This is a genomic window from Myxosarcina sp. GI1 (genome assembly GCF_000756305.1).
Lineage (GTDB): Bacteria > Cyanobacteriota > Cyanobacteriia > Cyanobacteriales > Xenococcaceae > Myxosarcina.
The window spans coordinates 1-115343 of the sequence record NZ_JRFE01000017.1 but is presented as its reverse complement, the minus strand read 5'-3'; the positions used below and the strand labels follow the sequence as shown (position 1 = coordinate 115343).

The 115343-nt window shown below is 40.1% G+C and carries 99 protein-coding genes, 1 other RNA gene and 1 pseudogene (1 of these 101 running past the window's edge); 47 read left to right on the top strand and 54 right to left on the bottom strand.

All coding sequences use genetic code 11. From position 1 onward, the window contains the following. The 4 genes from KV40_RS13370 to KV40_RS13355 all read right to left on the bottom strand — a co-directional run. Positions 1-279: the 5' portion of a Dps family protein gene (locus tag KV40_RS13370; protein WP_036482204.1), read on the bottom strand. The gene continues 261 nt to the left of window position 1, outside the view; the window shows 279 of its 540 coding nt (coding positions 1-279); it begins with the start codon at positions 277-279; the stop codon falls past the left edge of the window. A 186-nt stretch (positions 280-465) separates the two neighbouring features. Next, entirely contained in the window at positions 466-2235 is a 1770-nt protein-coding gene (locus KV40_RS13365; RefSeq protein WP_036482201.1) for a ribonuclease J, read from the bottom strand. 295 nt (positions 2236-2530) lie between these two features. Further along, positions 2531-3418, bottom strand: a complete 888-nt coding sequence (dapA, locus tag KV40_RS13360; protein WP_036482199.1) for a 4-hydroxy-tetrahydrodipicolinate synthase — start codon at positions 3416-3418, stop codon at positions 2531-2533. A 43-nt stretch (positions 3419-3461) separates the two neighbouring features. Continuing rightward, positions 3462-4502, bottom strand: coding sequence for an aspartate-semialdehyde dehydrogenase (locus KV40_RS13355; RefSeq protein WP_036482196.1), 1041 nt, complete (start codon positions 4500-4502; stop codon positions 3462-3464). Positions 4503-4950: 448 nt separating this feature from the next. Between KV40_RS13355 and tig the strand changes: the two genes are divergently transcribed. From tig to ffs, 5 genes are all read left to right on the top strand, one after another. Beyond that, positions 4951-6387, top strand: a complete 1437-nt coding sequence (gene tig / locus KV40_RS13350) for a trigger factor (protein WP_036482193.1) — start codon at positions 4951-4953, stop codon at positions 6385-6387. Positions 6388-6621: 234 nt separating this feature from the next. Then, the gene (clpP, locus tag KV40_RS13345; RefSeq protein WP_036482190.1) at positions 6622-7296 is read left to right on the top strand and encodes an ATP-dependent Clp endopeptidase proteolytic subunit ClpP; all 675 of its coding nucleotides are present in this window, start codon (positions 6622-6624) and stop codon (positions 7294-7296) included. Between the two features lie 35 nt (positions 7297-7331). Further along, positions 7332-8669 (top strand): ATP-dependent protease ATP-binding subunit ClpX, encoded by a 1338-nt coding sequence (gene clpX, locus KV40_RS13340; protein ID WP_036482187.1) that lies wholly within the window; start codon positions 7332-7334, stop codon positions 8667-8669. Positions 8670-8694: 25 nt separating this feature from the next. Beyond that, positions 8695-9567 (top strand): M48 family metallopeptidase, encoded by an 873-nt coding sequence (locus KV40_RS13335; RefSeq protein ID WP_036482185.1) that lies wholly within the window; start codon positions 8695-8697, stop codon positions 9565-9567. A gap of 49 nt (positions 9568-9616) precedes the next feature. Next, an RNA gene (gene ffs, locus KV40_RS33370) (signal recognition particle sRNA small type) lies at positions 9617-9713 on the top strand. Positions 9714-9737: 24 nt separating this feature from the next. Here the strand turns inward: ffs and KV40_RS13330 are convergent. After that, positions 9738-11228, bottom strand: coding sequence for a TldD/PmbA family protein (locus tag KV40_RS13330; protein WP_036482182.1), 1491 nt, complete (start codon positions 11226-11228; stop codon positions 9738-9740). 183 nt (positions 11229-11411) lie between these two features. Beyond that, complete coding sequence (locus tag KV40_RS13325; RefSeq protein ID WP_052055618.1) at positions 11412-11945, bottom strand: hypothetical protein; 534 nt, start codon at positions 11943-11945, stop codon at positions 11412-11414. 159 nt (positions 11946-12104) lie between these two features. Here KV40_RS13325 and ribD point away from each other — a divergent pair, with 159 nt between their 5' ends. Beyond that, positions 12105-13205 (top strand): bifunctional diaminohydroxyphosphoribosylaminopyrimidine deaminase/5-amino-6-(5-phosphoribosylamino)uracil reductase RibD, encoded by a 1101-nt coding sequence (gene ribD, locus KV40_RS13320; RefSeq protein ID WP_036482179.1) that lies wholly within the window; start codon positions 12105-12107, stop codon positions 13203-13205. 124 nt (positions 13206-13329) lie between these two features. Here the strand turns inward: ribD and KV40_RS13315 are convergent, their stop codons facing one another. Continuing rightward, entirely contained in the window at positions 13330-13923 is a 594-nt protein-coding gene (locus KV40_RS13315; RefSeq protein ID WP_036482177.1) for a hypothetical protein, read from the bottom strand. A gap of 67 nt (positions 13924-13990) precedes the next feature. Between KV40_RS13315 and KV40_RS13310 the strand changes: the two genes are divergently transcribed. Both KV40_RS13310 and KV40_RS13305 read left to right on the top strand, forming a co-directional pair. Beyond that, positions 13991-14281 (top strand): hypothetical protein, encoded by a 291-nt coding sequence (locus tag KV40_RS13310; protein WP_036482176.1) that lies wholly within the window; start codon positions 13991-13993, stop codon positions 14279-14281. 21 nt (positions 14282-14302) lie between these two features. Then, positions 14303-14965, top strand: coding sequence for an HAD hydrolase-like protein (locus tag KV40_RS13305; protein WP_036482174.1), 663 nt, complete (start codon positions 14303-14305; stop codon positions 14963-14965). A 126-nt stretch (positions 14966-15091) separates the two neighbouring features. On the opposite strand, the gene clpP (KV40_RS13300) is transcribed toward KV40_RS13305, so the two are convergent. From clpP (KV40_RS13300) to remA, 3 genes are all read right to left on the bottom strand, one after another. Then, entirely contained in the window at positions 15092-15703 is a 612-nt protein-coding gene (gene clpP / locus KV40_RS13300) for an ATP-dependent Clp endopeptidase proteolytic subunit ClpP (protein ID WP_036482172.1), read from the bottom strand. Positions 15704-15776: 73 nt separating this feature from the next. Next, the gene (gmk, locus tag KV40_RS13295) at positions 15777-16331 is read right to left on the bottom strand and encodes a guanylate kinase (protein ID WP_036482169.1); all 555 of its coding nucleotides are present in this window, start codon (positions 16329-16331) and stop codon (positions 15777-15779) included. An 8-nt stretch (positions 16332-16339) separates the two neighbouring features. Beyond that, entirely contained in the window at positions 16340-16606 is a 267-nt protein-coding gene (gene remA, locus KV40_RS13290) for an extracellular matrix/biofilm regulator RemA (RefSeq protein ID WP_036482168.1), read from the bottom strand. A gap of 262 nt (positions 16607-16868) precedes the next feature. On the opposite strand from remA, the gene KV40_RS13285 reads away from it, so the two are divergent. Next, positions 16869-18623 carry an NFACT family protein gene (locus KV40_RS13285; protein WP_036482167.1) on the top strand — a complete coding sequence of 585 codons (1755 nt, stop codon included), beginning with the start codon at positions 16869-16871 and terminating at the stop codon, positions 18621-18623. A 13-nt stretch (positions 18624-18636) separates the two neighbouring features. Here the strand turns inward: KV40_RS13285 and KV40_RS13280 are convergent, their stop codons facing one another. Then, a complete protein-coding gene (locus KV40_RS13280; RefSeq protein WP_253274251.1) occupies positions 18637-18936 on the bottom strand; it encodes a DUF6679 family protein in 300 nt (99 codons plus the stop codon). Between the two features lie 166 nt (positions 18937-19102). Here KV40_RS13280 and pip point away from each other — a divergent pair, with 166 nt between their 5' ends. From pip to KV40_RS13235, 9 genes are all read left to right on the top strand, one after another. Further along, the gene (gene pip / locus KV40_RS13275; RefSeq protein WP_036482165.1) at positions 19103-20050 is read left to right on the top strand and encodes a prolyl aminopeptidase; all 948 of its coding nucleotides are present in this window, start codon (positions 19103-19105) and stop codon (positions 20048-20050) included. 89 nt (positions 20051-20139) lie between these two features. Next, positions 20140-21342, top strand: a complete 1203-nt coding sequence (locus KV40_RS13270; protein ID WP_036482163.1) for a response regulator — start codon at positions 20140-20142, stop codon at positions 21340-21342. A gap of 73 nt (positions 21343-21415) precedes the next feature. Next, positions 21416-21778, top strand: a complete 363-nt coding sequence (locus tag KV40_RS13265; RefSeq protein WP_036482161.1) for a response regulator — start codon at positions 21416-21418, stop codon at positions 21776-21778. A 6-nt stretch (positions 21779-21784) separates the two neighbouring features. Continuing rightward, the gene (locus KV40_RS13260; RefSeq protein ID WP_036482158.1) at positions 21785-22336 is read left to right on the top strand and encodes a chemotaxis protein CheW; all 552 of its coding nucleotides are present in this window, start codon (positions 21785-21787) and stop codon (positions 22334-22336) included. A gap of 154 nt (positions 22337-22490) precedes the next feature. After that, positions 22491-24821, top strand: a complete 2331-nt coding sequence (locus tag KV40_RS13255) for a methyl-accepting chemotaxis protein (RefSeq protein WP_052055617.1) — start codon at positions 22491-22493, stop codon at positions 24819-24821. Positions 24822-24897: 76 nt separating this feature from the next. Further along, positions 24898-26997: a methyl-accepting chemotaxis protein gene (locus KV40_RS13250; RefSeq protein WP_036482155.1), complete on the top strand. Its 2100-nt coding sequence runs from the start codon at positions 24898-24900 to the stop codon at positions 26995-26997. A gap of 63 nt (positions 26998-27060) precedes the next feature. Then, positions 27061-30075, top strand: a complete 3015-nt coding sequence (locus KV40_RS13245) for a hybrid sensor histidine kinase/response regulator (protein ID WP_036482153.1) — start codon at positions 27061-27063, stop codon at positions 30073-30075. A gap of 91 nt (positions 30076-30166) precedes the next feature. After that, on the top strand, positions 30167-30826 hold the full coding sequence (locus tag KV40_RS13240) for a HEAT repeat domain-containing protein (RefSeq protein ID WP_253274250.1): 660 nt from the start codon (positions 30167-30169) through the stop codon (positions 30824-30826). Positions 30827-30948: 122 nt separating this feature from the next. Beyond that, positions 30949-31929, top strand: coding sequence for an SDR family oxidoreductase (locus KV40_RS13235; RefSeq protein WP_036482149.1), 981 nt, complete (start codon positions 30949-30951; stop codon positions 31927-31929). Between the two features lie 23 nt (positions 31930-31952). On the opposite strand, the gene hmpF is transcribed toward KV40_RS13235, so the two are convergent. Beyond that, complete coding sequence (hmpF, locus tag KV40_RS13230) at positions 31953-33674, bottom strand: pilus motility taxis protein HmpF (protein ID WP_036482146.1); 1722 nt, start codon at positions 33672-33674, stop codon at positions 31953-31955. A gap of 1505 nt (positions 33675-35179) precedes the next feature. On the opposite strand from hmpF, the gene KV40_RS13225 reads away from it, so the two are divergent. The 8 genes from KV40_RS13225 (at position 35180) to KV40_RS13190 (ending at position 43184) form a co-directional block, all read left to right on the top strand. Then, complete coding sequence (locus KV40_RS13225; protein WP_036482143.1) at positions 35180-35545, top strand: response regulator transcription factor; 366 nt, start codon at positions 35180-35182, stop codon at positions 35543-35545. A gap of 36 nt (positions 35546-35581) precedes the next feature. Then, positions 35582-36103 (top strand): chemotaxis protein CheW, encoded by a 522-nt coding sequence (locus KV40_RS13220; RefSeq protein WP_036482140.1) that lies wholly within the window; start codon positions 35582-35584, stop codon positions 36101-36103. A 137-nt stretch (positions 36104-36240) separates the two neighbouring features. After that, positions 36241-38661, top strand: coding sequence for a HAMP domain-containing methyl-accepting chemotaxis protein (locus KV40_RS13215; protein WP_036482138.1), 2421 nt, complete (start codon positions 36241-36243; stop codon positions 38659-38661). Positions 38662-38883: 222 nt separating this feature from the next. Further along, positions 38884-39678 carry an MlaE family lipid ABC transporter permease subunit gene (locus KV40_RS13210; protein WP_036482136.1) on the top strand — a complete coding sequence of 265 codons (795 nt, stop codon included), beginning with the start codon at positions 38884-38886 and terminating at the stop codon, positions 39676-39678. Positions 39679-39745: 67 nt separating this feature from the next. Then, on the top strand, positions 39746-40135 hold the full coding sequence (locus KV40_RS13205) for a DUF3119 family protein (RefSeq protein WP_052055616.1): 390 nt from the start codon (positions 39746-39748) through the stop codon (positions 40133-40135). A 45-nt stretch (positions 40136-40180) separates the two neighbouring features. Continuing rightward, positions 40181-41581 (top strand): DUF3086 domain-containing protein, encoded by a 1401-nt coding sequence (locus tag KV40_RS13200; RefSeq protein ID WP_036482131.1) that lies wholly within the window; start codon positions 40181-40183, stop codon positions 41579-41581. 70 nt (positions 41582-41651) lie between these two features. Then, positions 41652-42299, top strand: a complete 648-nt coding sequence (gene plsY / locus KV40_RS13195; RefSeq protein WP_036482128.1) for a glycerol-3-phosphate 1-O-acyltransferase PlsY — start codon at positions 41652-41654, stop codon at positions 42297-42299. A gap of 51 nt (positions 42300-42350) precedes the next feature. After that, positions 42351-43184 carry an aldo/keto reductase gene (locus tag KV40_RS13190; RefSeq protein WP_036482125.1) on the top strand — a complete coding sequence of 278 codons (834 nt, stop codon included), beginning with the start codon at positions 42351-42353 and terminating at the stop codon, positions 43182-43184. A gap of 63 nt (positions 43185-43247) precedes the next feature. On the opposite strand, the gene KV40_RS13185 is transcribed toward KV40_RS13190, so the two are convergent. Next, positions 43248-44162, bottom strand: coding sequence for an alpha/beta fold hydrolase (locus tag KV40_RS13185; RefSeq protein ID WP_036482122.1), 915 nt, complete (start codon positions 44160-44162; stop codon positions 43248-43250). Here KV40_RS13185 and KV40_RS34900 point away from each other — a divergent pair. After that, a complete protein-coding gene (locus KV40_RS34900) occupies positions 44148-44372 on the top strand; it encodes a hypothetical protein (protein WP_156114031.1) in 225 nt (74 codons plus the stop codon). The two genes, KV40_RS13185 and KV40_RS34900, sit on opposite strands and share 15 nt — an antisense overlap. Before the next feature lie 7 nt (positions 44373-44379). Here the strand turns inward: KV40_RS34900 and KV40_RS13180 are convergent, their stop codons facing one another. Both KV40_RS13180 and KV40_RS13175 read right to left on the bottom strand, forming a co-directional pair. Further along, entirely contained in the window at positions 44380-45852 is a 1473-nt protein-coding gene (locus tag KV40_RS13180; RefSeq protein WP_036482120.1) for an aldehyde dehydrogenase family protein, read from the bottom strand. A 202-nt stretch (positions 45853-46054) separates the two neighbouring features. Next, positions 46055-46774, bottom strand: coding sequence for a superoxide dismutase (locus tag KV40_RS13175; RefSeq protein WP_036482117.1), 720 nt, complete (start codon positions 46772-46774; stop codon positions 46055-46057). A 138-nt stretch (positions 46775-46912) separates the two neighbouring features. Here KV40_RS13175 and tenA point away from each other — a divergent pair, with 138 nt between their 5' ends. Next, positions 46913-47596, top strand: coding sequence for a thiaminase II (gene tenA, locus KV40_RS13170; RefSeq protein ID WP_036482115.1), 684 nt, complete (start codon positions 46913-46915; stop codon positions 47594-47596). 27 nt (positions 47597-47623) lie between these two features. Here tenA and KV40_RS13165 read toward each other — a convergent pair whose 3' ends face one another. Together KV40_RS13165 and KV40_RS13160 are read right to left on the bottom strand one after the other, a co-directional pair. Continuing rightward, positions 47624-48106, bottom strand: a complete 483-nt coding sequence (locus KV40_RS13165) for a hypothetical protein (protein WP_036482113.1) — start codon at positions 48104-48106, stop codon at positions 47624-47626. Between the two features lie 22 nt (positions 48107-48128). Next, positions 48129-50327 carry a transglycosylase SLT domain-containing protein gene (locus KV40_RS13160; protein WP_036482111.1) on the bottom strand — a complete coding sequence of 733 codons (2199 nt, stop codon included), beginning with the start codon at positions 50325-50327 and terminating at the stop codon, positions 48129-48131. A gap of 164 nt (positions 50328-50491) precedes the next feature. On the opposite strand from KV40_RS13160, the gene KV40_RS13155 reads away from it, so the two are divergent. Continuing rightward, positions 50492-51169 carry an S-layer domain-containing protein gene (locus KV40_RS13155; protein ID WP_036482109.1) on the top strand — a complete coding sequence of 226 codons (678 nt, stop codon included), beginning with the start codon at positions 50492-50494 and terminating at the stop codon, positions 51167-51169. Between the two features lie 51 nt (positions 51170-51220). Here the strand turns inward: KV40_RS13155 and KV40_RS33365 are convergent, their stop codons facing one another. After that, positions 51221-52384 carry an FHA domain-containing protein gene (locus tag KV40_RS33365; protein ID WP_036482107.1) on the bottom strand — a complete coding sequence of 388 codons (1164 nt, stop codon included), beginning with the start codon at positions 52382-52384 and terminating at the stop codon, positions 51221-51223. A gap of 95 nt (positions 52385-52479) precedes the next feature. After that, on the bottom strand, positions 52480-53199 hold the full coding sequence (gene pgl, locus KV40_RS13145; protein WP_036482104.1) for a 6-phosphogluconolactonase: 720 nt from the start codon (positions 53197-53199) through the stop codon (positions 52480-52482). A 277-nt stretch (positions 53200-53476) separates the two neighbouring features. Between pgl and KV40_RS13140 the strand changes: the two genes are divergently transcribed. From KV40_RS13140 to KV40_RS13125, 4 genes are all read left to right on the top strand, one after another. Continuing rightward, the gene (locus KV40_RS13140) at positions 53477-54217 is read left to right on the top strand and encodes a DUF502 domain-containing protein (RefSeq protein WP_036482103.1); all 741 of its coding nucleotides are present in this window, start codon (positions 53477-53479) and stop codon (positions 54215-54217) included. 79 nt (positions 54218-54296) lie between these two features. After that, positions 54297-54944: a transcription antitermination factor NusB gene (nusB, locus tag KV40_RS13135; protein ID WP_036482100.1), complete on the top strand. Its 648-nt coding sequence runs from the start codon at positions 54297-54299 to the stop codon at positions 54942-54944. Beyond that, complete coding sequence (gene dusA, locus KV40_RS13130) at positions 54941-55930, top strand: tRNA dihydrouridine(20/20a) synthase DusA (RefSeq protein WP_036482098.1); 990 nt, start codon at positions 54941-54943, stop codon at positions 55928-55930. Before nusB ends, dusA begins: the two co-directional genes overlap by 4 nt. A 228-nt stretch (positions 55931-56158) precedes the next feature. Beyond that, a complete protein-coding gene (locus KV40_RS13125) occupies positions 56159-57112 on the top strand; it encodes a hypothetical protein (RefSeq protein ID WP_036482097.1) in 954 nt (317 codons plus the stop codon). A 60-nt stretch (positions 57113-57172) separates the two neighbouring features. Here KV40_RS13125 and KV40_RS13120 read toward each other — a convergent pair whose 3' ends face one another. Then, a complete protein-coding gene (locus tag KV40_RS13120; protein ID WP_052055615.1) occupies positions 57173-57979 on the bottom strand; it encodes a class I SAM-dependent methyltransferase in 807 nt (268 codons plus the stop codon). A 16-nt stretch (positions 57980-57995) separates the two neighbouring features. On the opposite strand from KV40_RS13120, the gene KV40_RS13115 reads away from it, so the two are divergent. Both KV40_RS13115 and KV40_RS13110 read left to right on the top strand, forming a co-directional pair. Continuing rightward, on the top strand, positions 57996-58298 hold the full coding sequence (locus KV40_RS13115) for a hypothetical protein (protein WP_036482095.1): 303 nt from the start codon (positions 57996-57998) through the stop codon (positions 58296-58298). A gap of 26 nt (positions 58299-58324) precedes the next feature. After that, positions 58325-58801, top strand: a complete 477-nt coding sequence (locus KV40_RS13110) for a GNAT family N-acetyltransferase (protein ID WP_036482092.1) — start codon at positions 58325-58327, stop codon at positions 58799-58801. Here KV40_RS13110 and KV40_RS13105 read toward each other — a convergent pair. Further along, positions 58770-59228 carry a GNAT family N-acetyltransferase gene (locus KV40_RS13105; RefSeq protein ID WP_036482088.1) on the bottom strand — a complete coding sequence of 153 codons (459 nt, stop codon included), beginning with the start codon at positions 59226-59228 and terminating at the stop codon, positions 58770-58772. The genes KV40_RS13110 and KV40_RS13105 overlap by 32 nt on opposite strands. A gap of 279 nt (positions 59229-59507) precedes the next feature. Between KV40_RS13105 and purE the strand changes: the two genes are divergently transcribed. The 3 genes from purE (at position 59508) to KV40_RS13085 (ending at position 62096) form a co-directional block, all read left to right on the top strand. Continuing rightward, positions 59508-60032 (top strand): 5-(carboxyamino)imidazole ribonucleotide mutase, encoded by a 525-nt coding sequence (gene purE / locus KV40_RS13095; RefSeq protein WP_036482082.1) that lies wholly within the window; start codon positions 59508-59510, stop codon positions 60030-60032. Positions 60033-60161: 129 nt separating this feature from the next. Then, the gene (gene crtR, locus KV40_RS13090; RefSeq protein WP_036482588.1) at positions 60162-61055 is read left to right on the top strand and encodes a beta-carotene hydroxylase; all 894 of its coding nucleotides are present in this window, start codon (positions 60162-60164) and stop codon (positions 61053-61055) included. 108 nt (positions 61056-61163) lie between these two features. Further along, the gene (locus KV40_RS13085) at positions 61164-62096 is read left to right on the top strand and encodes an o-succinylbenzoate synthase (protein ID WP_371260780.1); all 933 of its coding nucleotides are present in this window, start codon (positions 61164-61166) and stop codon (positions 62094-62096) included. 39 nt (positions 62097-62135) lie between these two features. Here KV40_RS13085 and KV40_RS13080 read toward each other — a convergent pair whose 3' ends face one another. The 24 genes from KV40_RS13080 to pstC form a co-directional block, all read right to left on the bottom strand. Continuing rightward, positions 62136-62960, bottom strand: coding sequence for a hypothetical protein (locus KV40_RS13080; RefSeq protein WP_036482076.1), 825 nt, complete (start codon positions 62958-62960; stop codon positions 62136-62138). Between the two features lie 69 nt (positions 62961-63029). Further along, the gene (locus tag KV40_RS13075) at positions 63030-64214 is read right to left on the bottom strand and encodes a pyridoxal phosphate-dependent aminotransferase (RefSeq protein WP_036482073.1); all 1185 of its coding nucleotides are present in this window, start codon (positions 64212-64214) and stop codon (positions 63030-63032) included. Positions 64215-64395: 181 nt separating this feature from the next. Next, the gene (locus KV40_RS34895; protein WP_156114030.1) at positions 64396-64545 is read right to left on the bottom strand and encodes a hypothetical protein; all 150 of its coding nucleotides are present in this window, start codon (positions 64543-64545) and stop codon (positions 64396-64398) included. Between the two features lie 6 nt (positions 64546-64551). Further along, positions 64552-64980 (bottom strand): nuclear transport factor 2 family protein, encoded by a 429-nt coding sequence (locus KV40_RS13070; RefSeq protein ID WP_036482070.1) that lies wholly within the window; start codon positions 64978-64980, stop codon positions 64552-64554. An 83-nt stretch (positions 64981-65063) separates the two neighbouring features. Then, positions 65064-66035, bottom strand: a complete 972-nt coding sequence (locus KV40_RS13065; protein ID WP_036482068.1) for a GTP-binding protein — start codon at positions 66033-66035, stop codon at positions 65064-65066. A gap of 53 nt (positions 66036-66088) precedes the next feature. Next, a complete protein-coding gene (locus KV40_RS13060) occupies positions 66089-66343 on the bottom strand; it encodes a hypothetical protein (protein ID WP_036482066.1) in 255 nt (84 codons plus the stop codon). A gap of 140 nt (positions 66344-66483) precedes the next feature. Beyond that, positions 66484-67437, bottom strand: coding sequence for a WD40 repeat domain-containing protein (locus KV40_RS13055; protein WP_253274248.1), 954 nt, complete (start codon positions 67435-67437; stop codon positions 66484-66486). Between the two features lie 129 nt (positions 67438-67566). Further along, on the bottom strand, positions 67567-68241 hold the full coding sequence (locus KV40_RS13050) for a HupE/UreJ family protein (RefSeq protein ID WP_036482062.1): 675 nt from the start codon (positions 68239-68241) through the stop codon (positions 67567-67569). A gap of 12 nt (positions 68242-68253) precedes the next feature. Continuing rightward, positions 68254-69270: a GTP-binding protein gene (locus KV40_RS13045; protein ID WP_052055613.1), complete on the bottom strand. Its 1017-nt coding sequence runs from the start codon at positions 69268-69270 to the stop codon at positions 68254-68256. Continuing rightward, positions 69257-69613: a nitrile hydratase accessory protein gene (locus tag KV40_RS13040; RefSeq protein WP_036482060.1), complete on the bottom strand. Its 357-nt coding sequence runs from the start codon at positions 69611-69613 to the stop codon at positions 69257-69259. Before KV40_RS13040 ends, KV40_RS13045 begins: the two co-directional genes overlap by 14 nt. A 58-nt stretch (positions 69614-69671) precedes the next feature. Then, on the bottom strand, positions 69672-70301 hold the full coding sequence (nthA, locus tag KV40_RS13035; RefSeq protein WP_036482057.1) for a nitrile hydratase subunit alpha: 630 nt from the start codon (positions 70299-70301) through the stop codon (positions 69672-69674). A 74-nt stretch (positions 70302-70375) separates the two neighbouring features. Continuing rightward, on the bottom strand, positions 70376-71122 hold the full coding sequence (gene nthB, locus KV40_RS13030) for a nitrile hydratase subunit beta (RefSeq protein WP_036482056.1): 747 nt from the start codon (positions 71120-71122) through the stop codon (positions 70376-70378). Positions 71123-71173: 51 nt separating this feature from the next. Next, positions 71174-72115, bottom strand: a complete 942-nt coding sequence (locus tag KV40_RS13025; RefSeq protein ID WP_036482053.1) for a formylglycine-generating enzyme family protein — start codon at positions 72113-72115, stop codon at positions 71174-71176. Positions 72116-72586: 471 nt separating this feature from the next. Beyond that, positions 72587-73033, bottom strand: coding sequence for a cyanase (gene cynS, locus KV40_RS13020; protein ID WP_036482048.1), 447 nt, complete (start codon positions 73031-73033; stop codon positions 72587-72589). Positions 73034-73186: 153 nt separating this feature from the next. Continuing rightward, a complete protein-coding gene (locus KV40_RS13015) occupies positions 73187-74080 on the bottom strand; it encodes an ABC transporter ATP-binding protein (protein WP_036482046.1) in 894 nt (297 codons plus the stop codon). Next, a complete protein-coding gene (ntrB, locus tag KV40_RS13010; RefSeq protein WP_052055635.1) occupies positions 74080-74910 on the bottom strand; it encodes a nitrate ABC transporter permease in 831 nt (276 codons plus the stop codon). Before ntrB ends, KV40_RS13015 begins: the two co-directional genes overlap by 1 nt. Positions 74911-74974: 64 nt before the next feature. Then, positions 74975-76627 carry an ABC transporter substrate-binding protein gene (locus KV40_RS13005; RefSeq protein WP_036482044.1) on the bottom strand — a complete coding sequence of 551 codons (1653 nt, stop codon included), beginning with the start codon at positions 76625-76627 and terminating at the stop codon, positions 74975-74977. A gap of 519 nt (positions 76628-77146) precedes the next feature. Continuing rightward, the gene (locus KV40_RS13000) at positions 77147-86656 is read right to left on the bottom strand and encodes a PAS domain S-box protein (protein WP_036482041.1); all 9510 of its coding nucleotides are present in this window, start codon (positions 86654-86656) and stop codon (positions 77147-77149) included. A gap of 308 nt (positions 86657-86964) precedes the next feature. After that, positions 86965-88893, bottom strand: coding sequence for a GGDEF domain-containing response regulator (locus KV40_RS12995; RefSeq protein ID WP_072013821.1), 1929 nt, complete (start codon positions 88891-88893; stop codon positions 86965-86967). 622 nt (positions 88894-89515) lie between these two features. Beyond that, the gene (locus KV40_RS12990) at positions 89516-91018 is read right to left on the bottom strand and encodes a TrkH family potassium uptake protein (RefSeq protein ID WP_036482038.1); all 1503 of its coding nucleotides are present in this window, start codon (positions 91016-91018) and stop codon (positions 89516-89518) included. Next, positions 91015-91434, bottom strand: coding sequence for a TrkA family potassium uptake protein (locus tag KV40_RS12985; RefSeq protein ID WP_036482036.1), 420 nt, complete (start codon positions 91432-91434; stop codon positions 91015-91017). Before KV40_RS12985 ends, KV40_RS12990 begins: the two co-directional genes overlap by 4 nt. Before the next feature lie 140 nt (positions 91435-91574). Next, positions 91575-92078, bottom strand: coding sequence for a DUF4385 domain-containing protein (locus KV40_RS12980; RefSeq protein WP_036482034.1), 504 nt, complete (start codon positions 92076-92078; stop codon positions 91575-91577). A 202-nt stretch (positions 92079-92280) separates the two neighbouring features. Beyond that, positions 92281-93180, bottom strand: coding sequence for a phosphate ABC transporter permease PstA (gene pstA, locus KV40_RS12975; RefSeq protein ID WP_036482032.1), 900 nt, complete (start codon positions 93178-93180; stop codon positions 92281-92283). A gap of 27 nt (positions 93181-93207) precedes the next feature. Beyond that, positions 93208-94098 carry a phosphate ABC transporter permease subunit PstC gene (gene pstC, locus KV40_RS12970; protein ID WP_036482030.1) on the bottom strand — a complete coding sequence of 297 codons (891 nt, stop codon included), beginning with the start codon at positions 94096-94098 and terminating at the stop codon, positions 93208-93210. A gap of 277 nt (positions 94099-94375) precedes the next feature. Here pstC and KV40_RS12965 point away from each other — a divergent pair, with 277 nt between their 5' ends. Continuing rightward, a complete protein-coding gene (locus KV40_RS12965; RefSeq protein WP_036482027.1) occupies positions 94376-95560 on the top strand; it encodes a hypothetical protein in 1185 nt (394 codons plus the stop codon). Between the two features lie 72 nt (positions 95561-95632). Here the strand turns inward: KV40_RS12965 and KV40_RS12960 are convergent, their stop codons facing one another. Further along, complete coding sequence (locus tag KV40_RS12960; protein WP_156114029.1) at positions 95633-96700, bottom strand: hypothetical protein; 1068 nt, start codon at positions 96698-96700, stop codon at positions 95633-95635. Between the two features lie 386 nt (positions 96701-97086). Further along, a complete protein-coding gene (locus KV40_RS12955; RefSeq protein WP_036482023.1) occupies positions 97087-98187 on the bottom strand; it encodes a calcium/sodium antiporter in 1101 nt (366 codons plus the stop codon). 232 nt (positions 98188-98419) lie between these two features. Between KV40_RS12955 and KV40_RS12950 the strand changes: the two genes are divergently transcribed. Beyond that, positions 98420-99640: an acetate/propionate family kinase gene (locus KV40_RS12950; protein ID WP_036482022.1), complete on the top strand. Its 1221-nt coding sequence runs from the start codon at positions 98420-98422 to the stop codon at positions 99638-99640. Positions 99641-99649: 9 nt separating this feature from the next. Here KV40_RS12950 and KV40_RS12945 read toward each other — a convergent pair whose 3' ends face one another. Further along, complete coding sequence (locus KV40_RS12945; protein WP_036482020.1) at positions 99650-100126, bottom strand: Tic20 family protein; 477 nt, start codon at positions 100124-100126, stop codon at positions 99650-99652. Positions 100127-100294: 168 nt separating this feature from the next. On the opposite strand from KV40_RS12945, the gene pyk reads away from it, so the two are divergent. Further along, positions 100295-101734 (top strand): pyruvate kinase, encoded by a 1440-nt coding sequence (gene pyk / locus KV40_RS12940; RefSeq protein ID WP_036482018.1) that lies wholly within the window; start codon positions 100295-100297, stop codon positions 101732-101734. A gap of 33 nt (positions 101735-101767) precedes the next feature. On the opposite strand, the gene KV40_RS32150 is transcribed toward pyk, so the two are convergent. After that, positions 101768-102208, bottom strand: a complete 441-nt coding sequence (locus KV40_RS32150; protein WP_052055611.1) for a pentapeptide repeat-containing protein — start codon at positions 102206-102208, stop codon at positions 101768-101770. 443 nt (positions 102209-102651) lie between these two features. On the opposite strand from KV40_RS32150, the gene KV40_RS12930 reads away from it, so the two are divergent. After that, entirely contained in the window at positions 102652-102843 is a 192-nt protein-coding gene (locus KV40_RS12930; protein ID WP_036482016.1) for a hypothetical protein, read from the top strand. A 27-nt stretch (positions 102844-102870) separates the two neighbouring features. On the opposite strand, the gene alaS is transcribed toward KV40_RS12930, so the two are convergent. Continuing rightward, a complete protein-coding gene (gene alaS / locus KV40_RS12925; RefSeq protein WP_036482014.1) occupies positions 102871-105513 on the bottom strand; it encodes an alanine--tRNA ligase in 2643 nt (880 codons plus the stop codon). A gap of 267 nt (positions 105514-105780) precedes the next feature. Here alaS and KV40_RS12915 point away from each other — a divergent pair. Further along, a pseudogene (locus KV40_RS12915) lies at positions 105781-106785 on the top strand (TraB/GumN family protein). Between the two features lie 169 nt (positions 106786-106954). Here the strand turns inward: KV40_RS12915 and KV40_RS36205 are convergent. The 3 genes from KV40_RS36205 to KV40_RS12905 form a co-directional block, all read right to left on the bottom strand. After that, a complete protein-coding gene (locus KV40_RS36205) occupies positions 106955-107158 on the bottom strand; it encodes a hypothetical protein (RefSeq protein ID WP_216595606.1) in 204 nt (67 codons plus the stop codon). A gap of 63 nt (positions 107159-107221) precedes the next feature. After that, entirely contained in the window at positions 107222-107755 is a 534-nt protein-coding gene (locus KV40_RS12910; RefSeq protein WP_036482005.1) for a pentapeptide repeat-containing protein, read from the bottom strand. A gap of 225 nt (positions 107756-107980) precedes the next feature. Next, on the bottom strand, positions 107981-108508 hold the full coding sequence (locus tag KV40_RS12905) for a universal stress protein (protein WP_036482002.1): 528 nt from the start codon (positions 108506-108508) through the stop codon (positions 107981-107983). Positions 108509-108827: 319 nt separating this feature from the next. Between KV40_RS12905 and ilvC the strand changes: the two genes are divergently transcribed. Further along, positions 108828-109823 carry a ketol-acid reductoisomerase gene (gene ilvC / locus KV40_RS12900; RefSeq protein WP_036482000.1) on the top strand — a complete coding sequence of 332 codons (996 nt, stop codon included), beginning with the start codon at positions 108828-108830 and terminating at the stop codon, positions 109821-109823. Between the two features lie 62 nt (positions 109824-109885). Here the strand turns inward: ilvC and KV40_RS12895 are convergent, their stop codons facing one another. Continuing rightward, positions 109886-111424, bottom strand: a complete 1539-nt coding sequence (locus KV40_RS12895; RefSeq protein WP_036481997.1) for a pitrilysin family protein — start codon at positions 111422-111424, stop codon at positions 109886-109888. Positions 111425-111631: 207 nt separating this feature from the next. Here KV40_RS12895 and KV40_RS12890 point away from each other — a divergent pair, with 207 nt between their 5' ends. The 3 genes from KV40_RS12890 to KV40_RS12880 all read left to right on the top strand — a co-directional run bounded on the left by KV40_RS12890 (position 111632) and on the right by KV40_RS12880 (position 115103). Beyond that, positions 111632-112285 (top strand): TetR/AcrR family transcriptional regulator, encoded by a 654-nt coding sequence (locus tag KV40_RS12890; protein ID WP_036481994.1) that lies wholly within the window; start codon positions 111632-111634, stop codon positions 112283-112285. 34 nt (positions 112286-112319) lie between these two features. Continuing rightward, on the top strand, positions 112320-113819 hold the full coding sequence (locus KV40_RS12885; protein WP_036481992.1) for a hypothetical protein: 1500 nt from the start codon (positions 112320-112322) through the stop codon (positions 113817-113819). Between the two features lie 72 nt (positions 113820-113891). Next, positions 113892-115103, top strand: coding sequence for a 4-hydroxy-3-methylbut-2-enyl diphosphate reductase (locus KV40_RS12880; protein ID WP_036481989.1), 1212 nt, complete (start codon positions 113892-113894; stop codon positions 115101-115103). Positions 115104-115343: the final 240 nt, after the last annotated feature.

The following is a 115343-nucleotide window of genomic DNA, read 5'->3' as shown; positions in this document are numbered from 1 at the left end:
TTCGCGAATCGTACCTAGCTTAAGAAATCCCTCGGCAGTACCTACAGGATAGCCACCTAGAGCGCGAATTCTTTCTGCTGTTTCGTCAATATTGATCGTAATGGCTTCATACTGTTCTTCCCAAAGCTCGTGAAGGGTACGAAACTGAGGTCCGATCACATCCCAATGATATTTTTTGGTTTTAATAATTAATAAATATTGGTCGGCAAGATCGCTGTTTAGCAAATCTATTACGCCATGTAATTGTTCTTCGGTCAGTCCAATGTTAACTTTAGGCATAGTGATGTGGATTATATTTGATTATTGCTTACACTAACTATTAGAACAATTTTGACTGTATAAATACATCTGTTAAATGTAATAACAAGCAATTTTTTTTCTCGTTTAGCTCTATCTAAAGTTAGATGTAAAAAAAACTAGAGCTAAATTTTAGCTCCAGTTTTGCTCTAATTGTATTTTGGCGTTTTAAGACCTGGAGCCTACCGTACTAATTGCAGCAGAACGCTTTCTTTTTCTAGATGACGATTTGCTCTGAGGTTTTTCTGGCGTTTGTAGTAAAAATACTACCGAAGGACGGCTGCGTAGTTCACGTCTCATCAATCTTTGCAAACCACCTTCAATTTCTAGTCTAATTCCAGTCCAGTCTACTTCCAACTCGTTATTACTATTTTGACTAAATTCATTCCAGCGATCGCGCAAGATTGTTTCTAAAGTCTTCACCGCTAGCTGTTGCAGCAGCGATTTTTCTACTGAGGTTACTACCCCCTGTAGATGAACTGTAGGAGTTGCTAATAATTTACCCGACCAGTCGATGGCTGCGGCTGTCGTCACTACTCCATCTTCGGCTAGCTGCTGCCTTTCTTTCATTACATTATCTTGGACGATACCGTTGCGATCGACTAATTCGATTCCCGAAGGAACTTCACCGTTAATACCAATACTATCTTTAGTTAGTTCGATAATATTGCCATTCTTAATAATGACAATGTTCTCCTCTGGTATACCCATTGCCTGAGCCATTCCCGAATGTTCGATTAACATGCGATGTTCGCCGTGAACGGGAATAAAGAACTTAGGCTTAGTAAGAGCTAGCATCAACTTGTGATCTTCTCGCGCACCATGACCCGAAACGTGAATGCCTTCACTCTTGCCGTAAACTACTTTCGCGCCCTGCATCATCAGGCGATCGATCGTGTTAACGACAGCAATGGTATTACCTGGGATGGGATTGGCAGAAAAGACAATGGTATCACCCTCCCTGACCTGAATATGTCGGTGTTGACCGTTAGAGATACGGGTCATAGCGGCAAGAGTTTCCCCTTGCGAACCAGTGGTTAAAATTAACACTTTCTCATCGGGCAGTCGATTTACCGATCTTAGTGACTCGAACAGATCGTCGCGACATTTTACATATCCTAACTTGCGGGCATGAGCGATTACATTGAGCATCGATCGCCCGACTACGGCTACTTTACGTCCGTGTTTCTCTGCCAGTTCGAGAATCATATTTACCCGATGCACGGAAGAAGAAAAAGTAGTCACCATCAAGCGTCCTTCTGCCTGTCCGAAAATTCGGTCTAAATTTGGATATACCGATCGCTCCGAAGGTGTATGCCCTGGAACTTCAGCATTAGTAGAGTCGCTCATCAGACACAATACGCCTTGTTCGCCATATTCGGCTAGTTTTTGCAGGTCGTAGTGTTCGCCATCTACGGGAGTATGATCGAATTTAAAATCTCCCGTATGAATTAATACTCCCAGTGGTGTAGTAATGGCGACGCTAAAGCTATCGGCGATCGAGTGAGTATTGCGAATATACTGCACCGAAAAAGAATTTCCGATGCGTACTGTATCTCTGGGAAGTACACTTTTTAAAGTAGTGCGATCGCTAACCCCAGCCTCTTCTAACTTGTCTCTTAGTAGAGACATTGCCAAACGAGGACCGTAGATTACTGGAATATCAAACTGTTTGAGGTGATAGGCAATACCACCGATATGATCTTCGTGTCCGTGAGTCACAATCATGCCCTTGATGCGGTCGGAGTTTTCTCTCAAGTAGGTCATATCGGGCAACACGATATTAATGCCGTGCATTTGGTCTGAAGGAAATCCCAACCCAGCATCTAACAAAATAATTTCGTTTTCATATTCAAATACACAGGTATTTTTGCCTATCTCATGTAGTCCTCCTAAAGGAATAATTTTTAAAGTCGATTTACTTGCTTTTTTGTTCATATTTTTTTTGGTATTGGTGATTGATTGACTCGATAAAACTATTAATAAAATTAAAAATATTTACTATTGTTTTGTAATCCTATACTGCTCTAATAATTTGCTAGCGTTTTTAAGTATGAATTGTAGCGAAATAAAATACTTTGAGTATTTTGTCAATTTTAGCTAAATTATAGTCAATTTAAAATTTTGTCGATCGCTTAAAAAATTATTTGTTTAACTCACAATTGTAACTATTTTGATTAAAACTAAATAGATTATTAAATAGTAACGAAATAAATAAGTAATAACAACAAATTCACAGTATATTTAGTTGAGCTAAAGTTGCTTTTAATTTTTCAGTCGAACTTAATTCTAACTCGCAAAGAGGAGAACGCAAACTACCGACATTCCATCCTTGTAAATTTAATGCTGTCTTTACAGGAATGGGATTAGTAGTCATAAATAAAGCTTCAAATAACGGCAAAAGCTCGATTTGTATTGCAGTTGCCCCTCGATTGTTGCCTTCTCTAAACGCCGAAATCATTTCCTGCATTTGCTTCCCTACCAAGTGAGAAGCTACGCTGACCACTCCCACTGCTCCCATCGTTAGTAGGGGTAAAGTTAAAACATCTTCACCAGAATAAATTGCCAACTCTGGTGACAGGCGATGAATATGACCAGCCTGTTCGACACTACCACTAGCTTCTTTAATCGCCAAAATATTATCTAGTTCGGCTAGCTTTGCTACTGTTGTAGCTTCTAGATTACGGCTAGTACGTCCTGGAACATTATAAAGCATCATCGGTAAATCGGGACAGGCTTTGGCGATCGCTTCAAAATGTCTGTACAGCCCTGCTTGTGGTGGTTTATTGTAATAAGGTACTACCTGCAAAGAACCATCTAAATTCAGTTTAGCAGCTTTCTGGGTTGCCGCGATCGCTTCTGAGGTAGAGTTTGAGCCAGTTCCTGCAATTACTTTAGCTTTGTTTCCTACTGCTTGCTTGACTACTTTAAATAGTTCGTATTCTTCCGACCAACTCAAAGTAGGAGATTCTCCAGTAGTACCACAAACTACCACCCCATCACTCCCGTTTTCTACTAAATAAACGGCTAATTTTTCGGCAACTGTGTAGTCAACACTGCCATCTTCGGCAAAGGGAGTTACCATTGCCGTAATTACTCTACCAAAAGGTTCGTTAGTCATTGGCGCGATCGCTTGTAAATCTTAAACACTAATTATTTTGTTGTCAAATTGCCATTGAAGTAGAGGTAGTCAACAAATTTTCCGCTAACATAAGTTCTGCTATCTGTACGGCATTCAAAGCTGCTCCTTTACGAATTTGGTCGCCACACAACCATAGCTCTAAACTATTAGGATGAGAAATATCTTGCCGAATCCTTCCTACTAATACTGGATCTTTGCCAGTAGCATCTATGGGCATAGGAAAATAATTACTCTGCCAATCTTCGACCAATTTAACTCCAGGTGCGTTAGCCAAAATTTCTCTGGCTCGTTCGACGCTAAAAGGACGCTCGAATTCCAGGTTAACTGTCTCTGAATGCGCTCTCAGTACGGGTACGCGAACGCAGGTTGCACTAACTTTTAGTTCTGGTGCGTCAAAAATTTTTCTGGTTTCATTGACCATTTTCATTTCTTCCTCACAATATCCCCGTTCGTCGAGGGGAGAATTATGGGGAAATAGATTGAAAGCGATGGGATGGGGTAAAACTTCAGCCTGGGGAGTTTCCCCAGCTAAAATTGCTTTAGCCTGGGTTTTTAACTCCGCCATTGCTCTAGCACCAGCACCCGAAGCAGATTGATAAGTAGCTACCACAACCCGCTTGAGAGACTGTTCTCGATGTAGGGGATAAATTGCCAGTCCCATCAAAATTGTCGTACAGTTGGGGTTGGCAATAATTCCCTGATGTTTACTTGCCGCTTGCGGATTAATTTCGGGTACTACTAAAGGTACATCTGGGTTCATCCGAAACGCGCTAGAGTTATCGATAACTACAGCACCTGCCTTTACTGCGGTTTTAGCCCAGGCTTTGGAAGTCGAACCGCCAGCAGATGCCAAAACGATATCGACATCGTCAAAAGAGTCTGAAGTAACTTCTTCTACAGTTAGCTCGGTACCTTGAAATTCAATTTTACTACCTACCGAGCGAGCAGAAGCCAGCAACTTTAAATTTTTCACGGGAAATTGACGCTCTGCTAACAGTTCGAGCAGTTCTTGTCCTACAGCCCCCGTTGCTCCCAAAATAGCGATATTTACTTCTTTAGACAATTACAATAACCTCCAATTTAATTTTCATTTTCCAGGCGATCGCCCTTCCCGATACTAAAATACTAAAATAAATAAAGTTAATTTAACTAATTTCGAGCTAGTCCCGATCGTACCATAAGCTATTTGAGACAATAAGTAATAAAATGTTGCGCTTGGCAATGTTGTACTATCATGGCTAGTGGTTAATTGACCAAGTCAGAAGAGGACACGATTTCGAGCGAAAGAGATGGCAAGGATACCGCGCCATACCCAATCGAAGCCTTGGAGGTTTACTCCGAAACAAAAGCCGTCCTTCAAGACTCGTCTTTACAACGCGAGGTCTTGTTGTCAATTGACCGTTGGTTAATTTCGTTACTTGAGAGCGAGTCTTAATTTTATTTTTAAGTTACTTTTTCTCTAACGAGATTCATAATAAAAAGAACTAAACAATATAGAGATAGAAGCATCGATGAAAGTAACCCAGGAACAACTTCCTGACAGCCAAATAGGTTTAGAAATAGAAATTTCCGCTGAAGCCTCGGATAACGCTTACGAAGAAATGGTAAGCAGCCTTGCAACCTCTAGCAATATTCCTGGGTTTCGCAAGGGTAAAGTGCCCCGTCAAATTCTACTACAAAGAATTGGCAAGCAGCGAATTAAAGCTGCTGCTTTAGAAGAGCTAATTCAAAAGTCTATTCCCCAAGCGATCGAGCAAGAAGCAATTGACGCTCTCGGTAACTACAATTTGCGTTCTAATTTTGAGGAACTCTTACAGCAGTACAATCCAGGAGACAGCCTGACTTTTGCGATCGCCGTTGATGTTCCGCCAACGGTAGAGCTGGGAGATTACAATAACCTTGAGGTAACAGCCGAAGAAATTGTCTACGATCCGCAACAGGTAGAAGACCGCCTCGAACAGCAACGCCAGCAACAGGCAGATTTGGTGCCAATCGAAGATCGGGAAGCAGAAATGGGCGATGTCGCTCTTGTGGATTTTAAAGGTACGCTGTCTACAGGAGAAGAAATAGAAGGTGGAAGTGCCACCGATTTTCAAGTCGAATTAGTAGAAGGCAAACTCATTCCCGGTATGGTAGAAGGAATAGTCGGCATGAAGCCCGAAGAAACCAAAGAAGTTTCTGTCACGTTTCCCGAAGATTATCCCCAGGAAGATTTAGCTGGCAAACCAGCCGTATTTAGCATTACTCTTAAAGAACTAAAAACTAAAGAATTGCCAGAATTAGACGACGATTTTGCCGAGGAAGCTAGTAATGGTGAATTTGAAACTCTAGACGCACTGCGGGAAACCCTGGTCAAGCAGTTTCAAGAACAGGCAGAAAATCGCACCAAAAATAATGTTAATGAAGCGATCGCTGCGGCTTTACTAGAACAAAGCAGTTTGGAAGTACCAGAAACTTGGATTCAAGAAGAGGTTACTAATGTTTTGACTAAAACCGTAATGCAGATGCAGCAGATGGGTTTGGATGTAAATCAACTGATAACTAAAGACCGCATACCTCAAATGCGAGAAAGTGCCAAACCAGAGGCGATTGAAAATCTTAAAAAAGCCAAAATTATTGAGGCAATAGCCGAAAAAGAAGGACTCAAGCCAGAGGAAACGGCGATCGCCGATAAAATCAAAGAGGTAGAAGCAAATCTCAACTCTCAAGACATCGATCGCGATAAGTTGAAAAAAATGGTGACAGAAGATTTAATAAATGAAAAAACTTTTGACTGGCTGAGAGAGAAAGTAACGGTTAAACTCGTTCCAGAAGGATCTCTAAAATCTGAAGCCGACACCGAAGCTTCTGAAACTGCGGCTCCCTTAGAAAGTAACGTAGCCGATGATGAGGCGATCGAAGTCGAAGCAGCTACTGTTACCGAAAGCGAGTCGGCAGAATCAGAATAAATCTATATGTTTATGTGATTTGCCATTGTCTCAGTCGAGCTGCAATATTTTATCTCAGTCTTTTAATAGTCATAAGGGTAGATATCCCAAGGAATAGTTTTATCCGCTAACTATAGAGTGTGAGGCATAATAGTTAATAGACATCGACTGAGTTTTCAGTTTTTTAAAATTAAGAAAAATCGAAAAAAGTAAATTTATTATAAATTACCGCGACAAATCTCCCCTCACAAACCTATGCTAGAATCGCATTCACACTACAGTTTCTCCAGTAAAAACCGACCAAAAATACAGTCGCTTTTTACAGAAAATAATGTCATTCCTATGGTCGTCGAGCAATCGGGTATTGGCGAACGAGCATTTGATATTTATTCTCGTCTTTTAAGAGAGAGAATTGTGTTTTTAGGTACGGCAATCGATGATAAAGTTGCCGACTCTATAGTGGCACAATTACTTTATCTAGAAGCCGAAGACCCAGAAAAAGACATTCAAATCTATATCAACTCTCCAGGCGGCTCTGTTTATGCGGGAATGGCAATCTATGACACAATGCAGCAAATTCAACCCGATGTAGTAACAATCTGTTATGGTATTGCTGCCAGCATGGGTGCTTTTTTGCTATCGGGAGGCACCAAAGGAAAACGCATGGCACTTCCTAGCTCTAGAATTATGATTCACCAACCATTAGGTGGAGCGCAGGGACAAGCAGTAGATATTGAAATTCAGGCAAGAGAAATTCTTTACATCAAACAAAGACTTAACGAACTAATTGCCGAACATACAGGTCAACCTTTTGACAAGATAGCTGCCGATACCGAAAGAGATTTTTATATGTCTTCTGAGGAAGCTAAAGAATATGGTCTAATCGATCGCATGATTTCTAAGTCGGTAACGGCAGAATTAACTACCTAAATAATTCAGTTCATATTAGATATCTAGAGGTATAAATGTCTAAATACGACTCCCATTTAAAATGTTCGTTTTGCGGCAAATCACAGGAACAAGTCAGAAAATTAATCGCAGGTCCAGGGGTGTATATTTGTGATGAATGCGTAGAGTTATGTAACGAGATTTTAGATGAGGAGTTGATGGAGGAAGGAGCAGTTATGTCGGCTCCTTCCGTACCTAATGGAGGAGAAACTAAGCCCAAACGAAAATCACGCTCTGGCGGCATGACCTTTGACGATATACCCAAACCTATAGAAATTAAAAACTGTCTGGACGAACACGTCATCGGACAGGAAGAAGCTAAAAAGGTTCTGTCAGTTGGAGTGTACAATCACTACAAGCGTCTCAGTCTTACTAATGGCGGTCGCGATAAAGACGATGCCGTAGAACTACAAAAATCAAATGTTCTGCTTATCGGTCCAACTGGCTGTGGTAAAACTCTATTGGCACAAACTCTAGCAAGAATATTACAGGTTCCCTTTGCCGTAGCCGATGCCACCACTCTCACCGAAGCAGGATATGTCGGAGAAGACGTAGAAAATATTTTGCTACGGTTGCTACAAGTTGCCGATTTAGATGTGGAAGAAGCCCAACGAGGAATTATTTATATCGACGAAATCGATAAAATTGCTCGCAAAAGTGAAAATCCCTCTATTACTCGCGATGTGTCGGGTGAAGGAGTACAGCAGGCTCTGTTAAAAATGTTGGAAGGTACGGTAGCCAACGTTCCGCCTCAAGGAGGTAGAAAGCATCCCTATCAAGACTGTATTCAAATCGATACCAAAAATATTCTCTTTATCTGCGGTGGGGCATTTGTCGGTTTAGATAAGGTGGTAGAACGCCGCATCGGTAAAAAATCTATGGGCTTTATCCAACAGGGAGAAACCCTACCTTCCAAAGAAAAACGCACTGCCGATATCTTGCAAAAATTAGAATTAGACGACTTGGTCAAATTTGGCATGATTCCCGAATTTGTCGGTCGTATCCCCGTAACCGCTGCCTTGGAATCTCTTGACGAAGATACTCTAGTACAGATTTTGACCAAACCCCGCAATGCCCTAGTCAAGCAGTATCAAAAACTGCTGGGGATGGACAATATCCAGTTAGAATTTACTGAAGATGCCATCAGAGCGATCGCCAAAGAAGCTTACCGCCGTAAAACTGGAGCGAGAGCCTTGCGAGGTATTGTTGAAGAATTGATGTTGGAAGTAATGTACGAACTGCCTTCGCGTAAGGATGTTGGTCGCTGTACTATTACTAAAGAAATGGTAGAAAAACGTTCTACTGCCGAATTGCTAGTTCATCCTACTTCTTACCCCAAACCCGAGTCTGCTTAAAAATTAAACATTAATCAATTGCTCAATGGACTTAAGTAAAAAAACTTTAATAGGCTTGAGAGCCGATCGCTTTCGCCATCCGCTAGATCTACAGGCGACTACAGCCTTAAAACAAGTGCCTGGATTAGATATTGCTATACGCAGCCTACTCGGTTCGGTTGCCGAACAGTTTTTCTATCTCAACAATATTGCTTCTAGCGTCCTAGTCAGCGAGAAACAGCTACCAGAATTACACAAACTATTATTAGAAGCCTGTAAAATTCTCGACCTCGAACCACCACAGCTATACGTACAGCAAAATCCCGTTCCCAACGCCTATACTTTTGCCATGCGCGGCAAGCAGCCCTTTATCATGCTGCACACCTCTTTGATAGAGATGCTGACCCCCGAAGAAATTCAGGCGGTAATTGCCCACGAATTGGGGCATCTCAAGTGCGAACACGGAGTTTATTTGACCATAGCTAATATTATGGTTTTGGCTGCCAATCTCTTGCCAACTTGGGGAACGGTTTTAGCTCAATCCCTACAGGAGCAAATGATGCAGTGGATTCGATGTGCTGAATTTAGCTGCGATCGCGCCGCTTTATTAGCCGTACAAGAGCCGAGAACTATTATGTCGGTATTGATGAAATTAGCAGGGGGTTCCCCTACTCTCGCTCCTCAGCTAAACTTAGATGCCTTTATCGAACAGGCTAAATCTTACGACGACATTGCCAAAAACAGCCTGGGCGAGCTACTACAAACCGCACAAACGGCTCAACTAACCCATCCAGTTCCCGTAATTCGCGCTAGAGAAATTCAGCGTTGGGCTAGTTCCGCTCAATATCAAACTATAATTCAAGGCGGCGGCGAGAGCAATAAGCTTCAAGAAACCAAAGGTGGCTGGCGTAACTGGTAATTTCTCGTTTTGAAAACTTTTCTAGCCACTAATGTGTTAGGATAAAAACGATTCGGACTCGTGCGGTTATAACGCCCAAACCTTGTCAGGACTGGAAAGTAGCAGCAATACGGGATGCTTATGACAGGCGCGAACTCCGAATCGCCAATAATAGCGAGCTTCAAGCTATTTTAAGAACTTCTACCAACTTTAATATTGCGGACGCGAGCTGGTACACATCCATGAGTCATCTGAGCGATTTGTATGGGTTCGCCTTTGCCACACATATTCGTACCACACTGCATCCACTCCGACTTATTGCCGATCGCATCAACGCTATTCCAGAAGTCCGTAGTCATACTGTGATAGGTAACATTTTTTAGCATTCCCACTACCTTGCCCTGTTTGACTTGCCAAAAAGCATCGCCACCAAACTGAAAGTTGCGTCGCTGTTGGTCGATGGAATAACTACCGATGCCGTCGATTAAAATTCCATCTTCCGTATCGGCAATCATCTCAGCGAGAGTTGCCGTATGACTACCGCCAGCTTTACCTGGTTCCAAACTAAGGTTGGGAATGCGAACCATAGGAATACTAGACCAGCTATCAGCAAAAGCACTACCATTACTGCTATCGCGTCCCAAACGAAATGCCGTTTCTCGGTCGGTAAGATAGTCGTTGAGAATACCATCTTTAACTACGTACCATTCTTGTGCGGGTACGCCTTCATCATCATAAGCCATCGTACTGCGTCCCTGGGGTTGAGTGCGATCGGCAACAAAATTAACCCAGGGGGCAGCATACTGTAATTTACCTAATTTATCGGTAGTAGCAAAGCTCGTTCCAGCAAAATTAGCCTCATAGCCATATACGCGATCGAGTTCGGTAGGATGTCCTACAGACTCATGAATAGTTAAAAACAAATTAGTTGGTTTGAGAATTAGTGTAGTTTCGGTATCGGCAGTTAATTCGGGAGCGTTTAATTTGGCGATCGCTTCAGTAGCAATGCGATCGATATTAGCTAACAGGTTTTGTTTGTCGATATGTTCGTAGCCTACATTTAATGGCGGCAGTTCGTAACTTCTACTTTGAGCATCCCCATTACCAATAGCAGTACAACTCATACCAGCATAGCTACGATAAATGGTTTGTTCGATAACAGAACCAATAGTAGAGGCAAAAAGTTTGTCTTCTCTAGTGAAGCGTAAAAACGAAGACGCTTTTTTAATCCCGCGATCGCCATAAGCCAACAATTTATCGGCGATTTCTAACAAAAGTTCGGCTTTTTCTCCTATGGAAATATCAAACGGATCGATTTTAATTGGCGTAACGTATTTATCTTGATATGCCGCTACGGGAACTAATCTGACTGGTTCTTGCTGAGTCAAATGGCTTCCTTTGGCAGTTTGTATAGCTAAATTGACAATTCTCGTAACTTCTTGAGGAGTTTTTTGATAGGAAGCAGCAAAACCCCATGCGCCATTTAGTAAAACCCTAACTCCAAAACCAGAACTAACGTTATCAGAAAGTTGTTTTAAAGAGCGATCTCTAGCTGATAGATTTTGATGGCGGTAATTACCAATACGAATATCGCCGTATTCACAACCAGCCTGTCGAATCAAATCTATAGCAAGTTTTGTTAGTTCTCGGTTGGTAGTTTTGGCGACAGGAGCTTGTAGCATATTAGGTTGTTCGATTACTGAGTAGAGAGAGATTGTTGTTTTATTTTAAACATAACCAGCGATTAACTGCTGTAGCTATTGTGTCAATGCTTGTTAGCTTTGTTTCCTTTTTCTTCAACCCTCACTACTCCGTACTGATATAACACCCCAATTGGCAGATAATAAACAAATTGGTATCGACTGCTATTTTTTCCAGGGATTATGCTTTCGTTCTAAAATTTGAGCCAGAAGCTGTCTTTGTCTGCGTCTGCTTTGCGCCAAACTTTTCTTACTTCTTAGATGAGACTGATTTAGCTCTTCAGGAAATAAATACTTTAAAAAGAAATCTAGCGTTTTTGGCTTGAGATATCCTTGTAAAATTGCCGTCGAACCAAATTTATATCCCGTGTGCTTTTGTTCTTCTAAAACTCGCTTGATTTGTTCTGCTTCTAACAACGCTGCCTGTTGTAAATAATGCCCTATAGGTTTCCTGTAGGTTTGTTCGATTAACTGCTGCCACTCTTCAGCAAAAAATTCCACAGTTTCTGGTTTAATCCAACCCTGTATGGCTAAGATTTCTCCCAAGCGCATATTAGGATAGATTTTCTGGTATTCTAACGCCGTTTTAATCTCTGTTTTAGTAACCAGATCGGCTTCGCGTAAAACTACTCCCAAGCGTTTTGGCAGGAAAAGTCGAGGAGACGAAACTTTGCTCGAATGCGTAGCTTTACCACTCATAAATACCATTTAAAAAATTGATAAAGGTTTTTTAATCAATGGTACTGGTAATGTAAGACTAAAATTAGTCTTACGATCGCAGTAAATAGCCGATCGAGATCGCATTCAAGTTTTAATATTTTTGATAATAAACGAATTTTAGTAAAGCGATCGCAGTATATGAATCAAGAATTCAACTTTGAAACCAAACAGGCAAGTTTGATGATGCAAAAATGCTTGGAGTTAGCCAGTCGTGCGAAGGGAAGAACTTCACCCAATCCAATGGTAGGTGCAGTAGTTATCAGAGATGGCAAAATTGTTGGCGAGGGATTTCATCCAGCACCAGGACAACCCCATGCTGAAGTTTTTGCCCTACAGGCGGCAGGAGAACTAGCTAGAGGTGCGACGATATATGTCAACCTCGAACCCTGCAATCATTATGGAAAAACTCCACCATGTAGCGAAGCTCTAATAGATGCAGGTATTGCCAAAGTAGTAGCGGGGATGGTAGATCCCGACAGTCGAGTTTCAGGAGGTGGAATTGCCAAATTACGCGATGCTGGCATAGAGGTAGTAGTTGGGGTAGAAGAAACTGCCTGTCGTCAACTCAACGAGGCTTTTATTCATCGAACGCTCTACCATCAGCCTTTTGGTATCCTAAAATATGCCATGACCCTAGACGGTAAAATTGCTGCTACTAGCGGTCATAGTGCCTGGGTAAGCGGTAAAGCCTCGCGTCATCTAGTGCATCAGCTTAGAGATGTCTGTGATGCCGTAATTATTGGCGGCAATACGGTACGCAAAGATAACCCACAATTAACTACACACGGTATAAGCGACCGAAATCCGCTAAGAGTAGTAATGAGTCGCAGTTTGGATTTACCCAACCAATGCAATCTCTGGCAAACTAATATCGCTCCTACATTAGTCTTTACCGAACCAAATTCTAACCCCACACTAAAAACTCAGCTAAGCGATCGCGGCGTAGAAGTCATCGAACTAGATAAACTTACACCTAGAACTGTAATGCAGCATTTGTATGACAGAGAAGTATCTCAAGTATTGTGGGAATGTGGCGGAACTCTGGCAGCAAAAGCGATCGCCGACGGCGCAGTGCAAAAAGTCATGGCATTTATCGCTCCTAAAATTATTGGTGGCGTAACTGCACCTTCTCCAATAGGAGATTTGGGTTTAACTAAAATGACTGAAACCCTTAAGTTAGAAAGAGTAACTGTTGAAAACGTGGATGCAGATATTTTGGTCGAAGGTTATTTACAGTAAATAATTATTGAGAGACAAAATACATAGACTTTAACGAATTTACCTCAAATAGTTTTGTACAACATTTTTGCCTTATTTTGAAAGATAAAATTCAATCTTGATAGCGAAGCAAAAACTATTAGCTTCAAAAATAGATCGCGCTTTTATACGGCTCGAAACAATAGTATTTAGGAGAAGAATCTAATCTGACATGCAGCCAGGATACTCCCAACCCCGACGTGCTAACCCAGACAGGTTGTTGGTTAAGCTTTTGTTTTAGTTCTTTACCAATCGTTTGCCATAATAAATGCTGTTGAGATTTGGGTGCTTCGCGAATAAAAGCAGCGAGATGGGGATAGGCAGAGCGATCGGCAATAGGTAACGGTACGATTAGTAACGCATCATTACCCAAATTGGGAAAGGTGACAATTTCTTTTTCTGCCGAACTAAAGTATCGCTCAAAATCACTAGGATCGGGATTGATTTGAGCTAACTGAGGACTGTTTGCTAATACAAACTCAAATTTCCTTTCTACAGTAGACTTAGTAACTGGTAGAGTTTCCCAAAAGTAAGCTGCAAAAGGAGCATTAGCTAATAAAGAGCTAAAAAAATCGCGAAAGCTACTGTTGTTTTGCCATAGTTCGATTACCTCAGAGTAAGCGAGCTGCTTATCATCAGCAAAGATTGAAATTTTGTGAAAGCGATCGCCTTTTAGAAGTTCGCCGTGAAATTTCCACATATTGCTACCAAAATGATAAGTATAGGATATCTTGTCCGATCGATTTTTTATATTTTGACTAATTACTATGACTATCGAAGAATTTTTGCAGTTAACTCCGCAACAGATAAAGAATTATCCTCTCGCACTACAGGCATTATGGTACGACTATCAAGAAGACTGGCATCGTTCTCACAAAACTATCGATACTGTTGGCGATAAGGATAGTGCTTGGGTTCATGCATACCTACACCGCAAAGAGGGAGATTTAAGCAATGCTAGATACTGGTATCGGCGCAGTGGTAAACCAGAATCTCGATCGAGTTTATCTGAGGAACGTCAACAGATTGCTAGCTCGTTGCTAGCAGAAGCCAAATAATATTAAATAAAGAGCATCATAATGACGGGAATTGTAGTTTTCGATATCATCGGCACTAGTTTTTCATTGGAAAAACCCCGACAGCAGCTTATTGCGTTGGGTGCGCCTCCCTATGCTCTAGAACTCTGGTTTGCTCAATCATTACGTGATGCTTTTGCCTTTTCTCATGCAGGTGAGTATCAGCCTCTCAAAGAGATTTTGCAGGCAGAATTACCCCGTACTCTCAAACTGCTCGATATTGAGCCAAATTCCGCGCAACTAGATCGAGTTATGAAAACATTTAGCGAGCTAGATTTGCAGCCTGGGGCAAAAGAAGCGTTTGCAATGTTAAGCGATGCGGGCTGGAAAATAGTTGCACTAACTAATGGCAGCCAAGAAGCTACTAATAAGTTATTGGAACGAGCGGCAGTAAAAAATTATTTTAGCGAAATTTATTCTTGTGATGCGATCGCTAAAACTAAACCCCATAGGGCTGTATATGAAATGATTCACACCGACAATTTAGAAAAAGTTTGGCTGGTTGCCGCTCATGCCTGGGATATTGCAGGAGCTAAACTTGCTGGCATGAAAACTGCTTTTGTCAGACAGTTAGAAAAAGATTATTTAGCAGTTTATCCTCAGCCAGAAATCGCAGTCGAAAATTTGCCTGAAGCTGCACGACAGATTATTAATGCTGCTAGTTGAAATTTTGGAATGATTGTAGGCGATCGCGATGGTCACCGTCATTCAGTTATACCAAAGCGAATAATGTTGGCGATAAATAAGCACCTTAAAAAAAGAGGCGAACTGCTGTTCGCCCTCACAAAATAATTAGCTATTTACTGTTTCTGGAGGATTAGAGGCAGAAGGACGACGAGAAATAACGCGATCGATTAAACCATACTCTTTAGATTCTTCAGCAGACATAAAAAAGTCTCTTTCGGTATCTTCGGCAATTTTCTCTAACGGTTGTCCTGTATGATCTGCTAAATGTTGATTGAGCTTGTTTTTAAGATAGAGAATTTCTTTTGCTTGAATTTCAATATCCGTTGCCTGTCCTTGTGCGCCACCTAAAGGCTGGTGAATCATAATGCGAGAGTTGGGCAAACTCATGCGCTTGCCTTTTTGCCCTGCGCTGAGAAGAAAAGCACCCATACTAGCTGCCAAACCGATGCAGATAGTACAGACATCGGGGCGAATTTGATTCATGGTATCGAACATACCCATTCCTGCCGATACCGAACCACCTGGAGAATTGATGTAAAGATAGATATCTTTTTCGGGATCTTCAGCTTCTAAAAATAGCAGTTGGGCTACTACTAAATTGGCAATCTCATCTGTTACCTGCTGACCGAGAAAGACAATTCTCTCTCTCAACAAACGCGAATAAATATCAAAGGCGCGATCGCCGCGTCCTGAAGTTTCAATAACGGTAGGAATCATACAGTTTTATCTCTAATACAGTTGTTTTGATTGTAACGATAATTAGAAGTTCGAGAGTGTGGATTTCTTTAGTTTACTGTTTAAAGATAACCGCTTCTACTTCGGCGATCGCTCGCTCTAAGTTTTCGTTAACAACTCGTACGTCAAACTCATCTTTAGCAGCAATTTCGTCTCTGGCTATCTTCAAACGTTGGGAGATGGATTCTTCAGAGTTTTTGCCCCTGTTTCTAATCCGACGCTCTAATTCTTCTAACGAGGGAGGTAAAATAAAAATTCTTAAAGCTTCGGGATAGGTTTTAGCAATCTGTCTGGCTCCTGCTAGTTCTATTTCCAAAAGTACTAATTTACCATTAGCAATCTGCTGTTTAACCTGTGTTTTTGGAGTACCGTAATAGTTTTCGGCATATTTTGCCCACTCTAAAAATTCGTTATTAGAGATCGCTGCTTCAAACTCTGACTTACTGAGAAAATAGTAATCTTTGCCTTCTATTTCGCCATCTCGCGGCTTTCTAGTAGTTGCAGAAACAGAAAGATGAATTTCTGAATGCCGTTGCTGAAGCGATCGCGCGATCGAGCCTTTACCAACACCGCTCGGTCCGACAATCGTAATTAACTTACCAGTTAACATACAAAAATTTAATTGACGTTGCTGTGAGTATCTTTATCTATAATAAAGCGATTAGCTACGGTTTCTGGCTGAATTGCCGACAAGACTACGTGGCAAGAATCAGTAATGATTACGGCACGGGTACGACGACCATAAGTTGCATCAATTAATTGTCCTTTTTCTCTGGCTTCGGTAATTATTCTTTTGATAGGTGCTGACTCTGGACTGACTATAGCAATAACTCTGTTAGCCGAAACTATATTTCCGAAACCAATATTAATCAATTGAATACTCATGATTGCTAACTGAGTTTATCTACAGTCTTAGTAATTTAGAAAATATAGTTTTAATCTTATAGATAAAAAATCTTATTTACAAGCAATATTAGATATAATTATGCTAATTTAAGTATTTTTTTGCTTTTTTTCGGTCTTTTGGCTCAAAATAGATTGATTTGTAGCTAGAATAACATTTACGAAGCCAAAGCAAACCCGAAGGCTTGTAACTAGACTGAGGTTTCACCAAACTCGATCGCGCCGACCTTCATTAGAAATTCTCATGCAACCTGTTGACTACACCACCCTAATGGCTGTCCGTGCCGAGTTAGTAAGAGACTGGATACCATCACGCATCGAACAGGTATTTCAGCGCGATCTGTTTACCATTGCCATAGCTTTACGCACCCTTAAAACTAAAGCCTGGTTGACTATCTGTTGGCATCCTCAAGCCGCCAGAATCAATATTGGCGAAGCACCACCGCGATCGCGAGACACTTTTACTTTTAGCGATCAATTACGACATCAGCTAAATAACTTAGCACTAATAGATGTTGCCGCAGTCGCTCCTTGGGAACGTGTTTTAGATTTACAGTTTGCCCAACGTCCTGGAGAAAAACCTCTATGGCATTTTTATACTGAAATTATGGGCAAATATAGTAACGCCATCTTAACCGATGCCAGTCTAAATATTGTTGCTCCAGCACGTCAAATAAGCTCCAGTCAATCGAGCGTTCGCCCCATCCAGACGGGAGCAAAATACGAACTCCCCCCACCTATTACTAAAACTGCGCCCAGGTTAGAAGAATCTTTTTCTAGTTGGCAAGAGCGAGTTAGTCTTATTCCTGGCAATCTCAAGCAGCAGCTAATTAATTCTTATCGTGGTTTGAGTCCTAAAGTAGCAGCAGAAATAATTAACTCTGCCCAACTATCTACTCAGCAATCTACCGCAGATTTATTGGAACGTGATTGGCAAGAGCTGTTCGACTATTGGCAAAAATGGCTAAAAAGTTTAGCTAATCGAGAATTTATTCCTGGTTGGACTAATGACGGCTATACAGTTCTCGGTTGGCAGAAAACTGAGTCAGTTAAAAATGTTCAAATTTTACTCGATCGCTATTATCGCGAGCAGTTAAACCAACAGCAGTTTCAACAGCTACATCATCAACTAAGTCAAAAACTTAATAGTCTGTTGGAAAAAGCAATTCGCAAAGCCGATACTTTTAGCCAACGCTTGGCGCAGTCGGCAGATGCCGATATTTCTCGCCAACAAGCCGATTTATTAATGGCAAATCTTTACAAATGGCAACCTGGAATGAAGTCAATCGCTCTATCTGACTTTGAAACTGGCGAACCTATTAAGATTAAGCTCAACCCCGAACAAAACGCCGTCACCAACGCTCAATCTCTATATAAACAGCATCAAAAGCTCAAACGTGCTAAGGATGCTGTTAGACCTTTACTGGCAGACACAGAGGCAGAAATTAACTATCTTCAACAGGTAAAAACTGCTTTAGAGCGTTTGGAAAACGACTGGAATGCTAGCGATAATAAACGAAGCAATCGCAGCTTAGAAGATTTACAAGCACTTCAAGAAATTCGTCAAGAACTAGTTCAGCAAAGCTATTTAACTTCCGAACGCCAGGAAGATACTCGCCAAGATAACAAAGACTTTCAACCCTATCGCTACACTACACCATCGGGATTTGAACTGTGGATCGGTCGTAATAATCGTCAAAACGATTGGCTGACTTTCCGCATTGCTAACGAATACGATCTCTGGTTTCATACCCAGGAAATTCCTGGCAGTCATGCCTTACTGCGCTTAGAACCAGGAGCGATTCCAGATGAAAAAGATCTTCAGTTTGCCGCTAATTTTGCAGCTTATTACAGTCAGGCACGTCAGAGCGAGATAGTTCCTGTAGTTTATACTCAGCCCAAACACGTTTACAAGCCTAAAGGTGCCAAACCGGGGATGGCAATCTACAAACAAGAAACAGTTATTTGGGGTCGTCCCCAAACGGTAACTAAAAATTAGTTTGGTAAAATATTTATTCTTGTTCCCAAGTCTGAATTAATTTATTACGCATATTTTCTATTTGCAGATCTCCTTCTGGCAGATCGCTCAAGCGAATATCTATTTCTAAAACATTATTAATTCTAGTTGTTTTCTCCCAGGTTTTTGTTTCCGACCGAGATTGATATTCATAACGAAAAGTCAAAGTCTCAGCGTTGACATCTAAAATTTCTACGTCTTTGACCCAACCTTTACCACTTTGAATATATAGCCAGACATGGGGCTTGCCAATTAGCTCTCTAAGTTTGCTTTCCATAACAATTTCTAATTTCACTCACAGACTACTTTGCTGTGAAACAAACATCTACCTCAAGATAGATTTCTAATTTTTAACATTAATTGTCGACTCTGTAAACATCAGGCAATAAGATTTCAAAACCTTTAAGACCGCAGACATTATTCGAGTACTATCTTATTAGTCGCAATTTTGCATAACCCAAATGAGAGAACTATATCCGCCTATCGAACCTTACAATCAAGGCAAATTAAAAGTTTCTCAACTACACACCATTCATTACGAAGAATCTGGCAATCGTGAAGGCAAGCCTGTAGTTTTTTTACATGGCGGTCCCGGTGGCGGCATTACTTCTATGTACCGTCAATATTTCGATCCGCAAAAGTGGCGTATTGTGATGTTCGACCAAAGAGGTTGCGGACAAAGTACGCCTTATGCAGAATTGCGCGAAAATACTACTTGGGATTTAGTTAGCGATATCGAACAACTGAGACAACACTTAGATATCGAGCGATGGGTAGTATTTGGCGGTAGTTGGGGCAGTACCTTAGCTTTGGCATACAGTCAAACCCATCCCCATAGTTGCAAAGGTTTAATTCTGCGTGGCATATTTATGTTAAGGCGATCGGAAATACGCTGGTTTTATCAAGAAGGAGCGAGTAATATTTATCCCGATGCCTGGCAAGAATATCTCAAGCCAATTCCGCTAGAAGAACGTCACGATTTGTTATCGGCTTTCTATAAAAGATTGACTAGTAAAGATAAAGCTACCCGCTTAGAAGCGGCGCGTGCCTGGGCAATTTGGGAAGCCAGCACCAGTAAATTAATTCCTTCTCAAAAATCGATCGCTCGCTTTGGTATGGCAGAATTTGCCGAAGCTTTTGCTCGTATTGAATGTCATTATTTTGTCAATAAAGGTTTTTTAGAACGAGAAAATCAACTAATAGAAAATGTCGATCGCATTCGTCATTTACCTGGAGTTATCGTTCAGGGAAGATACGACGTTGTTTGTCCGATGATTACCGCCTGGGAACTCCATCAAGTATGGCAAGAAGCCGAATTTACTGTAGTTCCCGATGCAGGACATTCTGTATCCGAACCAGGGATCGTACATGCTTTAATCGCAGCAAGCGATCGCTTTGCCAAATTATAATCCACACAGAACATGGAATTAATTTGATAATTTAATAGTTTTTTTGGGAATCATAACTTCAAAGAGTTAAATTACTATTTTTTTTAGGTATGACTCAAAAGTTAAATCCCGCCCAATTATTATTTGAGTCATCCAGTTCCAACGAAACTGGCTGTCTTCAGTTTAATGGGGAATCTGTATCTTGGAGAGTTTATCTGCAAGCAGGGAAGCTAAAGTATGCTGACTGTTCGATTCAGTTAATGGCTGAATTAAAGTATTACTTACTTCGCCAAGGTTGCAAAGCTGCTGCTGCTGCTTTAAAAGATATGCCCCCTCTGTATCTCAAGACTCAAGCAAAGATGGAGCAAAACTCTTCTGGTCGAAGTCTTTACCAACAGACACTATTATGGCTATTGAAAGAAAAGCATATCGATCGCCTGCAACTTTCTCAACTCTTAGAAGAAATTACTCAAGATTCTCTAGAATTCTGTTTTTGGTTAACTGAAGGAAATTTTAATTGGAATAGAGATGAGTCAAATCCAGCTTGGATTAGAGAACAAATTGGTGAATCTCTATCTTTAGACATAGCAGATTTAATTAACTTTTTAAAGCAAAGACTCACTAAATGGCAAAATTGTGCTTCGAGTTTGCTTTCTCCCCATCAGCGACCCTACATTCTAGATTACCGAGACATTAACAAATCGCCTTCATCGGGAACTTTATCTCAACAGGCACTCAACGAACTCGCACAGATGATGCGGCGTGGCTTGAGCTTTCGCCAACTTTCAATAGTTCTCAATCGCGACGAATTGCACATAGCTCAAATCTTGTCGCCATATATCGAAAAGAAAGTAATTCACTTGCGAAATCCGCAGTCACCTTTGGATAAATTACCCGATATTCCCAGGCTTTTAGCTAAAGAGAAGTTGTCTCAAGCAAGTAAAACTTTCAAAATTGCCTGTATTGATGATAGTCCGACAATTCTTAACGAAATGCAGCGTTTTCTAGAAGAAGACAGATTTGAAGTTACGGCAATTGACGATCCAGTTCAGGCTTCGGCGGTTATTTTCCGACTCGAACCAGATCTAGTTTTAATGGATATTACCATGCCTCGAATCAATGGTTACAAACTCTGTAGCTTATTACGCAGTAGCAATGTTTTTAAAGAAACTCCTATTGTCATGGTAACTGGTAATACAGGCATGATTGACAAAGCTAGAGCCAAAATGGCTGGTGCGACAGATTATTTGACCAAGCCATTTACCCAGGAAGGTTTGATGAATATTGTTAATAAATATCTCCAGCAAATTTAGTTGGATATTTTACTAACTATATTAAGACAATTTTGTTTACCTAACTATTATTAATAATTACAAAGGAAAAATCATGAAAACAATTTTAATCGTAGACGATACTAAATCTGAATTAGATTTGATGGTGCATTATGTTACCCAAGCTGGCTACACCATCATCACCGCTCAGGATGGAGAAGAAGCATTAGAAAAAACCTTTGCCAATAAACCAGATGCCATTATCACCGACTGGATGATGCCCAAAATGGGTGGACTGGATATTTTACGTCAATTAAAGAAAAATCCCGAAACGGCGATAATTCCCGTAGTTGCCTGTACGGCTAAAGACCGCGATGTAGATCGGATGTGGGCAAAAAAACAGGGGGTTAAGGCATACGTTACCAAACCCTGTACTAAAGAGCAATTAATAAGTGCACTTGAAGAGGCAATGGGATAGAGAACTATGTCAACGTCTACACCAGCAGCTAAACTGCAACAGATTTTACCAGAGCTATTTCAAGCCAAGCGGACTTCAGGGGAACCCTATTTGCGTTTTCAACTTACTTCAGAGATAACGGCATTAGTATCAATGAAGAATGTGCAGGAGTCACTATTGGTAGCAGCAGAAAAAATTACGCCGCTGCCTAATATGCCCGAATCATTTATCGGTATAGTTAATTCGCGCAATCATGTTTTTAGCATTATTGACTTGGCACAAATGTTGAAGCTGTCTTCTACTCCTCTTTCCACCAGGCAGTATCACACAATCGTACTGCAAACATGGTCGGCGTTATCACAGCAAACATCTCTTATTGGCATGGCGGTAAATCGCATTCAGGGGATTACTCGCTTTACCGAAGAGCAGCTAGCCTCACCTTTAGAAGACTTTCCAGCTAGCTTAACTCCCTATCTTCATGGATGTGTAGATGAGGGTGAGAAACGTATTTTAGTTTTATCTGCCGAGGAAATTGCCACAGCTTCACCTTTACTCTCATCCCACTCAGTAATTACCTAAACAAAAAACGATTTTTTGTTGATTTACCGTTATTTATTTTCGGTATTCTTATGTCGAGATGGGAGTAACTAAGTAAATCATTTTTATTAGTAACTTCTAAATACACACAACATCCAATTATTAGTTTATTTGCGGTTAAAAAGGTATATTTTCTATGATTGAAAATCAGTATTCCGAAACCAATCCAAACTTAGAGCGAACTTCAGACACAGTAGATACTTCCATAAAACTTGCTAAAAACTTGAAGCGTAATTTAGAAAAATATTTTACTCTTAAAACCAAAGCAACACTATTTGCAATCGCCATTGGAGTAATTCCAATAGCAATAGTAGGATATTTGGCACATAATGTCACCAATCGTTCGCTATCGGAACAAATTAATCAAGAACAGTTAGAAAAAACCGAATTAGCTGCCGACAGCGTTACGAGGTTTTTAGAAGATCGCATTCGTGAAGTTGATAGTTTAACTAAAAATCCGCTATTTATCGATTCCAAACTTAGACAAGCAGCTACCCTCGAAGAAAAAACCGCAGTTTTAGACAGCTTTGCTAATGAATTAAAATACTACAACAGTATTTTGTTTTTTGACCTCAAGGGCGATCTTTTATTTCAAGCCAGTATAGAAGAACCATATACAGGAAATTATGGCGGTAATGCCTATTTTCAAGAAGCGATCGCAACTAAATCTATTACTATTAATGGTCCTGGTATTTCTTCGAGTTCGGGACAGCTACGGGTAGAATTTGCCGCACCAGTTCAAGACCGAGAAACAGGAGAATTAGTAGGAGTTATCAGAGCTAAAGTTCCTGGTAATTATATTAATAGCCTTTTTGAAGTCTATGAGAAAAAAAACGAACATTGGAGTCTTATTAATGCAGAAGGAACTATTTTTGCTGGGGATAGAGAAGAACTTTTAAATCAGGAAATTGCTACTCGCTTTCCAGAAATCCAAAAATTTCATGAAGAAAGAGAAGTTGGCACAACAACCACTGTCTATCAAGCTATCACAGAGTCAGAACCGATTAGTGAAACTGATATACACGAACACGACAATGACATTGGTAAAAAACAACTAGTAAGTTATGTGCCAGCAGAAAGTCCAGAGCGTTTCCCCAACCTTCACATTGGAACGATAATTGCCAAACATGAAGATATTGCACTAGCTTCCATAAAACAATTAGATAGGACTTTATTTTTAGGATCGGCTATAGCAGCAATTTTAGTGGCGGCAATCGCAGCATATATAGCCAATCGCGCCACAGTTCCCATAGTCAATGCTGTTACAGCAGTTAAAAAAATTGGTAGTGGAGAACTCGATACTCGTCTTGCAGTGACTACACAAGACGAACTAGGAGAATTGAACGCCAATATTAACTTAATGACCGAACAAATTCAAAACTCATTAAAACAGCAACAAGCACTAACCGACGAGCAGCGTCAAGAACGCGAACGTCTGGAACGAGAAATTTTTGTGATGCTCGATGAAGTTAGCGGCGCAATGGAAGGGGATTTAACCGTTAGAGCCAGTTTGACCTCTATGGAAATGAGTACGGTTGCCGATTTATTTAATGCCATTATCGATAGTTTGCAGGAAATTGCGATCGCAGCTAAGCAGTCTACTGGTCAGGTTGGTTCGGCTTTAAAAGAAAATGAAGAGTCAATTCGGCGGTTAGCCGAACAAGCGATCGCCGAAGCCGAAGAAACTCGCGATACGCTTAAATCTGTTGCCGCAATGTCTCAGTCGATTCAGGCAGTAGCAGAAAATGCCAACCAGGCAGAATCGATTGTTAACGATACATACAATACGGTAGTTAACAGCACCAGCAGTATGGACTCTACAGTAGACAGTATTCTGGCACTGCGGACTATTGTGGCTGAAACAGCAAAAAAAATGAAGCGTTTGGGGGAATCTTCCCAAAAAATCTCTCAAGCTGTCTCGTTTATTGAAGAAATCGCTCTAAGAACTAACGTACTTTCAATTAACGCTACTGTAGAAGCCGGACGTGCGGGCGAGTACGGAGAAGGATTTACCATCGTTGCCGAACAGGTAGGTGCATTATCAGAACAGTGCGCCGCAGCAACTAAAGAAATTGCCAGTATTGTGGCAACAATTCAGGCAGAAACACAAGATGTCAACCAGGCGATGGAATCGGGTACGGCACAGGTAGTAGAAACTACGCGCTTAGTAGAATCAACCAAACAGAGCTTAAATCTGGTACTAGAAAAATCTCAGGCAATTAACCAGTTGATGGGTTCTATCTCTCAAACCACCGTGTCTCAGGCAGATACTTCCCAAAGTATAACAAGCCTAATGCAAAAAATTGCTCGCTTATCTAGCACTACATCCAAATCTTCTCAGGAAGTAGCAGAATCAATTGCTGCAACCGCTCTGGTAGCCCAAAAGCTAGAGTCTACTGTAGCTCAGTTTAAAGTAGCCGAATTTACTCAAGCTATCGATCGCTCATCTCAATCAATTTCAGGTTAATCGCATTACTGCCTGACTTCTACTGCAATGTTGGGCGATCGCTAATAACTATAATAAATGACCTAACTTAAGATTTATGAAAAAACCATTATTTAAAACTTTACAATTTCGCCTACCTTTTTTAGTGTTACTGGGAGTTATTCCCACAACCATAATCGCGATCGCTTTTACTAGTTCTAATGCTACTAAAATCATTCGGCAAGACACTAAAGAACGTCTGGCATTAAAAGCACAATCTCTCGATGATAACGTCTCTAGATGGACGCAGATGAATGTTCTGGCTCTAAAAAATCTGGCACTACAACCAGGTATTCGTAGCCTCGATCCCCAACAACAAACAGCGGTTTTAGAAACGATTCCCGATACCTACGAATATATTTATTTGGCTCATACTACCGATCTTACAGGTCTAAATATAGGTCGTAGCGATGGCAAACCTGCCAATAATTATCCAGATCGTCTTTGGTTAAAAGAGGTCAAAGCAGGTAACAAAATGTTTTTGCAGACTTTAATTGGGAAAACTAGCCAGAAACCAACTCTGTGTCTGGCTGCTCCCATTGAAAAACAGACAATTTTATCGGGTGTAGCCGTTATCTGTAGTGTATTAGAAGAGTTAACCAAACAAGTTGGTGCGATTGAGTTTGGTAATACTGGCTATGGTTTTGTGGTTGACGAACAAGGTCGTATTTTAGGGCATCCTAACAGCGAACTAACTTCTGGTGATGAACTAACAGACTATAGTAACTATCCTCCCGTAGCCAATTTATTAGCTGGCAACGAAGGTTACTTTACCTTTAGCGATGAATCAGGAACAGAATGGCTATCTCATGGCACACGCTTGGATAATGGTTGGGGAGTATTTGTTCTCCAGCAGAAATCAGAAGCTTTTTACAAGGCAAGACAGTTTCAACAAGTGGCAACGGCGAGTGCTGTTTTAGCCATATTAGCGGTAGGCATTATAACCTGGCTACTCGCTAGTCGTTTGACCAAACCGATTGGTGAAATTACAAAAGCAGCCACTAGTTTGGCAGAAGGCAATTTAGACCAAACGGTCGATATCGATCGCGAAGATGAAATCGGAACTTTGGCTGATTCTTTTAATAAGATGGCACATCAGTTAAGAGAATCTATTAGCAGTATAGAAACTAAAGCCGAAGAACAACGCCAGCAAAGAGAACGGCTAGAAACAGAAATTGCCAAACTTTTAGAAGATGTTAGCGACGCAACAGCAGGCGATTTAACCGTCAGAGCCAGTTTATCTTCGTTAGAACTCGGTACGGTTGCCGATTTGTTTAATGCCATTATTGATAATTTACAAGATATTGCCATCGAAGCCAAGCAGTCCTCTGGTCAAGTAGGTTCGGCTTTAAAACAAAACGAAGAAGCAATTCGACACTTAGCCGAACAAGCGATCGCAGAGGCACAAGAAACTCGCGATACCTTGATTTCCGTCGAACAGATGTCCCAATCGATTCAGGCAGTAGCGGCAAATGCCAATCAGGCGGAACAGATTGTTAACGATACCTACGATACGGTTGTCAATAGCACTAATAGTATGGACTCGACGGCGAACAGTATTCTCGCGCTGCGGAATATCGTCAGTGATACAGCAAAAAAAATGAAGCGTTTGGGTGACTCTTCAGAACAAATTTCGCGAGCCGTTTCTTTTATTGAAGAAATTGCTCTAAAAACCAACGTACTTTCAATTAATGCCAGTGTAGAGGCAGATCGGGTAGGAGAATACGGACGGGGATTTACGATTATTGCCCAACAGGTCGGTGCGTTAGCAGAGCAATGTACTACAGCAACTAAGGAAATTGCTGGCATTGTGGCAACAATTCAGGCAGAAACCAAAGAAGTCAACCAGGCTATGGAATCTGGTACGGCACAGGTAACAGAAACTACGCGCTTAGTAGAATCTACCAAACAAAGTTTGAACCTGGTACTAGAAAAGTCACAGGCAATCAACCAGTTAATGGGTTCGATTTCTCAAACCACCGTATCTCAGGCAAACACTTCGCAAAATGTGACTAGCTTAATGCAGAAAATTGCTCGTTTATCGGAAATGACCTCTCAATCTTCTAAGGAAGTAGCCCAATCAATTGTCGAAACAACTCAAGTAGCTCAAAAGCTAGAGACGGCAGTAGCTCAGTTTAAAGTAGCCGAAGTATCTTGAGTAATCTAAAAACATTACTACCTCACATCAATTCAATAGAGCAATTTACCACCTTCAAGCAACATGGATACAGAACTACAAATCCGACTTAATTTTCTTGACGAAGCCGAAGAATACTTCGATCGCATCGAAACTAATCTGCTCGGACTAACTAACTCGCTGATAGATCCGCAACAGGTAGATCTAATGCTGCGAGCGGCTCACTCTGTCAAAGGAGGAGCGGGAATGATGCAGTTTCCCATATTAAGTAGAGTAGCTCATCGTTTGGAAGATTTTTTTAAAATCTTACGAGTTCGCTATGGTGGTAGCTCGATAAGTATTGAAGTAGAAAATTTACTCTTACAGGGAGTAGACTGTTTGCGGCAAGTCAGCGACTTGCTGCGTCAGGGAGTAACTCTTAAAGATTTCTGGTTTGATGAGAATGCCGAGCCAATTTTCGCTCGCTTACGCCAGCACTTAGGAGAATTAGAAACTGCTGACGAAGATGCTCTGATGGCGCAAGATGAAGATGTCGATCCCGCTCTCTTGATGTTTGAAGAAGGGGTAGATGCCATTTTAGAGCGATTTGAAACCCGCTTTGGTGAGTTTAATCTAGCCGAACTAGCTAGCGAGTTGGCTACCACCGCTAAAGAATTGGTAGCATTCGGTCAAATGGCAAATCTACAGCCGTTTGTCGAACTCTGTCAGTCGATCGAACAACAGGCGCAAAGCATCTCGTCTACGCAGATTGAATCGCTAGCAGAACAGGCTCTAACTACCTGGAAGAGATCGCACGCTTTAGTCATGCGAGGTCGGGTAGAAGTCTTGCCGACTCAGTTGGAAGGAGAAATACCTCCTGCTGACTTAGTAGAAGAAAGCGATGTTTTTTCGGCATTAGATGAATTTGAAACCTTAGATTTTGCAGCAGTTAGTTCCGAGTTAGCCAATTTCAATGGTGATGAATCTACAACAGATTTTGACTTGCTGACAGATGATGCTTTAGAACTGGAAAATATGTCCGCACTCCAGGCTGAATTTGATGTAGACGTACCAGAACAATCTCCCGTCGAAAGCGAGCCACAGAAGCAGCCAGAAACTGAGATTGCCAAGCCTCTGACTGTGGAAATGAATTCGGCAACTGAGTCTAATGATTTAGCTGCTACTTCTCAACCCCAACCAGTAGCTCCAGCGGTTGGCAAGATGGTTAGAGTGCCTTTAGAACAGCTAAGACAATTCAATAATCTGTTTGAAAAGCTAGTTTTAGAGCGCAATACAATTAATTTGCGCCTCAAGCAGCTTCAAACTATGACTGTCTTAATGAACAAACGGATGCAGCAAATAGAGCAGTCTAATACCCAACTCAAACAATGGTACGATCGCGCTTCAATTGAAGGAGTTTTAAGTTCTAGAGAGTCACTACCAGCTTCAGCTATGGTTTCTGGCGACCGCAGTACTACTCTAGCAACGGGTAAAGAAGAATTTGATGTTTTAGAAATGGATCGCTACAGCGATCTTCACCTTATCTGTCAAGAACAAATTGAAACTATCGTTCAGCTTCAAGAGGTAACAACAGATATCGATTTTGGTTTGCAGGAGTTGACTCAAGCAGCACGCAATCTCGATCGCACCACACGATCTTTGCAAAGTAACGTCACCAGAACCCAAATGTTACCTTTTGCCGAGGTCGTCAAGCGGTTTCCCAGGCTGGTGCGCGATCTTAATTTTCAGTTTGGCAAACAGGTCAATCTAACAATTTTGGGCGAAAATACTCTTATCGACCGTTCGGTTTTAGAAACTCTCAGCGATCCGTTAATGCATCTGTTACGTAATGCCTTCGATCACGGCATTGAAGATTCTCAAACTAGAATTGCCGCAGGTAAGCCAGCAGAGGGAAGCATTACCTTACAGGCAGTCGCTCGCGGTACCGAAACAGTTATTACTCTATCAGACGACGGTGGTGGTATTTCTGTAGCTAAGATTGGCGATCGCTTGCGTTCTTTAGGAATTTCTCAAGACCATATCGACCAATTGTCTCAAGAGCAAATCCTCGACTTTATTTTCGAGCCTGGATTTAGTACCGCCAAACAAGTTACCGAACTTTCTGGTCGGGGAGTCGGTATGGACGTAGTTCGCAACAATCTCAAAGAAATACAAGGCAATATACGAGTACAAACTCAGCCAGGACTAGGCTCTACTTTTACCCTGCGAATTCCTTTTACTCTCTCTATCTTACGTGTTGCGATCGTCGAACAGTCTGGAATTATTTTTGCTCTACCAGTCAATAGCGTGCGCGAAATTATGCAGCTTCGATCGGGACAATTAAAAGCTACAGAAGAAGGTAAAGAGCAGTTGCTGTGGCAAGAGCAAAACATCGATCTAGTTCGTCTGGAAAATAGTTTGACTTTTCGTAGACCGAGCAAAAATTTTAGACTTTTAGATAATCCCATAATCGAACATCCGATGGCTCTAATAGTTGGAGACGAAACTAAATTTGTCGCGCTTCATATCGATAGATTCTGGGGCGAACGCGATGCCACAACTAGACCTATTGAAAGTCCCGTCCCTCTACCTTCTGGATTTGTCAGCTCGATGATTTTGGGAGATGGTCGCGTTATTCCCGTTGTCGATCCTGTGGTTTTAGCAGAAGAAAGTTTAAATAGGGCTAGTCAAGAAACTGAAGTAGACAACAATCTAGCAGAACGAGACTTACCTCCTGCATCGCAGATTGAAAACCAAACTATTCTAATCATTGATGACTCAGTCAATGTTCGTCGCTATTTAGCACTAACTTTAGAGAAAGCAGGATATGAAGTCGAACAGGCAAAAGATGGTCGCGAAGCTGTAGATAAACTGCTTGGTGGGCTTAAGGTTCGAGCCGCAATCTGCGATATTGAAATGCCCAGACTCGATGGATATGGAGTTCTAGAAGAAATCAAGGGTAGAAAAGAGTTTCAAGATCTTCCTATAGCTATGCTTACCTCTCGCAGTAATGACAAACATCGCAAGTTGGCTATGAATCTCGGTGCGTCAGCATATTTTTCTAAACCCTATAATGAGCGGGAGTTGCTACAAAAATTAGCCGAACTCATAAAAGCTTAATGGCAACTATGTTAAAAATCGTGCCGCAGACAGTTACCAATCGCTGCTTTTGTCAAGTAAGGTTAATTCGTAAACTTTACATGAGGTAAATATGATGGATTTAGACTCAATCGACATCTCTTTAGACAGTAGCGATCCGCAACAGAAAATGAAAGCTATTAGAGGGTTAAACAATTACGATCCTGAAGTAGCAGTTCCTCGTTTGAAAGCCAATATAAGAGATCGAGAGTTTTTAGTACGCTCTTTTATTGCTATGGGACTGGGCAAACAACAAAGTGCCGAGTCGTTTGCCACGCTATTGGAAATGATGAAATTTGACAGCGATCCTAACGTTCGCGCCGAAGCTGCTAATTCTTTATCTCTATTTGGTAGCGTTGCCGTTTCCCATTTGGCATTAATGTTCGAGCAAGACGCTCATTGGTTGGTACGTCGGAGTATTATTGCTGCACTCTCAGAGTTACACTGTACCGATGAATTTTTTGAAGTATGCGTTTTGGGTTTACAAGGTGAAGACCAAAGTGTAATTGAATCTTGTATCTACTGTTTGGGAAGTTTTGCCGATACTGCTAAAGAAACAGCGGCTATAGAAAAACTATTGCTTCTAACCGATGATGAGTATTGGCGAACTCGAATGCAGGCGGCAAGAGCGTTAGGCAAATTTAATAACGAGCGGGCGATCGCAGCTTTAAACAAACTTAAAGAAGATTTAGATCATCGCGTAGTTGGAGCAGTATTAGAATCTACTGTTTGAGCGATATCAAAATTTGCTATTTAAAAAAGATTTAGATAGACAATTTTCTAGTAACTTTCAGCATAAAGATAAGTTTTTGATAAAATCTTAGAGAAAGATTAAAAATATTAACATATCTTTAAATGAAATTATTAGTAGTTGGTGCAACTGGCACGTTGGGCAGACAAATAGTTCGTGAAGCCTTAGATAGCGATTATGAGGTGCGTTGTTTGGTACGTAACTTTAATAAAGGGACGTTTTTAAAAGAATGGGGCGCAGAATTAATTGAAGGAGATTTATGCCAACCAGAAACGCTGACCCCCGCCTTACAAGGAGTAGAGGCTATCATTGATGCTGCCACCGCTAGAATTACTGATAATCTTGGTGCTAAAGAAGTTGATTGGTTGGGTAAAGTCAATCTCATTCAAGCAGCCCAAGCAGCCCAAGTCGAGCGGTATGTATTTTTTTCAATTCTCGATTGCGAACAACATCCACAAGTGCCGTTGATGGACATCAAACACTGTACGGAATTATTTTTGGCAGAATCAGGGGTGAATTATACCATTCTCAAACCTTGCGGCTTTATGCAGGGCTTAATTTCTCAATATGCTATTCCTATATTAGAAAATCAGGTAGTTTGGGTAACAGGAGAAAGTACCCCTATCGCCTACATGAATACTCAAGATATTGCTAAGTTTGCTATTCGGGCTTTGGAAGTGCCAGAAACGGCAAATCAAACTTTTCCAGTAGTCGGCTCGAAAGCCTGGGGAGCTTATGAAATAGTTGGTCTTTGTGAAAAACTATCGGGAGAAAATGCCAAAATATCCCGTGTATCAATTAATGTATTGAGTTTATTACGTCGCATCAGCCGTTTTTTTCAGTGGGGACAAAATACCGCCAATCGCCTTGCTTTTGCTGAAGTATTAGCTAGTGGTAAGCCTTTAGATGCTTCTATGGAAGAAACTTATCAAACCTTTGGCATCGATCCTCAAGAAATGACTACTCTGGAAGAATATTTACAGGAGTATTTCAGTCGCATCATGAAAAAACTTAAAGAAATCGATTATGAAAAAAACAAAGGCAAGAAGAAAAAAGGAACTAAACCCTATCGCAACCAGTTTTAACCGTCTAAATTGACGTGTATTTTTTAAGCCGTCAATTCTTGCAGGATGCGATTGACTTCGTCAAGTGCTAAAATGGGGTTTTTCTGGCTGTAGTCGGCAATCGCTCCTTCAATCGCTTCTAGTTCTTTATGCAAATTATCTAATATATTTTGTAAGGGTTGCAAATTTTCTTGACCGAACTCACTCTTAAATTTAAGTGCAGTAAGCTCTATACTTAACTGTCGATCTTTATCTTGCTGCTGCTGTAATTCTGTCTTTAGTTGTGCCTGACGTTCGGTTTTTTCAGTAATTTCTGCCTCTAGCCGCTCAATGTTTTGTGCGATTGTGGTAATTTCTCGTTCTAACTGTTCTTGCTGCTCTGCCAAAGTTTGCTGCTGCTGCTGTAAACTTTGTACGATTGGTTCTAAGTCAACTCCTTGTGATTCGGCTTCTAAATCGATAATTCCCTGACGGCGTTTGAGAATTCGTATATGCTGTAGCAAAATCTCATATCTTTCTTTTAACGAGCGACGCTGTCCGACCAAAGTTTGATTTAACATTTTTTGAGCTTCTTTTTCATCAGCCAACTCTTGTTCCAGTGTCAGACGCTCGAATTCATTCACCTCGGAAATCTTTGCTTCCAACTCTTCAACTGCTTTACACTGCCAACTTAGTTCTTCTTCTTGATCGTTAACAAAACGTGCGACTCTATCTAAGTCTTTTTGCAGTTCCCCAACAGTTTTTTCCAAATCTGGTAGAGGCATATTTTCTAAAGCTTTTAAATCTAGTTTTTGCCCCTCTCGACCTGATGATTTAACTCTAGAATCATCTAGTGCTTCTAGCACGGTAGCATAAGTTTGTCTCTGAGAATTTAAAAACTCACTCAACTCTTGTTTTACTGCTAGAGATTTTTGTTCCGATCGAAGTTGTCGCTCGGTTTCGGCAAGGGATTCAGTTAGTAATTGTAAATCTTGCTGACTGTGTTCGAGCCGAGCTTTGCATTCCGATAGTTCTCGCTCTTTTTCTCGTACATCTTGCAAATACTGTTCTAGTTTTTGCCAATTAGGATTGACGGCTCCTTGTTGGGTATTAACTGCTTCAAAAACTAAATGAAGCTTGTCTTTAATCAGATTATTAGAATCTAACGCAGAAGATAGAGTTTGTAGTTGTTCTCGAATTTGTGTTGCTTGAGCTTCATCAAGAACTTTGGACTCTTGAAGCTGCTGTTCTAGATCTTCCTGCTGTCCTTTGAGTTGCGCCCAAGCTCCTGCTAGTTCTTGGCTTTTAGTTTCAAATTCAGCTTTAATTTTTTCCACTTCTGCTTGTGCGTGCGCAATTTCTTGACGCTGCTGTTCTAGACGCTCGGACTCTTCTTCTATTTGTTCTAGCTGTTCGAGACGTGCTTCCATTTCAATCTCTCTTCTACTAAGCTCTTCACTTTGAATTGTTAGAGATTCTTTCCACTGTTCGATTTCTTGTTCTTGATTTTTGGTTTTTTCAATAAGCCGAGTAAATCCTTGTAAAATACCAATAATTTTTTGAGAAGCTGATTCGGGATTACTCTGAAGCTGGCGATTTACCCCTAAATCGATGGTTACTAAAGCACCATTACCAAAATCATAAGATTCTTCTAATTCAACTGTCTCATTGCCATTAATAATGCTCCAAGTTTGGTCATTACGCTGACAAGCCAGGAGTTTGAGCTTTGTTTCTTTGCCGCTCATAAAGCCTTTACTTTGCTTTTGTATTTCTGCCAAATATAGCACTCTGGTTTCCTCTTTAGATTTTTGGCGTTAATAACTAATAAAATTTAATTTTTCAGTTAGCGATCGCTCTAACTCGGGGCGCGAGTTTCGAGAGGACAAAAAGATATTTATTAGATGAAATTGCCTTTAAGTATTAAATTTTAAATCGCGAACTTTTTGTTAATTTCTTATTAAGAATTACAGTTGTTTTAGGACATTTTAGCGATCCTATGTCTATAAGTATATTTTTATATGTATAGCATAACCATCATTGAAACAGGTTGCCAAGGTCTTTGTGCTAATTTAGTTAACTCTATTTTTTAAATATTTCAGTCACTGCTTACTCCGCCGTAAAACGGTAAAGTAATCGGTGACCTTGGGATAAATCTATGCTCAAAACAATTTACTTACGTGTCCGCTTAAAAAGCAATACACAAACACATTTTAGTGCGCTCGGGTAGCGTCGAGTAGTTATAATCACCAAATTTAAAAACCCAAGAATAAAAACACTCCGTAAATACCGCAGTGTTTATTAAGTTTTTTTTAGTTAGACTCGACTAATAGACAATTACAGCAAGCTCTATTGACCTAAAATAAAGTAATTTGTGACTTGTAATAGTAACTGTTTAAATAGACCGAGAAAGTTACTATTACAAAGCCAAGTAATATTACTACAATCTGCTCGACGCTTTTTAAAGCTATAGCTACTATAAAACTATATTGTTTAAATAAATGACTGTGTGGCGGTTGCTAAAAAAGTAGAGTATATTCTGAAGCGAAGAGTTTACTAAATTTACTATTAGATCGATTTTGTTTGAGTTTGGGGAATAATTACAATCAAGCTATGTTTGGTTGTTTCCAGACCACAGCCACAAAATTAGATAGTAGAACAGTAATTCGCCTTTTTAAAGCGATGCTTGCGTTCACTTCGTCAATATAGCCTGTAGTGTTTTGCCAAACTTTTGCTATATCATTTACTCAAAATCTGCGATCGGTTTTATTTACAAATCATCTCAGCGTAAACAAATTCAAAATTTGGCTATAGTTACTTAGCAAATCTAAAGGGAGTAAGAATGATAAAACGTTTAAACTAATGCTACTTAGACCCCATCTACATATAAAACCGTAGTTTTTGAAGAGGAAATGAAGCAAGTCAAACAGCAGAATATAATTGCTACTTGCTACTTACAAGCAATTAACTTAAAAATTTTTGAGGCTTCTTCAGGAATCTAAACCGTCTGTCTGATTTTAAACTGGATGCGGTTTAGCCCAATAGCATTCTCAAAAGCTAAAACAGAACTATGCGATCGAATTTGACACGAGCGTCTAAATTTATAGCCGCTTCAAAACAATAATTGATTATTTTCATTTTTTAGCTGTTTGAGATTGAAGCGAGCGAAAAGAAAGTAACTTTAAATAAAATTAAGTATGAAGTATATAGTAAAAATGATAGTTGACTTCAAAGTAGATAGTAGACTAAAGAGCAAATTTTAAATTCAAGTAAGAATTCTGGCAATTAGCGAGTTATGAGCAAAGTTCTAGTCGTGGAAGACAGTTTGGCACAAAGACAGATGATTTCAGATCTGCTTAAAGGTAGCGGACTCAATGTTACCGTTGCCTGCGATGGAGTAGAAGCATTGGAATATTTAGAAAAATTTAATCCTGACATTGTAGTAATGGATATTGTTATGCCTAGAATGAACGGTTACGAACTTTGTCGCCGTCTCAAATCAGATCCTAAAACTCAGAAAGTTCCCATTGTCATGTGTTCTTCTAAAGGGGAAGAATTCGATCGCTACTGGGGAATGAAGCAAGGAGCTGATGCTTATATTGCCAAGCCATTTCAGCCAGTAGAGCTGATTGGTACCGTCAAACAGCTTTTAAGGACATAAATACAACGAGCGCAATAATTTTGGAGCCATTCATTTATGGTAGATAGTCTAGATCTTTCTTTAGAAATAAAACCGCTAGAAAACCCCGAAGGCGAACTTCATCTGAGATTTTTTTTACCATCTGGAGTAGAGTTTGCTTTACCGGCAACTAGTATTGCTGAAGTTTTGCAACAAACTCCAGATTCGATCGCTCCTATTCCCAATGCTTCGCCTATATTACTAGGAGCGATAAATCTTAGAGGAAAAGTTGTCTGGGTGGCAGATTTAGGGCAATTTTTGGGTGATAGTGGAGAATTAAATACTGACAGACCTACTATTCCCGTAATTGCTGTCGAATATCAAAATTTGGTATTGGGGTTGGCAATCGAAAAAATTGGCGATATGGATTGGTTGGATGTAGAAAAACTACAAATGTATAGCAGTCCTCCAGAAAATATGGCTCCTTTTATATCGGCTCAATGGCAAGTAGATCGAGAAAGCGATCGAGTTTTAAATTTATTAGAAACGTCAGAAATATTTCAAGCATCCAGGTGGGCAACTCGAGCAATGGCAATATAACTTTTTTATTTTATAGTTAATACCTAAATTAAACGAATTATAGTAATTCTTACATAAACTACTCGCCATTAAGACTTGAAGCTCACCGCAGGAACTTAGCACCAACAAAAAACCTAAATCAACTCGGTAAGAAGCATATGGCATCAGGAACTAATTATTCACAAATTTACGAACAAGCAGAACAAGCCTATACAGGAGGGGATTTTACCCATGCGGCAGAAATAATCGATCGCCTGGCTGATGAATTTCCCGAAGATCCTAATGTTTTGTTGCTTCGAGGTCATATTTACTGCTATGGCTTTCAAGATTACAATACTGCACGACAACTGTATCGCGAGGTTCTGGAATTAACTCAAGAACGGGATCTACTAGATATTGCTTATGGAGGTCTTGAAGAAGCAGAGCGATTACAGGAAGAATTGTCCAAAACGGAAGTAGCGTTCGATGAATATAATTTCGATCTAGAAGCTGAAGGTTCGGCAGAAGATGATTTTGCCGACGCAGCAACGAATTTGGAATTTGACGAGTCTATTTCCGAGTCGAGCGATGCTCGGTCGGATTTTGATTCTTTTTCCCTGCCAAACTCAGAAGAACTAGAATTATCTGAGGAAGAGCCAGATACTTTTGCCGATTTTAACTCATCAACGGAAATAGCTAAAGAACCGTCACGTTTAGATGATGCTGATTCGGCTTTTGAGGCAGAATCAGAGGCGGAATATTCAGCAGATAACTTTACCTTGGGCGGCGATGAAGTATTTGGCAATTTCGGCGATCGAGAAAAAGAAATAGATGAAACAGAAGCTCTTGCTGTAAATAGTAGCGAATTTGATACGGGAGATCTGGATGAACGAGCCAAATCAAACTCTCAAGACGAACTGGAATTTGATGAAATTGATAGTAGTTTTTTCGATTTAGAAGAGCTAGAACAAGGACTACCCGATACAGGATTGTTTAACGTTAGTGATGATGTCTCCAGTAGCGAGTCAGTAAACTCCGCTATTGCGACACCATCTGAAATAGAGCATGTGAGTCCCAGTGAGGTAGTTGCAGAAAGTAGTATTGACACCAATAGCTCTAATTCATCGATAGATTTAGAACCTCAAGTCGATGTCAAACAGGGACTTTTAGCTGGTTTTGCCAACGCTTCAATACAAAAGAAACAGTTAATTCTGGCTGGAGTGACAGGAGTTGTAACCACAGTTGCCGTATTGGGAATTAGTTTAATTGGTAACGATGTATCTAATACGGAAAGTGAAAATACTTTTGCTTCAAGGACTAGGAATAGCGTTTTGATGTCTTTAGTTGCGGGAGTTGTTAGCTGTGGAACTGCTGCCGTTGTGGGTAGCGTTACAGCAAAACAGGTTAACCAAGCCAGCCAAAATTTACAATCTCAGTTTGAAGATGTCTATCGCGGCAATCTCAATGCCAAAGCAACCGTATATGCAACGGATGAATTGGGTAAGTTGGCTAGTGGCTTCAATCGTATGACGAGAGTGATCTTAACTACCACACAAGAAGCCCAGAGAAGGGCTGAAGAAACCGAACAGGCAAAAGAAGACTTACAGCGTCAGGTAATTCGTCTGCTAGACGACGTAGAAGGCGCAGCAAGAGGAGATTTGACCGTACAAGCTACAGTAACTGCTGACGTATTAGGAGCGGTAGCCGATGCTTTTAACTTAACCATTCAGAGTCTGCGAGAAATTGTCCGACAGGTAAAAGAAGCAGCAGAACAGGTAAACCAGAGTTCTACCGATAGCGAACTGTTTGCTCGCAATCAATCTAGTGAAGCTCTACGAATGGCAGAAGAGTTGGCAGTGACCCTTAACTCGGTAAAAATGATGACCGAATCATTCGAGCGGGTAGCTGATAATGCTCGCGAAGCCGAAGAAGTTGCTCGTTCTTCGTCGGTCACGGCACTTAAAGGTGGTAAAGCAGTAGAACGTACCGTAGCGGGAATTTTTCAGATTAGAGAAACGGTATCGGAAACCGCACGTAAAGTAAAAAGATTAGCCGAAGCTTCACAGGAAATTTCTAAAATTGTCCTGTTAATTTCACAAATTGCCGAAAGAACCAACCAGTTAGCTCTTAATGCTTCGATTCAGGCAGCTAAAGCTGGTGAAGCAGGTCGCGGTTTTGCAGTAGTTGCCGACGAGGTCAGACAGTTAGCCGATAGATCTGGTAAATCGTTAAAAGAAATCGAACAAATCGTATTACAAATTCAGAGTGAGACGGGTTCGGTAATGACAGCGATGGAAGAAGGGATTCAAGAGGTAATCGACGTTACCGATAGAGCAGATCAGGCTAAAACCGCGCTAGAAGATATTATTCAGGTATCCAATCGTATTGACACCTTGGTGCGTTCGATTACGGCAGATACAGTCGAACAACGTGAGAATTCACGCGCTGTGGCGCAGGTAATGCAGTCGGTAGAGTTAACCGCTCAAGCTACCTCTCAAGAGTCGCAACGAGTTGCTGGCGCGCTTCAAAGTCTAGTAGGAATTGCCCGTAGCTTATTATCTTCTGTAGAACGTTTCCGCATTGACAAAAGTGAAGAGTAATTTGCCAAATAATAAATTTTATTTGGCAAATAGCTAAAGCGATCGCCGCAACTAATTCTTACGGCGACTGAAATTGGTATAATCTCCTAGAAAATTCAGAAGTTCTCAGGCGAAAGTTTGAGCGATCCTCAAAGTCAGCTAGAAAAATGTCTCAGCACACTTTCTCGTCAGTAATCTTTGAGTTAATCTTCCTGAATTAACTCAATCTTTCTAGGGAGACTAATGGCTAGTAAAACAACTTCTAAAAGCGGAATTCAAGTTTGGTTTCGACGTTTAATCGCGGCAGTTTTTTTAGCAGGACAGGTAGCAGTTCATTTATTAAAAGCTAAAGGCAATCCCCGCAATATTCGCGAGCAAATGGCAGTAGTCGGTCCCGATTCGTTAGCGATCGCTTTAATTACCGCAGCTTTTGTCGGTATGGTATTTACCATTCAAGTAGCAAGAGAATTTCTCAACTTTGGCGCGGGGCAGGCAGTAGGAGGAGTTTTAGCACTTGCTCTAACTAGAGAGTTGGCTCCCGTGCTGACGGCAGTAGTAATTGCTGGTAGGGTAGGTTCGGCTTTTGCTGCCGAGATTGGCACGATGCAGGTAACAGAACAAATTGATGCTCTTTACGTGCTAAAAACCGACCCCATAGATTATTTAGTTATTCCTCGCGTGATTGCCTGTGCTTCAATGCTGCCAATTTTAACTATTATTTCTTTAGTTACGGGATTATTTGGCGGATTGATTATTGCTACAACCCTTTACGATATTTCTCAGGCGACATTTTTAGAATCGATTCGTAGCTTTTTACAGTTTTGGGATTTGTGCAGTGCTTTAATTAAATCGGTAATTTTTGGAGCTTTAGTAGCAACTATTGGCTGTAGCTGGGGATTGACCACTACGGGAGGAGCAAAAGGAGTTGGGGAGTCTACTACTACAGCTGTAGTTACAGCCTTGATCGCTATTTTTATTTTTAATTTCTTTTTGTCTTGGTTGATGTTTCAAGGTCCTGGTCGAGACTTAATCAATTAATAGCGATTAGTCTTAAGATAAGAGAACGAGTAAAAAAACAGCGACTGGCATTAAAAGAGCAGTTTGTATGGCAATTCCTACCAAAACTAATTCTCAACAATACATCGAACTACCTCCAAGCTATAAAATACCTTGGTTTTTAATTATCGTAGCGATTCCCTTGTGCTGGTTGAGTTTCTGGCTGGGTGGAATAGTTGCTTTATTCGGTTTGTTTCTAATGTTGCAAACTAAAACTATTCGACTGCAATTTAGCGATAAGGCTTTGGATGTCTATCGTTCCCAACGTAAAATTCGCACTTTTCCCTACAGTGAATGGCTAAACTGGCAGATTTTTTGGCAGCCAGTTCCAATCTTATTTTATTTTCGCGAGATAAATAGTATTCATTTTTTGCCCATAATTTTCGATCCTCAAACTCTCAAAGACTGCCTGGAAAAACATTGCCCTGCAAAATCATAGTTATCAAACAGATATTGTTCTTACTCTAGTTGTAAATTCTTAACAATGAATTCTGAATTTTCTTCTATTCCCGAATCAGATAATAATGAAGCCAATGAGCCAACTGAAAACATAACTAAATCGACAGAAAATCCTGCCGAACCGCTTCCCGATATTTGGCTGGACGAACCAGAAACTTCTATTGAAACCGAATATCAATCTGAAGCAGACTTAGTTGCAGCTAATGAAGACACTGCAGCAGAAGCCAGAGAAGAACAACCTTCCGAAGTTACGGAAATTGAGTCTAGCGAACAGTTTACTTTGGCAATAGATGAAGCTGAAGCAGAACCAGAATTATTTACCGATCGCTGGCTCGATGAATCGGAATCCGAGCCTGTTGGCGCACAGAGTTCCGAATCTACTAATGTCGAATTGCAGCAGCTGGAAGCACAAAGGCGAGCTTTACTAGCTGAAATTGACGATCTAACTGCCCGAAAAGAACAAATAGCCCTACAACAGATTAAAGAAGTCCAGAAAACTATCGGCGAACTAGTTGAAGAGGGCATGAAAGAACTCAAAGAACGTAAAAATTCTTTACAAATTGAAATTGACAAGCTGGAACGTCGTCAGGAGCGCATCCGTCAGGAAATGCGAACTAACTTTGCTGGTGCGTCGCAAGATTTGGCAATTAGAGTTCAGGGATTTAAAAATTATTTGGTAGGAAGTTTGCAAGACTTGGCTATTGCTGCCGAACAACTAGAATTGAATACGCCCTCTCGAAAAGGCAGAATGGGAGGTAGAGAAACTGACGAGCGACTAGAATTAGATGCTGCAGTAGGGAAAAGATCTAGTAGAGAAGGAAGCCGAGCTAAAGCAAACAGACAGAGAAAACCTTCATCACAATCGCCTCAACCTCAGTTTGTAGAACAGGCATTTGCCGAGCAAAGCAGGCAAATTCGCCAGCTTTTAGACCGCTATCGCTCTCGTCCTGACTATTATGGACCTCCGTGGCAGCTACGTCGTACTTTTGAAGCAGTTCATGCCGAAAAAGTGCAAGAGTGGTTTTTTGCTCGGGGTGGCAGGGGCGCAATTAACGGTATGAACAGCCGCCTGCAAAATATTTTAATTGCTTCGGCGATAATTTCTATCGTGCGCCATCTCTACGGCGATCGCTGCCAAACTCTAGTTTTAATCGATACTCCCGAAAAGCTGGGTGAATGGCGTAGGGGACTGCAAGACTGTCTGGGAATTGCTCGTAGTGATTTTGGTGCTAGTCGAGGGGTAGTGCTATTCGACTCGGCAGAAGTAGTAGTGCAAAGAGCCGATCGCCTGATAAAGGATAAACTATTGCCGCTGATTATTATCGACGAAACTGAAGAATTAATTAATCTTTCTTTACTTAAGTTTCCTTTATGGCTGGCTTTTGCTCCCGAAGCTAAAGCAGCAAACTCTAATTACCTGTATTAATTTGTAATGTAAGCCGATCTGCTCTAGTATGCCGATAAACTAAGAGCTAGAGAATTGGCAAAATTTTGGTATGTTTACTGCTTTGAGTTTTAGTTTTCTGTTAGTTATTGTTGCTTATTTACTCGGTTCGATTCCTACAGGATATTTAACCGCCCGCTATCTCAAAGGAATCGACATTAGAGAACATGGCTCTGGTTCTACGGGAGCGACTAATGTATTGAGAATAGTTGGGAAACCAGCAGCGATCGCCGTATTGCTAATCGATCTGCTCAAAGGTTCGGCAGCAGTTATCTTAGTCAATTTGGCTTACGCTCGATTTTCCCCGACAATATTTCCTCCAGACTGGCTACCTTGGTTAGTTATGTCAGCAGCCATAGCAGCAATAATCGGACACAGCAAATCTGTTTGGCTTAATTTTACAGGGGGAAAATCTGTAGCTACTAGTTTGGGGATTTTGCTGGCAATCTCTCCCGTGTTGGGACTGGGAACCTTGGGAAGTTTTTTAATAGTTCTTGCCATTTCTCGTATAGTTTCACTCAGTTCGATTGTCGGCGCGATTGTAGTTAACATTTTGGCGATCGCCTTACATTTGCCTTTACCCTATATGCTATTTACAGGACTGGCGGGAATTTATGTCATCTTCCGTCACCAGGCTAATATCCAACGCTTGCTGGTTGGTGAAGAACCGCAAATCGGACAAATGCCGAAGAATTCCTGATATTTTTTCAAGTAAACGAAGGCAAAAGTTTAACTGGTTAAAAAAACAATAATGAAAACACTAAAGCTAAAATCGAGCAGAGAAATTCCCATACTCGGACAGGGAACCTGGCGCATGGGGGAACGAGCCAGTCAAAAACAGGCAGAAATAGATGCTCTTAAATTAGGTATAGACTTGGGCATGACTTTAATCGATACCGCTGAAATGTATGGTGAAGGTGGTGCGGAAAAAGTAGTTGCCGAAGCGATCGCCGATTGCCGCGATAAAGTATTTTTGGTCAGTAAATTTTATCCTTATAATGCCAGTTACCAAGGTGTAATTAAAGCTTGCGATCGCTCTTTATCCAGACTAAAAACAGATTATATAGATTTGTATTTACTCCACTGGCGCGGTTCTGTTCCGCTGTCGGAAACTTTAGAAGGTTTGCAGCACCTCAAACAGGTTGGAAAGATTTTAGACTATGGCGTAAGTAACTTTGACGTTGACGATATGGAAGAAGCAGTGTCTTTACCAGGAGGCGAAGCGATCGTTACCAATCAGGTGCTTTACAATCTAATGCGTCGCGGTATTGAGTGGGACTTACTACCTTGGTGCCAACAGCGAGACATTCCGATTATGGCTTATTCACCAGTGGAACAACGAGCATTTGCAGGGCGATTGGAGTTAGAAGCGATCGCCGCTAAACATAACGCGACAACAACACAAATCGCTCTTAGCTGGTTGTTAGGACAAAACAACGTTATCTCCATTCCCAAAGCTACCAATCCCCAACACGTTAGGGAAAACCACGCTGCTTTAAATATTAGTCTGTCAGCAGAAGATATTAGAGAAATAGACTGCGCCTTTAAACCTCCCGCTCGTAAAATGTCTTTAGCAATGAGGTAAAGTTGAAAAAGTTAAAAGTTAAAAGTTAAAAGTCAAAACAAATTTTTAACTTTTTGAAGACTTTTAACTTCGAGCGGAGTGAGACAAAGTGAATTTATCTAGCCAGTTGAGAATGTATTTATTAACTATCTCTGGTTTTTCATCGTGAGGACAATGTCCTGCATTAGGAATACTGGCAAATTCTACTTGAGGCTCGGTTGCTGCCAGTTCTTGATAAATTTTCGCGCCTTTGATTGGTGTCCAAGGGTCTTTTTCTCCCCAAAGTATCAGTAATGGAAGATCGATTTTGGGTAATAACTCTAAAGGAGGAGAACCCGCAGGAGCGGTTAAAACCGAAGCAAAAACTTTTTGCGCTCCTAAATCGCAGGAAGGATCGTAGAGCATATCTACCAATTCATCGGTAACCGCAGCGCGATCGCGATACACTTGATAGAGAGTACGGCGAATACGATGTTTGCGGCGAATACTATCAAAAATTAGTTTCCCCGTTAGAGGAGAACTAACTAATTTGGCAAATCCGCCCATGATTAATCTCAAGGGAAGTTTGAGTTCGTCGGGTCGATGATTCAAACCGCCAGCACAGTTAATCAAAACCCCACCAGCAGCAATTTCAGGATGATTGGCAAGCAGCATCATACTCAGCAAACCACCGATGGAGTTGCCGACAAACACAGTCGGTTGGTTAATATGCGCCGACCAAAAATCAACTATCTGCTGCTGCCACAGTTCCAAATGATAATCTAAAGCAGGTTTTGCCGAACCACCAAAGCCGAGTAAATCTAGTGCGTAAACTCGATAACCGCTTTTAGCTAATACGGGAATATTCTTGCGCCAGTGTCCGAGGGAAGCACCAAATCCGTGAATGAGCAATAAAGGTTGTCCTTCTCCGCGAACAGTGTATTGAATGTGATGACCCTGCCACGTCCAGCTAAGTTTATCTAAAGTATTTAACGAGTTGAGTTGATGAGCGATCGCCATTTAAATGCAGATTTATATTTAGGTATCTGTTTTGATGATAAAGCAGAAACGATGATGGGTGAGGGCGTGGGAATATTTTATCGCTACTTTTTTCTGTGGAAACTAGCAATAAAAAAAGGCTACTTGCTAGCTACAAATAACCTTTCTCGATCGATGCTGTTAATAAAGCTGATGTTGCTAAGAACATCAAATTTTTTCGATTGTCATTGATTATCAATTACAGTTTTACCGTCACAGTTTTGACTTCTGTATACTGCTGTAAGCCATACTCGCCTAATTCCCGTCCCATTCCCGACTGTTTAAAACCGCCAAAAGGTGCGGCAATATCAAAGGCATGATAGCAATTAACCCAGACAGTTCCAGCGCGAAGGCTATGAGCGATCGCGTGGGCTTTGGAAATATCCTGAGTCCATACACCTGCTGCCAAACCATAAATCGTATCGTTTGCCCGCTCTACAAGCTCATCGATATCTTTAAACTTGATAATGCTCATTACAGGACCAAAAATTTCTTCGCGTGCGATATCCATATCGTCTCGAACATCAGCAAAAACTGTCGGCTCGATAAAATAGCCGCGATCGCCAAATCGATGACCGCCACACAGCATTTTGGCTCCCTGACGCATACCTGATTCAATGTAGCCCATCACTTTATCAAACTGCTCGCGGTCTACTTGCGGACCTTGTTTGGTATCGCTAGCAAAAGGATCGCCTACTTTACGCTGCTTGGCTCTTTCTACCGATCGCTCTACAAATTCGTCATAGCATTTCTCTTCGACAAACAATCGCGAACCTGCATTGCAGCACTGACCTTGATTGAAAAATAAAGCCTGATGAGAACCTTCGATCGCGGCATCGAAGTTGGCATCGGCAAAAACTATATTGGGACTTTTACCACCTAATTCGAGAGTAACTCGCTTGAGGTTACTCTTAGCTGCTGCTTCCATGATTAAATGCCCAACCTCAGTCGAACCAGTAAAGGCTACCTTATCAATATTGGGATGTCGGGCGATCGCTGCTCCTGCGGTCGGTCCATAACCCGAAAGCAGATTGACTACCCCTGGAGGAAATCCTGCTTCAACAATCAATTCTCCTACCCGAAACGCCGATAGAGGTGTTTGTTCTGCCGTCTTCATTACCACAGTGTTACCTGCTGCTAAAGCTGGTGCCAGCTTCCAGGCTTGCATTAGCAAAGGAAAGTTCCAAGGAATAATCTGACCGACTACTCCTACTGGTTCGTGGCGAGTATAGCAAAAGTAAGAGCCACTAATGGGTATAGTTTTTCCCTGAATCTTATCTGCCCAACCAGCATAGTAGCGATAGGTTTCAATCACAAAGGGCAAGTCCATATTTAACGATTCGGTGAGTGGCTTGCCATTGTCTAAAGTTTCTAGTCTGGCTAATTCTTCCTTATTTTCTTCTATAAGATCGGCAAGCTTGTAGAGTAACTCTCCACGCTTTCTTGCCGACATCTTGCGCCAGTCGCTATGGTTAAAGGCATTGCGTGCTGCTTCGACAGCGCGATCGACATCTGCTGCATCAGCCTCGGCAACGTCACAGATAACTTCTCCCGTAGCGGGATTAATCGTCTCGAACCGTTTCCCAGAAACGCTTTCTACCCATTGATTGTTAATTAGCAGCTTGGTAGGACCGAGTTTTACCTTTGCTTCTGGTCTTGTAGCAGTGACCATGATGGTTATCCTCCTTAGCTTGAAGAAAAATCTATTTCTTTAATCTTAAAACCGCTTAATTAGTTGATTTATAGAGCAAGAAGATTCTTAACATTTGTATTATTTCGTACTTGCTCGCTCTACTCTGCGATCTGTATAGACACTAGTTACTTAGTATCATTCAAATACCTAGTGCCTACAGACTTTAAGAATAACTTTCTATCTAGGCGATCGCCTGTTCGTAACGTCGGTTTATTTCATCCCAGTTAACTACGTTCCACCAATTTTTAAGATATTCACCACGTTCGTTGCGGTAGTTGAGATAGTAGGCATGCTCCCAGACATCGTTGCCCATAATCGGATACATGCCCTCCATCAAAGGACTGTCTTGATTGGGCATACCCATAACTTTTAGTTGATTATTGCTATCGAGAGCCAGCCACGCCCAACCGCTACCAAACTGATTGCTGCCAGCTTCGTTAAACTGTTCTTTAAACGCCTCAAAACTACCAAAAGTTTCTGTAATTGCGTCGGCAATTGCCCCTGTTGGTTCTCCACCACCATTGGGACTCATGATTTCCCAAAACATCTTATGGTTGACATAACCACCGCCATTGTTGCGAATAGTAGTAGCAATATCTTCTGGTACGCTATCGATCTCGCGTAAAATATCCTCAGCAGACTTGCTAGTTAGTTCGGGATATTGACTGACAGCTTGGTTGAGTTTTTTGGTATATGAAGCATGATGCTTGTCGTGATGAAACATCATCGTTTCGGCATCTATGTGTGGCTCTAGAGCATCGTAATCATAAGGAAGCGGCGGTAACTCAAATGGTCCATCTGGTTCGTTTTGAGCTATAGCCAGTTTGGGAAAAGTTCCTATTGCGGTAGCTGCACCACTAGCACCTAAGAGAAGTAAAAAATTTCGACGATTGAGAATCATAGGTTAATGAGATTTTTAATTAAATTGGAGTATTTAAATCAAATTATCATTTTTAAATTGTTTAGAGAGTAAAGCTTTGTTTTTCTAGCTGTTAGATTTAATATTGCTGTCTTTGTCTTAATTGGAGCAAAGCAACCCATGAACTTTTCTACCCAAGCTTGGAAAGATATTGGCAATATTTACGATGCCATTCTTATTATGCCGTTTTTGCAAGAGCTAGCGACAGGTTCTTTAAACAAAGAAGTTTTTCAGCACTACATCATTCAAGATGCTATATATCTCGGTGAATTTTCTCGCGTCTTGGCGATAATTGCTGCTAAAGCACCCCGACCAGAAATCCAGCTTCAATTTGCCGATATGGCTCGCGAAGCGATCGCTGTAGAGCGGAGCTTACATGAAGATTTTTTTAGCGAGTTTGGTATTGCTGCGGAATTTGCCCTGGCAACCGAGCCATCGCCGACTTGCCTGGGCTACACTAACTTTTTGACTGCTGTGGCTTACCGTCATAATTTTGCAGTCATTGTCGCGGCTGTTTTGCCCTGTTTCTGGATTTATTCTGAGGTAGGCAAACATATTTACCAAAAAGCCACAGCTAATAATCCCTACCAAAAATGGTTGGATACTTATGTTGATGAAGATTTTGAAGCTTCGGTTAAATATACTATCGATGTCTGCGATCGCGCTGCTAAAGATGCTGCTGCTGTAGATTTAAAGTTAATGAAACAGGTTTTTTATCGAGCTTCTCAATACGAATGGTTATTTTGGGATAGTTCTTATCGTTTAGAACGATGGCAAATAGGCAACAAAAAAAGCAAAAAATAAAAACTAGAAAGTAATACTAAATCTTGTTTACTTTAATACTTCCTCACCGATGCAGGCTCCGCCACCAAAAACCAGATATTCATGTAAAGAGTCGGCAGAAAAACTGCCTTTAGCCTTGGCTAGAAAAGTTCTGCCTTCTACATATTCATCTACTGTGGTTTCTCGTCCATAGACTTTAAAAGACACTACCTCATTTGCTCCAGAATAGCAGCTTAGTTCATCAGTTAAGTTTAGTTCTCTATAAACAGATGCTTCACCGCGATCGATGATGCACAATCCACCAGCAAAATTGATGCTGTGTTCCCCTCTTTCATCTCTGACTTTGACTTCATGAGCAAATTTGTACTCATCGGCAAAGGGTCCAGCGACAATATTCTCTCTTAGAATTTCTCGTCCTCCAGAAAAACAGACTAACTCCGCAGCAGGAGTCGGGTTTGGTTTTGTCTGCCGTGCTGATGCTAGCTGAGGCAAGCTACTCCAGATAATTAAAATGATTAAAAGCCATAACATAGCTTTAAACTTATGCTTGCAGTTATTTTGCCATCCAGTTAGCCTGTCGATCGCGGTTGATGCGGTCTTTAATTTGAGGACTGTAAAGACGCAAATAGTTCCAATAGTTGCCAAAGACACCTTCAACATAATCTTGAGTTTCGGGGAAAGGAATTTGTTCGATAAAGCGATCGCGATCGGCGATATCGTAGTTTTGCAGCCATTGACTGACATTACCCGTACCTGCGTTATAGCTAGCGATCGCCAGTAAAGAACTGTTGTTATATCTTTGATGATTGTATGCCAAATACCAAGTACCAATGTTGATATTATCTGTAGAATTAGTCAGAGAATAATCTGATAAATTAGTTTGCTCGGCGACCCATTGGGCTGTAGGGGGTACGATTTGCATCAAACCAACTGCTCCAACTTTAGAACTAACCTGCGGATTAAAAGTTGATTCTTTACGCATTACGGCGATAACTAATAATGGATTTATTGCTTCTTGGCGAGCGGCTTGTAAAATTTGTTGCTGGTAGGCAAAGGGAAACAAACCATACCAATAGGCAGCAGTCTGTCGCAGAGCCTGCCATTCTTGGCGTTCCTGGGGTTCTTCCCTTTCTCTCAAGGCTAAAATTTGCTCGATTCCTGTCGCTATTTGCCCAAGTTCGAGTTGCAGCAGACTTTCGGTAAACTGTTCTGCTACTGAAAGTTGTGAAGCTCGCTCGATTTCTGCTTGCAGTAACGTCCAAGCATCGCGAGTTTGACCTAAAAGATATAGCTCTTGTAAGGCTTCCGAACCCATAGGCAGTGGTATATAACTGGGATTTAGTTTTAGGTCGGGACTCAAATTCCGCAAATTAGAAAAGTCGCCGACATCCCAACCCAAATGTACCGCCGACCGCCAAGCCCAATAAGATTGAGGATACAGCGCGATTACTCGATGCCACAGATGCTTGGCTTCTTGAGAGTCTCCCAATTCTTTAGCCCATTTTGCCGACCAAAATAGGGCTTTGGGAGCAGAATCCAAGCTAAAAGTGAAGTTAGCTACGGGCTGCATTACTCGTACGGCTTCTCTTTTTTTGCCCTCTGAAGCTAACTGCCAAGCTATTTGCCAGCGATACTCGGCAGCGGTATCGGAGTTGGCATAGGTATTTAAGAGTTCCTGTCTGGCAGCTTTAGCTGCTCGATCTTTATCAAAGGCATCGTGAATTATGGCTTTAGCCAACAGAGCTTGCGGCGCGACTTCTGGAAAATTGGCGATCGCTTTTTCTAAATAGACAATTGCTTCATCGCCACCAGTAATACTGGCGAGATACAGCAGCGACCATCCTGCTTCCCTAGAGTCGTAATATTCCTCAATAGTTTGTTTGTAAGCATTGCGGGCAAGATCGATATTGCCATTAAGGTGAAAACCTCTAGCGGTACGATACAGGTTACGTGGGGTTTCGGGGGCGAAAGTATAGGCATCGGCAGCTTTGCGATTTTCTCCTGCCTGCCAATAACCATCGGCGATCGCTTCCCAGTCTTCGGGTTCTAGTCGAGCGGGATGTTGCAGCACCAGGCGATCGCGAATCGGATCGAGATTATCGCCGCGAGCGTATTTTGCCAGTAGCAACAGCAATTCAAAGCGGTTGGGATTTTGCTTTAAAAGTTGACGGGCAAGTTCTATAGTGCGGGGATGATAGGGAAATTTACTAATTAACTCTTGTTGAATTTGGCGATCTTGAGGATTTAGTAAATATAGAGCATCAGCGATCGCTGGAGAATTGGGATAGTTTTCTCTAAGGCGTTCGATAGTCTGGCGAAATTCTGCTTCTCGTCCGTCCTGCCGATATGCCTGTGCCAGTTTTAAAAGAATTTGGGGCGCGAGCAAGGGATAGTCTGTTTCTAGTCCTTGTAAATATTCTATAGCTGCCGCTCCTTGCTGTTGCTGTAGCAAGTCTGTAGCCAATAAATAGCGAGCGCGATAGCGATCGTTAGTTTTAGTTTCCGTAGCTAACTCTTTTAGCTCTGCTGCTCTCTGTTGCGGTGGTAGAGAGCGTAAAGTAGTTAAACTTGAAGCTTTTCGCGCCTGTCGTTCGAGAGCGAATTTACCAATCGGCAATAACCGACCATCTTGTATAGCCAGCCATCCCAAACTGCCCAAAATCGCTATGAGCAATCCCGAACTTATTAAAGACAGGGTTGAGGCTGTCTGAAGTTTTTGCCAAATTTTAAGGTGCATTTTGGGTTTGAGCATTGTGTTTCGCTCGCTGTTTTTGAGTAGAACTCATTCGCTCTGGAACTAGGATCTTCCTTAGTGCGTCTAAAAGATTACTAGCGAAACAAACAAATTTCGCCAGCCTGTTTGTAAGTATCGATCTTTTTTTCTAACAGGCTACACCAAATACCATAGTTAGATCTATGTTTAAACCTAAATACTTTAAACCAACCACCTTACTAGTAACATTGACTCTCAATACGGTCGCTGTTACCTCATTGTTTAATACCAATCCTGCTGCGGCGCAGCTTTTTCCTTCTCAAAGAGAAAGAGATTTTCCCAGACGAGAAGACAGCCGCGATCGCTACAGTCCCTTAACCATACCCAGAGGAGTCGTTATTCCCGTAGAATACGAGCGAGAAAAAATTCTTGTTACTAAAGAAGAAACCGTACCCGTAACTCTTACCGTTGCCGCTAATATCAGAAGTAGAGATCGGCAAACACTAATTCCTTACGGTAGTGAAATAGTAGGACAAATCGAACCCGCTGGCGATGGTTCGCGTTTTGTTGCCGAAGAAATTGTGTTTCCCGACGGTTCGGCACAGTATATCAATGCTAGTTCTGATATTGTTACCCGTACCGAAACGGTAAAAAAAGGAGCGGGTACGGGAGACATTCTCAAAGGAGCAGCAATTGGCGGAGCGGCAGCCACCGTACTTGCTGGAATCTTTGGCGATGTTAATGCAGTGGAAGTTTTAGGCGGAGCGGGAGCGGGTGCCTTAGCAGGAATACTACTAGGGGGAAGGAAAGCAGAGCTAGTTTCCATCGACCCCAACCAAGATCTCGATCTTACTTTAGAGTCGGATTTAGCTCTACGTTGATTTTGCCAATTGTCGAAAGGTTAGGCATTTTAGTTTTGCCTTTTGCTATAGCTAATCAATCTGGAAGATAAAGGAGACTAAATCTTCCTTACCCAAAGAAATGCGATCGCCCGCTCTTAGCCGATGACGATTTCCAGGAATTAGCGAAGTATGGTTGACATAAGTTCCGTTGGAACTACCCACATCTTCAATAAAGTAAATATCGCCTTCTACCCGTAGGTCGGCATGAATCCTGGAAACAACTTCAGAGTGGGCAAAGCCCGAAACATCTATATCCGGAGGAATTTTATTATTGGGCTTACCAATATGAATCAGGTCTAGATTGGGAGGAACTAGCAAAGGGGTATTGGTTTGAACGTGTAGCAAACTAATATTACTCGATTGCAATTGAGTAGCCGAATCGAAGCTCTCGTCTGAGTCTGAAATTGAAGCAGCAGTTGAGGTATCCTTTTGGAAGTCGGGAAGTTCTGAAGCAGCCACAGAAGTTCCTATATCTTCGATTGCCATGTCCGCTTCTACCGAACTTGCCTCGTCTGTAGTCGAGCTTAGTTCTTTCTTTTGGCTAAAAGTCTCCTCGTTTTCGTCGGCAAAAGTAATAACAGATTCTTCAGTAGATAGAGGTTCTGAAACAGAGGCATTAGCTTCAGGCTCAATCGCCACTGGCGCAAATGTTTCCGTTTCTAGGTCCGAGTCTTCAACGGGAGCATTAGTATAGGTTTCAGTTGCGGATTCGCCATTCATGTTTGGTTCGGACGAAGCAAAAGCAGTTTCACTAGTCTCCAAGTCTCGCTCCTCTGGTGAGGTAACTATTGTTGGTTCTGGTTCGCTAGCTTCCCTGTTAGCCGCAGGGGTATCTATTGGATCGATAAACTCTGTCGAATTGCTACTTTCAACAAAATCGCTCTCTGGCGCATATTCGGCTGCTGGCGATTCTTCATCCCAAGGGCTAACCATAGGAGAAGAAGTAGAGGCTGCTGCTGGCTCTTCAGGCTTGAGGGTTGTTTGGGAGGTTACTATTGTCTCCGCAACTTCTGTTTCTGGAACCAGATTTACAGCATTGAGATTAAAACCACACTGACCGCAAAAAGTAGCGTCTGTTTGAACTGCTGCACCGCAGTTAGGACAACTAGCACTTCCCGGTAGAGAACTATAGCAATTTTCGCATTGCAAAGCTTCTTGAGGATTTTGATGATTGCAGTTAGGACAAGTGATCATAAGTGTTTTGAAAATTGGTTTTAACTATCTATATTTTTAAAATAATTTTAAAAATTTTAGAGCAAGACTCTGTCAGATAAATTAATACATTCGGGTTATTTTTCCAATACCGCTCCTGCGGATTTATCTAATAACCACCATAGTTCTCCTTGAGGTTGGATCGAACGACTGGGATAATTCCTGGCATCGGCTTCGTCGGCAAAGACTTGTTGGAGTGCCGAACGCTTATTTTCTCCTGCCACCATAAACAAAACACAATTGGCATGATTAATGAGAGGAATAGTAAAAGTCAGACGTGGTTGCCCGTCTTTATTACCTACTCCGATCGAGCGATCGCTGACATTGAGCACTTCTGTATGAGGAAATAGCGAAGCTGTATGTCCGTCATCTCCCATCCCCAACAAAATCAGATCGAAAACGGGAACTTCAGATTCGGTTTGAAAAAAATCTCGTAATTCGGCTTCATATTTTTTAGCATCCGCTTCGGGGTTGTTGGCTGCCGTTGGCATAGGATGAATATTCTCAGCAGGAAAATTTACTTTCTCCAACCAAGCCTGACGTGCCATAAGCTGATTGCTATCGCTATGGGTAGCAGAGACGTAACGTTCGTCCCCCCAAAAAATATGAATTTTTTCCCAGGGTAAAGACTGACTGGCTAGAGCTTCGTAAAGCGGTTTGGGAGTGCTGCCTCCAGCCAGGGCGATCGCACATCTATCTTTTGCTGCTATTGTTGACTTTAATTTGGTTAAAACTATTTCTAAACTACGGTCGATTAAGCTGGCTTTGTCGGGTAAAATTTCTACAAATTTTTTCATCACTCTAAAGTCGCATCTCTAAAATATTATCTAATATAGTCGAACCGATTTTAAAGACAATCCGATCGCAATATCTATTTTGGAGCGAGCGAAAAATAAGCCGCCATAAGATAGCGGCTCACTGTCTAAAGAACTAGAGTGCGGAGAATATTTTCGCACTTTAAACCTAGATTTTAAGAGTTGGTTTGGTGTTGCAACAATTCTTTGCAAGTTTTAGAACTAAAATATAAATATCAATAAAACTGAGTTTAAATTCAGTTGTTAGGATTATTATTCTGTGCTACAACGCTTAAAGCAAAATTTAAAAAACGATTTAATTGCTGGTCTGCTGGTGGTAATTCCTTTGGCCACTACGATTTGGCTATCTGTTTCCCTGGCTAGTTGGGCGATTGATTTTCTCACTCGCATTCCCAAACAAATTAATCCTTTTGATGGATTAAATCCATTTTTAACTAATATACTCAATTTCTTAATTGGTTTAGCAGTGCCACTGCTAATGATTTTGCTCATCGGTTTGATGGCAAGAAATATTGTCGGCAAGTGGTTATTGGACTTTGGCGAAAGATTTCTTCAGGCTATTCCACTGGCAGGATCGGTATATAAAACACTCAAGCAAATTCTAGAAACTCTGTTGGGAGATTCCAAATCCAGATTTAGAAGGGTGGTGATGATTGAATATCCCAAAGAGGGTATTTGGACGCTGGGATTTGTTACGGGAAAGGTTAGCTCTCAGCTACAGTCTCATTTATCCCGCAAGATGATTAGCGTTTTTATTCCCACGACTCCCAATCCTACCTCGGGCTGGTACGCGATTGTCCCTGAAGATGAAGCTATCGATCTCGAAATTACTATTGAAGATGCCTTTAAAGTCTTAATTTCTGGCGGCATCGTCAGTCCTGGAACTCCGCCTGCTACCGTCCCCGTTTCTCTACCCAAAGCCTATCGTAAGGTGCCGTTAGATTCTTCCCTATCCCAAGAAAAATCATCTTCATTTTTTCCCCTGGAAGAAGAAAGTTAACAATCTCAAGCTGTATAATATACAGGCTAATTATCCGAGTTGAAACAGCGCGATCGCCACAGCCCGATCGCTATATTTTATGCCCCTCCGCAAACAACCCCGAAGTGTTGCCCGTGAATTGGCACTACTAAGCATCAGTCAAATTAAAACTAATACCAATAAACTCGAAACCGAAGATTTAAATAATTTGGTTTTGGCAGCTATTCGTACTCTGACGACAGAAGTGCGAGAGACACTGGAAACCGCAACGGCAGAAGTCAAACGCGGCGATGAGCGTCTCTTAAACAGCCAAACTCGCGCCAGCGATCTCGAACGCGCTAGAGCCATGTTGAGTGAAGCATTAAAGCTTTCTCAGTCGGCAATCAATCGTTTGGGTGTAGCGGCAGAACTACCCGAATTTATCGAACTGACCAACCAGGAACAGGTCAGAGAATATGCTTTAGAAATTATTGCTACTGTCAGACGCAATCGACAAGAAATTGAAAAACAAATTGAAGCCGCCCTGGTAGCATGGCAACTAAATCGTCTGGCAAAAATAGACCGCGACTTGTTAGTTATTTCCGTTGCCGAAATGTTGTATCTTGAAGTCCCCGTCAAAGTAGCCATCGACGAGGCAGTGGAACTAGCCAAACGCTACTCAGACGAAGATGGCTTTCGCTTTATTAATGGAGTATTGAGGAGAGTAAGCGATCGCCACAAACAGGAGCAGTTAACCGCAAATGAATGATGAGTCAATTGGATCGAATTAAGTGTCCTCTTAGTATTGCGCCGATGATGGATCGCACCGACCGTCATTTTCGCTATTTAATACGCTTAATTACCCGTCGTACCGTACTTTACACCGAAATGATTACGACGGCGGCAATTACTCATGGCGATCGCCACAAGCTATTGGATTTTTCCACCGAAGAAAAACCTTTAGTTTTACAGCTTGGGGGAGATAACCCACAAGAGTTAGCCGAGTGCGCCAAGATTGGAGCAGATTGGGGTTATGATGCGATTAATCTTAATGTTGGCTGTCCTAGTTCTAGAGTCCAAAACGGCAACTTTGGTGCTTGTTTGATGGCGAAACCAGAATTAGTCGCTGCTGGAGTAGCAGCGATGCAAAAAGCGACAAACATACCCGTAACTGTAAAACATCGTATCGGTATTGACGAGCGCGATCGCTACGAAGATATGAAAGAATTCGTCAGAATTGTCTCCGAAGCAGGCTGCCAGCATTTTAGCGTTCATGCTCGTAAAGCGTGGCTACAAGGTTTGAGTCCCAAAGAAAACCGCGATGTCCCCCCCTTGCGCTACGAAGATGTTTACCGACTTAAACAGGAATTTCCCCAGCTATTTATCGAAATCAACGGGGGAATTACGACAATGGCACAAATTAAAGAGCATTTGCAGTCTGTAGACGGGGTAATGGTCGGACGTGCTGCTTATGACAACCCCTATCTTTTTGTTACCGCAGACAGAGACATATATGGCGAAAATACTAAAATACCTACTCGCCATCAGGTTGTCGAAGCTATGCTTCCCTATATCGATCGCTGCTTAAGCCAAGGAGTCAGACTAAATTCAATTACCCGTCACATGCTACAGCTATTTGCAGGACAGCCAGGAACTAAAGCCTGGAAACGCTATCTTAGCGAACGAGTTCATTTAGCTGGATCGAATTCTGTAACGATTAGTGCGGCTTTGGCAAAAGTGCCAGTTAAGATTTAAGTTCGATTGCTGCTTTGTTTTCTACTATTTTTACGCCAACACTACACCTCTGTTTTTAGGATGGCGACTGAAATTGTTAGGTTATTTATATTAATTTTCATTAGCAGCTAAATAGATAGAAAAATTTTTTCTACTAAAAATAAGTTTTGTATACCCTGCGTATTCTGTCTTTTGTCTCCTGTCTCCAAAATTATTTGCTCGTACAAACTCTCCAGTTACTTTTGAGAATTGGTATTAGCTTTAATTGTTGCGATCGCGATCGCCATTCACTCTAATCTAACACGCCAAGATGGTGGAGAAAAATTACTAAATCTTGGTTTAATGAAATACAAATATATATTTATTTTAGTGCCAATCTTACTGCTAAATATTTCAGGAGTTAAGGCACTAGATTCAAATTCTATCGAGCAATTTTGCGACTCTCAGGACTTCGATCGGGAACTATGTACTTGGGAGCTAAAAAGAAAAAGTATAAATTTATTATCTAGAGCTTTAGGTAACTTTTTGGCAAGCGATCGCTATTTAATGCAGTCAGAACTAACAATAACTGGTGATTTTGATGGCGGTAGCATAAGTGTTCGCGCTGAAAAAACAATTATGGAAGCACCAAATAAAATTCGCTCTCAGATAACGTTTCATCGCTCTGACGGTTCGATAGGTACACAATATATTATTGTTTCAAATGGCAGCAAAGTATGGATTTATGACCGCAAGCGACAGATATATTCTGTCATGAGTCATGAAGATTTTACTGGCTATAAAGATGATTTTTTTATTGGCTTGTTAACTAATTTATCCTTGGAACTAAGAAATAATGCGAAACGCGATCGTAATTGGCAGAATCTTTCAAAAGCTGAATTAACTCAAGCTATAGAATCAGAACTGCAAGCTAATTACAAAGAAGTAAAAAGTGAATTCAAAACTATAGCTCAAACTCAATACGAAACTTATGAATATTTTGCGCGGAAGCAAAATTTTAAAGTAACTGCCTACGTTAAACCTGACACAGCCGCTATAGAATCTGTACATCTTTATGGTCAAGAAAATGGAATAAATCTTGCTATAAAAGAAAATGCTATTCAAATAAAAAGATTACCGTCAGTGAATAGCAAAACATTTATCTTTGTTCCTCCAGTTGATGCCAAGCAGATAGATGAACCTATTTCAATTGAGCCTTTTTAATAGATTTATAGAACATTCGGTTTCGCTTTTTACATATTTGAGCAAATTATCCCAATTCAGCTATAGGGAATAATTAACAAATTTAAACCCAGTAGTTATTTGAGAAATCCAACCTGCATAGCTAGTTTGCGCTTGTTGAAAACCTGAATTTAGTAGCCAGTCATCAACACTTTCGTTTGCATAGACTTTAGAGTAAGGTTCGCGAAATAATTTAATCAGCCAGTTAACATGGCGCAATCTTTGTTGATTACCATCTAGAATAATAATCTGCCCTCCAGGCTTTAGTAATCTTTGACATTCTTGTAATATTGCCTGAGAAATATGTACGGGAGTTTCATGAAAGAGAAAAGCAACTGAAATCAAATTGAATTCAGCGTCTGAAAAACTTGTAGCTTCTGCTAATCCTTGTTGCCAGTGAATAGTCAAATTTTCTCGTTTGGCTTTATGTTCGGCTACTAATAACATATAGGGTGAAATATCTAAGTCAGTTAGCTCCGCTTCGGGAAATGCTTGTTTTAAGATTAAAGTCGAACTCCCCGTACCACAACCAAGATCGAGAATTTTTTGCGGTTGGTTTTTAATTTTAGCGATCGCCTGTTGACGCAGCTTAATTTCATTAGGTGGTGCGGCAAAGCGAGTTACGGCATTATAAGTTACAGGTGCAATAGGATTCAAATATCCGCCTTGAATGCCATGAAAATCTTTACTCGTGTAGTATTGAGGATAGTCGAAATCTATAGCTGAAAAGCGATCGCTCGCTCCTTGCCAATCGAGAGTATCATATAGTTTGAGGTTTTCTTTGCCGATAAATAAGCCTACAAGCAACCTCAAACAAGATAGTAAAGTCGGATTGTCGTTAATTGTCACAACGATCTATTAAGCAATGAAGCAAAAATTATTCTCTTTTATCAAGATAGCATCTACTATTCTGATTACCTGCGCTTTGGGTTTAGAAATATGGCAGATATATTTACAGTTTACTGATGCTTCTTTGCCTGATGAACTTATTCCTGTTGTGTGGTTGGCAAGTATTGCTTTAATAGGTCATTTAATTGAAGGTGCGATCGCTGCCAGAAAAGCAAGTTCTCGTCATAAGAATTTTATAATCTATGGCATTTATACTTTCTTTGTCGGCTTCGTTGGCTTGTTGGAACTACAAACAACAGCATCAAAACCCGAAAAATAAATTGCTTTTAAAATGTCTAGATCGAAATGACTTTTAAAATACGAAAAGCAAAAGCTTCTGAATCAAAACTTCTTAGTAATTTAGCACTGCGATTGAAAGCTTACTGGGGATATTCGCAGAAGTTCATTGATACTTGTTGGCAAGAAATTACTTATTCCAAAGAATATATTCAAAATAACTACGTTTTTGTAGCGGAAGACGAAAATAATATTTTAGGTTTTTATTCATTAAAATTATTTATAAATACAGCAGATATTGAATTAGATGCTTTGTTTATAGAACCATCTTGTATTAAGCAAGCTTATGGTCGTAAGTTAATCGAACATGCAAAGTTTATATCTCGCAAACTAAAAAAACAAAACATGGTAATTTTTGGAAATCCTAATACAAAAGATTTTTATCTTAAAGTTGGTGCAAAATTTGTAGGTAAAAGAAAATCTGATACTTTTTCAAATCGCTATTTACCCATTTTTACACTTTCACTCGCTGAAGTAGATAACTAAAACTCCAGCCGTGTTGTTTAAAGCCCAATGATTGATAAAAATTATGAGTGCGATCGCGCTTCAGATTACTAGAAAGAGTAACTTTATAACAACCAGCTTCAGCACTAATTCTTAATGCTTCACGCATCATTTGTTTGCCGTAACCTTGCCCTCGATAGTCACTAGCAATAGTAACAGCGTCTAGAAAAGCCGATTTATGAAAACCTCGGTGCATCATTGTCGGTACAAACAACAAACTAAAAGTACCGATCGCCAGTTCTTCTAAATAAGCTAGATAAATATAATATTCGGGAACTTGCTGTATTTTCTGCCAAATGTTTGTTATTTGTTCTTCGCTCATTAATGGTTTATCATCCATATCTGCATAGAGACGATTGAGAGTCGGTAGATCGTTTTTGATAGCAATACGGATATTAAAGTTTTGCATTTGTTAACGATAAGTTTCTACAAAATGAAAATTGATAAAATTGCGATCGCTCTAGTAGACTATGGTGTAAGTAAAGTAACTATTCAAAAAACTTGAAAGCCTCGTAGCTTAAAACTTTTGCTTTTTCTTTTTTGACTTTTGACTTTTGACTTTAGCGTAGCGTTACTAACCTTACTGCTAACAAATTCTAAAGTTAAAATTAAGAACTCATACGATCTAACATCTTTTGACCTGGCTATTCGATAATTAATAGTTGGTAATTTGTCAGTCAAATTAAACGTGAGTGAAAGTACAGCAAAAATCAGCATAATTATGGGTAGCGATTCGGATCTACCGACAATGGAGAAGGCGATCGCTATCTGCGAAGAATTTGAAGTTGAATGTGAAATAGAAATCGTTTCGGCGCACCGCACTCCCGAATATATGGTGACTTATGCCAAACAAGCACATCATAGGGGTATTAAAGTAATTATTGCTGGAGCGGGTGGTGCGGCACATTTGCCAGGAATGGTAGCCGCTCTCACTCCTTTACCCGTAATTGGCGTTCCAGTTGCTACCAGACATTTGCAGGGTTTAGATTCTCTTTATTCAATAGTTCAAATGCCGAGGGGAATTCCCGTAGCTACAGTGGCAATTGGCAATGCTCAAAATGCTGGATTATTAGCGGTACAAATTTTGGCTACTCATAATGTAGAACTACAGCAGAGTGTAGAACAATATCGCCAAAACTTATCTCAGTCAGTACGAGATAAGCAGGAGCGATTAAATGAACTCGGTTATCGAGATTACCTAGCACAAATGTAGTTTTTCTTATAAAGTAATACCAAAAAGATTAGATTTTGTTACAAATCTTTACCCCGATTGAATAGTAGTGTAAACTACCTTTCAGCAAAGTTATATTTAGTTGAAGACTTAGAGGAGCAAAAAACTAAAATGCAGTCGGTTTTGACGCTGCGAACAGTGCCAAAGGAGTATCTCAAACCTCCAGGAGGATTCAATCCCAACGTTTTAATGACCATTACGGCGATCGCGCTATTGAGCTTATCGACCTGTGGTTACTGGTTGTGGAATTTTCCCGACTGGTGCTGTTTTTCAGCTAACGTTCTGGCACTACACCTGTCGGGAACGGTTATTCATGATGCTTCTCATAATAGCGCGCACAGTAACCGTATTGTTAATGCTATTTTGGGACACAGCAGCGCACTAATGCTAGGATTTGCATTTCCTGTATTTACCAGGGTACACCTACAGCATCACGCTCACGTTAACGACCCTCAAAATGACCCCGATCATTATGTTTCTACAGGTGGACCTTTATGGTTAATTGCAGCGCGGTTTTTCTATCACGAAATTTTCTTTTTTAAACGGCGTTTATGGCGTAAATACGAGCTATTAGAGTGGTTTCTCAGTAGGTTGTTTTTAATAACAGTTGTCGCTTTGGGTATTCACTATGGTTTTATTGGTTACGTGATGAATTTTTGGTTTGTACCAGCACTGGTAGTAGGTATTACATTAGGATTATTTTTTGATTATTTGCCCCATCGTCCCTTTCAACAGCGCGATCGCTGGAAAAATGCCAGAGTTTATCCCAGTCCCATACTAAATTTATTAATTTTGGGACAAAATTACCATTTGGTACATCATCTTTGGCCTTCCATTCCCTGGTACAAATATCAGCCAGCTTATTATGCAACTAAATCTCTTTTAGATGCCAAAGGGTGCGAACAGTCTTTAGGATTGTTAGATGGTAAAAATTTCTTAGGATTTCTGTACGATATCTTTCTAGGCATACGTTTTCATCGTCATCAACAGAAAAATGACGATTGAGTCAATTGCTAAATTTGACTATGTCTGAAGGATAATTATGACGGTTTTTATTAATGGTTAGTAGTTAACGCTCGATCGAGATGTACAAAATTACTGCAAAAATAGGGGATAAGGAGACTGAAAGCCGCAAATAAAATCTATAAGTTTCAATTCGATACTTATCAACGCCGCTTTCGCCAACCGTTGCAAACTAGTAAAGGTACTTGGCGAGTGCGCGAAGGAATTATTGTTAGCCTGACAGACGAAAGTGGTAAAAGTGGTCGGGGTGAAATTGCTCCTCTCCCTGACTTTGGTTCGGAAACTCTGGCGCAGGGATTAGAATTTTGTCAACGATTTGATTCGACTATTACTACTGCTAAAATTTATCAAATTGGCGATTGCCTGCCTGCCTGTCAGTTTGCTTTTGAGTCGGCATTACTAAATTTAAGAGAAAAAGAAAATAGCGATAGCGGCATCGATCTAGATTACTGCTATTTATTACCCGCAGGAACAAAAGCTCTAACCGCCTGGCAAGAATTAGAGCGACCTTACCCTAGTACGTTTAAGTGGAAAATTGACGTGTTATCTATTGCCGAAGAAATTGCTATTTTTCAAAAATTAGTAGCAGCCTTACCCCCAAAGAGCAAACTAAGACTGGACGCTAATGCAGGATTAGACAGTCAGCAAACGCGGCAATGGTTACAAGTAGCAGAAGCAAGCAACAAGGTAGAGTTTATCGAACAACCTCTATCTCCCAATGACTTTGCTGAAATGCTGTCTTTAAGTAAAGAGTATTCTACAGCGATCGCCTTAGATGAATCTGTAGCTAGTTTCAACCAGCTTGAAACAGCCTATAAACGAGGTTGGCAGGGGGTTTACGTTATCAAAGCCGCAATTATGGGTTATCCAAGTCGCCTACTAGATTTTTGTCAGGACAAGGCGATCGATGTCGTTTTTTCCTCGGTGTTTGAAACCGAAATTGGTCGTCAAGCAGTATTAAATTTAGCTGCAAAACTACCAAACCGCCGCGCCGTTGGATTTGGAGTCAATCATTGGTTTTAAGTAGTTGTTTAAAAGTCTGTATAAAACTACATGTTTTTACTAATATTTTCCCTCTACATAAGCAATTGTTCTTATATGTTGATAATATTCTGGCGTTTTAAAATACAGTATTTTACCTCCGTTAGCTTCAATTTCTTCTTGCTCAGAATAGGCTAAATAAAAGTGTCCTCCCCAGTATTGGGAAGAATTCCCAAAGTACCGCCACAAAGCACGTTCGGACATTGCTCCATGTCCTATAAGAAGATCTTCTTCGGCAAATTGAGTGATTATACCTTGCTTGGACAACTTTTCGAGTTCGGCTAATTTAGCTTCTATTGCTTGCCATTCTTCCTTCGTTTCTGGTCTGATTGCCTCTTTAAGTTCTTCTGATACTTTAATTAAATGAAATTTCCAAGTTGAATTATCATTAATTTGTTCCTGATAGAATAGTTCATCCTCTAATTTATATTCTGTAGGATAATTACCAGAAACGTAAATTTCACTTTGCTTGCTGACTTCTAACAATATTCCGAAATAGTTTCTGTAAACACTCCAATGAAAAGCTTGGTAATTAATTTTATTAGCAAGGGTGGCTAATCTAGGTTGAGTACTGCAATCGCCTCGGCGACAAAAAAACTCTCTTGGCAGCGTTTTGATAAATGTCCAACCATAATTACCAGGAAATAACCCTATTATCAGAAAGTTACGAATTAATTTACTAAGCAAATCGTAAGAATATGCAACCTCTCTCGTAAATAAATCTTCTGTAATCTTGTCAACTCTTTTAAAGTTTTCTTTCCCCAAAATTTCTGTCAGAGAAATTTCAATTGACGAGAGATCTTTACAATTTATGCATCCGACATGATTGTAATAATGACTAGACATTGTTAACTATATACTTGAAATCCAAATCCTGCTGTTAATTTCACCCAGCTACTTACTTTAGTCAGAAATTTATTGGCAAATTTGCCGTAAACCCATGACCAATCGTGCGATCGCTTCAACCGCCGTAGATGACTCTAAAGCACCGTAGGCAACTCGTAAATAGCAACCATCTTGCATACCAAAAGTACTACCAGGAATAACCGCAACTTTATAGTTTTTAATTAACTGTTTGACTAACTCCAGATCGGGAATTTTGGTTTTTACTTTGAGAAAGAAATAAAACGCTCCTGCTGTGGGTGCTACCGTACAGATATCGCTAATGGTGCTTAATTTTTGCAGTAACTGTTCGCGCACCAAAGCTATATCTGTTAAATAATTTCGACAATAGCTAACTCCAGCCTCGATCGCACCTAAAGCAGCATATTGAGAAACCACAGGTGGACAAATCAGATTGGTATCCTGCACCTTTTTAACTGCCATTAATAAATGTTGGGGAATTACCATATAGCCAATACGCCAACTAGCAAAGCCATAAGCTTTAGATAAACTAAATAGAGAAATAGTATGGCGATCGCTATTAGCTAGAGAAGCAGGAGAAAAATGCTTTACGCCATCATAAGTAAAATATTCGTATGCTTCATCGCTAAGATGATAAATTCCTCGTTCCCGACAGAGTCGATTTACTTCTGCTAATGCCGATGACGAATATACCACTCCTGTAGGATTATTAGGCGAAATAGTCACTACAGCTTTAGTTTTGTCGGTAATTGCCTCAGCGATCGCTTTTGGTTGCAATTGATAATTAGCGTCGGTAGCTACTAAAACAGGCTGACAATTCGCCATCGTAATTGCCATTTCGTGATTGAAGTAATAGGGAGTATTGAGAATAATTTCATCTCCTGCCGCAGTGATAGCGAGGACAGCATTCATAAACCCCATATTGCTCCCTGCCGTCACAACAACGCAGTTATTTTGACCGATTTCAATTTGATTTTCTGTTTTTAGTTTTGTGGCGATCGCCGTCACTAAAGGTAAAATTCCCTCTACGGCTTGATATTTGTGGTTGAGAGGATCGCAGAGAAATTTTTGAATATAGGCGATCGCTTCTGGGGGAGGAGGATAAGATACTACTCCTTGTCCTAAAGAAATCGTACCTGGATTTTGACGGATTAGTTCGCCAATTACGGGAATTAAAGGCGACTGTACCGCCTCCATGCGAGAATTTGAATTAAATCTTAGTTTTGCCTCAGACATCTAATCTCGGTCAGCTTAGTTAAATTGAATCCATGATGATATTTTCTCTGGAAATGACCAGGCAAGTAAGATTTTAATTAAAGATATTTGAAGTGCCAATCTTTCTTAAGCGCGATCGCTTTTGCTTTAAATCTTGTTCGATCTGATTTGTAACTATCGCTGATAGGCGATCGCGACTGACTTAGATTACTTTTACATTACCAAATTCATCGGACTTTGAGATTTTGTTCCGTTGGGACAAACGCAGGGGAATCTCTTGATGCTCTTGTAGCGCACCCCAAAATTGCTCTAGCGTCTGACCATTATTGAATCGGCGATCGCTAAAAACCATTTAAACTTATGGCTTTCTTTCCCAGAGAAATTTTCTTTCTGATTCTTTTATAGGAACATCGTTAATGCTGGCTTCTCTTCTTTTCATCAAGCCGTTTTCGGCAAATTCCCAATTTTCGTTACCATAAGCGCGATACCAAAAACCCCCGTCGTCATGCCATTCGTATTCAAAACAAACAGAAATACGATTGTCCATAAAACTCCAAAGTCTTTTCTCAAGGCGATAATCTAATTCTTTTGCCCACTTACGCTTTAAAAAAGCAATAATTTCTTCTCTGCCGTTGATAAACTCGGCACGATTGCGCCATTGAGAATCAACAGTATATGCTAATGCCACTTTTTCGGGGTTGCGAGTATTCCAGGCATCTTCCGCACCTTGGACTTTGGCTTTAGCGGTTTCTAAGGTAAATGGTGGTAGTGGCGGTTTGGTTTCCATTTTGAGGAATAGTTAGTAGTTAGTGGTTAGTGGCTAGTAGTAAAAGTTTGAAGTGAGTTAATAATCGTTATTTTTTCTAAGCTTTAAACTAGACAAGATTTGAAATTTTGGCGCAGCCGTTCGGCATTGAGATTGCGACCGATAAATACTAGTTCGTTTTTACAAGATTCTTCTGGTTGCCAAGGTCGATCTGGTCTGCCGTCAAAAATCATGTGGACTCCTTGAAAGACAAAGCGGTTGTTTTCTCCTGCAACATTGAGAATGCCTTTCATGCGGAAGATATTTGGTCCTTGAGTTTGCAGTAACTCGGTTAGCCACTTATTTAATTTTTCGAGATCTACTTCTCCAGGTTCGACAATCGCAAAAGATCCAACAGATTCATCGTGTTCGTGTGCGTCTTCTACTAGTAGTTCTGGTTCGATTTCTAAGGCTTGTTCTAAATCGAAGGCTTTAACTCCAAGTACGGAATCCATTGCGATCGCCGAATTTTGGGTACGATAGATTTTTACCATCCCGTTCATCGAACGAATTTTTTGCTCTAATTGTTCTAATTCTTTTGGAGTAACTAAGTCGATTTTATTGAGCAAAATTACGTTGGCAAAAGCAATTTGTTCCTGTGCTTCGTCGCTGTCCCAATGATCTTGGATGTGTTTGGCATCGACGACGGTAACTACCGCATCTAAATTTAATTGAGTTTGAATTTCTTCATCGACAAAAAAGGTTTGAATTACTGGTGCGGGGTCGGCAAGTCCTGTGGTTTCGATAACTAAGTGGTCGAACTTATCGCGCCGTCGCATCAAGTTACCAATAATCCGAATTAAATCGCCTCTCACCGTACAGCAGATACAGCCATTATTCATTTCAAAGATTTCTTCATCGGCATCAATAACTAGCTGATTGTCGATGCCAACCTCGCCAAATTCATTGACGATTACTGCCACCTTTTTGCCGTGTTCGTAAGTTAAAATGCGATTTAATAATGTAGTTTTACCCGCACCAAGATAACCAGTCAAAACGGTAACTGGTACGGATTTTTTTTCTATAGTTGCAATCATAATTAAGTTAAATATTTATAACAGTTTTTAGCTTGCCTCAAAAGCTTTTAGTATTAACTTTCTAAAATTTGCTTTATATCTGCTTCAGTAATTAAAGATATCGATCTGTGAATTTTGTATTGCTTTGGGGGAGTAGTCATTATTGCAATAACGGTTTCTATAGGAGGGCAATTAGGTTCGTGACACTGAAGTTGATTGATGGAAATAGGTATTTTCGTATCTATCTCCGATTTTTGATAAATCCAAGCTTTAATTTGGGCGATTTTTTCTGTATTAGTTTTGTAATTAGATTTAGCAAACAAATCCATAATCTTAGGTAGAAAATCAAAAGATTGTTGACAGATAAATTCTTAACTTGTAGGTAAGAATATGCTATCGCTTTAAAAAAATCTAAGAAGTTTAATTTGTTACACCAAAGCTTTCTAAAATAGTCTTAAGATAAATTTTTTCAACCAAATCCTTTACTAGCAAAAGATTGTTGATAAATTATTACTTCTCCATTCTGTCCTCCTGCTGCCAAATGTGTGCCTGTAGGATGCCAGGTTAAACTGGAAAAACCTTGAGCAACTCCTTTTAGTGTTTGGACAAGTTTTTTGCCCTGTTGCCACAGATTAATACAGCCATCATCGCCAGTAGAAGCCAGCAGTGAAGAATCAGGTGAAAAAGCGATCGCCCGTACCGTTTTTTGATGTGGTAAGATATGACTCTGCCAATTTTTTGCTGTTTGGTTAAACTGCCAGACAACAATTCCCTCCTGACAAGATGCTGCTAATAATGGTTGAAGTCGATCTTGTGACCAGGCTACCTGACTGACTTTACCAGGAAACCCCTGCATCAACCAGGGAGGAGGATTATCCCAACGGAGTATAGAAATCGTGCGATCGAGATTGCCTGAAGCTAAATACTTGCCGTCAAAAGACCAGGCACAGTCGAGGCTAGCACCAGGAACTTCTAGCAGATATGGTTTTTCTTGCCAGTCACTACTCTGCCAAACTTTTACCCCACCGTGTCCGCTAGCGGCGAGTAAGTTTCCTTGAGGATGCCAAGCCAAACTAAAGACTGAAGAAACATCAAAATTGAGACTGGCAATTATTTCTTTAGTTTCAGCATCCCAAATTTTTATTTGGCGATTAACAGCAAAAGCTAAAAGATTCTTTTGGGGATGCCAAGCAAGGGAGTCGATCCAGGCGGTACCGCCATCGAGAGTAGTAGTTAATTCAAATTTAGCAGAAGTTGCTAAATGCCAAATTTTTACTTCTCCTGCTTGTCCTGCCGTTGTCAACCATTGTCCATCGGCAGAAAAACCTACACAGTCCAAAGAATAATTAGTATCTGAAGCAAGTAAATCTATAGTGTCTTCTTGCCATAAAGCCAATTCTCCGCCAGCAGATGCGATCGCCAAACAATTACCATCAGGCGACCAAGTTAAATCTCTAATATATTCGGATAACTGTTGTTTATCTTTTAGTTTGAACTGTATTTTGGCAGTAGTTTTTACGATTTTTCTTACCTCATTTATATTTAATCTTATCTATACATACGATAGATAATTTAAAATTGCCGTAGAAAGAAACACGATACCGACCGCAGCGATCGCGCCACCAGCAAAACGAGTAAGATGTTTGAGAGATACGCGACCGACTGCTTTACTAACAACCAAATATATTCCCAGAGAAATTGCCAATTGAATTACGCTAAAACCAATGAGATACGCTACTAAAGGAGTGGGTTCCGCGCCCAAAATGCCTTCTCCGTAGGCGTAACCGTGAAATATACCAGCTAGTGCCGCTAGTCCAGCTATAGTTATGGTGTGGTTATCAGTTGGTCTGCGAGCGTTTTGCATAACGAGTAACACTCCAAACAGCACTACAGAAGCAGCAATAACTATTTCGGGAATGGGTAAATCGATCGCGCTTAAATGAATTCCCGCACCGAGTCCCGTAGCAACTACAAAAGCCACTGGAACTATAATTCCACCAGCTATTGCCACCGCCATCAAACCGCTAGCAATGATAAAAGCTAAATGGTCTAAGCCAATCATCGGGTGTCCCAAGCCAGATATGATGCCTTCAAAAAAATTGGCGGGCATTCTGCCACCGAGGGGATGATGGGCAAAAGCGGGTGCGGCGATCGCAAATTCGACACCGACGATCGCGGTAGCGATTACTAGATTGCGTAATAGTGAGTTATGTTTTGCTGTTTTCATGTTTGTATTTCTTTAAACTAAACAAGTTAGAAAGCCTTCTCTCAGTTGGGACTCGTTGAGGTTGCGTCCGATAAATACTAGTTCGTTGGTTTTGATTTCATCTGGTTTCCAGGGTTTTCCTGGTCTACCATCCAATGTCATGTGTACACCCTGAAAGACAAAGCGTCGGTCTTCATCATCAACGTTGAGGATACCTTTCATGCGAAAAATATCCTGTCCGATCGCCTGTACTAATTGGTAAAGCCAGCGATTTAACCGTTCGCTATTGACTACACCTGTATGGCTGATGGCAATAGAACCAACCGATTCATCGTGTTGGTGTGCGTCTTCTTCTAGAAATTGGGGATCGATCGCCAGAGCGTTTTTGAGATCGAATGCTTGTCTGTTCAAAATTGAATTAATGTCGATGTTGCAGTTTTGGGTAGGGTGAAATTGCGCGATCGCATTCATACTGCGAATCTTATTAGTTAATTCTCTTACTACTTCGACTGTAACTAAGTCTGTTTTATTGAGTAAAATTACATCGGCAAAAGCAATTTGTTCCTGTGCTTCATCGCTATCCCAATGGACTTGTATATGTTTGGCATCGACCACGGTAACAATAGCATCTAATTGGGTTTGTTTATATAAAATTTCATCGACAAAAAAAGATTGAATTACTGGTGCGGGGTCGGCAAGCCCAGTGGTTTCAATTACTATACAGTCGAAACGGTCGCGATGTTCTAACAATTTACCTATCAAACGAATCAAATCGCCCCTTACGGTACAGCAGATGCAGCCGTTGTTCATTTCCAAGATTTCTTCGTCGGCATCGATAACTAACTGATTGTCGATCCCAATTTCGCCAAACTCATTAACGATGACCGCTATTTTCTGACCGTGCTTTTGTGTCAGGATGTAATTTAGCAAAGTGGTTTTACCCGCTCCTAAATATCCCGTCAGGACGGTTACGGGTATTTTGTTAAGGAGCCGTCTCCGTCTTTTTAAGGCGGAGCTTGTGCGCTCCGTAAGTCGATTACTTCGTCTCATGATGCTGACAATGAATTATCTCATTGGTGCGTCGTTCTAATTCGGCAGGGTCAATTAGTTCTGCCTCAATTGCCATTTGTTCTAAAGCCTCTAACCAACGCTGATAGTAATCCCAACTCGGATCGTTGCGATCGTGTTTTGACTCCCATTCGGCGATCGAAGCAATTAATTCTTGGCGAAAGTCTTCCCATTCATAGTGACCTTGTTTGGCTAAAGCCAGTGCCATACCGAAAGCCAAACCTTCCCAGTCGCGATCGAACTTGAGTTCGCCATTGTTTCTGGGTGGTGATTCTTCGCTACCCATTAGAGTAGTTGCGGCAAAATGCTCGAATTTTAGTTGCATCTTGGTAGTTAGTAGTTAGTAGTTAGTGGTTAGTGGTTAGTTGTAATCTATATTCTGTCTATGCTGAGGGCGATTCAACTAAAGCTACACCCATCATCGCTTCTGGGGTAACTAAAGCGGCTAATTCTGCTTCGCTCATGCCTTCCGTACCAGTAGGTCTTTGGGGCAAGACAAACCAGCGAATCTGCGCGCTACTATCCCAGACGTGAATTGTTACATCGTCGCCTAAATCCACGCCAAATTCTTTGAGTACGGCTCTTGGCTCTCTAGCGGCTCTAGCGCGAAAGGTAGGATCTTTATACCAATACGGGGGTAAACCCAAGGTGGGCCATGGATAGCAGGAACAAAGAGTACAGATAATCAGGTTATGGACTTCGGGAGTGTTTTCGACTATTTTCATGTGTTCCCCTTCGGCACCAGACATTCCAGGCGGCAAACCGATGTTAGAAACCGCTGCGTTACAGTTCTCTAAGAGACTGGCTTTAAATTCGGGGTTAGTCCAGGCTTTTGCCACAATTTTTGCTCCGTTGAAGGGTCCCATTTCCGTCTCAAAGTAGTTGAGAACTTTATCGACGGTTTCACCAGAGATAATGCCTTTTTCAATTAACAGAGATTCTAAAGCGCGAACGCGAGCGGCACTATAAATTTCGCGATCGCTATCGTAACTAAAGCCGTTGTACTCGGTCATATATCATTGCTCCTTCATTCATTTAGAGGGATTTAGGGTATAGGCAACAGGGAACAAAAAATGAAAATTATTCTTTATGCTGCTTCCAAATAGGTTTCAAATAAATCGTTGTAGTAAACGTTATTTGGTTCTGCCATTTCTCCCCACAACGCGGTGGCTTCAAACTTGACGTTATAGACTGGCATTGGTTCGCCCAAACCATCGGTAGTAGAGAAAAAATAAGTATAGGGTGCGTCGTAAACGACATCGATGGTGCCGATTTTGCCCCGTAAGTTTCCTGGTAAGCGAGTGTGATCTGTAGGTGGAGTATCTTTTACGCGAATTTTGTCTCCTACCGCAAATTTTGGCGTAACTTCTACATTTCTCTGGGGAGAATCTCCTTCACGCAGATATTTAATCACCTGTTCGTCAATCGCTACGGCTTGTTTTTGCGGTAAGGGTGCATTGCCTAAATTTCCATCTTCCAGATATAGTGCAGTTTTGGCATCCAGTTCTTCTTCGGTAATATAGCCTTCATCAATAAAAAAGCCAGATATACCCCCCAACCATTTCTCGTAATAGCGATATTTAAAATAGTCAAAGGGGTTCATTGCCTCAGCACCCATGCGTAGATGACCCCAAGTCCAGGTACTGTCAAAAGCAGTAGGTACATTACTCATAGAGTAATCTGGTATGGCGACTGCTTCTAGATGGTTACTCAAACCCATCATCGCGACGTGAATGCCAAAAATTCGTTCTTCCCAGGGAACGACAAACACTCGCTTTTGAAAATCGATTTCTCCTAGACCTTCTAGTCCTGCTAGATTGTGCTGTAGTTTCATTTCGTACAATTGTTAGTGGTAAGTGGAGTAGTAGTTAGTAGCTATCGCTGTTTAAATATTCATTGCAACACGAAACCCGATCGCTCGATTTAAAGAATCTGCTGGATAACCCGAACGATGCGCCGAACGACAGTGAGATGGTTTGTTTGCCCAAGAACCACCCCGTAGAATACGACATTCCGATTTACCGCCTGTTGCCCAAGCTTTACCGTTACTTGGTGCGCCGCGATAGTTTTCGTGCCAAACATCGGCACACCACTCTCTGACATTGCCGTGTAGGTCATATAAACCAAAAGCATTGGGCATAAAGCTACCTACTTCAGTGGTTTGATGGCGATAGGGAATCCCTGTTTCTGAGGCATAAGCAAAGGTGCTGGCATAGTCGGCTAAGTTTCCAGTGACGGTATCGCCATAACTAAAAGGAGTTTGAGTATTTGCTCTACAAGCATATTCCCACTCTGCTTCGCTCGGTAAGCGGTATGGTTTGCCAGTATATTGAGTTAGGCGATCGCAAAACTCTACTGCGTCTAACCAGGAAACACATTCTACAGGCAGGCGATCGCCTTGGAAATGTGAGGGATTGGGGTTTAGTTGCCGTTTTACCTGGGGCAAATTAGCTACAGTGCGCCATTGTGCCTGTGTTACGGAATACTTACCTAACAAAAATTTTGGTACTCGAACCTGATGTTGAGGACGTTCGCGATCGCTGCTGAATTTTTCTTTGGTAGATGAACCCATGAGAAATTTGCCCTCTGGAATCGCCACCATAGCCAGAGTTTGATAGTTTCCCAAGCTTTCGGTATAAAGATTAGCTTGATGATAGGTCTGTTGCTCGATCTGTCCCTGGCGATCGATTTTAATGGTTGCAAAATCGAAGGAGGGCAAATTCAAATTTGAACTAGGGGCAGTAGCTAAAGCACGACTTCCACAAACCGCCGTTGTCAAACCTGCTCCACCATAACTCGTTAGTTTAAAAAAGTTACGTCTTTTCATTTTAAGCATGATTCTCTAATGTTAAAAATCGGTTTTTTAAAACTTATAAGATGACGCTTGCTTGATTTTCTTGTTTTTAATTGCCAACTAATTTAAACTATATTTAAAACAAAAAAGCTAAAATTAAATGCTTTTTGGCGTACTTTTGTCAAACATAAAATATATAATTTAATTGAATAAAATAAAAACTTATTCGTTGTTGTTTTTATTTAGTTAATAATAAAAAAGTACAGCGAAATGTAGCTGAAGATACTAAAAAGAATAGATTTGTGTAAAAAACTGTTAACTTTTAAATTTAATAGATTATTTGAATTTTTGTTTTGCCTTTAAAGTATTTACCAAACTGCAACCTTATTGTTATTAAAATAGATATTTATTATATTTCTTTTCAATTTTTATAATAAAACAAGTTAGAACAACTAATTGCCCTAACTTGCAACGTACTATTTTTTAGTAGTTAGTAGTGTTAATTTACCACTTCTTGTAAGGTAAGAACTTACCGCACATAACTATTTGTACGCGATCGCCTTTAGGATCTTCCACTTTTTCGACTTCAATAGAAAAGTCAATGGCACTCATAATGCCGTCGCCAAACTTTTCGTGAACCACAGCTTTAACTGGCATTCCGTAGACTTGCATGATTTCGTAAAAACGATAGATCAATGGGTCGGTGGGAATTAAAGGATCGAGAGAACCTTTTAAAGGTGGAATGGTTAGAGGTTCTGCCAAAGATTCGGGTAAACCTAAAGCCGTAACAATTTTGGTGGCTTCGTCCATGCTGGCACTGGCTTGACGATAGATCACTGAAGCAATCCAGGTTTCGTCCATGCCTACAGCTTTTTCAAGATCTTTAAAGGTCATACCTTTGTCTTTTTTTGCTGCTAGTAGTTTTTGGGTGATTTCGGGAAATTCTTTCATAATTTAATTCCTATTAATAGTTAGTAGTTAGCAGTTCGTAGTTCGTAGTTAAAAAACTTTGAATTCCGAACAAATGATGTGTTTTCTGAGAAAACATGGCAGTCGCTATATTCCGAATTCCGAATTCCGAATTCTGAACTCAAAAGCTGTCTCTTACCTAATCCTCGCCTCTTCTACTGCTTTGGTTTCGCGATACAAATGGTCTTCCATTTCTTGTTTCAACTTTAGATAGTCGGGATGATTTTCTACTTCTGCGCGGTCGCGGGGACGGGGAAAAGGCACTTCTAGAACTGTGGCAATTTTGGCTGCTGGTCCTTTGGTCATCATGGCGATGCGATCGGATAGCAATAAAGCTTCGTCGATGCTGTGGGTAATCATAATCGCGGTTTTGCGCTGCTGTTCCCAAATCCGCTCGATTTCATCTTGTAGAAAGCCGCGAGTTAGGGCATCCAACGCGCCAAATGGCTCATCCATAAGTAAGATCTGAGGATTTATCGCCAAAGCTCTAGCAATCCCTACTCTTTGCCGCATTCCTCCCGATAGTTCGTGGGGATGTTTGGTTTCGGCACCAGTTAAGCCGACAAGCTGAATGTTTTCTTTGATAACTCGCTGCTGCTGTTTGACCGACATCTTAGGATAAACCGTTCTAACGGCAAAACCGATGTTATCCTGTACCGTCATCCAGGGCATTAGGGCATAATTTTGAAATACCATACCGCGATCGGGACCTGGTTTATTTACTACATTGCCGTTTATAGCCACAGTGCCAGTGGTTGCCTGACTCAATCCTGCAATAATATCGAGCATGGTCGATTTACCACAGCCAGAAGGACCGATAATCGTAACAAAGGTATTATGTTCGATATTAAGATTGATATTCTCAATAGCCGTAAAATCCGATTTACTTTTGCCTGTCAGCTTATCTAACCAGCCATTTTTACCAGAAAAGGTTTTAGAAACATCCCGTAGGGAAATTTGATAGGTAGTGTCACTGTCTGCAGTCACAGTATCGGCGTGGTTTGAGTTGAGAGAAGTGTTAGTGGTCATTATTTTTTACCAAAAGATACTAATTTTTCTAAATAAGCAAAGATTTGGTCGAGGATAACGCCCACAATGCCAATAATGAAGATAGTTACAAAAATATTCGGGATATAAAGATTGTTCCACTCATTCCAGATAAAGTAGCCCAAACCAGTACCCAACAACATTTCTGCCGCTACAATTACCAGCCAGGCAATACCCATGCTGATACGTAACCCAGAAATAATATTGGGTAATGCCGCAGGAATAATAACTTTGAAAATTGTCCGCCACTTAGATGCACCCAAAGTTTTAGCAACATCGAGATAGTCGGAACTGACGTTAGCAACTCCAAAGGCGGTGTTATTAAGGGTAGGCCAAATGCTGGCGATCGCAATAATAAACACCCCCGTCATTTCCGAGTCGCGGAATAAATATAGACCTATAGGTAGCCACGCTAGAGGCGATACGGGTTTTAGCAGTTGGAAATAAGGGTTGAAGGCTTTGAAAGCTACTTGAGAAATGCCTACCAAAATACCTAATGGTACGGCGATAACTGAAGCTATGGTATAACCAATCGCAACTCTTCTCAAGCTTATTAATAGGTTCCAGCCAATTCCCAAGTCGTTGGGACCATTGTTATAAAAAGGATGTGTAACCCAATACCATAATTCCTGGATAGTTAGAGTGGCAGTAGGAAACCCTTTGGACAAAATTTTCATTCTCGCCCCAATTTCCCAAAGCCCTAGAAATAGGACTAATGAGAGTAAAAACAGCAGTAAAGCTCTAACATTCTCATTTTCGAGGAAGTTACTCTCGCGATCGCTTTGTATTGTTCCTTTTTGTACTGCGGTCATTTCATTTACCATTTAGCATTTAATATTTTTCATTTATCACTGTTTAATGTTCAATGCTCAATGATTAAACGCCGTATTTATCAATTTGCTGTTGGACGTATTGCTGGGGATTTTCGGGATCGAAGGTGTCGAACTCTAGTTTTTCAGTACGATAGATATCCTCTGGAGGTGTCTGCCCTAGTTCTTGGGCTAATTCTCTAGCTACGTCAGTTAAGAAAATCTCTTGACCTACTTCGTCATACTTACCTTCACCTAAGACCTCTTTAACTTCTCCACTTCCCTGTAAATCCCACCTTACTAACTGAGAAGAAATCCAGTTGGCAAAGCTCTGCCAGGGATAGGGATCGAAAGCAATGCGATCGGGTATTTCTCGACTATTGCCCTGACCGTCATCAAAATTGCCTGTAAGAACCGCTTCTACCACTTCTACAGGCTGATTGAGAAAGGCTCGTTCGGAAATCGCCTTAGCAATTTCAGGACGGTTGGCAGGATCTTGAGCGTAGCCAGCCGCTTCAATAATCGATTTATTTAATGCCCTAAAAGTATTGGGATTTTGTTCGATCCAGGCATCGCTGGCGGCAAAGGCACAGCAGGGATGACCAGGCCATAATTCTTTGGTGAGTTTGTGAATGTATCCCACTTCCTCATACACCGCCCGCTGATTGAACGGATCGGGCATCAGATAAGCGTCGATATCTCCCGCCACTAACTGAGCGATACTGTCTGGTGGCGGTACGGGGCGAATTTTGACATCTTTATCTGGGTCTATGCCCCCTGTCGCCAAATAGTACCTTAACAGAAGATTGTGCATCGAATAGGGGAACGGCACGCCCATAACAAAGCCTTTAAAGTCGGCAGGACCGTTTACTTTTCCCTTATGTCTGTTAGCAACGGTAATTGCCTGACCGTTAATATTTTCAATGCTGGCTAACTTCACGCCAAAAGATGCCGAACCCAAACCTAAAGTCATAGCAATGGGCATTGGTGCCAGCATGTGATAGGCATCTAGTTCCCCTGCGATCGCCGAATCGCGAACCGCTCCCCAACTGGGCATTTTTACTACTTCAGCATTAAAACCATACTTAGAATAAAAGCCTAACGGTTCGGACATAATAATTGGCGTAGCGCAGGTAATAGGAATAAAGCCAATCCTTAAGTCTTTCTTTTCGAGATTTTCTGTTCCTTCGGGCGGTGGAGAATCTTCCGTTGCAGCTTGTTCTCCTCCATTGTTATTAGGAGCGCAATTTGCCAAAGTTACTAAAGCTGCACCAACCGCTAAATTCTTCAAAAAGCGACGGCGACTGAACTGACCGTAATGCACTACATCGCCAAAGAATTCTCCTGCCTTGGGACCAAACGCAGCGGCAAAAGCATTTTCAATACCTCCTGCCTGTCTGGCTAATTCTAATACCAGTCTTTCTCGTTTGGGATCGCCTTTACCCGCCACTTTAAGCAACAGGTTTTTACGCAAATCGGCAGCATTAACCGCATCTGCTGCCTTAAAGACATCTGGCTTATAAACCCCCATTTTAATCAGGTCGTCGATCATCTCCACTGGATCTTGAGGCATATCTTCCGCCATAAACTTCCAGTGCTCGGCAGTCATGTGAAAACCACCGCAGACCATACACCACAAATCTAATTCACTGAGATTTCCCCTTTGGGAGTCGAGATTACCCCATTTATTTGTTGCGTTTGTTGTTGAGGAAATGACCATAACTATAATAAATACTCTGACTTAATTAACTTAAAATTTTTGTCTACAAAACTTTAGTAGCCGATGATACGTAATGCTAATTAAAGATTTACTAAATGTATTTAATAGGCTTTATCAATAGGGTTTTCTGTTAGATCTCTTGCGTCGTTTTTTAGTCGATCGCTAGATCTTACTACGTGCAACCTTTTATTTGACAGGCATTTACGCACTAATAATGTTTGACTTGCGTACATATTACCAATTGATTTTGCTATTTTCATCAAACAAGTTTTGGCAAAAATAGGATTTTTTTTAGATTGTTTTGTATGAAATTAATGCTATTGTTTTAAGTTTTTGTAGTGTTTTATACTAGAAAATTAGTATAAAATAATCTCCACAGGGTTCGCCGTGACATTTATTTACTTCAACGGTTGTATGTACCAGCGATGGAATATAACTGACTCTCATGAACTGAGTTCTTGAACTTTGCTTAATTGTCTATTTTCAAGCTAGGTTTAGTATGAGGACGCGACTATATAACTAACGAACTTTTTTTGCTAGTTCGGCGATGTTGTCAAATTCAAATTTATCGATCTCATTTTTAATTGCTTCGGCTAAAAGAGGGTGTTCTTGCCTGATTACATCTAACAGATTATTTAGTTTCTTTTCGTCTAAAGCATTGGCAGCTTGCTCTAGCTGTGTTAGCCATTCTTCAGGCATAACTTTTAGTGTATCTGGTTCTAAGATAAACTCCTCTAGAGATGAGGCATTATTTGTCGCCATCTCAGAGCTGGCTTCAGTTTCATATACATAACTTACTCCCAAATGTTTGGCTATCTTCTCTAGCAAAGCTGCCTCTCTAAATGGTTTGGCGATAAAATCATCGCAACCAGAGGCTATAATTATTGTTTGCTCTTCTTCAAAACTAGATGCTGTGAGAGCAATTATTTTAATATTTTTAGTAGTTGGATTCGCTTTAAGCCTTTGAGTAGCTTCGTAACCATTCATGACAGGCATCCGCATATCCATGCAAATTAAATCTGGTTGCCAGGCTTGGGCTATATCTAAGGCTTCTGCTCCGTTAACTGCTTCTTGCAGTTCAAAACCTAAATCCCCTAAAATCTGCTGTAATATTTCTCTATTTTCTGCAACATCATCGACTATTAAAATACGGTATGTAGAGCGGTCGGGTGCTAGACCAATGACTTGTTGACTGGTAGGATTAACTGTTATTTCTGTTTCTCTAACTGGTTCTGTAACTATATTGAATTTAAATATCGAACCTTTTCCTACCTGGCTGCTAACGCTGATATCTCCTCCCATTAATCGAACGAATTGACGACTAATGGCTAAACCAAGTCCCGTTCCCTCTTGGAATTGTCTACCCGTTCTAGTTTGTATGAAGGCGTTAAACAGAAGTTCTATATCTTCTTCGGCTATACCTTTGCCAGTATCCTCAACTTCAAATAATAGTATTTGGCGATCGCCAGAATCTGGTTTTACCCTCAAAACTATCTTTCCTTCCTCAGTAAACTTAATAGCATTGCTCAAAAGATTGATAATTACCTGACGTAGTTTTTGTTCGTCAATACAAATATATTGAGGAGTATCTGGGTGAAGTTCAAATAAAAAGAGCAAGTTTTTCTGTCGAGCTTTAATTTGTAACATTTCTCGGATATTGTCGAGCATTTGGAGAAAATTGAAGCTAGTTGAGTTCAAAATCATTCTTCCTGCTTCAATTTTGGACATATCGAGAACATCGTTTATTAGATTGAGTAGATGTTCTCCACTGCGATAAATAGTTGCTAATTTTTGTTGTTGATAATCAGTAGCAGATCGATCTTTTTGCAGAATTTGAGTAAAACCGAGAATTGCATTTAGTGGTGTACGCAGTTCGTGGCTCATATTAGCAAGAAAGGTACTTTTAGCTTGATTGGCTACTTCTGCTTTTTCTTTGGCTTTTATCATTTCTTGAAAAAGCTCTGACTGTTTAATTGCCACACCCAAATGACTACTTACTTGTTGCAGAAGTTTAACTTCCTCTGGCTGCCATTCCCTGGGTTGAGAATGTTGATAAGCAGCTAGTAAACCCCAGATTCTTTCACCTACAAAAATTGGTACTTTTAAATAAGCTCTAATGTGAAATTTTTCTAGGTCTTCTATATTACATAGAGAAGGCTCTGTCTTGCAAATATCGTCAACCTTATAAACATCAGCAAAAAAATTGTAGTTATTTTCTTCTTGGTTCATTAAAAAAGAATCATTCCATTCTGCTTGACGAGCGTTAGTAATTAATGGAAACCAGCCGTCTTTTCTAGATTCGTGAATGAATTTACCGCTCCGATCTATGTTGAATCGATAGATAATTATTCGTTCGCATTGAAGAATTGTTCTTACTTGTGAGGTAGTGACTTGAAAAATTTCTTCAATATCCAAACTTTGACGAATATTTTTGATAATTTCATTCAAAGCTCGTTCGTATTCATTAACCTTTTCAACTTTTTGCTTGGCTTGAGCTAAAGCCTGATTGGTTTGTTCGAGGTCAAAGGTGCGCCTGGCAACTCTAGCTTCTAATTCTTCATTAATATTTTTTAGGGTTTTCTCTGCTTGTTTTTGTTGGGTAATATCTCTCAAAGTTCCCAGAATACCGATTACGTTGCCGTTTTCATCAAGCAAAGGAGATTTGTTAGCTTCGAGTACAATTTCTATTCCTTCGGCAGTAATGTGCGTCTCCACTACGCTCAGTTCGGCTTGTCCACTAGAAATAATGTTGCGATCTCTTTCTACATAAGAGACTAACTGCTTCTCTGTCCAAGGTAAATCGTAGTCAGTTTTACCAATAATTTCGTCGGGAGAACTAAGTTCCACAAGTTTGGCAAAGCCTTTATTGCAGCCAATATATGTTAAATTACGGTCTTTCCAAAAAACTGACTTGGTAATTGTGTTTAAAACAGTTTGTAATAGTTGTTGCGATCGAAATAGCTTCTCTTGCGTAAGTTTGTAATCAGTAACATCTACCGCAATGCCCACAGTTCCAGCCACATTTCCTTCTGCATCTCGAAAAGGGGTTTTAGAAGTTTCGAGCCATCTTTCTATTTTATCTTGCTGTATGAGTTTCTCTTCTACGACCTTTCGTTGACCAGATTGAAGTACCATTCGGTCGTCGTTAATATATTGCTGCGCTAGTTTTCCAGTCCAAATATCAAAATCTGTTCTACCTACTATCTCTTCGATGTTTAAGCCACAAGCATCAGCAAAAGCTTGATTGACATTAATAAATCGGCTTTCTTCATCTTTAAGCCAAGTAATATGAGGAATGTTATTCAGTAGTGCTGTTAAATGATTTTGTTTGAGTTTTAGAATTGTTTCAGTCCGTTTTTGTGCCGAAATATTTCGCATAATCGTCGATAAACTTTCGACTGTGCCGTCAGGTTTTTTACGAGCGATGATGACTTGCGATACGGGAATTTCCTTGCCTTCTTCAGTGAGGATAGCAGCTTCTCCCGACCACGTACCTTCTTGCATTGCAGTAGGAAAAGCTTCTTCTCGATACATCTGATTAGCCCACTCAGGATGACATGAAGTTATTTTGATGCTTGTTTCTCGCTCGATTAAATCTTTGCGTAGTTCCCTGAATTGTTTATTCATCCAGATAATTTTGCCTTCGAGATTGGCAATCCCAATATAATCTGAAGTGGTTTCTAAAATAGTAGTAAGTTGTTCTTGTTCTTGTTCTAATTTTTTACGATCGCTGATATCTCTAATAATGCCAACTATGTATTCTTCACCTAAGTATTCGAGATAGTTAGCCGAAATTTCTATTGGAAATGTTTCCCCCGATTTTTTTTGGTGGTAAGATTCCAAATACAAGTTACGATTATGCTTAATCACTTGACTAACTTCGTTCCAATCATTTTCGGCTTCGGGACAAATATCGTACAAACGTAGAGAACACAATTCTGAGTGAGAATATCCCAAGCTGTTACAACAAGCTGGGTTGGCATCGATGATTTGAGCATTTAACTTGAGAACGAGAATATGATCGGCAAAATTATCCAAAGTAAATTTGGCAAATTTTAGTTCTTGTTCGGCTTTTTTGCGATCGCTGATATCAAAAATAACCCCTTCTAAGAATTGCAATTGACCATCTCGGTCGTAAATACCTTTTCCTTTCTCAGAATGCCAGCAAATATTGCCATTGCGGTGTATTATACGATATTGAACATCGAATGATTGACGGTTCTTTATGGCTTTTCCCATTTCCTGCAAAAGATGTTCTCGATCTTCAGGATGAATAATGCTTGTATAAGTTCTAATACGATTATTAATAAAGTCATCTGCTGGATAACCAGTTAACTCCTCAACGAAAGGACTAATATAATCCGCAGTTAAATCCCAATCGTATTTGCAACGATAAACTGCACCATCAATATTAGACACTAAGGTGCGGAACTTATTTTCATTCTCTTGAAGTAATTGCTCGGCAGCTTTGCGATCGCTTATATCTCGCATAATCGTCGATAAATTTACTAAAGTACCGTCAGGTTTTTTATGAGCGATTATGACTTGTGATACGGAAATTTCCCTGCCATCGCAATCGATCAGTGCGGCTTCTCCCGACCAAGTTCCCCGTTCGACTGCAATCGGTACGCCTTCATTAAATATTTTTTGGCTTATCCAGTCGGGATGAAAAACTGGAAAATATACATCGTTGTTTTTATAGTCTAAATCGGGATTAAGAGCTTGTAGAGGCTGATTGAGCCAAGTTATTTTTCCATCAGGAGTACTGGTACCAATAAAGTCCGTTGTGGCTTCTAAAATATCTATAAGTTGTTGTTGCTGTTGTTGGAGTTGTTTGCGATCGCTAATATCTTGTACTTGAGCATAGGCAAACCCTTCTCCTTCATACTCTAGATAATTACTAATAATTTCAACGGGAAAAACTGTGCCATTTTTATGTTGGTGATAAACTTCAATTCTGATAAAAGTTTTTTGCTTTATTTCTTGCCAATAATCAGACCATTCATGAGGTTGTAAATCGGGATTGATATCCCAAACATAAAGTTCTTGTAATTCATCACGACTGTAGCCATGAGTCGAACAAGCCGATTTATTAAAGTTAATCAAACGACCCTCATAGTCGATCCAGAAAATATTAGTTGCTGAATTATCTACTGCAAATTGGGTTAAACTTAGCGATTTTTCAGTTCTTTTGCGATCGCTAATATCCCGACAGATACAAATTAATTTATTTTCATCGAGAGAAAATAAACTTACTTCCTGGATAAAGCTACTACCATCCTTACGTAGTGCAGTTGCTTCTCCACTCCAGGTTTTAGAATTAGCTAAGATTGGAAAAACTTCTTGCTGAAAACGCTTTACTTCTTCTGGAGAATAAAGAATTTCCCAGGATTGCCCGACGAGTTCATTTTTTTCATAACCAAACAGTGAAATATGACTTTGGTTCAAATATTCAAACTTACCATCTTGCAACATGGCTATGCCATCTACTGAAGATTCAATCGCTTTAGATTTGAGCTTGGCATCGGCAAACAGACGAGCATTGTGAATGGCGACCGCTGCTTGAGAACAGAGAAATTCTAAAACAATCGTTTTTTCGAGATCGAACAAACCTTTAATGCTAGAAGCGTGTAAATACAAAACTCCAATTAATTTCTTTTGGTGTCTGAGAGGTAAAGCCAAAATACTTTGGGGTTTTTGCTCTAGTAAATAATTATCAATAATAGGCAGATCGGTTTCTAGATTATTAACTAAGACTATTTTTTGAGTGTTTTTAACATAATTGATTAATCGTACTGGATTGTTAGAACTTGACTCTAAGGATTGAACCACAAATTCTATATTTTCTGTATCGGCAATGAGGTTAATTTGCCAGTCCCCAGGATTATTTTCTAAAGCCAAAATCAGGCGATCGCTACCTGAATTTTGAAGTATAATTTGACTTAGTTTATTTAATAACTCATCGAGTTCGAGGGTTTCTGTTAGAACTTGTGCCGATTTAAGAATATTAGTTAAATCGAAAGCCTCATTAAAACTATAATTAGTCTGTTCGGAATCAGATAAATAATTGGAGTTACTAGCAGTAGATAGTAATGACAGGGCTTGTAAGGAATTAAATGCCTGGGCTTTTAGTTGTAGGATTGGACGTAGTAATTCGGAATAATGCTGTTTTAAATAGTCGATTTTTGCTTTTGCCCCCCATAGGACATAACAATAATAAGCTTCCTGCATATAGCCTGCTGCTACTTTTTCTTTGCTCCAGTTGAGATAAAACTTAGCTGCCAGTTCGTTTGCCAGAGCTTCGTCTTGAATGAAACCATTTGCTTTGGCACTGGCAATGGCGCGATCGTAAAAATCTCCAGCTTCATATTGCTTGCCGAGAACCCGACACCGTTCTGCCTCTACTAGTTCCCAGCGATGTTGATGATTCATGGGAGCCAAAGCTGCCCAGTGGTGAAGTTTTTCTTGCTGCTGTTGCACTTTAAGCAGGAGCGACTGGCGTTCTTCTGGTTCTATGATGTCTGCGAATCGAGCAAGTTGAATTAAGGCATCGTACCAAGAATAAAGTACAGTCTGAAACGACCCTACACCACCATCGAAATATTGGGCTGTCTCGGCAGAAAATATAACCGCCTCAGCAGTGCGATCGAACATATATGCCAGAATAGCTTGGTTTGCATGCCAGTGAAATAATGCTGCTCGATGATTGCTTGCCTGTAGTTTAGCAAGAGAGTTTTCTCGGTCGAAAATTTCTCCAGTCAATAGGTGAGGTGTTTCACTCTGCCCCAGTAAATTAAGAACGGTTTGTTGATATATTTCTTGAAAGGGTAGGCAGAATGCTTGCTTGTAGCGAACGATGACTTGCCGATAATCCTCCATTGTCAGAACAAGTTCTCCTAAGTCTTGCCCTGAATAATAAGCATATTGACCAAAACTAAACGCGCTTAAACTAAGGTTTTCAATGTCGCCAATTTCCAACCCACTATGATAGGTTTCCAGTAAAGAAGAAAGTATTTCCGACAGGCGGGTTTTCCAGTGTTCGATATATGTATAAACGACAAACCAACAGCGACACTTAAAGGTTTTTGTCTGGAGTTTTTCCAGTAAACTCAAGGCTAATTGTCCGAATTCATAACCATTCTCGTAATCTCCAATAATCCCACATAGAATCAAACCATAATCACTGTAAGACATAACAGATACATGAGAATTACCCGATTGAATGGAGAGTTCTACTTGCTTAAAAATGAACAAGGGCATCAAGTTGGGTGCTGCTATATAAGCAGGAGATACTAAAACTGTCAGTATCTCCATTGCAGCTAACAACAAAGGATCTTCCATCACGGGTAAATCTAGTAAGCTCTGGGGAGATTTATCTATCCATAAGGCTTTAGTTGTCTCAAATGCCTGCCTAATATCTTCTTGAGTGGAGTGTTGCGGAAATTCAATTCCCAAAATTTTTAATACCTGCAACCCAATGGCGATCGACTCCAAAAGCTGTCCCTGGGTTTTAGTACCGATAATTTTGATTTGCTGGACTTTGATAGTATCGAGCGAGATTTTAGCATGGTTCAATACTAAATTTGCGAACTGTTCCAACCGCTCGAAATCGGTATTGAGATAGCTTGCTTCAACAATTTCTTCATGCAGGGATAGCATTAGAGAATAGTGGGTGTCCCAGGCATTTTCGGGCAATAAGTCAATTCCAGTAGAGAAATAAGTAATTGCAGTACCATAAGCAGTAGATGACTTAGCTTTTCGTCCTGCTGCCAGATTTGAATTTGCTAAATCGTCTCTTTCCTGGGGTTGGGTAATTAGAGCGATACCTATATTTAAATGATTGACAATTTCAAACAGCCGTTCTTCCCGTTCTTCATTGGTAGAATTAGCGAGCAGTAATCGTCCTACTTGGTAATGAATGTCCTGCCTTCGCGCTTCAGGTATAAGACAATAAGCGGCTTGCTGAACGCGATCGTGTAAAAAACGGTAGGCAATTGTCAAATCTGCAAATTTATGGGAAGCATTTTCTGTGTCGAATAAACGATAAATTTCTGTTTCGGGAATAATTAAACTAGCCTGCAAAGCCGACCAGAAATCGTTAGTAACTTCTACTTCTGACCGTTGACAAATAATCGCTAAAGTCTTTAAATCGAAGCGATCGCCAATACAGGCAGCTAGCTTCAAGATATCTTGGGTTGGTTTTGGTAGCTTTTGTAGGCGACTTACCATAAATTCCATTACATCTTCAGTCAGAGCTAGTTGTCTTATTTGAAAAAGATCGCACTGCCAACAATTTTTATTGCGATTGAAAACAATATGACCATCTTCATATAGTCCTTTTAAAAACTGAGTGGTAAAGAAAGGATTACCCTGAGTTTTTTGATAAATTAGCTCTGACAAAGGAGCAGCAATAGCTTGAGAACAAAGTAGAGCGTCTGCAACTAAACAGTTTATATCTGTTTTTACTAGATGTTTCAAAGCGATCGTGTCGATTTTGACTGCTTTTCGGGTAATTTCTTCTAAACTCAAGTTTAAAGGATGGGCAGCAAATACTTCGTTATCGCGATAAGCACCAATCACTAGTAAAGAGCTATTTTTTGTTTCGCTCATTAATAGTTTTAGCAAGTTAAGAGAAGCTAAATCTGCCCACTGCAAATCGTCGAGAAAAATTACTAAAGGATGTTCTTTCTTCGTAAAAACTCGGATAAATTTATTGAAAACCAAATTAAAGCGATTTTGAGCGGCAGTGCCAGATAATTGTGGAACGGGTGGTTGTGCGCCCAAAATAAGCTCTAAATCGGGAATAACCTCAATAATTACTCTGGCATTGTTGCCCAATGCTGCCAAGATTTCTTGTTTCCATTGGCTTAATCCTTCGACTGATTCACTTAATAATTGTTTGACTAAACTACTAAAAGCTTTAACAAAAGCACTTAAAGGAATATTGCGATTAAATTGGTCGAATTTACCCTTAATAAAATATCCTTTGTGTCTGGTTATGGGCTTGTAGACTTCATTAATTAGGGCTGTCTTACCAATACCAGAGAAACCCGCTACCAGCATTAATTCCGAATTACCCTGGGCGACTCTCTCAAAGCTATCGAGTAATACTTTTACTTCTGCTTCCCTTCCGTAGAGCTTTTCGGGAATAATAAAGCGATCGCAAATATCTTTTTGTCCTAATTCAAATTGTAGAACTTCCCCATTATCGTTAAGTCGCTCCAAACAAACTTCTAGATCGTGCTTTATACCTACCGAACTTTGATAGCGATCTTCAGCGTTTTTTGCCATTAGTTTCATTACTATTTTAGAAACTACTTGCGGTATCTTGGGATCGATCTGAACGGGAGGAACTGGTGGTTTTGCCAAGTGATAGTGAATCAACTCCAGTGGTTCTTTACTGGCAAAAGGTAATTTTTGAGTCAACAGTTCGTATAAAGTCACACCCAAAGAATAGTAATCGCTGCGATAGTCCAGACAGCGATTCATCCTACCTGTTTGTTCGGGAGAAATATAAGCCAGGGTACCTTCTAAAATGTTGTAATTCTGAATCGATTTTTGTTCTTTAGATAATTGTGTGGCAATACCAAAATCTACTAGCTTTAAAATCTCCGTTTGCCTATTAAAGAGAATATTACTGGGGTTAATGTCTTTGTGAATTATGTTAGCCTGATGAACCTCTGCCAGAGCGGCAGCTATCTGAATACCTATGTTTAAAACTTCTTTGACAGTGAATTTTCTCTTTTGTAACAGGCTTTTGAGAGATTCTGCGGCAAAGTATTCTAAAGCGATCGCCACTCCATTACTATGAGATATTAATTCATAAGCTTTAATTATTCCTGGAGCGTTTAGAGAACTAATAATTTCGTATTCCTGGCGATAGCGGTGAAGCGTTTCTAAAGCAGAATGTTGCGCTCTGTTGATTTTGAGAGTTACGGAGATACCATCTCGTTCTCTAAAGCCTCTATAGATCTTAAAGTTAGCTGTTTCTGCGATTAATTTTAATTGACGATAGCCTGCTACAATCATTTTTATTAGTGAATCTCTATTTTCCTATAGTTCCCATTCACTAAACTAATTATTCAGCTATCTTCTAACAATTAATCTACCAATCTTTAACAGGTTAATTTTCTAGGATAAATTTTCTTACCCCTCAGTGGCAAATATGCAAATGCTTGCCAAGACTTGATAGATTACTTTGTTATTCTAAGTAAAAGTAAGCTACTAACTCCTGCATTTCGAAACCTGCAACTATTACCATTTTTAAGTTGTTACTTCTCGATTATCAAGTCAGGAGTTGCTTTTGAGCGTAGTTTCCGCTCGAATCCCCTTATTTTTTAGAACTTTGCTGTTACAAAATTGGAATGAGGTAACAGCTTGGGTTTATTAAAATTTTTGGTTGTGCCTTTAAAGTCACCTCGGATAAAATCATTAAGCTTTAGCTCTATTTCTTGAGTAGATAATGGTTTGGCAAAGAAATATCCTTGAGCCATTTCACAACCTAAAGTCTTTAATTTTTCTGCTTGTTCCGCAGTTTCAATTCCTTCGGCGATCGCATCCATACCAAGGGTATGAGCTAAGGTAATAATTGTTTTGACAATTTCTAAGTTTTCTCGATCGGTGTTAATTCCATCGATAAAAGAACGATCGATTTTTAGATTATCAATTGGCAAGCGATGTAAATAACTCAAACAAGAATAGCCAGTACCAAAGTCATCAATACTCAACTTTATTTTTCTTTTGCGGATTTCTGCAAAATTGTTTTGAATAACTTCTGCTGAATCGATTAAAACTCGCTCGGTAATCTCTAGCTTGATACAGCTAGGATCTAAACCAGTATCAGACAAAATCTCGTCTAACCTGGGAACAAAATCTATTTCTTGTAATTGTTGGCTGGCAACATTAATACTAATTTTTAGCTTATTTATCTCTGCCTTTTTACCTGACTGTTGTTGCCAGATGGCTAATTGTTGGCAGGCTTCTTTTAATACCCAGTTGCCTATAGGTACAACTAAACCCGTATCTTCGGCGATCGGAATAAATTTATTAGGAGAAATAAATCCTTTGGTAGGATGCTGCCAGCGAATTAAAGCTTCAAATCCCTCTAATTTGTTGTCTTGTAAAGAAACTATTGGCTGATAGTGTAGGTAAAATTCTTGTCTTTGTAATGCTTGACGCAGATCGTTTTCCAACTCCATGACTGTTAAAGTTTCCAGATACATAGAGCGATCGAAAACTTCATATTGACTTTTATTCTTAGATTTTGCTTGATACATCGCAATATCTGCATCTCGCAAAATTTGAGAGCTATTTTCGTATTGAGGCGAACTCAGAGTAATACCAATGCTAGTGCTTACAGCCAAAGAATTTCCTTCGAGGTTAAAAGGTCTTTGTAAATTTTTTAAAATACGTTCGACGATTACTATTGTATATTTCAGAGAGTTAATTTGTTCTAATAAAATAACAAACTCATCACCACCAAGACGAGCAACAGTATCTAAATTGCGAACATTTTCTTGTAATAAACTGGCAAACGCAATTAATAATCTATCCCCAATATTATGCCCCAGAGTGTCGTTAACATTTTTGAAACGATTCAAATCTAAAAATAGTACTGCAAAACCATAGTCTGGGTTTCGCTTCATACGCTCGATGGCATGATTTATTCTTTCCATTAAAAAGCTACGGTTAGGCAAACCAGTTAGACTATCATGTAGTGCTTCGTGTGCTAATTTTCGTTCTGCTTCGCGCCTAGCCGTAATTTCTTGTTGTAATTTATAGTTAACCTCTTGTAGTTCATAGGTTCGGTGTTGTTCCTTAAAAACTTGCTCCTGTAGTTGCCGATTTAATTCACGTATTTCTACACTGGCAGATTGAAGGGCAAGTTGATTTTGTACTCGAATTAGCACCTCTTCCATTTGAAATGGTTTGATTATATAATCTATTGCCCCTAGTTTAAAGCCCTTAATTTTGCTCTCAATACTGTTTTCTGCACTAAGAAAAATTACAGGTATATTGCACGTTTCTGGTTTTAGCTTGAGTTTTTGACATATTTCATAGCCATCCATCTCGGGCATTTGAATATCTAGTAAAACCAGATCGGGAATCTTGTCTGATATTGATTTTAAAGCTGCTTTGCCACTTTTAGCACAGCGAACTTCATACCCTTGTTGACGAAGCATGTCTGATAATAGTCTTAAGTTATCTATTACGTCGTCGATGACTAAAATGTACTTTTCTCGGGTAGGGGACGTAGATTTATTCATTATATTTGTATTTAAATATGTTGATTAATTTAGGTCAAATAGTTTTTTCCGTATTATTACTAACTATTGTTTGCGAGCTATTTATCGGCATTCTAATTTTTGAGATGATAAGCTATTAATTATATTAATTATTTGACTCAACTGACAGTGACTGAGATCGAAGAACTAAAATATACTTCTTACGCCAATCTTTATTACCAACTTCAGCAATGGTTAACAGAGAAAAGAGAAGTATTAAAGGTAGTTATAGACTACAAAACTTTCCTTGTTCTTTAAGAGGTTATTTATCAACAAAAAATTAAAGTTTTGCGATTGTACGAGCGGAGCGGTGGTTATAATCTTGAAGACTCTTATGCTGTAGTCATTCCTAAAAGAAACCAGAGGTATGAGTCACTGAGATTGAATTAGCTTTAACCTTACTAACAACGTCGCCATATGCGGCGGCTCCTCTAACTACTAACCACTAACAACAAGCTAGTTGACCATACGGAAATTAATTGGAATGACTATAATTCTCCACAAATAATTAATTTAATTTTATTAATAGCGGTCGTTTACACGATTTCTTGCTTACAAGGTACAAAACTTAAAACAACTAGACAAACAATTACGAGAAAAAGATTTAATTACTTTTAACCCGTTGAGAGATAGTTTTAATTGGCAAAGAAAGAAGCAGCAATACGGGAATAATTTCCAAGCGTCCCATCCACATTAGAACGATGAGAACCAACTTACCCAACCAGGGTAGATCGGGATGGGTAATACCTGTAGATAAGCCAACGCTACCTAAAGCCGAAGCAGTTTCAAAAATAGTATCGCTAAGAGTATATTGCGGTAGCTGCAACTGCGATAAAATCAACACGCCGATCGCCAAAAAAACCATCCATAAAAAGGCAATAACAGCCGCAGCTTCTATACGACGATTTGCTTCTGCTTCTTTGACAATTTCCCCGTCAAGTCGATAGCGCATCATTTCGTGAGGTAACAAAGCAATCAGGCGAAAACGCCAAATAACAGCTTTAAACAAAAACACAAAGCGGTTTAGCTTAATTCCTCCAGTCGTCGAACCTGCCGCACCACCGATAATCATCGCGATCGCCATTAATAACTTTGCTCCTTCGTTCCAGGGTTTGATTTGTACCGTATTAAAACCAGTGGTGGTCAAAGCAGAAACCCATTGAAAGATCGTGTCTAACAGACTGGTTGGAGCATTAGCTAAATAATTTAAAAACCACAAACCTACTATTCCCAACACCAGTAAAATCCATAAAGCTTGATGTTGGTTATCCTCTACCAAGGCTTTCCAGCGACGTTTGTATATTAGTTTGTAGTGTATAGGAAAACTAATTGCCCCCAAAATCATTACTACCATCGTGGCAATTTTGACAGCAGCACCATAAGCACCAATACTGTCGTCGCGAATGCTAAAGCCACCTGTAGAAATAGCAGTAAAAGAATGATTGAGTGCCGACCACCAGGACATGCCCGCAATTCGCAATAAAAATATGGCAAAAACAGTATAAAGCAGGTAAATCCACCAAATATACCTAACTGTAGTCCCAACAGTTAGACCAATTCTCTTTTGTCTGGCTTCGGCATTGTAAAGCTGATAGGGATTGGTGCTTGGTTCTAGTACGGAAATAACCAAAACAATTACGCCCACGCCGCCTACCCACTGCATTAGCGATCGCCACCACTGGATACTACGTGGTAGTTCATCGTAGTGTAGTGCCATTGACAAACCAGCACTGGTAAATCCTGCCATTCCTTCAAAAATAGCGTTCCAAGGGTTGCTAAACCGCAGTATGGTAGCCGAAGTTCCTGGTGCGATCGACAGTTCGTTGGCGATCGCTACTAGAGGTATAGCAGCAAATAAGGGTAAAATCAGCCAGCCGAGAGCCGCCGTGATCATGGCGTAGGGTGTACGACTAGCATTTGCAGAGCAACAGCAACGGTAGAGTATTTGTCCAGTTGCTAAAGAAGCGATCGCACAGATAACAAAAGGACGTACGGCATAGGTTTCGCCCCACGCCAGACAAACAGGCAGCGAAATTAATGCCATTACTCCTGGGATGTGCAAAAATAAACCGAGATCGCGCAGAATTGTTTTAACAGCTGGATTCATTTTGCATCATCTTGGCGATCGCCACCAACAAAACTGTAAAGCTTTTTGGCAATTATCATTTCTGGATCGGTCAAAACCCGAACGCCAAGTTTTTCAAACATCTGTTTGTGTTCGCGATTTTGCACCATAGCAACTAGATGTTTGACATCCCGTTCTTTTCCCAACAGCATTGCCATTAGATTAACCGAGTCGTCTTCTGTAGTGGCAATAATAGCATCGGCACGCTTTGCCTCTGCTTCATCTAAAATATCTCCTTGAGAGATATCGGCATTTAATACTTTTACATCGTACTGTTGCAAAATAGTCCGAGCGCGAGATTTATTTTTTTCAATTACTGTAACTCGGTGTCCTTCTTCTACTGCTATAGAAACAAAATAGCGGGCAACTGCGGCTCCGCCAACAATAATAAAATACACAAATTTTTCTTAAATCGACAGGATACTGTTGTTTATGTAAATATCGTACATATACATAATTGAATTTTCTATGTGGCTATGGGTATATAAAACAAATGTATTAATTATTGATGTTTTATAGTTATTTCCACAAAGAACTATTATTCTTTTTCAGTCTTGGCTTCGTATTCTTGCCTGTGCTGTTCGGCAAGCTGCTGATATACAGGATTGTTTTTAGCCTCTTGCCATTTGGCTTTGAATATTTCTGCCGATTTAGCTTTAATTGGATCGGGATCGTTGGGTAAGATTTCTTTTCTGGCGGCTTTTTCTGCCTGTTTTGATTCGGCTTTTTGAGGATTGCTGCGGTACTTTTTGCCGCTTTTGTGATTGGCATAACGGCGCGATCGCGTGTAGCCCATTTGCAAAAATTTTCTTGCCATATCCGCGCCGACAAAATCTTCTTTTTCTAAATATTCTAAAAATAGCTGATAGATTTTTTCGCTTGACTCGGTAGCAATTTCAGGATTTTTAAACCGCCAGTGCGGTAATATTTCTGACTTATAGGGCTCTACTAATAATACTCCCTGTTCCCCTTTTCCAATGCTATATAAATCGGGGCGATCGCGAAAATCTATATTTTTATAGTCTAATGAGTAATCAAACACGCTCGATAAAATAATTTAACTATTCGGGGCGATCGCGAAAAATTCTCTGTTTGTAGTCTAACGAAGTAAATTTGGCAACAGCTATGAGTAATATAGCCCTAGTTGTTATTCGATGGAAACCAACGCCAATCTAACGACGAAGTATAATTATTCTCTGCTTTAAAACTACAAACTACAAACTACGCACTCCTAATTCATGCAACTAATAAGTTCGCTGAGCAGTCGCAATACGCGAAACAACACTAGTAACCAATACCAACAACACCAAAATAAACGCCGCTGCCCAGGCTAACTCCTGTTGATTTTGAAAAGGAACGATCGCAAAATTATAAACCAATACCGACAAAGATGCGGTAGGTTCTACCAAAAGATTATCCCAATTAGGCCAAAATTGAGTAAATAAAGCCGTAAATAGTAAAGGTGCTGTTTCTCCTGCCGCTCTCGCTACCGCTAGAGTTATTCCTGTAATAATTGCAGGTATGGCTGCGGGCAACACTACTTTAAGAATGGTTTGATATTTGTTTGCGCCCACACCCACTGCTGCCTGACGAACATCTTGCGGTACGAGTTTTAAAGATTCGTCAGTGGTACGAACGATAATTGGCAGCATTAAAATTGCCAGGGCAAATCCTCCAGCCCAAGCCGAATAAGCTTTGGTAGTTAAAACAATTACACCATAGGCAAACACCCCAATAATAATTGAAGGAACGCCGCTCAAAACATTGGTAGCAAAACGAATCCATTCTGCAAGTTTACCGCTGCTAAATTCAGATAGATAAATTGCTGCCATGATGCCAATAGGAACGCTGATTAAGCCGCCAATTCCCACCATAATTATGGTACCAACCACAGCATTACCAAAACCGCCGCCGTCTACTAGTGGTGGTGGTGGTAGTTCGGTAAATACTGAGGGACGTAGTGACGCAACTCCCTTAGTTAACAGGTAAGCCAAAATAATAAATAGAGGTATTAATGCTAGCACTGTAAATAGCCCGGCAATAAAACTCATAATCAAGCCAAACAGAGTGCGAGGAGATTTTGGATTGCGCTTGAGACTAGCAGGATTGAAACTGGATTTTGAATCGATAAATTCGGTTGTCATAATTTTCTAAAAATAATCATTCTTTATTTAAATTCTTTGTAGTCTAGTGACTATCAACTGCGCCAAAACGTTAACTACTAAAGTAATTACAAACAGAATCAAGGCTGCATACATCAATGCCGATACCTGTAAGCCGCTGGCTTCGGCAAACTGATTGGCGAGTAGAGAAGAAACGGTATTAGAAGGCTCGAAAACCGATACGCTGACTCTGTTAGAGTTACCAATTAGCATCGTTACCGCCATGGTTTCTCCCAAGGCGCGTCCGAGTGCCAGCATAATGCCGCCAATAATGCCAGAAGATGCCGCAGGAATAATAATTTTGAGGATTGCTTCCCAACGAGTTGCACCCAAGCCAACTGCTGCCTGACGCAAACCAATATCGACGTTAATAATTGCATCGCGAGCGATCGCAGTTATGGTTGGTAAAATCATTACTGATAAAATCAGTGCCGCAGGTAACATCCCTGGACCTCTTAAGGGACTAATATTTTTTAGGAAAGGAATCAAGACAAAAATACCCCATAAACCATAAACCACGCTAGGGACGGCTGCTAACAACTCGACTAAAAACACGATTACCCGTTGAAATTTGGGGGATAAATAGTCTTCGCTCAGGAAAATTGCCACTCCCAAGCCGATGGGAACGGAAATCAATAGCGCGATCGCCGAACTGACAATCGTACCGTATATTGCAGGCCAAACTCCATACTGTTGATTAACTGGATTCCAACTGCTGCTAAACAAAAATCTCCAGCCAAATTCACTTATTGCAGGCATAGCTTGTAAAAAAACCTGAATGGTAATCCAGATTAAAATTCCTGCCACTGCCAGAGCAAATATTTGTGCCGCTCGATAAAAAGTACTGTCTAAAGACCTCTCCATCATAGGAGTGCGTCCAATTTTTCTATTATTATTCATAGAATTGTGTAATATTCAAAAATTTATTATTTTAACTTTAATTTTTTTAGCTATGAGTAAGTATTTACACTACTCAGATTAAGTATAGGTTAACGACAGCGAGCTTACATAAAACTCGATCGCCTTAAAAAAACTAAATCTTACTTAACTGTAACTTTAATAACGAGCCTGTTTCTTATCAATTTCCTTACTTAAGAAGGATGTCAGCATAGAAAAATTGTTTTGCAATATACACATAAAACCTTAAAAAACATAAAAATCAGGAAACAGCATATTTATGACCTTATTGTCAAAAACCGAACTAGAAAATTTGTTGTCAGAAACTAGTGAACCTTGCATCAGTATCTATATGCCAGCCGAAAAAGCTGGTGCCGAAACTCGCCAAAATCCTATTCGCTTCAAAAATTTGATAAGTGAGGCAGAACAGCAATTAGACGATTTGGAAATGCGATCGGATGATGCTAACAACATCTTGCAAGAAGCTAAAGAGACAATAAATAACTACGATTTTTGGCAACATCAAGATGAAGGTTTGGCGGTGTTTATCGCACCCAACAATTTACGCTACTATCGTTTACCTTATAATTTTGAAGAACTTGTAGTAGTAAGCGATCGCCCACACCTCAAACCGCTACTACCCGTAATTACCAGAAACAGTAGATTTTACCTGTTGGCATTAGCTCAAAATCAAGTTAAGCTCTTTCAGGGCAATCACTACAGCATTAAAGAAATAGACTTACCCGCAGGCGTACCCGACAGTATAGAAGAAGCTTTAAAATACGACGATCCTGAAAAACAGATACAGTATCATAGCGGTGGCGGTAGTGGCAATAGTCCTACGTATCATGGTCAGGGTGTAGGCACGACTGAAGATAAAGAAGGAATTCGACGTTTTCTGATCGCAGTCGAACGAGGAATGCAAAATTTACTCAACGATGCCAAAGTTCCTTTAGTTCTAGCTGGTGCTAATTTTCTCTTGCCTATCTATCATGAAACGAATTCCTATAATAATTTGTTAGAAGCAGGAATAGAAGGCAACCCAGAAAATACTTCACCAGAAGACTTGCATCAGCAGGCGTGGTCAATTATCGAACCACATTTACAACAAGAACGCGACGATGCGATCGCGCAATTTAACGAATCACTTGCTGCCGATCGAGCAGGTACAGAGATAGAAAAAATCTTGCCTGCTGCCTATAACGGACAGGTAGACACTATCTTTATCGCTGCTAATGCTCAAAAGTGGGGGAAATTCGATCCCCAGGCAAATAAAATTGAATTTGTAGAAGAACCTGGAGATGGCGCGATCGATTTACTAGACTATGCAGCGATGCGTACTTTTTTACAGGGTGGCGATGTCTATATTTTAGAACTAGAGGAGATGCCAGAAAAGAGTCCCATAGTAGCAACTTTCCGCTATCCCGTTTACGATGCTCAAACTAGTAAAGTAGCGGAAGTTTAACTCGCTACGCGATTAAAAAAAGGAAGAAGAATAAAAAACTTCTTCCTCCTTCTTTCCTACTTCTTCCTTCGTCTAATTTTTGCGTTTTTTCAATTCTTGTAAACCTTTTTTAGCACCAAAAATTCCCGATACTAAAACGATACCCATACCAGGAGAAAATTCAAAGGGAACCTGAGCACTAACTGCTTCTGTCTGCCAACCTACATCGGCTAACCCTGCATAATCAAGATCGGTAAATACTTTGCGCTGACCGAGATTATTTACACTATTAATAGTCGGATCCATTGCTGCTTCTTGAGACGCACCATTGACGTAACTTTGCGTTCCCTCTGCCCAATGTCCACCATCTGAAGTAAGAGGAACATTACTACCATAAGTTTGCACGGATTTAGGTCCAATAAATTCAGTTCCAGAAACATTAGTAGTCCAAGAAGAAGTGGTACCAACCCCCATAAGATGACCAATTTCGTGAATTGCTACCGATAAAAAATCGTATTCATATTCTTCAAGAGGATCTTCAAAGTTGTCGTTCCAAGACCAACCACTAGTTAAATTATTATCAAAACTAATCGAGCCTCCCCAAGTACCAAAATCAGTAGGTGTTGTTTCAAGAGCACCAGTTTGACCTCTTGCTTTTACTGTATTAACAAAGTCGCCCAATCCACTAGCACCAAATCCACCAGGCCCTCCTTGTCCTAAGCTACTAAGGTTCTTTGCGCCAACATAAATTTTTAATGTATCTTCAGCAACGGTTAAATTGTCTATAGTTTGAGTAAAATCATTTACACTAGGATGATCGAAATTTGCTGTCCAAGTGTTAATAATTTCTTCGTAAATTGGATTTCCTTCCCCATCCACTTCCCCTGTATCATAATAAGCTCCCGTAGCTCCTATATCCGTTAGATTGCTATCTTCGTCGGTTATTGCGTCTAAATTGTCCGTTAGAGGTTCAAAATAAGTAGCAGCTTCTTCTAAGGTAGCTTTGCGCGTATCGTTGAAAAAGTCATTTGTATCATACGTATAATCGAACTTTAAATTTATTGCCTGAACTCGCTGTGCTTGACCAACAATAATACTAGTTAAAGAAGCTGCCAAACCATAACTAGCAAGTTTTCTAAGAGAATAATATTTTCGCATCATAACTAGTTTTTCTAATATTTAAATTTTTTCGACGGAAATTTAATTAAGAGCTTTTAGCTAAATAATTTATCTATCGCCATCAGATAACTAAATATCGTAACTTGCCTCTTAGAGTAATAGTCATGGGTACGATCGCGGAAAATTTATTAAACTTTATTATTCTATCTAATTGCTTTCACCAAACTAAAAATAAACTTCAATTTTTTAGTAAATTATTTATTCGATCTAAATATTTTTGTCTAATGTTTAACAGTATAAGTACTGAATATCAGTAAAAAGACTTATAGCAATCCTAAATGATTCATGAAAAAATTTCTGCTGCCTTTTGCCTTTTGCCTTTCTTTATTGTTTAGTTCAAAAATAAAATAGGAACGCTATATATTAAGTTAACGAGTTCTTTTACGCCTGCGGCTAGACTGCTTTTGTCTAATGGCGATTGTAACCAGGGTAATTACGGTTATGGGAATTACAAAAGCCAGCATGACAATTCTGTACACTGGCAAGCCTTCATAATTGGTGGCATCCATAACTAAATAACCAATGTATGCAAGGTAATAAAGGATAAATAATAAACCCTCCCAGCGATCGAGCCGATAGCCAGAATAGAAGATGGGCAAACAAGCAAAGGATACCGCGATCGCCACAGGAGCATTGACTTCAATTACCGTTTCTGCAACTTCAATGCCATTGGGTGCAACTATGCCTGCTACTCCTAAAACTGCCAGAATATTAAAAATATTGCTGCCTAAAACATTACCTACAGCAATATCTCGTTCGCCACGAAAACTAGCCATCACTGAGGTAGCTAGTTCTGGTAGAGACGTGCCAAAAGAGATAATTGTCAAGCCAATTACTAATTCGCTAACTCCAAAATCTCTAGCGATGCTAGTAGCCGAGTCTACTAACAAACGAGACCCAAATACCAATAACGCCGAGCCACCAATAATATAAGCTAAATTTTTCAACCAGGTAAAAATAGAATTATCGCTAGGCAAACCATATTCGCGGGTAAATTCGTCTGCTTCTAAATCTTTTTGTTTGCGACTCTGGTAAATTAACGAAAAAGTGTAGAGTAAAGCACCAATAAACAAAATAATACCGTCCATTCTGCCAAGCTCACCATCAAGCCCAAACAGAAGTAATAAAACTGTCACCCCGATCATAATCGGTACATCAGAACGAATTACCTGTCGGTTAACTATGAGAGGTGCTACTAAAGCAGACAAGCCGAGAATCAATAAAATGTTACAAATATTACTGCCTAGAGCATTACCGATCGCAATATCTGATTGCCCTGCAAAACTAGCAATAATACTTACTGCCATTTCTGGCGCACTCGTACCATAAGCAACGATAGTTAGTCCAATTATTAGGGGAGGGATTCGCAAGATTATTGCCAGTCTCGATGCTCCTTTAACTAAAAATTCCGCACCGAATACTAACAGTACAAATCCACATACTAATAATAAAATCGTTGTCAGATTCATAAAAACGTAGAACAAGGGTTTAATTGATATTATCAGGCTATAGAATTAGAAAGTAGGAAGCAGGAAGTAGAAAGTATAGAAGAGGCAACAGGCAAAAGGGAAGTAGAGAGTAATAAGTAATAAATATATTATTTTGACGTGCTACTCGCTACTCTAAAAGCTTCCTCTACTACTAGAATAATTTTTAGAACTAACATTTAACTAGACTGCTGATAGTAATTTAAGTTCTACCGTGAAAATTTTAGTATTAAATCCTGGTTCTAGCACTCAAAAAAGCTGTCTCTATCAGCTACAAGATGAGCTACCAACAACACCGCCCAAACCAATGTGGGAAGGAAAAATCGATTGGTCTGGTGATGATTCGGGAGGGAAGTTAGAAATTGAAACCGATAGGACTAACAAAGAGATCGAGCTAGAGTCGAGAGACGAGCTTGAAGCGATCGCCCAAATGTTGGATACTCTAACTCAGGGAGATACCAAAGTTATTAACACTCTGACAGAAATAGATGTAGTCGGACATCGAGTAGTTCATGGTGGTGCAGACTATTCCCAAGCTACCAGAATTACTCCCGAAGTTAAAGAAGCGATCGCGCAGCTAATTCCCCTCGCACCAGAACACAACCCCGCACATTTAAAAGGAATTGAAGCGATAGAAGCCAAACTAGGTGATATTCCTCAAGTAGCAGTATTCGACACGGCATTTCACTCTCAGATGCCCTTAAAAGCCAAAGTTTATCCCCTGCCCTATAAATTTTACGAACGAGGCATTCGCCGCTATGGCTTTCACGGCACCAGCCATCGCTACTGCGGTCATCGGGCAGCACAAATACTTAATAAGCCTTTGGAAGAACTAAAAATTATTACCTGTCATTTGGGTAATGGTTGTTCTCTAGCCGCAATTGCCAACGGAGTCAGTATCGATACCACAATGGGTTTTACTCCCCTAGAAGGCTTGATGATGGGTACTCGTAGCGGCTCGATCGATCCTGCAATTTTGATTTATTTGATGCAGAAAGAAGATTACGATCGCGATCGCCTCAATACCTTGTTAAATAAAGAATCGGGTTTAAAAGGGGTATCGGGAATTTCTAACGATTTGCGCCAAATTTTCAAGGCAATTGACGAAAATAACGAGCGAGCTGAATTAGCCGTCGATGTCTATATTCACTACCTACGTAAGGGGATTGCGGCAATGGCTGCCTCTCTGCAAGGTTTGGATGTATTGGTGTTTACGGCAGGAGTCGGAGAACATCAGGTATTAATAAGAGAGAAAGCCTGTCATGGTTTTGAATATATGGGTTTGAAGCTGAATAAAGCTAAAAATAAAGAGGAAATTATGGAGGAAGATATGGCTGCCTGTGATTCAAAAGTACGGATCTTAACTATACCGACTAACGAAGATTGGGCGATCGCTTCTGAATGTTGGCAGCTTTTCCAACAGAAGCGATCTTAGAATTATCTCTTAGCGAATCTGCGAGGAAACTGCCTCCGAAAGAGCGGGAATTTCAGCATAAGAACCCCGTGCTGATTGAATAATGCCATAGAAACTGATAACTACAGTACCAATAAAAATGGTGTTGTTAAGAGTTTCGGTTATCAAACTTTGTCCGCCAAAACCAGAACTCAAAATATTCATAATCAAGCTACAGACAATCAAGATAATATCCAGCATGATTACCTGCATGGTATTAAAGCGAATGAAATAGTCAATATTGGAATTTCTAACTACTGCAAACCATAAAGCAAAGAAAATTATCAATCCTGCAAATGGCAAAGTATAGTAAATGGTAAGTAAAGGAGCAATAGGAGTGTAAATAATTCCTAAGAAAGGAAATTGTTTTAATAACAATAATCCAAAAGGTAAAGCATAGATTAAAGGAAGTATATACACAAGTGCCGCAAAAAAGCGACCTTTTGCATCAGTTTCGGGATTTGCCATAGTGTTTTTATAAAGTCAAGATACATTTTTAGTTTATCGTTAAAAATAAGGAAACAGTAACGACTAAAGCTATATTTAAGAGTTATGAATAACCTTCGCGATCGCTAAGTGTAATATTCAGACGAGCCAAACTTAGAACTTTTTTTTTGCCAAGCTAGTTAAACAAGAATGATGAAACTAGACCGCCGTACCAAAATCGTGGCAACAATTGGACCTGCTAGTAGTTCGCCTGAAATAATTAGATCGATGGTGTTAGCGGGAATGAATGTTGCCAGACTTAATTTTTCTCACGGTAGCTACGAAGAGCATGCCAAAATGGTATCTTTATTGCGATCGGTATCGGTAGAATTAAAAACTTCAATTACTATTCTCCAAGACTTACAAGGTCCAAAAATTCGTGTCGCTCAGTTACCACATGGTTCTATGTTTTTACAGGAGGGAACGAAAGTAACTTTAGTTTCTCTAGAGGAATACGACGAACAACCAGATACCATCGCGATCGATTATCCCTTTTTAGCAAAGGAAGCAGAACCTGAAGCTCAGATTCTGCTAGATGATGGGTTACTAGAGTTGGTAGTAGAGTCAGTAGAAGATAACAAAGTAGTCTGTCAGGTAGTTGAAGGAGGTATTCTCAAAAGCCGTAAAGGAGTCAATCTTCCTGGATTAAATCTGAGTCTGCCCTCAATGACCGAGAAAGATAAACGAGATTTGGAATTTGGTTTATCTCAAGATATAGACTGGATATCATTGAGCTTTGTGCGTCGGGGAGAAGATATTCGCATCCTCAAGCAATTTTTAGCTACTAAAGGCAGAAGCGATATACCCGTGATGGCAAAAATTGAAAAGCCCCAGGCGATCGCTAATTTAGCAGAAATTTTGACTGAATGCGATGGTTTGATGGTGGCGCGAGGCGACTTGGGCGTAGAAATGAGTCCCGAAAAAGTGCCTGCTCTACAAAAAGATATAATTCGTAACTGTAATCTTAGAAACATCCCCGTGATTACTGCTACTCAAATGCTAGACAGCATGATTGACAATCCTCGTCCTACTCGCGCTGAAGCTAGTGATGTTGCTAATGCAATTGTTGATGGTACGGATGCAGTAATGCTTTCTGGAGAATCAGCCGTTGGTAAATATCCCGTTAAAGCCGTACGGATGCTAGCAAAAATTGCCGCCAGTATCGAACCAAAATTTGATTATGTCAACAATCCACCTGCCCAATCTGACGAAACTCATGCCCTCAGCGAAGCACTCAACGCGATCGATAAAACCCTCAAGTTACGCTGTATCGCAACTTTTACTACTACGGGCTATACAGCTTTAATCGCTTCTGGAGAGCGACCTAGAGTTCCTGTCGTTGCTTTTACACCAAATATCAAGGTCTATCATCGCCTTAACTTAATTTGGGGTATCGAACCAATTCATGTCGAACATCAGACAGAAACTTTTGAACAGCTAGTCCAATTAACTGAAACCCAGTTGCGCGAGCGCAATTTGGCTACAACAGGCGATCTCGTTTTAATTATGGGTGGCATTCCCACCAGAAAACCTAAAGGTACAAATTTTCTTAAAATTCATACAATCGGCGATTCACCAATGAGCAATTAACATTCTGGCAGCTAAACTCTTATTGTTCACTGTTCATTGATGAACGAGATTATCTTGTGAAATGTAATTAATAGCCTCATCTGGAAGGCATTGTGTAGATCTACTATGAATGACTCCTTCCCAGATAACTCCGTTTAAATTTGCGCCACAAAAATATGCTCCAGTTACATTAGCATTGCTAAAGTTAGCATTACTCAAATCTGAATTTTTAAAGTTCGCACTTCTCAAATTAGCATTTTGAAAATTAGCATTACTCAAATCTGAGTCACTAAAATTAGCATTAAGTAAATTAGCCCTTTGTAAATCTGCATCTCTTAGATTGCCACTTTTAATACTAGTTTCATTAAGGTTGCACTCAACACATTCATGAGTCAGTTTAAAATTTGATAGTTCTCGTTCGTCAGCACTAAGTACAGGAATTGTTGCTCCAAAAACAAATAAACATGTCGCTGCACTTAATAATTTAAAATTCATGAAAATAAAAAAAGATTTTTATCGATCTGTTATTATCATTGTTACTAGTGTTAGTAGTTTTATATGCAACTTTTGTAGGATTTTATAAAAATATAATCTTTTTGATACAAAATCTTTAATACTATTTTATAATCAGTCTTTTTTTAATCCGATCCGTAAAATATGCAGTTAAAATGAAGGCATCATTTTATAAGCTTTAACCAGACAACACAGCCATTTATTTTCTATTAAAGTTTTAATATAGTAGCATTTGTGAAAATAAATGTTGCGATCGCGTCATTTTTGTTATTCAGTTATGAATTTATTAAAAATATTAATTTTAGCAACAGTTGTTTTGTCGGTAATAACTGGAGTTTTATTCGCAACTATAGCTTTATTTTAAAGAAAAAATATACGACAAAGTATTAATATATTTCTATTTCTTTATTTTTTTTGGAGGACTTTTGGGAGATCTGCTTGGAGCGGTAGCTGGCCCGCTTGTTGCATGCATTATTTATATTATTACTTCTGGAAAACCAGATTTTATTTCTTATGATATTTACGCCATGTTGTATGTTTTTATAGGTTTTTTAGTATGTTTAATTGTCGGTATAGTTGTTGGTGCAGTAAAAAGTGGAATAGAGCGCTTAGATTAAGGTGGGTTGATTCCCACCTTTTAAAACCTAACTCAACCCTTCAATCAGTTGCTGCTTCGCCGCATCCAAAGCCTCATCTAATTTACTTGCATCCCTTCCGCCAGCCTGTGCCAAATTCGGTCTGCCACCGCCGCCACCACCGCAGATTTTGGCAATGCCACCGATGAATTTACCTGCCTGTAGTTTTTTCTCTTTGATAACTTGCTGACTAAAAGCAGCAACCAAACTTACTTTACTCTCAGCAGGAATTGAACCTAAAACTACGGTTGCTTCGCCCAATTTTTGCTGCAATCTTTCTGCAGCTGACTGTAAGGATTTAGCGTCTAGTTCGCCCATATTTGCCACTAAAACTTTATACTCGCCGACAGTTTCGGCTTGAGATAATAAACTATCAGACTTAGCGATCGCCAGTTCTTGTTTTGCCGCTTCTAATTCTTTTTGAGTAGCTTTTAGTTCGGCTTGCAAACTGTTAACACGATTGCTAATTTCTTCGGGTTTAATTTTAAAGCGATCGCTCAATTCTTTGACTACTTTGTCTCGTACATTTAAATAGTCTAAAATAGCCGCACCTGCAACAGCTTCAATCCTTCTGACACCAGAAGAAATACCCGTTTCCGAGATAATTTTAAATACGCCAATTTCGGCAGTATTATGCACGTGAGTACCGCCGCAAAGTTCCATCGACACCCCAGGGAAATCGATCACTCTCACATTGTCGGCATATTTCTCCCCAAACATAGCGATCGCCCCTTTAGCTTTGGCTTCTTCTAAAGGCATAATATTAACGTCGGCTTCGTGTGCCTCGGAGATCCAAGTATTAACTAAGTCTTCTACCTGCCGAATTTCTTCTGCTGTTAAGGCACGGGGACAGTTAAAATCAAATCTAAGGCGATCGAAGTCTACTAAAGAACCTGCTTGAGAAATAGAATCATCAACTATTTTCTTTAAAGCCGCTTGTAATAAGTGAGTTGCAGTATGATTGGCTTGGGCGCGACGACGACAGGCGCGATCGATAGTTGCGCTAACCGTATCACCTAAAGAGATAGTACCGCGATCGACCTTACCAAAGTGAACGAAGATATTTGCTTCTTTTTGCACATCTTCAACGCGAATTAAGACATCATCGCCAGAAAGATAGCCTTTATCGCCAATTTGTCCCCCAGACTCGGCATAGAAAGGAGTTTCATTGAGAACGATCTGAATTTCATCTCCTGCTTTAGCAAATTCTGCCTGTTCGCCATTGACAATAATTCCCGTAGCTACAGATTTGGCAGTTAGTTTGCTATAGCCTAAAAACTCGGTGGTACTGTCTTTTGCCAATTCACCCAAAGCATTTTTAGCCGTAAGATCTATAGTTTCATGGGCATCTTTAGAACGAAGTTTTTGTGACTCCATTTCTCGTTCAAAGCCTTCAACATCGACAGTTAAACCCTGTTCTTCGGCGATTTCTTCGGTAAGTTCTAAAGGGAAACCATAGGTGTCGTAAAGATCGAAAGCATCTTTACCAGAAATTTTGCTTTCCGAAAGATTGGCAGCCTTGGCAATAATTTCAGCCAGCAGCTTTTCACCTCTTTCTAATGTCTTTAAGAACTGTGATTCTTCTGTCTGTAGCTGGTTTTTTATAAACTCTTCTCGTTCTCTAACATTAGGATAAGCCGATTCCGATAACGCGATCGCAGTTTCAGCAACTTTATTGATAAAATTACCTTCAATACCAACTAATCTGCCATGACGCACTACGCGACGGATCAAGCGGCGCAAGATATATCCTCGACCTACATTAGAAGCAGTCACACCATCAGCAATTAGATGTGCTACAGCCCGAACATGGTCGCCAATTACTTTGAACGAGATTTTAGTTTTATCATCGGCTGTAGCATAATCTATACCTGCAATCTCAACCGCAGTTTTGATAATTGGAAAAATTAAATCGGTTTCATAATTATTAGGTACTTGTTGCAGGATTTGCGCCATCCTTTCCAAACCCAAACCCGTATCGATGTTTTGGTTTTCTAGCGGCGTACGATTTCCTGCTGCATCTTGATTAAACTGCATGAACACTAAGTTATAGAATTCGATAAACCTGCTGTCGTCTTCTAAGTCTATATTCTCATCTCCCAATTCTAGATGAAAATCATAGTACAATTCCGAACAGGGTCCACAAGGTCCAGTGACACCAGATTTCCAGTAATTATCTTCTTCTCCCATACGCTGAATGCGATGTTCGGGAATACCTATTTTGTCACGCCAAATAGCAAAAGCTTCATCGTCATCTTTAAATACGCTGGGAATAATACGTTCTGGAGGCAGCTTATAAACTTGGGTAGACAGTTCCCACGCCCATTCTATAGCCTGTTCTTTAAAATAATCGCCAAAGCTAAAATTACCCAACATTTCAAAAAAGGTATGATGTCTGGCGGTACGTCCAACATTTTCTATATCGTTGGTGCGGATACATTTTTGAGAAGTAGTAGCGCGTGGTTGAGGTGCTTTTTGCTGTCCTAAAAATATTGGTTTAAATGGTAGCATCCCCGCAATGGTTAGTAGTACCGTTGGATCTTCTGGTACTAGCGAAGCACTGGGTAAGATTTTGTGTTGTCTCTCCTCATAAAACTTGAGGAACTTATCGCGGATCTGGCTACCGCTTAGATATGTAAGAGAGTCAGCCATAGTAGTTTGTTTAATGCAATTCGGTTTATATGTTTATTCTTGCATTTTTGGTGATGTATGGGTCTGGCGCAATGACAAACGCCAATCAAAATATTTTAAATTTTTCTAAAAAAAATGATGATTTAAGAAAATATAAAGCCGAAAGACTATTTTTAAAAGCTTTGATAAAAGTTAACTCTATCTTATTGCGGCTATTATTTTGGCAAGAATACTATGTAGTAAGATATCCATCTTCAATATAATATATTTGATTATTTATTTATAAAAATGATAAGTTTCAAAAAAATATTTGGTTTTGTAAGTATTTTTCCTTTTATTATTACTAACTTTTTAATAGCTCCTTGTTTGGCAAATGAAACACCAATAGAAGAACAAAAGCTTTTACTCTGGAGAGTCGATCCAAAACCTGGAAGTCTTTATAGTACTTATATTTTGGGAACTTATCATATAGGCAAAAATTGTCAGTTGCAATCGCCAGCTTTTGAACACGCTTTTAGTGATGCTGAAACAGTAGTTTTTGAACTAGATTCAATACAAGATCCCGATTTACAACCGAAAATACAAGAGACTTTAAAAAAATTAATTTACGATCGAGGTATTCCTAACGATACTAGTGAAAGTTTGAAAGAAATTTTAGATCCTAAAACTTATGAGCTTCTGAAGCAGAAAACAGAAGCTTTTGAATTGCCTATCGAAAAAATTTCCTATTTAAAACCATGGGTTTTCATGTGGATGTATTGGTCAACTCAAATGTCACAGACAACTCAAACACAAACGGGATATAGCTCTGAATGTGGTTTAGATCCGATGATTGCCAAAAAATCTCAGTCTACAAACAAAACAATTACAGGTTTAGAGACTATAAACTATCAAATAGAAAAAATTATAGATTTATTTATTTCTATGGATTTAGAAACAACTCTAGCTGCTGTAAACTCAATAATTCAGTCAAAACCTGCTTATGAAGGATTACTAGATACTTCAGAATTAGACTTACTGATTAGTAATATAGATGCAGGAAATACAGAGCATATAGAGGCTTCTATTAATGATTGGTGTAAAAAAGATGCTAACACCTGCGAATCTTTATTATTTGCTAGAAATCGTAATTGGATACCAAAAATAGAACAATTTTTAAAATAAGAACAAGACAGTTTAGTGGTAGTTGGCGCAGGACATTTGGTAGGAGAACAAAGTATTATTCAATTATTAAAACAAAAAGGATACAAAATAAGAAGATTTCATAATGATTTTCGCTTGACGGAAGAATAAATATAAAAATTGATATTTTGGTAGAATAAGAAAATATAAATGTTTACAGCATTAATGAAAGCACGATCGCGCCATGATCTATAATTTTGATTATCGTGCAAAAAAAACAGTATTATCGGTAGGGGCGATACTCTTACGAGAAGGCTTACGCCAACGCGAATCGCCCCTACTACCATTTGGATGGATTATCGAAATGCAATTGGTCTTGATGCCAAGATAGGGGATTATTGATAATATATAGGCGAATGTTGTTTGGCGATCGCTCTTTACGAATATTGTCCATTTTATACTCTGAGATCGCTATAAATAGATAATCTACATTAGGATACGCGGTAACATCATCGAGTTCGATTAAATAAAAGAACGATCGCACTTAAATACGTACATGCGATCGCTCAATTTAAAATATATTCGATTGCTTATTAGAAACATTTGTTTATTTTCCCGACCAAGTCACCCAATGGTGAGAAGTATGTTCTTGTTTTCTTTCACCTTCATCCCAACTTAAGCGATTTAAATTAGTACCTTGAGTTTTTGCTACGGAAAGATCGGTGCCAGCAAGTTTAGCATCGGTCAGATCGGCATTAGTTAAGTCTGCACCACTCAGATCGGCATCTGTTAGATTGGCACTGCGTAAGTCTGCTTGTTGTAGATTAGCACAACGTAAATCTACGCCGCTTAAATCGGCACCTCTAAGATTGGTATTTTCTAAGTCGGCACCAATTAAGTTGGCTTCCGATAAATTTACACCTACCAAACTAGCATTATTCAGATCGGCATTGGTTAAGTTAGCCTGTTGCAAACAAGCACCGCTCAAATCTGTATTACTCAAGTCTGCTTCACTTAAATCTGCTTGTGTTAAATTAATTCGCGTAAGATTGACAGCTTTAAGATTAGCAGAGTGTAGATTTGCACCTTTAAAATCTAATATTCCGTATCTGTATTGACGAAGTAGTTGTGAAGTTTTCATAATCCCTCTGTTTATACTACTAATATCTCGCTTGCTTTTGTCAGACAAAAGTAGAATAATTCACTTTTTAGTAAGCTATTTACAGCAAAATAAAACCACAAAATTATTTTTTAGTTTTGTCCGAAATACAAAGTTAAAATCGATTACTTTATGCTCGGATATTCTACAAATAAAACTTGAGGTTTGTGTGAAGAACGGGAACGATGATTATCTTTACAAATTAAATTAATAGACATTTTGTCGTTCTGTTGCGCCAGCAGCATCTAAATTGTCTCGCTCTTCTTTAGTTCTACGGACGATTAATACCGAACAAGGTGCATAGTGGGTAACGTAATTACTAACGCTGCCAAGAAATATTTCTTTAAGTCCTTTTAAGCCTCGGCTACCGACTAAAATCAAATCTGCCGACCAGTTATCAGCTATTTCACAGATAGTTCGTCCTGGATTGCCAGTAAGTTGGGTGTATTCTGTTTTAACTCCTGCCGCTATTGCCTCTTCTGTCAAATTTTGTAAAAAATCGATTCCCCACTGTTTGTATTCTTCTAGTTTTTGTTGATAAAGCTCATAATTGCGGTCGTTTATCAGAGGATAATAAGCATAAGTTGGTAATATAGGGTAGCCTGCTTCGTCTTCAGTCAAAATATGCAACAGCATTAGTGAAGCTTCCATACTTTTGGCTAAAGAGACTGCTGTATTAAGGACAGATCGATCTCTTTCAGAAATATCTACGGCTACTAAAATTTTTTTGGTCATTTCCAATACCTCTGGTTATGCTCTCGCTTGGTAGCTCAATTTCGTTTATAAAAACATATACACAAATAACGATGTTTTGCTAACCAATTACAGATACTTGTCTGAGCTAATGTTTTTTTTATATAGGATTAAATTGAAGAACTTGTGAAGATATATAGTAAGTGTTGTATTGTAGAGTTTCCCTGAGAAGACAAAGCGATCGCCCTACTTTAGCTATAGAAAAAAACTATAGCTACCTTCAAAGCTATTGTCTATCGCGATCGCTTCAGAAAAATTATAATGACCCTACGAGATATAGAGTGTTTTAGGAGAAATAGTTATGGCGCGGATGTATTATGACGAAGATGCTAATTTAGATTTATTTAAAGATAAAACCGTGGCGATTATTGGTTATGGTTCCCAAGGACATGCCCACGCTCTCAACCTCAAAGATAGTGGCGTAAATGTAATCGTTGGCTTATATGCTGGTAGCAAGTCCAAACCTAAAGCTGAAGCAGCAGGATTGACAGTTAAAAACGTAGACGATGCCGCACGAACAGCAGATGTAATTATGATTCTGTTGCCCGATGAGGTACAGAAGCAGGTTTACACTAACGAAATTGCACCACACTTAACTCAAGGTAAGGCTTTAGCATTTGCTCACGGCTTTAATATACACTTTGGACAAATTGTTCCCCCCGAAACCGTAGATGTATTTATGGTTGCCCCTAAAGGACCTGGACATTTAGTCAGACGCACCTACGAACAAGGACAAGGTGTACCCTGTTTATTTGCTATCTATCAAGATGCTTCGGGACAGGCACGCGATCGCGCTATGGCTTATGCTAGAGGTATTGGTGGTACTCGCGCTGGGATTTTAGAAACTTCTTTTAGAGAAGAAACCGAAACCGATTTGTTTGGCGAACAGGCAGTTCTCTGCGGTGGTTTGAGTGCCTTAATTAAAACTGGTTTTGAAACTTTGATCGAGGCAGGTTATCAGCCAGAACTAGCTTATTTTGAATGTCTGCACGAAGTAAAGTTAATCGTCGATTTAATCGTTGAAGGTGGCTTGGAAAAAATGCGCGATAGTATTTCTAACACTGCCGAATATGGCGATTATACTCGCGGCAATCGTGTCGTTAACGAACAAACGCGCGCCGAAATGCGCCAAATTCTTAAAGAAATTCAGTCTGGTCAATTTGCCCGCGAATTTGTCTTAGAAAATCAGGCTGGCAAACCAGGATTTACCGCTATGCGCCGTCAAGAAGCCGCTCATCCTATTGAAGAAGTAGGTAAAGACGTACGCGCTCACTTTAGTTGGTTGAAACAAAAATAATACCTGTAGGGGCGATACTCTCGCGAGAAGGCTTACGCCAACGCGAATCGCCCCCTTTGTTTTTAACCAGAAGGCAACAACCGCCCGATAGTACGATTTTCAGGAACGAATGTAGCCTGCGCTACACGCTGAATATCTTTGGGAGTAATTTTTTCAAGCTTTTTCAACTCATCAAAAACATTGCGCCAACTTCCCGTTTTGGCTTCGTATTCGGCTAAAATGTTTGCCATTCCTAAATTAGAATCAAGACTGCGTAGCAAGCTAGCTTTTAGCTGCGTTTTTACTCGTTCTAATTCAACTGTCGTTACGGGTTCATTTTTTAGCCGTTCGATTTCCTCGTTGAGTGCTATTGCCACATCTTCAACGCTTTTATTAGGTGCAACTAAAGCGTATACTAAGAGTAGATTGGGGTATTTATTGCCTGGAAAACCAGCAAACCCTTCAGCCGAAAGAGCTACTTGTTTTTGTTCTACCAAAGATTGATAGAGTCTGGAAGTTCTGCCACTGCTGAGTAGTTCGCCAATAACTTCGTATACGGGATAGTCGGGATGAGTTAGGGCGGGTATGTGGTAGCCTTCTAGATACCAAGGTTGGGAAGGAAATTTGACAGTTACTTCTCTAGTTTCTTCCTGAGTCGGTTCCACTGCCGTTACGGGATTCGGTGCAGAGCTAGTTTTAAAGCGTCCAAAATAGACTTCGGCTAACTCTTTAACTCGCTCGGGATCGACATCACCTGCGATCGCAACAGTTAAATTATTAGGTGCGTAATAGGTATCGAAAAAGCGATCGACATCTTTTCTGGTTAAATTTAATAAGTCTTCTCGATAGCCAATTACAGGACGTTTGTAAGGGTGAGTTGTATAAGCCGCATCTAAAAAAGCTTCAATCATTTTACCAATTGGCGAATTATCGGTACGCATCCGTCTTTCTTCTAAAATCACCTGCTTTTCTTTATAAAATTCACGAAATACGGGTTCGAGAAATCTTTCCGACTCTAGAGACATCCAAAGCTCCAACTTGTTGGCAGGAAAGCTATAAAAATAACTAGTATAGTCAGCAGAAGTTGCTGCATTTAAACCGACACCACCTGCCGTATCGACAATTTTGCCATATTCATTTTGCTTGACATACTCGCTGGCGGCTGCCTGTGTTTCGATAAACTGTTGCGTTAGTTGCTCGATCTTGGCTGCGTCTTCCTTAGCTTCTGCTACCTCAATGCGAGCAAATAAACGATCTAACTTTTTAAGTAATTTCTTTTCTGCTTGATAATTAGTAGTACCAATTTCTTCAGTGCCTTTAAACGCCAAATGTTCCAAAAAGTGAGCCACTCCCGTTTTGCCATTTGGTTCGTCCACACCACCAACATCGGCATAGGTAACAAAAGAAACTACTGGCGCGTCGTGATTTTCTAAAACGATAAACTTCATACCGTTATCGAGAGTAAATTCACTAATGCGATCGATTACTCTTTCTAAATAGGGCTGAATCGAACTATTTTGTGGAGGTTTGGTTTCTCTAGCATAAGCATTACTAGAGAAACTCCAAAATAAAGCGATCGCCGCAATAAATATACAAATCTGCTTTTTCTGCCAAAAAACCATAATTAATTATGTTGTCAATAAAAATTATCGATAGATCCAATAAACCATAGCCTAACTAAAATGGTTGTCATTAAGATTTGATGACAATGTGTAAAGAAGCACCGAGATCGGGGTTTACTTGTAAGAGAATAAATCTACGCTCGACATAATCCGTCAGAGCGCGATTTACGCTCGTTATCATACTCAGTTGCTCGTTACCTTACTATTATGCAAGTTTTTTCTCAGCGTACCTGGAAAGAGGCACGAAAACCTGCAAATACTGAAGCAGACACTCGTACTCGCATTTTAAAAGCTGCGTTAGTATTATTTGCCCACAAAGGCTATGAAGGCACGACTACCAAAGACTTGGCACAGCGCGCAGGAGTAGCTGAAGGCACTTTATTTCGTCACTTTCCCAACAAAAAAGCAATTTTAATTGAAGTTGCCACTTCTGGATGGGTAGAAATTTTAACGGACTTGCTCACCGAATTAAGCGAAATGGGTAGCTATAAAGCGATATCGCAAGTCATGCGTCGTAGAATGTTTAATATGCGTAAAAATAGTAACTTATTAAGGGTTTGCTTTATCGAAGCTCAATACCATCCCGATTTAAGAGAACGCATTCAAACAGAAACGATCGCCAAAATGACCGATGTAGCCGAAGCCTTTTTTGAAACGGCGATGAATAAAGGAATTTATCGCCAAATGAACCCTAAAGTAGTGGCTCAAGTATTTTTAGGCATTTTTGCGATCGCGGGTTTCTCCAACCAAACCATTATCGAACCCGATGCTTCTCCCCAAGCACTTCAAGAAATGGCAGAAGGCATTTCTGATATCTTTTTAAATGGAGTTTTAGCGCGGGAAAAAGCAGTCGATAACTGATAATTGATAATTGATAATTGATAACTGAAAAAGCGTGACTATTGTTAGAAATACCAAAACTAAAGTTAAACGCCGTCGCAAAAATTTATGGTTTGAACGCTTGATGGCTTTTATTGCTGTCATCAACCTATTGTTAGTTATTTTTAACTTAACTTATATACCTTTAAGAGACTTTTGGTATTCGGGTCGAGTTAGTATTGGCGATATTAAAACTGCATATTTTGAATTAGAGGGAATTGAAGTAGATTTGCTTCCTCCTTCTATTTCGCAGTCGGTCACGCAATACGACCAGGTTAAAGGCATAGTTGCCAATCGCGATACAGAACAATACTTAGCTCTAGTAGAACGGTTAAAGCAAGAGTTAGCCCAAGGTAGTGAGGTTACTTCTAAAAATGTTACCAACATACTGGGAGATTTACGCCGTCGCAGCCTTGAGATTATTGACAGCGATCCCTTTGCTGAAGCTGGTAAATCGGGTATTCTCGAACAAATTAAAAACAGAATGCGCCAGCATCTTCCCAATACCAGTCAATCTGCCAAACAGGCTTTTTGGCAATTTTGGAGCGTTAATCATTTAGAAGGCAAAGTAGCCGAAGAACTAAGCTTTTTCGATACAGAAATTCAGCCATTATTTGCCAGAAACTACTACCGTTATCTCAGCGAAAATGGCGGCTATGTTGACTACTTCGGTTTTATAGATTTTCCGTTTGGGGTTATTTTTGGTTTAGAATTTTTAATTCGTACTTTGTTTATCAGTCGTCGTCGCACTGGAGTTAGTTGGCTTGATGCCATGCTGTGGCGATGGTACGATCTATTCTTTTTAATTCCTTTTTGGCGATGGTTGAGAATTATTCCCGTAACTATTCGTCTCAATCAAGCTAAAATTATTAATCTCGATGCTATTCAAAGACAAGCCAGTCAGGGTTTAGTGGCAGGAATTGCCGAAGACGTTACTGAAGTTGTATTTATTCGTTTAATCGGTCAAATACAAACTTCAATTCGTCAGGGAGATATTGCTAAAATTTTATCGCGATCGCCTGCAAATACCTATGTAGATATTAATAACACTAACGAACTTGCCGAAATTGTTAGAATTCTAGCTAAAGTAATTGCCGAAAGAGTCTTACCTGCCATTCAGCCCGAAGCAGAGACATTAATGCAATACAGTGTACAGAAGGCTTTAGAACAAAGTTCTGCCTATCGCGGTATTAAAAGGCTTCCAGGAGGAGAGAGAGCCGTAACCAACCTCAGTCAACAGTTGGTGTCCCAGACATATTCTGCTTTTAGTAGTGCGTTACAGGGAGTATTACAAGAAGACAAACAGTTCGAGCGTCTGTTAGACAGCTTACTTGTCAACATCAATAAAACTTTTACTTCCGAACTTCAAGCTCAAGCAAGTTTGGATAAAATTGAGTTTTTACTAATAGATCTACTCGAAGAAATTAAAATTAATTACGTCGAACGTCTCTCAGCCGAGGATGTGGAAGATATCTTGGAACAAACTAGAAGTATTCGTAAGATCGTGCAAAATTAGCGTCAATTCTGTTTATTAACTGAACTTGGCTTAAAATTATCCTAGTAATGAAAATCTTATTGCCTTTAATAAATGGATACCAAAGCTTTTAAACGTTCTCTACAAAAATCTGAAAACTATCACCGTCGCGGGTTTGGCAAAGAAGCAGAAATTGCGGGGGTAATGAATAGCGAGTATCAAAGTAGTTTAATTCAGACCATTCGCGATTCTTACTATAGACTAGAGCGAGGAGACGTAACTATCAGGCTGGCTGAAGCTTTTGGTTTTTGCTGGGGTGTAGAACGCGCTGTAGCTATGGCTTATGAAACGCGCCAGCATTTTCCCAACGAAAAGATTTGGATTACTAACGAAATTATTCATAACCCCTCAGTCAATCAACGTTTGCGGGATATGAACGTTGGCTTTATTGAAGTGGTAAACGGAGAAAAAGATTTTTCAGTAGTAGGTTCGGGTGATGTGGTCATTTTACCCGCTTTTGGGGCGAGCGTACAGGAAATGCAGTTGCTCGATCGCAAGGGTTGTAAGATCGTCGATACTACCTGTCCTTGGGTATCTAAAGTTTGGACTTCAGTAGAAAAACATAAAAAACGCAACTACACTTCGATCGTTCACGGTAAATACGCTCATGAAGAAACTATTGCCACTACTTCTTTTGCCGACTGCTATTTAGTAGTTTTAAATTTAGAGCAGGCAGAGTATGTCGCTAACTATATTCTGCATGGGGGAGATAAAGCCGAATTTTTAGCTAAATTTGCTAATGCACACTCTTCAGGCTTCGATCCCGACCGAGATTTGCAACAGGTAGGAATTGCCAATCAAACTACTATGCTTAAAAGCGAAACCGAGCAAATTGGAAAGTTATTCGAGCAGACCATGCTGAAGAAATATGGTCCTACCGAGTTAAACGAGCATTTTATGAGTTTTAATACTATCTGCGATGCTACTCAAGAAAGACAGGATGCGATTCTTAATTTAGTCAAAGAAGACTTAACTTTAATGTTAGTCATTGGCGGTTTTAATTCTTCTAACACCACCCATCTCCAAGAAATTGCGATCGAACACGGTATTACTTCTTATCATATCGACAGTGTAGATCGAATACTCGACCGCATCCATCTCGAACATAAGCCTTTAGGAAAAGAAATTGAAGTAGCACGCGACTGGTTGCCTGAAGGCAAAATTACTGTGGGAATTACTTCTGGGGCTTCAACACCAGATAGAGTAGTAGAGGAGGCAATTGAAAAAATATTCAAACTAAAGTCGCAAGTAGCTGTTAGTAGTTAGCAAGTACTTGTTAACTGATGTTACGCGCTCATCAATTTGTAATTAGCGGGTAGTGGTTAATAGTTATTGGTTAGTAGGTATTCAACTAATATAATAACAAACAACCAACAACCCCAATTTTCGGTACGTACTGCTTAAGGTCAGATATTAATTTGTCAAATGAGGCAGAACAACGGTAAAAGTAGTTCCTTGTCCTAATTGAGTTTCCATAGCGATCGCTCCACCATGTAAATCTACTGC

Coding starts and splice junctions, on each gene's coding strand:
- KV40_RS13335 (WP_036482185.1), top strand. CDS start 8,695: ATGGACTTAAGTAAAAAAACTTTAATAGGCTTGAGAGCCGATCGCTTT.
- pstA (WP_036482032.1), bottom strand. CDS start 93,180: ATGACAACCGAATTTATCGATTCAAAATCCAGTTTCAATCCTGCTAGT.
- ntrB (WP_052055635.1), bottom strand. CDS start 74,910: ATGACCGCAGTACAAAAAGGAACAATACAAAGCGATCGCGAGAGTAAC.
- KV40_RS13000 (WP_036482041.1), bottom strand. CDS start 86,656: ATGATTGTAGCAGGCTATCGTCAATTAAAATTAATCGCAGAAACAGCT.
- KV40_RS13190 (WP_036482125.1), top strand. CDS start 42,351: ATGAAAACACTAAAGCTAAAATCGAGCAGAGAAATTCCCATACTCGGA.
- crtR (WP_036482588.1), top strand. CDS start 60,162: ATGCAGTCGGTTTTGACGCTGCGAACAGTGCCAAAGGAGTATCTCAAA.
- gmk (WP_036482169.1), bottom strand. CDS start 16,331: ATGTTAACTGGTAAGTTAATTACGATTGTCGGACCGAGCGGTGTTGGT.
- KV40_RS13065 (WP_036482068.1), bottom strand. CDS start 66,035: ATGATTGCAACTATAGAAAAAAAATCCGTACCAGTTACCGTTTTGACT.
- KV40_RS32150 (WP_052055611.1), bottom strand. CDS start 102,208: ATGAATTTTAAATTATTAAGTGCAGCGACATGTTTATTTGTTTTTGGA.
- KV40_RS13305 (WP_036482174.1), top strand. CDS start 14,303: ATGACGGGAATTGTAGTTTTCGATATCATCGGCACTAGTTTTTCATTG.
- KV40_RS12965 (WP_036482027.1), top strand. CDS start 94,376: ATGACCTTATTGTCAAAAACCGAACTAGAAAATTTGTTGTCAGAAACT.
- ilvC (WP_036482000.1), top strand. CDS start 108,828: ATGGCGCGGATGTATTATGACGAAGATGCTAATTTAGATTTATTTAAA.
- KV40_RS13260 (WP_036482158.1), top strand. CDS start 21,785: ATGTCAACGTCTACACCAGCAGCTAAACTGCAACAGATTTTACCAGAG.
- tenA (WP_036482115.1), top strand. CDS start 46,913: ATGAACTTTTCTACCCAAGCTTGGAAAGATATTGGCAATATTTACGAT.
- KV40_RS13200 (WP_036482131.1), top strand. CDS start 40,181: ATGAATTCTGAATTTTCTTCTATTCCCGAATCAGATAATAATGAAGCC.
- KV40_RS13250 (WP_036482155.1), top strand. CDS start 24,898: ATGAAAAAACCATTATTTAAAACTTTACAATTTCGCCTACCTTTTTTA.
- KV40_RS13005 (WP_036482044.1), bottom strand. CDS start 76,627: ATGGTCATTTCCTCAACAACAAACGCAACAAATAAATGGGGTAATCTC.
- KV40_RS13105 (WP_036482088.1), bottom strand. CDS start 59,228: ATGCAAAACTTTAATATCCGTATTGCTATCAAAAACGATCTACCGACT.
- KV40_RS13225 (WP_036482143.1), top strand. CDS start 35,180: ATGAGCAAAGTTCTAGTCGTGGAAGACAGTTTGGCACAAAGACAGATG.
- KV40_RS34900 (WP_156114031.1), top strand. CDS start 44,148: ATGAGCGATCGCCATTTAAATGCAGATTTATATTTAGGTATCTGTTTT.
- KV40_RS13215 (WP_036482138.1), top strand. CDS start 36,241: ATGGCATCAGGAACTAATTATTCACAAATTTACGAACAAGCAGAACAA.
- KV40_RS13310 (WP_036482176.1), top strand. CDS start 13,991: ATGACTATCGAAGAATTTTTGCAGTTAACTCCGCAACAGATAAAGAAT.
- KV40_RS13160 (WP_036482111.1), bottom strand. CDS start 50,327: ATGCTCAAACCCAAAATGCACCTTAAAATTTGGCAAAAACTTCAGACA.
- KV40_RS12890 (WP_036481994.1), top strand. CDS start 111,632: ATGCAAGTTTTTTCTCAGCGTACCTGGAAAGAGGCACGAAAACCTGCA.
- KV40_RS13110 (WP_036482092.1), top strand. CDS start 58,325: ATGACTTTTAAAATACGAAAAGCAAAAGCTTCTGAATCAAAACTTCTT.
- KV40_RS33365 (WP_036482107.1), bottom strand. CDS start 52,384: ATGATCACTTGTCCTAACTGCAATCATCAAAATCCTCAAGAAGCTTTG.
- KV40_RS13040 (WP_036482060.1), bottom strand. CDS start 69,613: ATGCAACTAAAATTCGAGCATTTTGCCGCAACTACTCTAATGGGTAGC.
- KV40_RS13325 (WP_052055618.1), bottom strand. CDS start 11,945: ATGAGTGGTAAAGCTACGCATTCGAGCAAAGTTTCGTCTCCTCGACTT.
- pstC (WP_036482030.1), bottom strand. CDS start 94,098: ATGAATAATAATAGAAAAATTGGACGCACTCCTATGATGGAGAGGTCT.
- cynS (WP_036482048.1), bottom strand. CDS start 73,033: ATGAAAGAATTTCCCGAAATCACCCAAAAACTACTAGCAGCAAAAAAA.
- KV40_RS13205 (WP_052055616.1), top strand. CDS start 39,746: ATGGCAATTCCTACCAAAACTAATTCTCAACAATACATCGAACTACCT.
- KV40_RS13045 (WP_052055613.1), bottom strand. CDS start 69,270: ATGAGACGAAGTAATCGACTTACGGAGCGCACAAGCTCCGCCTTAAAA.
- KV40_RS13165 (WP_036482113.1), bottom strand. CDS start 48,106: ATGTTATGGCTTTTAATCATTTTAATTATCTGGAGTAGCTTGCCTCAG.
- nthA (WP_036482057.1), bottom strand. CDS start 70,301: ATGACCGAGTACAACGGCTTTAGTTACGATAGCGATCGCGAAATTTAT.
- KV40_RS13245 (WP_036482153.1), top strand. CDS start 27,061: ATGGATACAGAACTACAAATCCGACTTAATTTTCTTGACGAAGCCGAA.
- KV40_RS13115 (WP_036482095.1), top strand. CDS start 57,996: ATGAAGCAAAAATTATTCTCTTTTATCAAGATAGCATCTACTATTCTG.
- clpP (WP_036482190.1), top strand. CDS start 6,622: ATGCTAGAATCGCATTCACACTACAGTTTCTCCAGTAAAAACCGACCA.
- KV40_RS12955 (WP_036482023.1), bottom strand. CDS start 98,187: ATGAATCTGACAACGATTTTATTATTAGTATGTGGATTTGTACTGTTA.
- KV40_RS13265 (WP_036482161.1), top strand. CDS start 21,416: ATGAAAACAATTTTAATCGTAGACGATACTAAATCTGAATTAGATTTG.
- KV40_RS13330 (WP_036482182.1), bottom strand. CDS start 11,228: ATGCTACAAGCTCCTGTCGCCAAAACTACCAACCGAGAACTAACAAAA.
- KV40_RS12895 (WP_036481997.1), bottom strand. CDS start 111,424: ATGGTTTTTTGGCAGAAAAAGCAGATTTGTATATTTATTGCGGCGATC.
- KV40_RS13210 (WP_036482136.1), top strand. CDS start 38,884: ATGGCTAGTAAAACAACTTCTAAAAGCGGAATTCAAGTTTGGTTTCGA.
- KV40_RS13315 (WP_036482177.1), bottom strand. CDS start 13,923: ATGTGGAAATTTCACGGCGAACTTCTAAAAGGCGATCGCTTTCACAAA.
- KV40_RS12880 (WP_036481989.1), top strand. CDS start 113,892: ATGGATACCAAAGCTTTTAAACGTTCTCTACAAAAATCTGAAAACTAT.
- KV40_RS13070 (WP_036482070.1), bottom strand. CDS start 64,980: ATGGAAACCAAACCGCCACTACCACCATTTACCTTAGAAACCGCTAAA.
- KV40_RS13015 (WP_036482046.1), bottom strand. CDS start 74,080: ATGACCACTAACACTTCTCTCAACTCAAACCACGCCGATACTGTGACT.
- clpP (WP_036482172.1), bottom strand. CDS start 15,703: ATGATTCCTACCGTTATTGAAACTTCAGGACGCGGCGATCGCGCCTTT.
- KV40_RS13155 (WP_036482109.1), top strand. CDS start 50,492: ATGTTTAAACCTAAATACTTTAAACCAACCACCTTACTAGTAACATTG.
- KV40_RS12990 (WP_036482038.1), bottom strand. CDS start 91,018: ATGAATCCAGCTGTTAAAACAATTCTGCGCGATCTCGGTTTATTTTTG.
- KV40_RS13240 (WP_253274250.1), top strand. CDS start 30,167: ATGATGGATTTAGACTCAATCGACATCTCTTTAGACAGTAGCGATCCG.
- alaS (WP_036482014.1), bottom strand. CDS start 105,513: ATGGCTGACTCTCTTACATATCTAAGCGGTAGCCAGATCCGCGATAAG.
- KV40_RS12905 (WP_036482002.1), bottom strand. CDS start 108,508: ATGACCAAAAAAATTTTAGTAGCCGTAGATATTTCTGAAAGAGATCGA.
- KV40_RS12945 (WP_036482020.1), bottom strand. CDS start 100,126: ATGGCAAATCCCGAAACTGATGCAAAAGGTCGCTTTTTTGCGGCACTT.
- KV40_RS13060 (WP_036482066.1), bottom strand. CDS start 66,343: ATGGATTTGTTTGCTAAATCTAATTACAAAACTAATACAGAAAAAATC.
- KV40_RS12995 (WP_072013821.1), bottom strand. CDS start 88,893: ATGAATAAATCTACGTCCCCTACCCGAGAAAAGTACATTTTAGTCATC.
- KV40_RS13025 (WP_036482053.1), bottom strand. CDS start 72,115: ATGAAAAGACGTAACTTTTTTAAACTAACGAGTTATGGTGGAGCAGGT.
- KV40_RS13255 (WP_052055617.1), top strand. CDS start 22,491: ATGATTGAAAATCAGTATTCCGAAACCAATCCAAACTTAGAGCGAACT.
- KV40_RS34895 (WP_156114030.1), bottom strand. CDS start 64,545: ATGGTTTTTAGCGATCGCCGATTCAATAATGGTCAGACGCTAGAGCAA.
- pgl (WP_036482104.1), bottom strand. CDS start 53,199: ATGAAAAAATTTGTAGAAATTTTACCCGACAAAGCCAGCTTAATCGAC.
- pyk (WP_036482018.1), top strand. CDS start 100,295: ATGATGAAACTAGACCGCCGTACCAAAATCGTGGCAACAATTGGACCT.
- ribD (WP_036482179.1), top strand. CDS start 12,105: ATGAATCAAGAATTCAACTTTGAAACCAAACAGGCAAGTTTGATGATG.
- pip (WP_036482165.1), top strand. CDS start 19,103: ATGAGAGAACTATATCCGCCTATCGAACCTTACAATCAAGGCAAATTA.
- KV40_RS13365 (WP_036482201.1), bottom strand. CDS start 2,235: ATGAACAAAAAAGCAAGTAAATCGACTTTAAAAATTATTCCTTTAGGA.
- nthB (WP_036482056.1), bottom strand. CDS start 71,122: ATGAAACTACAGCACAATCTAGCAGGACTAGAAGGTCTAGGAGAAATC.
- KV40_RS13180 (WP_036482120.1), bottom strand. CDS start 45,852: ATGGTCACTGCTACAAGACCAGAAGCAAAGGTAAAACTCGGTCCTACC.
- KV40_RS13185 (WP_036482122.1), bottom strand. CDS start 44,162: ATGGCGATCGCTCATCAACTCAACTCGTTAAATACTTTAGATAAACTT.
- KV40_RS13175 (WP_036482117.1), bottom strand. CDS start 46,774: ATGATTCTCAATCGTCGAAATTTTTTACTTCTCTTAGGTGCTAGTGGT.
- KV40_RS13050 (WP_036482062.1), bottom strand. CDS start 68,241: ATGAAAACAGCAAAACATAACTCACTATTACGCAATCTAGTAATCGCT.
- KV40_RS13235 (WP_036482149.1), top strand. CDS start 30,949: ATGAAATTATTAGTAGTTGGTGCAACTGGCACGTTGGGCAGACAAATA.
- KV40_RS13270 (WP_036482163.1), top strand. CDS start 20,140: ATGACTCAAAAGTTAAATCCCGCCCAATTATTATTTGAGTCATCCAGT.
- dusA (WP_036482098.1), top strand. CDS start 54,941: ATGATGAGTCAATTGGATCGAATTAAGTGTCCTCTTAGTATTGCGCCG.
- tig (WP_036482193.1), top strand. CDS start 4,951: ATGAAAGTAACCCAGGAACAACTTCCTGACAGCCAAATAGGTTTAGAA.
- remA (WP_036482168.1), bottom strand. CDS start 16,606: ATGAGTATTCAATTGATTAATATTGGTTTCGGAAATATAGTTTCGGCT.
- KV40_RS13075 (WP_036482073.1), bottom strand. CDS start 64,214: ATGTCTGAGGCAAAACTAAGATTTAATTCAAATTCTCGCATGGAGGCG.
- KV40_RS13080 (WP_036482076.1), bottom strand. CDS start 62,960: ATGTCTAGTCATTATTACAATCATGTCGGATGCATAAATTGTAAAGAT.
- KV40_RS12960 (WP_156114029.1), bottom strand. CDS start 96,700: ATGATGCGAAAATATTATTCTCTTAGAAAACTTGCTAGTTATGGTTTG.
- KV40_RS12910 (WP_036482005.1), bottom strand. CDS start 107,755: ATGAAAACTTCACAACTACTTCGTCAATACAGATACGGAATATTAGAT.
- plsY (WP_036482128.1), top strand. CDS start 41,652: ATGTTTACTGCTTTGAGTTTTAGTTTTCTGTTAGTTATTGTTGCTTAT.
- clpX (WP_036482187.1), top strand. CDS start 7,332: ATGTCTAAATACGACTCCCATTTAAAATGTTCGTTTTGCGGCAAATCA.
- dapA (WP_036482199.1), bottom strand. CDS start 3,418: ATGACTAACGAACCTTTTGGTAGAGTAATTACGGCAATGGTAACTCCC.
- nusB (WP_036482100.1), top strand. CDS start 54,297: ATGCCCCTCCGCAAACAACCCCGAAGTGTTGCCCGTGAATTGGCACTA.
- KV40_RS13220 (WP_036482140.1), top strand. CDS start 35,582: ATGGTAGATAGTCTAGATCTTTCTTTAGAAATAAAACCGCTAGAAAAC.
- KV40_RS13285 (WP_036482167.1), top strand. CDS start 16,869: ATGCAACCTGTTGACTACACCACCCTAATGGCTGTCCGTGCCGAGTTA.